The 115,343-nt window shown below is 44.0% G+C and carries 99 protein-coding genes, 1 tRNA gene and 1 riboswitch (2 of these 101 cut by a window edge); of the genes, 45 read left to right on the top strand and 55 right to left on the bottom strand.

The window, feature by feature from the left end:
* The 5 genes from pflB to QQ041_RS04790 all read left to right on the top strand — a co-directional run.
* On the top strand, positions 1-863 hold the end of the coding sequence (gene pflB, locus QQ041_RS04810; RefSeq protein ID WP_146492203.1) for a formate C-acetyltransferase. Its footprint begins 1,414 nt before the window's first position; the window shows 863 of its 2,277 coding nt (coding positions 1,415-2,277); its start codon lies off the left edge, out of view; its stop codon occupies positions 861-863.
* A 200-nt stretch (positions 864-1,063) separates the two neighbouring features.
* Positions 1,064-2,065 (top strand): lipid A deacylase LpxR family protein, encoded by a 1,002-nt coding sequence (locus QQ041_RS04805; RefSeq protein ID WP_285953225.1) that lies wholly within the window; start codon positions 1,064-1,066, stop codon positions 2,063-2,065.
* A gap of 164 nt (positions 2,066-2,229) precedes the next feature.
* Positions 2,230-2,970 carry a pyruvate formate lyase 1-activating protein gene (gene pflA / locus QQ041_RS04800; protein WP_060982328.1) on the top strand — a complete coding sequence of 247 codons (741 nt, stop codon included), beginning with the start codon at positions 2,230-2,232 and terminating at the stop codon, positions 2,968-2,970.
* A gap of 220 nt (positions 2,971-3,190) precedes the next feature.
* Positions 3,191-3,691, top strand: coding sequence for a YfbU family protein (locus QQ041_RS04795; protein ID WP_146492206.1), 501 nt, complete (start codon positions 3,191-3,193; stop codon positions 3,689-3,691).
* A 547-nt stretch (positions 3,692-4,238) separates the two neighbouring features.
* Positions 4,239-4,808, top strand: coding sequence for an outer membrane beta-barrel protein (locus QQ041_RS04790; protein WP_065676847.1), 570 nt, complete (start codon positions 4,239-4,241; stop codon positions 4,806-4,808).
* Between the two features lie 144 nt (positions 4,809-4,952).
* Here the strand turns inward: QQ041_RS04790 and QQ041_RS04785 are convergent, their stop codons facing one another.
* Positions 4,953-5,666, bottom strand: a complete 714-nt coding sequence (locus QQ041_RS04785; RefSeq protein ID WP_128162605.1) for a MipA/OmpV family protein — start codon at positions 5,664-5,666, stop codon at positions 4,953-4,955.
* Between the two features lie 396 nt (positions 5,667-6,062).
* Between QQ041_RS04785 and QQ041_RS04780 the strand changes: the two genes are divergently transcribed.
* The 3 genes from QQ041_RS04780 to QQ041_RS04770 all read left to right on the top strand — a co-directional run bounded on the left by QQ041_RS04780 (position 6,063) and on the right by QQ041_RS04770 (position 10,981).
* Positions 6,063-7,997: a PrkA family serine protein kinase gene (locus tag QQ041_RS04780; protein WP_065676845.1), complete on the top strand. Its 1,935-nt coding sequence runs from the start codon at positions 6,063-6,065 to the stop codon at positions 7,995-7,997.
* 120 nt (positions 7,998-8,117) lie between these two features.
* Positions 8,118-9,389: a YeaH/YhbH family protein gene (locus tag QQ041_RS04775; protein ID WP_065676844.1), complete on the top strand. Its 1,272-nt coding sequence runs from the start codon at positions 8,118-8,120 to the stop codon at positions 9,387-9,389.
* Positions 9,390-9,400: 11 nt separating this feature from the next.
* Entirely contained in the window at positions 9,401-10,981 is a 1,581-nt protein-coding gene (locus QQ041_RS04770; RefSeq protein ID WP_285953224.1) for a SpoVR family protein, read from the top strand.
* Between the two features lie 186 nt (positions 10,982-11,167).
* Here the strand turns inward: QQ041_RS04770 and sohB are convergent, their stop codons facing one another.
* Positions 11,168-12,235 (bottom strand): protease SohB, encoded by a 1,068-nt coding sequence (gene sohB, locus QQ041_RS04765; RefSeq protein ID WP_285953223.1) that lies wholly within the window; start codon positions 12,233-12,235, stop codon positions 11,168-11,170.
* Positions 12,236-12,372: 137 nt separating this feature from the next.
* On the opposite strand from sohB, the gene QQ041_RS04760 reads away from it, so the two are divergent.
* From QQ041_RS04760 to QQ041_RS04745, 4 genes are all read left to right on the top strand, one after another.
* Complete coding sequence (locus tag QQ041_RS04760) at positions 12,373-13,113, top strand: YciK family oxidoreductase (RefSeq protein ID WP_146492209.1); 741 nt, start codon at positions 12,373-12,375, stop codon at positions 13,111-13,113.
* A 154-nt stretch (positions 13,114-13,267) separates the two neighbouring features.
* Positions 13,268-13,975: a translesion DNA synthesis-associated protein ImuA gene (gene imuA, locus QQ041_RS04755; protein ID WP_285953222.1), complete on the top strand. Its 708-nt coding sequence runs from the start codon at positions 13,268-13,270 to the stop codon at positions 13,973-13,975.
* 3 nt (positions 13,976-13,978) lie between these two features.
* The gene (locus QQ041_RS04750; RefSeq protein ID WP_285953221.1) at positions 13,979-15,451 is read left to right on the top strand and encodes a DNA polymerase Y family protein; all 1,473 of its coding nucleotides are present in this window, start codon (positions 13,979-13,981) and stop codon (positions 15,449-15,451) included.
* Between the two features lie 98 nt (positions 15,452-15,549).
* Positions 15,550-18,642 (top strand): error-prone DNA polymerase, encoded by a 3,093-nt coding sequence (locus QQ041_RS04745; RefSeq protein WP_285953220.1) that lies wholly within the window; start codon positions 15,550-15,552, stop codon positions 18,640-18,642.
* A gap of 336 nt (positions 18,643-18,978) precedes the next feature.
* Here QQ041_RS04745 and QQ041_RS04740 read toward each other — a convergent pair whose 3' ends face one another.
* The gene (locus QQ041_RS04740; protein ID WP_017062139.1) at positions 18,979-19,920 is read right to left on the bottom strand and encodes a chemotaxis protein CheV; all 942 of its coding nucleotides are present in this window, start codon (positions 19,918-19,920) and stop codon (positions 18,979-18,981) included.
* Positions 19,921-20,087: 167 nt separating this feature from the next.
* Positions 20,088-21,305, bottom strand: coding sequence for an ROK family protein (locus QQ041_RS04735; protein WP_285953219.1), 1,218 nt, complete (start codon positions 21,303-21,305; stop codon positions 20,088-20,090).
* 319 nt (positions 21,306-21,624) lie between these two features.
* Between QQ041_RS04735 and pyk the strand changes: the two genes are divergently transcribed.
* On the top strand, positions 21,625-23,070 hold the full coding sequence (gene pyk / locus QQ041_RS04730; RefSeq protein WP_285953218.1) for a pyruvate kinase: 1,446 nt from the start codon (positions 21,625-21,627) through the stop codon (positions 23,068-23,070).
* A gap of 147 nt (positions 23,071-23,217) precedes the next feature.
* Here pyk and QQ041_RS04725 read toward each other — a convergent pair whose 3' ends face one another.
* Together QQ041_RS04725 and QQ041_RS04720 are read right to left on the bottom strand one after the other, a co-directional pair.
* Positions 23,218-24,432, bottom strand: a complete 1,215-nt coding sequence (locus tag QQ041_RS04725) for a patatin family protein (RefSeq protein ID WP_285953217.1) — start codon at positions 24,430-24,432, stop codon at positions 23,218-23,220.
* 41 nt (positions 24,433-24,473) lie between these two features.
* Positions 24,474-24,563 carry a YnhF family membrane protein gene (locus QQ041_RS04720; RefSeq protein ID WP_122053551.1) on the bottom strand — a complete coding sequence of 30 codons (90 nt, stop codon included), beginning with the start codon at positions 24,561-24,563 and terminating at the stop codon, positions 24,474-24,476.
* Positions 24,564-24,708: 145 nt separating this feature from the next.
* Here QQ041_RS04720 and QQ041_RS04715 point away from each other — a divergent pair, with 145 nt between their 5' ends.
* The gene (locus QQ041_RS04715; protein WP_146492215.1) at positions 24,709-25,302 is read left to right on the top strand and encodes a porin family protein; all 594 of its coding nucleotides are present in this window, start codon (positions 24,709-24,711) and stop codon (positions 25,300-25,302) included.
* Between the two features lie 113 nt (positions 25,303-25,415).
* Here the strand turns inward: QQ041_RS04715 and QQ041_RS04710 are convergent, their stop codons facing one another.
* The 15 genes from QQ041_RS04710 to yceD all read right to left on the bottom strand — a co-directional run bounded on the left by QQ041_RS04710 (position 25,416) and on the right by yceD (position 38,502).
* Complete coding sequence (locus QQ041_RS04710) at positions 25,416-25,820, bottom strand: hypothetical protein (protein WP_146492216.1); 405 nt, start codon at positions 25,818-25,820, stop codon at positions 25,416-25,418.
* Positions 25,821-26,050: 230 nt separating this feature from the next.
* The gene (gene ptsG / locus QQ041_RS04705; RefSeq protein ID WP_017062145.1) at positions 26,051-27,481 is read right to left on the bottom strand and encodes a PTS glucose transporter subunit IIBC; all 1,431 of its coding nucleotides are present in this window, start codon (positions 27,479-27,481) and stop codon (positions 26,051-26,053) included.
* A gap of 444 nt (positions 27,482-27,925) precedes the next feature.
* Positions 27,926-28,693 carry a TatD family hydrolase gene (locus QQ041_RS04700; protein WP_285953216.1) on the bottom strand — a complete coding sequence of 256 codons (768 nt, stop codon included), beginning with the start codon at positions 28,691-28,693 and terminating at the stop codon, positions 27,926-27,928.
* The gene (locus tag QQ041_RS04695; protein ID WP_285953215.1) at positions 28,684-29,649 is read right to left on the bottom strand and encodes a DNA polymerase III subunit delta'; all 966 of its coding nucleotides are present in this window, start codon (positions 29,647-29,649) and stop codon (positions 28,684-28,686) included. Before QQ041_RS04695 ends, QQ041_RS04700 begins: the two co-directional genes overlap by 10 nt.
* A gap of 6 nt (positions 29,650-29,655) precedes the next feature.
* Complete coding sequence (gene tmk / locus QQ041_RS04690) at positions 29,656-30,288, bottom strand: dTMP kinase (RefSeq protein WP_285953214.1); 633 nt, start codon at positions 30,286-30,288, stop codon at positions 29,656-29,658.
* Positions 30,289-30,298: 10 nt separating this feature from the next.
* Positions 30,299-31,315 (bottom strand): endolytic transglycosylase MltG, encoded by a 1,017-nt coding sequence (gene mltG, locus QQ041_RS04685; protein WP_285953213.1) that lies wholly within the window; start codon positions 31,313-31,315, stop codon positions 30,299-30,301.
* Positions 31,312-32,172 (bottom strand): aminodeoxychorismate lyase, encoded by an 861-nt coding sequence (gene pabC, locus QQ041_RS04680; RefSeq protein ID WP_285953212.1) that lies wholly within the window; start codon positions 32,170-32,172, stop codon positions 31,312-31,314. Before pabC ends, mltG begins: the two co-directional genes overlap by 4 nt.
* A gap of 104 nt (positions 32,173-32,276) precedes the next feature.
* Positions 32,277-33,521, bottom strand: a complete 1,245-nt coding sequence (gene fabF, locus QQ041_RS04675) for a beta-ketoacyl-ACP synthase II (RefSeq protein WP_019821243.1) — start codon at positions 33,519-33,521, stop codon at positions 32,277-32,279.
* Positions 33,522-33,614: 93 nt separating this feature from the next.
* The gene (acpP, locus tag QQ041_RS04670; protein ID WP_004737381.1) at positions 33,615-33,848 is read right to left on the bottom strand and encodes an acyl carrier protein; all 234 of its coding nucleotides are present in this window, start codon (positions 33,846-33,848) and stop codon (positions 33,615-33,617) included.
* A gap of 166 nt (positions 33,849-34,014) precedes the next feature.
* A complete protein-coding gene (gene fabG, locus QQ041_RS04665) occupies positions 34,015-34,749 on the bottom strand; it encodes a 3-oxoacyl-ACP reductase FabG (protein WP_029235138.1) in 735 nt (244 codons plus the stop codon).
* A 24-nt stretch (positions 34,750-34,773) separates the two neighbouring features.
* The gene (fabD, locus tag QQ041_RS04660) at positions 34,774-35,697 is read right to left on the bottom strand and encodes an ACP S-malonyltransferase (RefSeq protein ID WP_285953211.1); all 924 of its coding nucleotides are present in this window, start codon (positions 35,695-35,697) and stop codon (positions 34,774-34,776) included.
* Between the two features lie 80 nt (positions 35,698-35,777).
* Positions 35,778-36,728, bottom strand: a complete 951-nt coding sequence (locus QQ041_RS04655; protein WP_010437276.1) for a beta-ketoacyl-ACP synthase III — start codon at positions 36,726-36,728, stop codon at positions 35,778-35,780.
* A gap of 5 nt (positions 36,729-36,733) precedes the next feature.
* Positions 36,734-37,759, bottom strand: coding sequence for a phosphate acyltransferase PlsX (plsX, locus tag QQ041_RS04650; RefSeq protein ID WP_017062152.1), 1,026 nt, complete (start codon positions 37,757-37,759; stop codon positions 36,734-36,736).
* 9 nt (positions 37,760-37,768) lie between these two features.
* On the bottom strand, positions 37,769-37,939 hold the full coding sequence (gene rpmF / locus QQ041_RS04645; protein WP_004737376.1) for a 50S ribosomal protein L32: 171 nt from the start codon (positions 37,937-37,939) through the stop codon (positions 37,769-37,771).
* A 35-nt stretch (positions 37,940-37,974) separates the two neighbouring features.
* The gene (gene yceD / locus QQ041_RS04640) at positions 37,975-38,502 is read right to left on the bottom strand and encodes a 23S rRNA accumulation protein YceD (RefSeq protein WP_046222705.1); all 528 of its coding nucleotides are present in this window, start codon (positions 38,500-38,502) and stop codon (positions 37,975-37,977) included.
* 149 nt (positions 38,503-38,651) lie between these two features.
* On the opposite strand from yceD, the gene QQ041_RS04635 reads away from it, so the two are divergent.
* On the top strand, positions 38,652-39,233 hold the full coding sequence (locus QQ041_RS04635; RefSeq protein ID WP_285953210.1) for a nucleoside triphosphate pyrophosphatase: 582 nt from the start codon (positions 38,652-38,654) through the stop codon (positions 39,231-39,233).
* Between the two features lie 296 nt (positions 39,234-39,529).
* Here the strand turns inward: QQ041_RS04635 and rluC are convergent, their stop codons facing one another.
* Positions 39,530-40,474, bottom strand: a complete 945-nt coding sequence (rluC, locus tag QQ041_RS04630; RefSeq protein ID WP_105057404.1) for a 23S rRNA pseudouridine(955/2504/2580) synthase RluC — start codon at positions 40,472-40,474, stop codon at positions 39,530-39,532.
* Positions 40,475-41,092: 618 nt separating this feature from the next.
* On the opposite strand from rluC, the gene rne reads away from it, so the two are divergent.
* Together rne and QQ041_RS04620 are read left to right on the top strand one after the other, a co-directional pair.
* Complete coding sequence (rne, locus tag QQ041_RS04625) at positions 41,093-44,191, top strand: ribonuclease E (RefSeq protein ID WP_285953209.1); 3,099 nt, start codon at positions 41,093-41,095, stop codon at positions 44,189-44,191.
* Between the two features lie 258 nt (positions 44,192-44,449).
* A complete protein-coding gene (locus tag QQ041_RS04620; protein WP_060982310.1) occupies positions 44,450-45,997 on the top strand; it encodes a SulP family inorganic anion transporter in 1,548 nt (515 codons plus the stop codon).
* 158 nt (positions 45,998-46,155) lie between these two features.
* On the opposite strand, the gene QQ041_RS04615 is transcribed toward QQ041_RS04620, so the two are convergent.
* Positions 46,156-46,605, bottom strand: a complete 450-nt coding sequence (locus tag QQ041_RS04615) for a low molecular weight protein-tyrosine-phosphatase (protein WP_146492225.1) — start codon at positions 46,603-46,605, stop codon at positions 46,156-46,158.
* Between the two features lie 84 nt (positions 46,606-46,689).
* Here QQ041_RS04615 and cobO point away from each other — a divergent pair, with 84 nt between their 5' ends.
* The gene (gene cobO / locus QQ041_RS04610; protein WP_048610567.1) at positions 46,690-47,295 is read left to right on the top strand and encodes a cob(I)yrinic acid a,c-diamide adenosyltransferase; all 606 of its coding nucleotides are present in this window, start codon (positions 46,690-46,692) and stop codon (positions 47,293-47,295) included.
* Positions 47,296-47,505: 210 nt separating this feature from the next.
* Here the strand turns inward: cobO and QQ041_RS04605 are convergent, their stop codons facing one another.
* The 3 genes from QQ041_RS04605 to apbC all read right to left on the bottom strand — a co-directional run bounded on the left by QQ041_RS04605 (position 47,506) and on the right by apbC (position 51,714).
* Positions 47,506-49,632 (bottom strand): AsmA family protein, encoded by a 2,127-nt coding sequence (locus QQ041_RS04605; RefSeq protein WP_285953208.1) that lies wholly within the window; start codon positions 49,630-49,632, stop codon positions 47,506-47,508.
* A 106-nt stretch (positions 49,633-49,738) separates the two neighbouring features.
* Complete coding sequence (udk, locus tag QQ041_RS04600; protein ID WP_086712923.1) at positions 49,739-50,380, bottom strand: uridine kinase; 642 nt, start codon at positions 50,378-50,380, stop codon at positions 49,739-49,741.
* A 257-nt stretch (positions 50,381-50,637) separates the two neighbouring features.
* Positions 50,638-51,714 carry an iron-sulfur cluster carrier protein ApbC gene (gene apbC / locus QQ041_RS04595; RefSeq protein WP_009848619.1) on the bottom strand — a complete coding sequence of 359 codons (1,077 nt, stop codon included), beginning with the start codon at positions 51,712-51,714 and terminating at the stop codon, positions 50,638-50,640.
* A gap of 157 nt (positions 51,715-51,871) precedes the next feature.
* Between apbC and metG the strand changes: the two genes are divergently transcribed.
* Positions 51,872-53,932 carry a methionine--tRNA ligase gene (metG, locus tag QQ041_RS04590; protein WP_146492228.1) on the top strand — a complete coding sequence of 687 codons (2,061 nt, stop codon included), beginning with the start codon at positions 51,872-51,874 and terminating at the stop codon, positions 53,930-53,932.
* 220 nt (positions 53,933-54,152) lie between these two features.
* Positions 54,153-54,632 (top strand): DUF1456 family protein, encoded by a 480-nt coding sequence (locus QQ041_RS04585; RefSeq protein ID WP_285953207.1) that lies wholly within the window; start codon positions 54,153-54,155, stop codon positions 54,630-54,632.
* A 168-nt stretch (positions 54,633-54,800) separates the two neighbouring features.
* Here the strand turns inward: QQ041_RS04585 and fadR are convergent, their stop codons facing one another.
* A complete protein-coding gene (fadR, locus tag QQ041_RS04580; protein WP_060982306.1) occupies positions 54,801-55,640 on the bottom strand; it encodes a fatty acid metabolism transcriptional regulator FadR in 840 nt (279 codons plus the stop codon).
* A 640-nt stretch (positions 55,641-56,280) separates the two neighbouring features.
* On the opposite strand from fadR, the gene nhaB reads away from it, so the two are divergent.
* Positions 56,281-57,873 carry a Na(+)/H(+) antiporter NhaB gene (nhaB, locus tag QQ041_RS04575; RefSeq protein WP_285953206.1) on the top strand — a complete coding sequence of 531 codons (1,593 nt, stop codon included), beginning with the start codon at positions 56,281-56,283 and terminating at the stop codon, positions 57,871-57,873.
* A gap of 147 nt (positions 57,874-58,020) precedes the next feature.
* Positions 58,021-58,530 carry a disulfide bond formation protein DsbB gene (gene dsbB, locus QQ041_RS04570; protein WP_285953276.1) on the top strand — a complete coding sequence of 170 codons (510 nt, stop codon included), beginning with the start codon at positions 58,021-58,023 and terminating at the stop codon, positions 58,528-58,530.
* Positions 58,531-58,655: 125 nt separating this feature from the next.
* Here dsbB and QQ041_RS04565 read toward each other — a convergent pair whose 3' ends face one another.
* Positions 58,656-59,276, bottom strand: coding sequence for an SEC-C metal-binding domain-containing protein (locus QQ041_RS04565; RefSeq protein ID WP_061018518.1), 621 nt, complete (start codon positions 59,274-59,276; stop codon positions 58,656-58,658).
* 210 nt (positions 59,277-59,486) lie between these two features.
* Between QQ041_RS04565 and QQ041_RS04560 the strand changes: the two genes are divergently transcribed.
* Together QQ041_RS04560 and dusC are read left to right on the top strand one after the other, a co-directional pair.
* Complete coding sequence (locus QQ041_RS04560) at positions 59,487-60,041, top strand: prepilin-type N-terminal cleavage/methylation domain-containing protein (RefSeq protein ID WP_285953205.1); 555 nt, start codon at positions 59,487-59,489, stop codon at positions 60,039-60,041.
* An 86-nt stretch (positions 60,042-60,127) separates the two neighbouring features.
* Positions 60,128-61,084, top strand: a complete 957-nt coding sequence (gene dusC / locus QQ041_RS04555; protein ID WP_048659728.1) for a tRNA dihydrouridine(16) synthase DusC — start codon at positions 60,128-60,130, stop codon at positions 61,082-61,084.
* A 30-nt stretch (positions 61,085-61,114) separates the two neighbouring features.
* Here dusC and QQ041_RS04550 read toward each other — a convergent pair whose 3' ends face one another.
* The 4 genes from QQ041_RS04550 to yfbV form a co-directional block, all read right to left on the bottom strand.
* Positions 61,115-62,581 (bottom strand): GGDEF domain-containing protein, encoded by a 1,467-nt coding sequence (locus QQ041_RS04550; RefSeq protein WP_285953204.1) that lies wholly within the window; start codon positions 62,579-62,581, stop codon positions 61,115-61,117.
* Positions 62,582-62,750: 169 nt separating this feature from the next.
* Entirely contained in the window at positions 62,751-64,604 is a 1,854-nt protein-coding gene (gene malZ, locus QQ041_RS04545; RefSeq protein ID WP_285953203.1) for a maltodextrin glucosidase, read from the bottom strand.
* Positions 64,605-64,794: 190 nt separating this feature from the next.
* Positions 64,795-65,760: an ABC transporter substrate-binding protein gene (locus tag QQ041_RS04540; protein WP_146492234.1), complete on the bottom strand. Its 966-nt coding sequence runs from the start codon at positions 65,758-65,760 to the stop codon at positions 64,795-64,797.
* A 316-nt stretch (positions 65,761-66,076) separates the two neighbouring features.
* On the bottom strand, positions 66,077-66,529 hold the full coding sequence (gene yfbV / locus QQ041_RS04535) for a terminus macrodomain insulation protein YfbV (protein WP_017099049.1): 453 nt from the start codon (positions 66,527-66,529) through the stop codon (positions 66,077-66,079).
* A 341-nt stretch (positions 66,530-66,870) separates the two neighbouring features.
* On the opposite strand from yfbV, the gene QQ041_RS04530 reads away from it, so the two are divergent.
* The 3 genes from QQ041_RS04530 (at position 66,871) to QQ041_RS04520 (ending at position 71,544) form a co-directional block, all read left to right on the top strand.
* A complete protein-coding gene (locus tag QQ041_RS04530) occupies positions 66,871-68,067 on the top strand; it encodes an acetate kinase (RefSeq protein WP_017107306.1) in 1,197 nt (398 codons plus the stop codon).
* A gap of 147 nt (positions 68,068-68,214) precedes the next feature.
* Positions 68,215-70,380, top strand: a complete 2,166-nt coding sequence (gene pta, locus QQ041_RS04525; RefSeq protein WP_285953202.1) for a phosphate acetyltransferase — start codon at positions 68,215-68,217, stop codon at positions 70,378-70,380.
* Between the two features lie 180 nt (positions 70,381-70,560).
* Entirely contained in the window at positions 70,561-71,544 is a 984-nt protein-coding gene (locus QQ041_RS04520) for a sensor domain-containing diguanylate cyclase (protein ID WP_146492236.1), read from the top strand.
* Here the strand turns inward: QQ041_RS04520 and QQ041_RS04515 are convergent.
* The 11 genes from QQ041_RS04515 to moaA all read right to left on the bottom strand — a co-directional run bounded on the left by QQ041_RS04515 (position 71,536) and on the right by moaA (position 81,675).
* Positions 71,536-72,483, bottom strand: coding sequence for a glutathione S-transferase family protein (locus tag QQ041_RS04515; protein WP_285953201.1), 948 nt, complete (start codon positions 72,481-72,483; stop codon positions 71,536-71,538). The genes QQ041_RS04520 and QQ041_RS04515 overlap by 9 nt on opposite strands.
* A gap of 198 nt (positions 72,484-72,681) precedes the next feature.
* Entirely contained in the window at positions 72,682-73,674 is a 993-nt protein-coding gene (oppF, locus tag QQ041_RS04510; RefSeq protein ID WP_017632507.1) for a murein tripeptide/oligopeptide ABC transporter ATP binding protein OppF, read from the bottom strand.
* Positions 73,671-74,642, bottom strand: a complete 972-nt coding sequence (locus tag QQ041_RS04505) for an ABC transporter ATP-binding protein (RefSeq protein WP_017632506.1) — start codon at positions 74,640-74,642, stop codon at positions 73,671-73,673. Before QQ041_RS04505 ends, oppF begins: the two co-directional genes overlap by 4 nt.
* Positions 74,643-74,684: 42 nt before the next feature.
* Complete coding sequence (oppC, locus tag QQ041_RS04500; protein WP_019823598.1) at positions 74,685-75,587, bottom strand: oligopeptide ABC transporter permease OppC; 903 nt, start codon at positions 75,585-75,587, stop codon at positions 74,685-74,687.
* 15 nt (positions 75,588-75,602) lie between these two features.
* A complete protein-coding gene (gene oppB, locus QQ041_RS04495) occupies positions 75,603-76,523 on the bottom strand; it encodes an oligopeptide ABC transporter permease OppB (protein WP_019823600.1) in 921 nt (306 codons plus the stop codon).
* A 103-nt stretch (positions 76,524-76,626) separates the two neighbouring features.
* Entirely contained in the window at positions 76,627-78,258 is a 1,632-nt protein-coding gene (locus QQ041_RS04490; RefSeq protein WP_017632503.1) for an ABC transporter substrate-binding protein, read from the bottom strand.
* A 632-nt stretch (positions 78,259-78,890) separates the two neighbouring features.
* Positions 78,891-79,346: a molybdopterin synthase catalytic subunit MoaE gene (gene moaE / locus QQ041_RS04485; protein ID WP_285953200.1), complete on the bottom strand. Its 456-nt coding sequence runs from the start codon at positions 79,344-79,346 to the stop codon at positions 78,891-78,893.
* 2 nt (positions 79,347-79,348) lie between these two features.
* The gene (gene moaD, locus QQ041_RS04480; protein ID WP_017632501.1) at positions 79,349-79,594 is read right to left on the bottom strand and encodes a molybdopterin synthase sulfur carrier subunit; all 246 of its coding nucleotides are present in this window, start codon (positions 79,592-79,594) and stop codon (positions 79,349-79,351) included.
* On the bottom strand, positions 79,591-80,070 hold the full coding sequence (gene moaC, locus QQ041_RS04475; protein WP_017093480.1) for a cyclic pyranopterin monophosphate synthase MoaC: 480 nt from the start codon (positions 80,068-80,070) through the stop codon (positions 79,591-79,593). The genes moaD and moaC overlap by 4 nt, the downstream gene beginning before the upstream one ends.
* A gap of 12 nt (positions 80,071-80,082) precedes the next feature.
* A complete protein-coding gene (gene moaB, locus QQ041_RS04470; RefSeq protein ID WP_004734027.1) occupies positions 80,083-80,595 on the bottom strand; it encodes a molybdenum cofactor biosynthesis protein B in 513 nt (170 codons plus the stop codon).
* A 90-nt stretch (positions 80,596-80,685) separates the two neighbouring features.
* Positions 80,686-81,675, bottom strand: a complete 990-nt coding sequence (gene moaA / locus QQ041_RS04465) for a GTP 3',8-cyclase MoaA (protein WP_102339796.1) — start codon at positions 81,673-81,675, stop codon at positions 80,686-80,688.
* Positions 81,664-81,816: riboswitch (molybdenum cofactor riboswitch) on the bottom strand. It overlaps the preceding gene by 12 nt.
* Positions 81,817-82,010: 194 nt before the next feature.
* Between moaA and QQ041_RS04460 the strand changes: the two genes are divergently transcribed.
* Positions 82,011-82,898: a YvcK family protein gene (locus tag QQ041_RS04460; protein WP_146492241.1), complete on the top strand. Its 888-nt coding sequence runs from the start codon at positions 82,011-82,013 to the stop codon at positions 82,896-82,898.
* 89 nt (positions 82,899-82,987) lie between these two features.
* On the opposite strand, the gene luxU is transcribed toward QQ041_RS04460, so the two are convergent.
* The 3 genes from luxU to uvrB all read right to left on the bottom strand — a co-directional run bounded on the left by luxU (position 82,988) and on the right by uvrB (position 87,078).
* Positions 82,988-83,332, bottom strand: coding sequence for a quorum-sensing phosphorelay protein LuxU (luxU, locus tag QQ041_RS04455; RefSeq protein WP_146492242.1), 345 nt, complete (start codon positions 83,330-83,332; stop codon positions 82,988-82,990).
* Between the two features lie 24 nt (positions 83,333-83,356).
* Positions 83,357-84,745, bottom strand: a complete 1,389-nt coding sequence (luxO, locus tag QQ041_RS04450) for a quorum-sensing sigma-54 dependent transcriptional regulator LuxO (protein ID WP_146492243.1) — start codon at positions 84,743-84,745, stop codon at positions 83,357-83,359.
* Between the two features lie 302 nt (positions 84,746-85,047).
* Positions 85,048-87,078, bottom strand: a complete 2,031-nt coding sequence (gene uvrB, locus QQ041_RS04445; protein WP_285953199.1) for an excinuclease ABC subunit UvrB — start codon at positions 87,076-87,078, stop codon at positions 85,048-85,050.
* Positions 87,079-87,587: 509 nt separating this feature from the next.
* Between uvrB and QQ041_RS04440 the strand changes: the two genes are divergently transcribed.
* Positions 87,588-87,663, top strand: a tRNA-Asn gene (locus QQ041_RS04440).
* A gap of 351 nt (positions 87,664-88,014) precedes the next feature.
* Here the strand turns inward: QQ041_RS04440 and QQ041_RS04435 are convergent.
* The 5 genes from QQ041_RS04435 to QQ041_RS04415 all read right to left on the bottom strand — a co-directional run bounded on the left by QQ041_RS04435 (position 88,015) and on the right by QQ041_RS04415 (position 93,420).
* Entirely contained in the window at positions 88,015-88,455 is a 441-nt protein-coding gene (locus QQ041_RS04435) for a hypothetical protein (protein ID WP_146492245.1), read from the bottom strand.
* 19 nt (positions 88,456-88,474) lie between these two features.
* Complete coding sequence (locus tag QQ041_RS04430; RefSeq protein WP_146492246.1) at positions 88,475-89,806, bottom strand: excinuclease ABC subunit B; 1,332 nt, start codon at positions 89,804-89,806, stop codon at positions 88,475-88,477.
* A 700-nt stretch (positions 89,807-90,506) separates the two neighbouring features.
* Positions 90,507-91,910 carry a sphingomyelin phosphodiesterase gene (gene sph, locus QQ041_RS04425; protein ID WP_285953275.1) on the bottom strand — a complete coding sequence of 468 codons (1,404 nt, stop codon included), beginning with the start codon at positions 91,908-91,910 and terminating at the stop codon, positions 90,507-90,509.
* A gap of 186 nt (positions 91,911-92,096) precedes the next feature.
* Entirely contained in the window at positions 92,097-92,462 is a 366-nt protein-coding gene (locus QQ041_RS04420; protein WP_285953198.1) for a hypothetical protein, read from the bottom strand.
* Between the two features lie 145 nt (positions 92,463-92,607).
* Positions 92,608-93,420: a winged helix-turn-helix domain-containing protein gene (locus tag QQ041_RS04415; RefSeq protein WP_146492248.1), complete on the bottom strand. Its 813-nt coding sequence runs from the start codon at positions 93,418-93,420 to the stop codon at positions 92,608-92,610.
* 830 nt (positions 93,421-94,250) lie between these two features.
* On the opposite strand from QQ041_RS04415, the gene rsxA reads away from it, so the two are divergent.
* The 9 genes from rsxA (at position 94,251) to QQ041_RS04370 (ending at position 102,129) form a co-directional block, all read left to right on the top strand.
* The gene (gene rsxA, locus QQ041_RS04410) at positions 94,251-94,829 is read left to right on the top strand and encodes an electron transport complex subunit RsxA (RefSeq protein ID WP_004734039.1); all 579 of its coding nucleotides are present in this window, start codon (positions 94,251-94,253) and stop codon (positions 94,827-94,829) included.
* Between the two features lie 2 nt (positions 94,830-94,831).
* The gene (gene rsxB / locus QQ041_RS04405) at positions 94,832-95,425 is read left to right on the top strand and encodes an electron transport complex subunit RsxB (RefSeq protein ID WP_004734040.1); all 594 of its coding nucleotides are present in this window, start codon (positions 94,832-94,834) and stop codon (positions 95,423-95,425) included.
* A 7-nt stretch (positions 95,426-95,432) separates the two neighbouring features.
* The gene (rsxC, locus tag QQ041_RS04400; protein ID WP_285953197.1) at positions 95,433-97,751 is read left to right on the top strand and encodes an electron transport complex subunit RsxC; all 2,319 of its coding nucleotides are present in this window, start codon (positions 95,433-95,435) and stop codon (positions 97,749-97,751) included.
* Entirely contained in the window at positions 97,751-98,797 is a 1,047-nt protein-coding gene (rsxD, locus tag QQ041_RS04395; protein WP_285953196.1) for an electron transport complex subunit RsxD, read from the top strand. Before rsxC ends, rsxD begins: the two co-directional genes overlap by 1 nt.
* 13 nt (positions 98,798-98,810) lie before the next feature.
* Positions 98,811-99,440, top strand: coding sequence for an electron transport complex subunit RsxG (gene rsxG, locus QQ041_RS04390; RefSeq protein WP_063524257.1), 630 nt, complete (start codon positions 98,811-98,813; stop codon positions 99,438-99,440).
* Complete coding sequence (locus QQ041_RS04385; RefSeq protein ID WP_285953195.1) at positions 99,440-100,132, top strand: electron transport complex subunit E; 693 nt, start codon at positions 99,440-99,442, stop codon at positions 100,130-100,132. The genes rsxG and QQ041_RS04385 overlap by 1 nt, the downstream gene beginning before the upstream one ends.
* Positions 100,133-100,315: 183 nt before the next feature.
* Complete coding sequence (gene nth / locus QQ041_RS04380; protein ID WP_010437137.1) at positions 100,316-100,951, top strand: endonuclease III; 636 nt, start codon at positions 100,316-100,318, stop codon at positions 100,949-100,951.
* A gap of 126 nt (positions 100,952-101,077) precedes the next feature.
* Positions 101,078-101,494 (top strand): lactoylglutathione lyase, encoded by a 417-nt coding sequence (gene gloA, locus QQ041_RS04375; protein ID WP_004734046.1) that lies wholly within the window; start codon positions 101,078-101,080, stop codon positions 101,492-101,494.
* Positions 101,495-101,694: 200 nt separating this feature from the next.
* A complete protein-coding gene (locus QQ041_RS04370; RefSeq protein WP_004734047.1) occupies positions 101,695-102,129 on the top strand; it encodes a DUF2753 domain-containing protein in 435 nt (144 codons plus the stop codon).
* A gap of 101 nt (positions 102,130-102,230) precedes the next feature.
* On the opposite strand, the gene QQ041_RS04365 is transcribed toward QQ041_RS04370, so the two are convergent.
* The gene (locus QQ041_RS04365) at positions 102,231-103,112 is read right to left on the bottom strand and encodes an OmpA family protein (RefSeq protein ID WP_017632535.1); all 882 of its coding nucleotides are present in this window, start codon (positions 103,110-103,112) and stop codon (positions 102,231-102,233) included.
* Positions 103,113-103,300: 188 nt separating this feature from the next.
* Between QQ041_RS04365 and rnt the strand changes: the two genes are divergently transcribed.
* From rnt to QQ041_RS04345, 4 genes are all read left to right on the top strand, one after another.
* Entirely contained in the window at positions 103,301-103,945 is a 645-nt protein-coding gene (gene rnt, locus QQ041_RS04360; protein ID WP_017632534.1) for a ribonuclease T, read from the top strand.
* 65 nt (positions 103,946-104,010) lie between these two features.
* The gene (locus QQ041_RS04355; protein ID WP_048659751.1) at positions 104,011-105,336 is read left to right on the top strand and encodes a Na+/H+ antiporter family protein; all 1,326 of its coding nucleotides are present in this window, start codon (positions 104,011-104,013) and stop codon (positions 105,334-105,336) included.
* A gap of 275 nt (positions 105,337-105,611) precedes the next feature.
* On the top strand, positions 105,612-106,955 hold the full coding sequence (locus tag QQ041_RS04350; protein WP_261383491.1) for a response regulator: 1,344 nt from the start codon (positions 105,612-105,614) through the stop codon (positions 106,953-106,955).
* Positions 106,956-107,001: 46 nt separating this feature from the next.
* Entirely contained in the window at positions 107,002-111,360 is a 4,359-nt protein-coding gene (locus tag QQ041_RS04345) for a transporter substrate-binding domain-containing protein (protein ID WP_285953194.1), read from the top strand.
* 42 nt (positions 111,361-111,402) lie between these two features.
* Here QQ041_RS04345 and QQ041_RS04340 read toward each other — a convergent pair whose 3' ends face one another.
* A complete protein-coding gene (locus tag QQ041_RS04340; protein WP_285953193.1) occupies positions 111,403-112,032 on the bottom strand; it encodes a DsbA family protein in 630 nt (209 codons plus the stop codon).
* Positions 112,033-112,130: 98 nt separating this feature from the next.
* A complete protein-coding gene (locus QQ041_RS04335; protein ID WP_004741702.1) occupies positions 112,131-112,469 on the bottom strand; it encodes a Grx4 family monothiol glutaredoxin in 339 nt (112 codons plus the stop codon).
* 269 nt (positions 112,470-112,738) lie between these two features.
* Here QQ041_RS04335 and sodB point away from each other — a divergent pair, with 269 nt between their 5' ends.
* From sodB to QQ041_RS04320, 3 genes are all read left to right on the top strand, one after another.
* Positions 112,739-113,323: a superoxide dismutase [Fe] gene (gene sodB, locus QQ041_RS04330; RefSeq protein WP_146492256.1), complete on the top strand. Its 585-nt coding sequence runs from the start codon at positions 112,739-112,741 to the stop codon at positions 113,321-113,323.
* 248 nt (positions 113,324-113,571) lie between these two features.
* Complete coding sequence (locus QQ041_RS04325; protein ID WP_261383492.1) at positions 113,572-114,075, top strand: VC2046/SO_2500 family protein; 504 nt, start codon at positions 113,572-113,574, stop codon at positions 114,073-114,075.
* Between the two features lie 277 nt (positions 114,076-114,352).
* Entirely contained in the window at positions 114,353-115,036 is a 684-nt protein-coding gene (locus QQ041_RS04320; RefSeq protein ID WP_146492258.1) for an SDR family oxidoreductase, read from the top strand.
* Positions 115,037-115,226: 190 nt separating this feature from the next.
* Here QQ041_RS04320 and adhE read toward each other — a convergent pair whose 3' ends face one another.
* On the bottom strand, positions 115,227-115,343 hold the end of the coding sequence (gene adhE, locus QQ041_RS04315) for a bifunctional acetaldehyde-CoA/alcohol dehydrogenase (protein WP_123304746.1). The gene runs 2,589 nt beyond the window's last position; 117 of the gene's 2,706 nt are visible here — the last part of the coding sequence; its start codon lies beyond the right edge, outside the window; its stop codon occupies positions 115,227-115,229.

Genomic DNA, 115,343 nt, shown 5'->3' with positions numbered 1-115,343 from the left:
ACAAAGTAATGGATCGTCTAGATCACTTCATGGATTGGCTAGCTAAGCAATACGTGACTGCACTAAACAGCATTCACTACATGCACGACAAATACAGCTACGAAGCGTCTCTAATGGCTCTTCATGACCGTGACGTTCGTCGTACTATGGCTTGTGGTATTGCTGGTCTATCTGTTGCTGCTGACTCACTGTCTGCAATCAAATTCGCGACTGTTAAACCAATCCGCGACGAAGATGGCATCGCAACTGACTTCGAAATCGAAGGCGATTACCCTAAATACGGTAACAACGACTCTCGTGTAGATGATATTGCTTGTGAACTAGTTTCTACGTTCATGAACAAAATCCGTAAGCTTAAGACTTACCGTGATTCAATCCCTACACAGTCAGTTCTTACTATCACGTCTAACGTGGTTTACGGTAAGAAAACAGGTAACACTCCAGACGGTCGTCGTGCTGGCGCTCCTTTCGCTCCTGGTGCTAACCCAATGCACGGTCGTGATGAGAAAGGTGCTGTAGCTTCACTAACGTCTGTAGGTAAACTACCGTTTGCTGACGCACAAGATGGTATCTCTTACACGTTCTCTATCGTGCCAAACGCACTAGGTAAAGAACAAGACAGCCAACGTGCTAACCTTGCAGGCCTAATGGATGGTTACTTCCACCACGAAGCTGGCATTGAAGGTGGTCAACACCTTAACGTTAACGTTCTTAACCGCGAAACTCTTGAAGACGCAGTTAAGCACCCTGAGAAATACCCTCAGCTAACAATCCGTGTATCTGGTTACGCTGTTCGCTTTAACTCTCTAACTGCAGAGCAACAAGCTGACGTAATCGCACGTACATTTACTGAGTCTCTATAAGCTCACGCTCAATAGACAGTAAATAATATTAGCCTCGCCAATGTGCGGGGCTTTTTTATATCTGCGGTAAATCGCACTGAACTCACCCATCCCGCGAAATGTTAGGTTGAGCAAAAAAGCACCCTATCATTCACTTTTTTTCCACAAAATCACTCAAATTACGGTAATATCGCGGTTCATAATTTAAGAGTAACTGCTCCATGAAATACCTGCGTTGTTTACCCCTGATTCTCCTCTCCTTTTCATCTTTGGCATCTGATCGTTCTACAGTCACTTTTGCTTTAGATAACGATGGTATTTTTGGTGTCGACCAAGACTATACCAACGGCTTATTTCTGGGTTACACATCATCAAGTATTACGCCATATAATTGGGTAAAACCATTGAGTCTTTCCTACTGGGGCGCAAGCTCTCTAGACAAATGGGAAATCACCATTGGCCACAAAATGTATACCCCTTCTGACATAGAGTTAGAAACGCCATCAGCCAATGACCGCCCATATGCCGGTTACCTTCACACTGAATTCAACTACATCAGCTTGAATCCACAACAAGCCCAGCGCTTTAACATAACGTTTGGTACGACTGGTGAGCGTGCACTTTCAGAAGACGCTCAGAAGCTAGTTCACTCAATCACTAAATCGGATGAGCCTATGGGTTGGGAATACCAAGTTGATGATGAGTGGGCGGGGAGCGTTGGTTATTTAAGCCATTTCAACCTAATGCGTAATCAAGCTTTAGCGAATACTGACTACGAAATCTCTAACGTTTCTGAAATCAACGTCGGTAACTTTAGAAGTGATATCTCGACTGGTTTTATGTTCCGCTGGGGTACGGACTTGGGTGGTAACTTTGGTGCAGCTAACATCACCACAGAAAACCCATTCAAACCTGGCATGATCGGCGCATCAAACACAGGTTGGTTTACCTATGCAGGCCTTGAAGGTCGCTACCGATTCAACGACCTGACTATCGAAGGCGATCGCTCAGGTGTTGATGAGTACGCTAATAAAAACAACGAAGACCCAGCTATCTACGATGTGACTTTAGAGAACATTCAAGCGACTGCTGTGCTTGGTGTCGCTTGGTATAACCAATACATTGGTGCCTCTTTCGCATTAACAGCAAAAACACCGGATTACAAAGAAGCAAAAGAGTCAGTGTACACCACTGGCGGTATCACAATGTTTGCTTTCTTCTAGCCACCAGTAAGGGCTGTCGTCCTTTACTTTTCAAGTTTAATAAAGGCAATCATCTTCACAGGTGATTGCCTTTATTTTTAAAGGTCTCGTTACCATTTGACCCTATTTTATGTACCGTTTTTGTAATAAAATAAACGGTATAAATTCCTCTACGAGAATAGCTCATGTCTACAACTGGTCGCATTCACTCATTCGAATCTTGTGGTACTGTCGATGGCCCTGGTATCCGCTTTATTGTGTTTCTTCAAGGCTGCTTAATGCGTTGTATGTACTGTCATAACCGTGATACATGGGATCTTCATGACGGAAAGGAAGTAACGGTCGAAGAGATCATCAACGAAGCAAAATCATACCGTCATTTCATGAAAGCATCAGGCGGTGGTATCACCTGTTCTGGTGGTGAAGCGATGCTACAACCTGAGTTTGTTCGTGATTTTTTCCGCGCAGCTCAAGCCGAAGGCATTCACACTTGTCTTGATACTAATGGCTACATTCGTAAGCACACTGAAGTGGTTGATGAAGTACTAGAAGCCTCTGATCTAGTGATGCTTGATCTTAAGCACATGCGAGATGAGATTCACCACGATTTCATTGGTGTATCAAACAGACGTACTCTGGATTTTGCACGCTACCTACACAAAATCGGTAAGAAGACGTGGATTCGTTATGTAATTGTCCCTGGTTACACGGATACGGCTGAAGATGCTCATCTGCTAGGTGAATTCATCAAAGACATGGATAACATCGAGAAAGTAGAACTGCTTCCATACCATAAGCTTGGTGCACATAAGTGGGAAGCGCTTGGTTTTGACTACCCTCTTGAAGGTACAAACCCACCGAGCAAAGAGAAAATGGACGAGATTGTTGCTGTTCTAAGCCAGTACCATTCAAACGTAAAATACTAATCTAGACTTACGTTCATAGTGATTTCAAACGCCTCAATTTCGATTGGGGCGTTTTCTTTTATGGCCCAAACAATCCTTTCACTTTTCTTTACAACTTTTGTTTATCAATTCAAAAAATCATATTAAATCCGTGTTGAGATCATGTTTCCACTCGTAGAAATGCTGTTACTCTTACTGCAACAAAGAATACAACATTTAGTTTTTTAGTGAGGCTCCTCCCATGGAAATGACCAATGCTCAGCGTCTAATTCTATCAAATCAATACTACCTAATGTCTCAAATGGATCCTGAGAACTCAGCTAAATACCAACGTCTACAAACGATTGTAGAACGAGGTTACGAACTCCAAATGCGTGAGCTTAACAAAGAGTTTGGTTGTTTGACTGAAGCAGAGTGTCGCGAAATTATCGACATCATGGAGATGTACCATGCTATGCAAGAGTCGAACAAAATGCTTGCAGAGCAAGAGCGTGCTGAAGTAGACCAACGTCGTCTGCAGTTCTTAGGTTTTGATATCGCTTCTGAAGCACAGGTCGTACACTACGTGCGTTTCCTTGTTGATTCTGAAGGCCTTTACCCTCAATTCGACAAAGCCGATCACCACTTCAATAGCCAAATGCCAATGCTAGAGAAGTACCGTCGCATGTTAACAACATGGCGCAACTGCCCTCGCCAGTACCACCTATGTGCGACAGAGCTATCTCAAATCTTTAGTGCTTAATGCATGAAAAGATAAGCCTTAGCTTGGCTTAAAAAATTTCAAAAAGGGTTACTCATCACGAGTAACCCTTTTTAATGTCTGCATATAAAGAAAGAAAACAAGCAACTAGAAACACAAATGATTCCATCAGTTAATCGAGTATTTGACGCCGCATGTAGAGAGTCCACTTTGAGAAGTGGGCTTGTTTGTACCTAAGGGCTCGTCATTATGTTATCTACGCCTAGAGCTAGTGAGTGATCACCAACAAAAAACGGGAATAATGAAACGATATGGATATGAAGTGGGCTTTACGTACAGAAAATTGGAATAAAACATGACGATAAGATATTAAACATTGAACCGTTTCCCATTAATTTCTCTGATACCGTCCATTGACCAACAAACGTAAATCAAGGATCTATAACCCATTAGATCATTCATCTTTATTAATTTTACTTTGGAGCTTTTAATACAAATTAAAAATCGCCACACCCATTTTGAACGGTGTTTTTTATTTGAAAGAAATCGCTAGAATGCTCACCGAAATTTATTAACCAGAGCGATAAAAATGAGAAAATTCATCCTTGCATCACTAGCTATTCTGTCGACTTCATCTTTCGCAGCTAACGACATGTACGTACTTGGGGGCGTTGGCATTAACCGAGATGACGGAGGTCTACAATTCACTGCTGGCTCACAAATTCTTGATACCCATTTTCATATTGAATCAACAATGAATTACATAGATTCCGACAGCAAAATGGTTACATCGGATGTACACGGTGACCTAACTAAGTACAAAGACAATTTCAAACACTTCAAAATGTCTTTAGCTCCAATGTATAAATATAGCTTCGATGAGTCTTTTGCTATCTACGGAAAAGTTGGTCTTGCTTACTCAAACGTAAATGTTAAATCAACAATTACTAACAAAGATTGGTCAGTGAATAATAAACATTCAAATAGCGAATGGGGCGCAACTTACGGCATCGGTGCTGAGTTTAAGTCTATACAACCAATGTTTGGTAACTCGAAGTTTATGGCTCGTGTTGGTTTCGATTTCTACGACTTCAACTCCGGTAGCATAAGCCTAATCAATGAGGAGACTTTTGGCCTACAAGCCGGTTTCACTTTCTAAGGCATTAAGTAGAAAAGTTTTACAGTCGTTGAACAGATCATCGTAATTACGATTTTTGGTGTCTTGACGTTAACCGCTCTGTACTTCGCATAAATAAAAGGGCTACTCATCACGAGTAACCCTTTTATGTTTTCTTCTTTTTAACTAGAAAACGTAAGCAACACCGACGTTTGCCGCCATATTAATGCCGCTTTCTAAGATTGGACTGTTCTCGATATCGCCCTCTAGGTTGGTGTAACGAACGCCACCAGTTACTCGAACATTCGGCGTTACATGTAAGTAACCACCTAAACCAATAAAGTATTGGCCATCCCAGTCAGCATCGAATTCGTTTAGATTCGTTCTTGCAGCTTCCGCTGAGCTCACACCGTACAAGTGGTTATTCAAGCGTTCACTGTTGTAAGCGTAACCAATCGAAGGCGTAATCGCCCAGCCATTGCGGCGAATAGGTAGGCGCCAAGCCGCTTCAGCGTAAATACCGTTATGTCTAAAACCTAAGTCGGAGCCCGCTGTTGCTTCAAACATACCCACCAGCGTAATCACTTGATAGCTAACACCACCTAATACCGAAGCTTTACGTTCATCTAGTTTTTGAATGTCCACATTGTCTGAGTCACCTGGCTTTAATGTTCTTGGATCATAAACCGCTCGAAACACAATATTCTGAGGTGAGCCGGCTGGTAACAAACGATAGCCTGCGCTAAATCCACGCATGAAAAAGTGTTCGCCTTCGTAACCAATCATAGGAATGACTGCGCGATTTGACGGCGTGTCTTTGTACACAGCAGGAGAATAAGAAGCAGCCACACCCAATGACCATTGTGATATTTTTGCGTGCGTAGCGGTCGCCATGAACATTGTTGTTCCAACAATGGCGATTTTTAACCAAAGACTCTTCACTGTTTCTACCTATTTTTTAAGCGATTTCTGATAACGCCGCGCATTATATGGCACTTCGTTCCAAATAATCAATAGGGCTCAGTTATACATCTAATACACATAAATCCAGTGTGAGAATTATTAAGCGACCTAAAATCACAAAACAAACGGCTAGATCTGCTCGAATGTAAAATAATTTGATTCTACACGCCTCAAGTTGCCTATTGCGCTCGCTACGTTTTTCACACGCAAAATTGTAAATAAATACATAATTGTTAAGCAAAATTGTGGAAGCGGGTCTAACCTTAAAATGTAGGGAGAGCCTATTTTTCAATCGCTCGTCAGTTTTAACTGGTTAACAAGGGGAATGTGACTATGAGTATTTTTGACCACTATCAATCACGTTATGAAGCAGCCAAGGAAGAAGAGCTGACATTGCAAGAGTTCTTAGCGCTGTGTAAAGACGATAAAAGTGCTTACGCGAATGCTGCCGAGCGCTTACTACTAGCCATTGGCGAACCGGAGGTCATTGACACAGCTCAAGACCCTCAACTAAGTCGTATTTTCTCTAACCGTGTCATCTCACGCTACAGCGAATTTAAAGATTTCTACGGTATGGAAGATGCGATTGAACAGATTGTTTCTTACTTAAAACATGCTGCGCAAGGTTTAGAAGAACGTAAACAAATCCTTTACTTACTTGGCCCTGTGGGCGGTGGTAAATCATCTCTTGCTGAAAAACTCAAAGCCCTGATGCAGAAATTACCAATCTATGTATTGTCTGCTGACGGCGAACGAAGCCCAGTAAACGATCACCCATTTTGTCTATTCGATGTAAACGAAGACGGCGACTTATTGAAGAACGAATACGGTATTGAGAAACGCTATCTTCGCTCAATTATGTCTCCGTGGGCAGCGAAACGACTGCACGATTTTGGCGGTGATATTTCCAAATTCAAAGTCATCAAACTGCGCCCTTCTATCCTCGATCAAGTTGCGATCGCGAAAACAGAGCCTGGTGATGAAAACAACCAAGATATCTCATCTCTTGTTGGTAAAGTAGATATTCGTAAACTTGAGCACTTCTCTCAAGATGATCCTGATGCCTACAGCTACTCTGGTGCGCTATGTAAAGCTAACCAAGGTGTTATGGAATTCGTGGAGATGTTTAAAGCGCCAATCAAGGTATTACACCCACTACTAACGGCCACACAAGAAGGTAACTTCAACGGTACCGAAGGGCTTTCTGCACTGCCATTTGACGGCATGATTCTGGCTCACTCGAACGAATCCGAGTGGCAGACCTTCCGTAACAACAAAAACAACGAAGCCTTCCTCGACCGTGTGTACATTGTAAAAGTCCCTTACTGTCTACGCGTCTCTGAAGAAGTTAAGATCTACCAAAAACTGCTTGAGCACAGTGAGCTATCCAAAGCCCCTTGTTCGCCAAGCACACTCGATCTGCTATCGCAATTCAGTATCTTATCTAGACTGAAAGAGCCTGAGAACTCGTCTCTGTTCTCAAAAATGCGAGTTTACGATGGTGAGACTCTAAAAGACACCGATCCAAAAGCGAAGAGCTACCAAGAGTACCGAGATTATGCTGGTGTTGACGAAGGAATGTCTGGGCTATCAACGCGTTTCGCCTTTAAGATTCTGTCTCGAGTATTCAACTTCGACCAAGCCGAAGTGGCCGCAAACCCAGTGCATCTTTTCTACGTGATTGAGCAGCAAATCGAACGAGAGCAATTCCCTCAAGAGACCGCTGAGAAGTACCTAGAATTCTTGAAAGGATACCTAGTGCCACGCTACGTAGAGTTCATTGGTAAAGAAATTCAGACCGCTTACCTAGAGTCTTACTCTGAGTACGGACAGAATATCTTCGACCGTTACGTAACCTATGCTGATTTCTGGATTCAAGACCAAGAGTACCGCGATCCAGAAACAGGCCAGCTATTTGACCGTGCTTCTCTAAATGGTGAACTCGAGAAAATCGAGAAAACAGCAGGTATCAGTAACCCTAAAGACTTCCGAAATGAGATTGTGAACTTTGTGCTTCGTGCCAAAGCAAACAATAACGGTCAAAACCCAGTTTGGACAAGCTACGAGAAACTGCGCACTGTGATTGAGAAGAAAATGTTCTCTAACACAGAAGAGCTGCTTCCTGTTATTTCGTTCAATGCTAAGACCTCAACGGATGATCAGAAAAAACACGACGACTTCGTTGCTCGTATGATGGAAAAAGGCTACACCGAGAAACAAGTTAGACTGCTATCTGAGTGGTATCTAAGAGTTCGTAAATCCTCATAAACCAAACTGTATTGAGCTGCTCACGTGAGCAGCTCGTACAAACCAATAACTCTTATATCCTAATAACTCTTATACACTAATAAAAAGTAGGATCGTGACATCAGCTGAGAGGGAGTTCTTATGGCACAATTTATCGATCGGAGGCTCAATGGCAAGAATAAGAGTGCTGTAAATAGACAGCGATTCTTACGACGCCATAAAGAGCAAATCAAAGAATCTGTGGCCGATGCAGTCAACCGACGTTCAATCACCAATACTGAAACTGGTGAAGACGTTACTATTCCTCATAAAGACATCAAAGAGCCAAGCTTTCACCAAGGTCAAGGCGGCGTAAGAGAACGTGTTCACCCTGGTAATGATCAGTTCATCACTGGCGACAAAATTGAGCGCCCTAAAGGTGGCGGTCAAGGTGGTGGTTCTGGCCAAGGCGATGCAAGCCCTGATGGCGAAGGCCAAGATGAATTTACCTTCCAAATTTCAAAAGATGAGTATCTTGATATTCTCTTTGAAGATTTAGCTCTGCCTAATCTAGAGAAAAATCAGGTCAACAAAATCACCGAATGGAAAACCCACCGCTCTGGTTACCAAAGTGCGGGGATTCCATCCAACATCGCTATTGTTCGTTCACTGCAGCAATCTCTAGCTCGTAGAACCGCGATGACAGCAGGTAAAAAGCGCGAGCTTAACCTACTGATGGAGCAACTTGACCAAGTTAAAATGACGGAACCGGCACAACCCTTCGAAGAAAGTCGCTTAAAAGAAGAGATTGCCGAGCTACGCAAAAAAATTGAAAACGTGCCATTCATTGATACCTTCGACTTACGTTTTAAAAACTATGAGAAGCGCCCTATTCCATCTAGCCAAGCGGTAATGTTCTGCTTGATGGATGTGTCCGGCTCAATGGACCAAGCTACCAAAGACATCGCAAAACGCTTCTACGTGCTGCTTTACCTGTTCCTAAACCGCACCTACGAAAACGTCGATGTTGTGTTTATTCGTCACCATACTCAGGCTAAAGAAGTCGACGAGCATGAGTTTTTCTACTCCCAAGAAACCGGTGGCACCATCGTTTCTAGTGCACTGAAACTAATGAAAGAAATAGTTGCAGATCGCTACCCAGCTAATGAGTGGAACATCTATGCAGCACAAGCCTCTGATGGCGATAACTGGGCTGATGACTCTCCTCGTTGTAAAGAGCTGCTGGTGAATACGCTTCTGCCAACTTGCCAATATTACTCTTACATCGAAATAACACGCCGCTCTCATCAAACGCTTTGGCACGAATACGAAAAACTCGAGAGTAGCTTCGACAACTTCGCAATGAAAAACATTAAGACGGTGGATGATATTTTTCCTGTGTTTAGAGAACTGTTCCAGAAAGAGACAGCGTAAGGGGGCTTACCATGACAGCGAAATCAAACGTTGCAGAGAAATCAAACATTGCCGATAGAGACAAGGCTACACAGAAGAAAAACGACAAAATGCTGCCTGATGGTCCAGATTGGACGTTCAACCTATTGGAGAAATATCACGTCGAAATTAAGCGTGTGGCGCAGCATTACCGTTTAGATACTTATCCGAACCAAATTGAAGTGATTACTTCAGAGCAGATGATGGATGCATACTCAAGCATTGGTATGCCTATCAATTACAACCACTGGTCTTTTGGTAAAAAATTCATTCAAACCGAGCAAAACTACAAGCATGGCCAAATGGGCTTAGCCTACGAAATTGTGATCAATTCAGATCCTTGTATCGCTTATCTGATGGAAGAGAACACGGTAACGATGCAGGCTCTGGTAATGGCTCACGCTTGCTACGGCCACAACTCTTTCTTTAAAGGCAACTACCTGTTTCAAACCTGGACAGACGCCGGTTCCATCATCGATTACTTGCTGTTCGCTAAGAAGTATATCAGTGGTTGTGAAGAGAAATATGGCGTCGCTGAGGTTGAGCAGCTCCTTGATTCTTGCCATGCATTAATGAATTACGGCGTAGACCGATACAAACGTCCTGAGAAGATTTCCATTGCTGAAGAAACCGCAAGGCAGGAAGAGCGAGAGGCTTACCTACAATCTCAAGTCAATGAGCTGTGGAGAACTGTGCCTAAAAATCAAGACAAGGAAAAAGAAACCAAAATCCGCTTTCCTAGCGAGCCTCAAGAGAACATTCTTTACTTTATCGAGAAGAACGCACCACTGCTTGAACCTTGGCAGCGTGAGTGTGTTCGTATCGTTCGCAAGGTAAGCCAGTACTTCTACCCTCAGAAACAAACTCAAGTCATGAACGAAGGCTGGGCAACCTTCTGGCATTACACCATTCTTAACCATCTTTATGATGAAGGCTTGGTGAGTGATAAGTTCATCTTAGAGTTCCTGCACAGCCATACCAGTGTAGTCGCGCAACCTGCTTACAACAGCCCTTACTTTAGCGGAATAAACCCTTACGCACTTGGCTTCGCGATGTTTAGAGACATTCGACGCATTTGTGAAGAGCCAACCGATGAAGACAAAGAGTGGTTCCCAGAACTCGCCGGAAGTGATTGGTTAGAGGCAGTGCACTTTGCAATGCACAACTTCAAAGATGAAAGCTTTATTAGCCAATATCTTTCTCCAAAGATCATTCGTGACTTTAAGCTGTTTTCAGTGCTTGATGATGACCGAAAAAACACCATTGAAGTAAGTGCTATACATGATGACCCGGGCTATCGCCTGATTCGTGAGAAGCTTGCGGCGCAATACAACCTAAGTAACCTTGAACCAAACATTCAGGTGTTTAACGTCGATGTTCGTGGTGACCGATCAATGACGCTGCAGTATGTGCCTCATGACCGTATCCCGCTTGATAAAGGCTACGACGAAGTGATGAAGCATCTCTATCGCTTGTGGGGCTTTGATGTGATTTTGGAAGAGCTCAAAGATACGGGTCATAGAGAGATTCTGACGACTTGCCCAAAACGTAATGACTATGGAGCCAAGATTTAATACCCATCGCAGTTCATCGGTGATGACAATAAAACTCCGCTCCCCCTACACCATAGTGGTCAACCCGCTCGGAAGTGGAGCAATAAAAAAGCGCATAAGTCTGATGACTTATGCGCTTTCTTTTTAAGGCTCAAACGTCTTTAAATAGACGTGAGCCACTAAAGCTAGAGCTAAAACTGAATAAACTTAAACAATTGGCTTTTGGCCGCGTTCAATCAGTTTCATCAGCACGCTGTCTGCAGATTTGCCTGCCACGCCCGCTAGTTTGTCTGAAAGCTTTTTCTTCTGTACGTAGTGAATCGCTAGAACCGTTTTGTTCTTACATGCCGCTACGACTAAATCATCAGAAGTGCAGATCTCATCCACCAGCCCAAGTTCATGTGCTTGCGTGCCAAACCAGTGTTCGCCAGTTGCTACTTTTTCAAGATCTAACGCAGGACGATGGTCACGAATGAAATCTTTGAATAGACCATGTGTCTCTTCTAACTCTTCTTTGAATTTCTCACGTGCTTTATCGCTGTTCTCACCAAACATGGTTAATGTACGTTTGTACTCACCTGCCGTTAGCTGTTCGAACTCGATATCGTGTTTCTTCAGCAGTTTATTGAAGTTTGGCAATTGAGCGATAACGCCAATAGAGCCAACAATAGCAAAAGGTGCAGATACGATTTTGTCTGCGATACATGCCATCATATAACCGCCACTTGCTGCTACTTTGTCTACCGAGATAGTCAGAGGCAAACCTGCTGCTTTGATACGATCAAGTTGAGAGGACGCCAAGCCATAGCCGTGAACCATGCCACCGCCAGACTCAAGCTTCAGCAAGACTTCATCGCCTTCACGAGCCACAGCCAGAACCGCCGTTACCTCTTCACGTAATGAAGCCACTTCTTTAGCATCAATGCTGCCGTTAAAATCAAGAACGAATAGATGTGGTTCACGCTTGCTATCAAGCTCCCCCTCTTTCGCTGCTTTCTTTACTTCTTTACCGCGTGATTTTACTTTCTCTTTTTCTGCTTTCTTTTCTGCTTTATCACGGGCTTTGATGAAAGCATCGTCGTGTAGATGGTGCTCTAATTGTTCAATCGTCTGTTTATGGTGTTCAGATAGGTTCGTGATTTCCAGCTCACCTTTAATCGCGCTTGATTTCCCACCCACAGATTTAGCAATCACTAAAATTGCGATGATGGCGATTACAACGGTCGCAATCTTGGCTAAAAACAGGCCGTAGTCCAACAAAAATTCCAATGTCATATCCCCTATTGTATGAATTAGTGTATTGTAACCATCTTGTCACGATTACCAAGAATTTCTCATCATTCCTGCGGTTATCTGTGTGATTAAACATCAATGGAATGACGAACATAATAAAAGAAAGAAGGATAAGCACAGTGGATTACCCAATCTCTACAGATGCCCTCAAAGATAAAGTAATTTTGGTTACAGGTGCCGGTGCTGGCATTGGTCGCCAAGCTGCACTAAGCTTCGCTCAACATGGCGCAACTGTCATTCTGTTAGGCCGCAATGTAAAAAACCTAGAATTCATTTACGATGAAATCGAAAGCGCTGGTTACCCGCAGCCTGCAATTATCCCATTGGATTTAAAAGGCGCGACAAAACAGAACTACGTTGATATGGCTGAAACCATTGAATCGCAGTTCGGTCGTTTAGACGGTCTACTTCATAACGCTGGCGTTTTAGGTACTCTGAGCCCGTTTGAGCAGATTGATGAAGAAACCTTTGATGATGTTATGCAGATCAATCTGAAGTCTGAGTTCTTGATGACTCAAGCACTTTTACCTGCACTAAAGAAAGCTGAAGCGGGTCGTATCGTATTTACGTCTTCTACCGTTGGCCACTCTGGCCGTGCATTCTGGGGCACTTACGCAATTTCTAAGTTTGCTACCGAAGGTATGATGCAGATCTTAGCGGATGAGCTTGAAGACACAAACATCCGTGTTAACGCGATCAATCCAGGCGGCACGCAAACACGCATGCGTGCAAAAGCGTACCCAGGTGAAGATGCTAACAAGCTGAAAACGCCACTGGACATTATCCCACTGTACCTACACTTAATGAACCCAAGTGTGACAGACATTAATGGCCAATGTATCGACGCTCAACCTAAGTAGTTGATATTATAACCAATAACAAGAAGCCGCTTTAATCGCGGCTTTTTTTGTATCTAAATCAATCAACTAGCACTTACTTCCGCTAATTATCATCATTTTGCTTTGCATCTTTTTCATTGTTAAATATACTGTATAAATACACAGGTATTTGATTATGCATGAACTAATAAAAAACTTACAAGACCGCCAGCTAATCTGGAAAGGGCTACAATCAACAACGCAAGGAACTACCACTTCGACAGGCTATCCGCAATTGGATAAACAGCTTGATGGCGGCTTCCTGACGCACGGCGTTATTGAAGTTGAATCACAACAAGGGATTGGCGAACTGCGCCTGCTTACCCCCTATTTAGCTCAGCAAAACTCACAGAAGCTGGCCATATTCATTAACCCGCCAGGGAAGATCTGTGCCGAGTTTTTTAGCAGCCAAGGGATTGAGCTCGATAACATCTTGGTGATCGAGCCTCAACGCGACCTCGATGCATTATGGGCAGCCGAGCAATGCCTCAAGAGTGGTGCTTGTCATTCTGTATTGTTATGGGGAGCCGATCTCGAAATCCACCAAACCAAACGCCTACAAGCCGCAAGTGAAATAGGTAAATGTCTGCAATTTCACTTTAAAGCCACCAGCCATAATCAATTATCCCTGCCCGTTTCTTTAAGCATGAAACTCTCTTCTCATGCGCAGGGATTAAAGGTTAAGGTAACTAAAAGAAAAGGCAGTTGGTCGTATGGTAGCTTTATTCTCGACATGACCCACAATTGGCCGTTACTGACAGAAAAAGTCATCAGCATCGACAGTTCACATCACAATCTGTCAGATAATACTGTGTTGGCCTTCCCTATTGCGAAGCAAGGTTAGCGCATGCTGTGGCTTTATCTGCACTTTCCATCTCTGCAGTTGGATACCTTATTTAACTCTAATGAATTGGGTTCGAACGAAGAAGCACACGAGCAACCTATTATCATCGTGGATGAAAAAGATCACCGTGTGCTGCAAGCTAACCAAGCTGCTCTGCAATCGGGAATTTCACTTGGTATGGGGCTAGGGTCTGCGGCGGCGCTTTGCCATAACTTACACGTCCACCCTTACAGTATTGAGCTAGAAAAAAGCAAGCTCAAAGAGATCGCTCAATGGGCGTATTTGGTCACTTCTGACATGGCGTTATTGCCACCCAATGGTTTGTTGATTAAAGCTTCTAATATGCTGTCACTTTACGATGGGCTAGATAACTACTGGCATGAGCTCAAAAGTCATTTAGAAACGCTCAATATCCAGTTCAGCTTCGCGACGGGTTACTCGCCACTTTCTGCGATCCTTTTGGGCAAGCAATCCATCAACCAAGTCACTAATAATGTTGAGCAAATGAAAGCATGGGTTAATCAACAAGCATTAAGTTCCAGCGAGCTGCCAACTAAGCAAGTGGAGCGTCTGAACCGCGTCGGCATTAACTTAGTGGATGACCTATTGAAACTGCCTTTGCAAGATGTCGCACGTCGCTTTGATATCGACTTGGTCAATTATGTTGGTCGCCTTAATGGGCAGTTCAAGCACCCGATTGATTTCTATCATCCACCGGAAAGCTTCCAACAATATCTCGAGCTATTGTTTGATATTGAAAATATTCTATTTATCGAAAAGCCGCTGCTGAAATTGTTGAATCAACTGGAATGCTTTTTGAAGCTACGTGACAGAGTCGCGTTTGAGCTAACACTGACTCTGCATCTTAGGGATAAAGACGATCATCATGTCTCTTTCTATTCAGCGCAGGGCGATTATCTTGCCAGCAAATGGGCGAACCTAACGCATCTCACTTTAGAGTCACTGAAGATCACTGCCCCCGTTCAAGGGCTCACTCTCTCGTTAACTCGTCATGGTGAGCCTCAAATGGCCTACCACGATCTTTTTGATGGCAATACCGGAACGCTTGCTGCGCTAGACCTACTTTCACTGTTACAGGCGAAACTTGGACAGCCCTGTATTCAAACGCCGAAAATACAACAAGATCCTAGGCCAGAGAAAGCCAATCAATATTCGCTACCAACACTAAGTCATACGGCGAAAAAGGGGCGAGATCCACAAGAACTAAATCAACAAGCCACAACAACGAACAACATTAACCAACAAAGGCTCAGACCCAGTATTTTACTGCCAGAACCTGAAGCATTAACCGAAAGCGTCACCTTATCCCAAGGCCCTGAGCGTATTGTTTCTGGGTGGTGGGATGGCGAAAAAATCATTCGTGACTACTTTATTGCTCACAGTGAAAACGGTCGATGGCTATGGGTCTTTAGAACACCAGATAAACAGTGGTTTTTGCACGGCTTATTTAGCTAGTCAGCAAGACAATTTAGTTAAGTCGCCCGTTCCACGTACTCTATTTCAACATCCCTTTTCAATCATGTTTACTCGCAATGATTAAGTGAAATTACGTTATGTCTCAGCAATACTCAGAGCTTTTCTGCCAAAGTAATTACTCCTTTCTTGAGGGAGCTTCACACGCGGAAGAGCTGGTTTTACAGGCCGACTTCTTACGTTACAAAGCACTCGCTGTTACTGATGAGTGCTCGGTCGCGGGCATCGTGAAAGTCCACTCTGCAATCAAGCAACATAAACTGTCGCTCAAGCAAATTGTCGGGAGCATGTTTTGGTTAAATGAAGAATGCCAAGTGGTTTTACTATGCCCAAATAGACAAGCCTATGCCGAGCTGTGCCGCATTATTACCAATGCGAGACGTCGTAGCAGCAAAGGGCATTATCAGCTCTCTGAGTGGGATATTATGTCGGCTAAGCACTGCTTCATCCTGTGGCTACCTCAGCAAAAAAATGAAGACGCGCATTGGGGACAATGGCTTTCTCAACATCATTCCGGTCGGTTGTGGATTGGCTTACAACGACACCTCAAACAGACCGACCAACAATACACGGATTACTGCGTTGAGCTGTCACAGCATCACCACCTGCCGATTACAGCTTGTGGTGGCGTGTTAATGCACAATGCTAATCGCTTGCCCTTACAGCACTCACTCACCGCGATTAAATATCAAAAACCAGTGACCGAAGTTGGCAGTCACTTACTGGCGAATGCCGAGCGCTGTTTGCGAAGCATCAATAAGCTCTCTCATATCTTCAAAGCGGAGTGGCTAGAAGAGAGCAACCGAATTTCTGAACTGTGCGAATTTGACTTAGGTAGTCTACGTTACGAATACCCAAGTGAGTTGATTCCTAAGGGTGAGACGCCCATGAGCTATCTACGTATGTTGGTTGAAAAAGGAAAACAGGCTCGCTTTCCACAAGGTGTCCCTGACGACATCCAACAGATCATAGATAAAGAATTGGGGTTAATTGGCGAGCTTGACTACCCTTTCTTTTTTCTCACCATCCACGACATCGTGATGTTTGCCAAAAGCCAAGGTATTCTTTACCAAGGTCGAGGTTCAGCGGCCAATTCCGTGGTCTGTTATTGCTTAGAAATCACCTCTGTCGACCCAAGACAAATCTCGGTACTGTTTGAGCGTTTCATCAGTAAAGAGCGCGATGAGCCGCCTGATATTGATGTCGATTTTGAGCATGAACGCCGAGAAGAGGTTATTCAATATATCTACCAAAAATACGGTAGAGAACGTGCTGCACTGGCTGCAACGGTCATTTCTTATCGCTTTAAAAGTGCAGTAAGAGATGTCGGTAAAGCATTAGGGCTACAAGAAACTCAGCTCGATTACTTCATCAAAAACACCAATCGCAGAGACAAAAGCTTAGGTTGGCAGGCTCAGTTAACTCAATTAGGACTACAACCTGATTCTTTGAAGGGGCAACAATTTATCCATTTGGTCAATGAGATCATCGGCTTTCCACGCCACCTATCTCAACACGTCGGTGGCTTTGTCATATCCTCAGGACCTCTGTATGAACTGGTTCCCGTCGAGAATGCCGCGATGCACGACCGAACCATTATTCAATGGGATAAGGATGATCTAGAAACCTTAGGCTTGCTGAAAGTTGATGTGCTCGCGCTTGGTATGCTCTCTGCAATTCGTAAATGTTTCGACCTGATCAAACGTATTCATGGGCGATCACTGACAATTGCGGAGATCACTCGCCTTAAGGACGATCCTCAGGTTTATGGCATGATTCAGCGAGCAGACACGGTCGGGATATTCCAAATTGAGTCACGTGCACAAATGAGCATGCTACCAAGGCTTAGGCCAAAGGCTTATTACGACTTGGTGATTCAAATCGCTATCGTACGCCCTGGTCCTATTCAGGGCGATATGGTTCATCCGTTTCTCAAGCGTCGAGATGGCATTGAGCCAATCAGTTATCCATCTAAAGATGTGGAGTCGGTACTGTCGCGCACCTTAGGTGTTCCTATCTTCCAAGAGCAAGTGATCAAACTCGCGATGGTAGCTGCAGGATTTACTGGTGGTGAAGCAGATCAACTCAGACGAGCGATGGCCGCTTGGAAGAAAAATGGCAACGTATTTAAGTTCAAAACCAAACTCATCGAAGGCATGCAAAAGCGAGGCTACGAAACCGAGTTTGCCGAACAAATATTTAAACAGATATGTGGCTTTGGTGAATACGGTTTCCCTGAAAGCCACTCGGCTTCCTTTGCGGTATTAGCCTATTGTTCAGCTTGGTTGAAATGCTACTACCCAGAGTGCTTCTATGCTTCTTTGTTGAATAGCCAACCCATGGGCTTTTATAGTCCATCGCAGTTGGTTCAAGATGCACAGCGACACAATGTGACGATACTTCCGGTATGTGTGAACGCTTCTCAAAACGACCACACGGTTGTCTCTCAACAGAATAGTTTAGCGATTCGATTAGGGCTGCGACAAATCAAAGGTTTGAGTGAACACGGTATCCAGAGCGTACTTGCCAATCGTCCGCATTCTGGTTATCACCATCCTAGCCAAGTAAAACAGCTATCGATGAATAAGAAGGACATAGAGCTACTCGCATCAGCCAACGCGCTACACAACGTTTCAGGAGACCGTTTCCAGACTCGCTGGGCGATAATGGATTCCGCTTCTGACCTACCTCTGTTTAGCCAAGTCTATGACGAGACTAAGGATGGTCATGGCGAACACACACTGCACAAACCCAATGAGATGCAGGATTTACTTGAGGACTTTACCAGTGTCGGTATCTCATTAAATAAGCACCCTATAACCTTACTAGAAGAAGCGAATCGATTAGGTCGATTCACTCATATGAAAGACTTGATGCAACAAAGACACAAATCCATGGTCACCGTTGTCGGGTTAGTCACAGGTAAGCAATCACCGGGAACTGCGGCAGGTGTCACCTTTGTCACACTAGAGGACAGCACTGGCAATATCAACGTGGTGGTATGGGGCGCCACAGCACGTGCTCAACAACAAGCTTATCTGACAGCTAAGGCGTTAAAGGTACAAGGGATATTAGAAAAAGAAGGAGAAGTCGTGCATGTTATTGCGGGGAAACTTATCGATATTACCTATGAAATTGTTGGCTTGAAAACCAAATCTCGGGATTTTCATTAGCGAAGTACCAACTGTTCTCAATAGGTCACTGGCTAAAGGAGGAACGAGAGAAAGAGCAACGAAAAAGGGAAGCATCCGCTTCCCTTCAATTCCAATTGTTGAGTTATGACTCAACTTCAGCTTCCGTACGTCTTTTCTTAAATTCCCTATACAGTAATAAGCTCAAAGTCATGACGACTTTAGACGTTAACCATATCATTAAGAGGAACTACCTTAGATTGTGTGTGAAAAGTTACGCTAGTAGTTGAGCATATTTCGTTAAGAAAAATATGCTACGTGAATATTAGCAAACGTTTTCTATAAGGTCACTCAAAACAAACCGTACAGCAGCATTAATTATAAAATCTGACGCATTCGCTCTTGAGTCACTTCAACCAAGAGGTCCGGCTGGAACTTGGAAATAAAGCGGTTACACCCTACTTTCTCAACCATAGCTTCATTAAAACTTCCACTTAATGAAGTATTTAGCGTAATAAACAGGTCATGCATTCTAGGGTCAGTACGTACTTCGTGTGTCAGCTTATAGCCGTCCATTTCAGGCATTTCAGCATCGGTGATCATCAACAATATTTCTTGATTGATGTCTTTGCCTTCATCACACCAGCCCTTAAGTAAGGTCAGTGCTTCTAAGCCATCACAACACTCAATAATGTTCAAACCCAACTGCGACAAGGTACCTTTGATTTGGTTACGCGCTGTTGAAGAGTCATCAACGATAAGCACATTACGTCCTATCATCTCCTGAGCTAATTGTTCGTCTAAAACGCCTTCAGAGATCGAGACATCGTAATCAATGATCTCAGCTAACACTTTCTCAACATCGATGATCTCAACAATCTTGTGCTGCTCTTCTTCTTGAATATGCGTGATAGCGGTTAGGTAGTTTGCACGGCCTGTTGTCTTTGGCGGCGGTTGAATTTCTGTCCATGTCGTGTTCACGATATTACGAACTTGTCCAACCAAGAAACCTTGTACGGTTCGGTTGTATTCCGTAATAATTAGGTTGCTCTCTTGAGATTCCGCACGAGATGGCGGAAAGCCAATCGCGCTGCGCAAATCAATAACAGGCACCGATTCACCACGTAAAGAAGCCACACCCGTAATATGATGGTGAGAGCCAGGTAAGCGAGTGAGCACTGGCACTTTTAGGACTTCTTTCACTTTAAATACGTTAATCGCAAATAGTTGACGACTGTTTAAGCTGAATAATAAGAGCTCCAGACGATTTTCACCGACCAGTTTGGTTCTCTGATCAACCGAATTTAAAACGCCAGACATACAACACCTTAGTGACAAATAATAACTGTGGCTACAATAGCCTACTTCAATAGGTTAAAGCAAAGCGCCAATGCACAGAATGCTTAAACTAAGTACAACAAATGATGTTATACAAAGCTTAAGTACATGGAAAGGTTCAGGGTAAGGCTACAAGACGAGAAAAGAGGTTAACCTTCAATAACTTTCATTAACAGTTGGCCATCGTATAAGGCCTGCTTGATGAGCGCAGCACCTGGCATGGTTGCCTGCTTATAAAAACGAGATTCCACCAGTTCTAAGTCTTTATAGTAAACCGATAGACTCTGCTCTTCGATGCACTTTTGAATCGCCGGGTATAACACGCTCTTCGCCTGATTGATAACACCACCCACCAAGATTTTCTCTGGGTTGAATAGGTTAATCACAATCGCAATCGCAGAGCCTAGATAACGACCTAACTGTTCAATCACTTCGACAGCTAGCGGATCCCCATCAGCAGCGGCAGCGCAGATCTGTTCAATAGTGACGTCTTCAAACACCGTTAGCGTTGATTCTTCACCATTGGCTAATCGCTCTTTGACTTGCTCTCGGATTGCCTGAGAACTCGCCACCGTTTCTAAACAGCCTCGATTACCACAGTGACAAAGCTTGCCTTCCTTATCGATCTGGATATGCCCCAACTCACCGATGTTACCGTGACGCCCTTGCAGAACGCGACCATCAAGAATGATCCCGGCACCTAAACCGTGGTGAATCGAGATAAGAACAGAGTTATCGTTATCTTGTGAGTTACCAAACAACTTCTCTGCTAATGCCCAGGCTCGGGTATCATTGGCAATAAAAACTGGTAGGCCGGTTTCTTTGTAGATCTCCGGCCCCAACGCCAAGTTTTCAACGTTGTAGTGCGGCATCTGCAGCACAATACCTTGCTCTGAATTCACCAGACCTGGCAGTGTGATAGCGATACTCGTCACCCTGTCGAGTTGCTCAGCATAGGTTTGGAAGAACTCATCGATTTCATGGAGAAGACGCGCAAGCACATCATCTTGATCGCGTTCATGGATATCAATTTTGGTATCGATAAGCACGTCACCGCCCAATTCATGGAGCGCGATCGTCAAGTATCCGCGACCAAGACGCATCGACAGAAACTGCCAACCTTCGTTATTGGTTTGCAGACCGACAGCAGGACGCCCACGAGTCGTGGCTTCTTGAACCGTCGTTTCGTGAATCAGGTGAGCTTCAATGAGTTCACGGGTAATTTTAGTAATACTCGCCGGAGCCAACTCACTTTGCTTGGACAAATCGATACGAGAAATAGGACCTTTAAGGTCAATTAGTTTATATACACGACCAGCATTGACCTGTTTGATATGATCAATATGGCCCGGTTGAGCCATGTACATTTTACGCTCCAGAAATCATCAACGAGGTAATTTTTTTACTTTGCGAAGTAATTGTGAAGTCACTTGGTATATCGCCGTGACCAGTATCACGTATATACATGAATCTTTGTGTATCGAGTCAAATAGTTCGAGGAAAATTAACACCCACATCGATAATTTACGACTTAATTTTCGGAATAAAACATCGCGTTTGAGCCCTGAATTCAATAATTAGAGGCAAATCAAGAAATATCCCCCTAGCTCCCAATAAATTATCAATTAATGCATATACTTAATTCAGTCTTTTAAAAGATTACTTGGCCTCACTCTAGGAGTATTCATGACAGCCGAATTAAGAAAAACGAAAATCGTCACAACGCTAGGCCCTTCTACTGATAAAGGTAACGTGCTTGAAGAGATCATCAAAGCCGGTGCCAATATCGTCCGTATGAACTTCTCTCATGGCACCAGCGAAGACCATATCCAACGTGCAGAAAATGTCCGAGCGATAGCCAAAAGACTCGGCACTCAAATCGCCATTCTCGGGGACTTACAGGGTCCCAAGATTCGAGTATCGACATTCAAAGAAGGTAAGATCCAACTTGCTGTCGGTGATCTATTTACTCTCGACAGTAGCTTAGGTTTAGGTGAAGGCAACCAACAAGCGGTTGGCCTTGATTATAAAGAGCTGCCTAACGACGTATCCTCCGGCGATATCCTGTTGCTTGACGATGGTCGTGTTCAACTGAAAGTAACCAAAGTGGAAGGCTGCCGTGTTCACACCGAAGTTATCATTGGTGGCCCACTCTCAAATAACAAAGGCATCAATAAAAAAGGCGGTGGCCTTTCAGCAGAAGCGCTAACAGAAAAAGACAAGCGCGACATCGTCACCGCAGCACAAATCAAAGTGGATTACCTCGCCGTATCTTTCCCTCGCAATGGCGAAGACATGCACTACGCTCGTCAGCTTGCACGAGAAGCTGGCTTAGAAGCTCACCTCGTCGCAAAAGTGGAACGAGCAGAGACAGTCGCCACTGTTGAGAATATGGATGACATCATAATGGCCTCAGATGTGGTCATGGTGGCTCGTGGTGACCTCGGAGTAGAAATTGGAGACCCAGAGTTGGTCGGTGTACAAAAACAGCTTATACGCCGTGCTAGAGCGCTTAACCGAACGGTGATCACCGCGACTCAAATGATGGAATCAATGATTTCTGCGCCAATGCCAACCCGTGCCGAAGTCATGGACGTTGCCAATGCGGTACTCGATGGCACCGACGCGGTGATGCTTTCAGGTGAAACCGCTGCGGGTGATTACCCAGTCGAAACCGTAAAATCAATGGCAGAAGTCTGTATTGGTGCTGAAAAGATGGCGGGGGTTAACCAATCTAATTACCGTATTGACCGCACCTTCGTTACCGCAGAAGAAACTGTTTCTATGGCGACCATCTACTCAGCAAACCATATGGAAGGTATTAAAGGAGTAGTCACTCTCACCGAGTCTGGCCGTACTGCATTGATGATGTCTCGCTTAAGTGCTGACATGCCTATCTATGCGCTGTCTCGTAACGAAGGAACACTTAATCGCTGCACCTTGTACCGAGGTGTGACACCTATCTACTTTGAGACAGAAGCCGAAGACAGCTTTGATATTGCGCTATCAACCCTCACTTGCCTAAAAGAGAAAGGATACCTGAAGTTTGGTGACCTGGTGATCATCACTCAAGGCGACATTATGGATGTGGCGGGATCAACCAACTGTATGAGAATCTTGCCTGTCACTTAATGTTTGACCGTAAGACGAAGCGATTAGCATAATTTCAAAGGCAAAAAAGGGTTATTGAACCAAGTTCAATAACCCTTTTTCATTTCAGAACACTGAATCACTAACGATATGAGAGCTAACAGCATGCTAACTCATCAACTTCAAGAATTACTTGCCAGCAGTAATGGTTGCTAACTGTGGAATGTGTGAATTGCGAGCGTTTTCCGTTGATGTGTAGGTTTCTACAAATCGGTAACCGGCTTCTAAGCCCAATTCGTAATCGTGTAACAGATCCTCTTTATCACTCATTAGTGAACTCGATTTCAGCGGCTGACTTGGTGCTATCTGCACTACAAACGCATCATCCGGTGGAGAATTCAAAAAGTCTTGTGTCAGTGAGTAGGTTTGGTAATGCACCATCAGCATGTCAGCCAAGCCTGAATCAAACTTATCACCGATTAAATGACTTAAGCGATAGATATCATCCGCACCAAATAACCATCGGCCACCATTAAGCAGATCCAAATGCCCGCGGTCACGCTTTTGCTCTTTTGAGCGCATAATTTGTTGTTGGAAGAAAGAGGTCCAGTCGGTTTTCCACTGCTCCACTTTCTGTTGCCAGTGGCCTTGAACACTGTCGAAAGATTCACGAAACCATTCCAGCTCTTCGGCGGATATCGGTTTAGGTGCTTTTATTGAAGGTTTATTCACCTGAGAGCCCGCTAAATGTCCATCCCCTTCCTCTACCACGGGCTCAGTACGAATCACGACAATAGAACGAGCTTGTCTGCGCCATGCTTCTTGAACCGGTATACATGCTGATACACCACCGTCCACATAAGCACTGTCACCAATGAAAATTTCGTCATTGTACAAACGAGGAATGGCGCAGGTCGCAATCATCACTTTGTACCAGTCGTCGCCCAATAATGGGAAGTAGTGATCTCGTAAACCTTTAGAGTCCGTCACTGCCGCATAAAAATGGCGATCGCCTAACGTTTGTCGTCCCAAATCCAGATCGAGCTTATAGGGATAAGCCATAATTTGCTCTAAAGCCCATTCGAGGCCTAGATTCTTTCGGTGTCGTATATAAGAAAAAAGGTTGAAGAATTCTGGTGAGGTAGTGAGGTCGAGAACAAAAGAACGCCCAAGGCCTTTGTCACGGCACAGATAAGCGCATAAATTGAGGGCACCTGCTGAAGTACCGAAAAATTCGTCGAAGGGGTCAAAATTAGAAAGAAGAAAGGCATCCAGCACTCCCGAAGTAAAAATACTTCTCTGTCCGCCACCTTGAGCGACCAGTGCTGTTTTTCCAGCAATAAACTTAGCGTAATAGTCCAAGTCTATTGCTGTATCAATATTGGTTATAATCCCACTATTCATTATTCCCTGAGCACAAAAACTCAGCCTCGCAATAAATGGTATTAGCTACCAATCGCAATAAAGCCAAATGAAAGAATGATTGTGTAGATAAACGCTGTTATTTGTAGAGCATTTTTCAGATTATGGTCCATAGACACCTCTGGCTTATTATTAATTTGTCGAGTCTCTATTTAAGTACTATCAGGTGTGTGAAGTATCTTCAAGAATCGTTGAAATTAGTCGCACAATATTGATGTAACCATCACAATTAGTAAGTGTATGGACAAGGATATACTCATGAATAACAAAGCAAATATAATGGCACTGGTTACGCTTCTTTCCATTTCAAGCGCGAATGCTTCGCCGGAGATCATCATTACTCCGATGGTGGGTTATACCGGCGGTGGTAGTGTCGAAGACCAGGATGGAAAAACTTATGACATGAAAGGCTCTGAAAACTACACTTTTGCAATTGAAACGCCACTTGAAAAAGGACGCATCGGCTTTTTCTATTCCAATCAGAGCTCTGAGTTAGAAACACTCAACTTAAGTTCCTCCATCCAATACCTGCACTTTCAAAGCAGTATCTACTACCCTGCTTCTCCTGTATTGTCCGGCTATCTAGGGCTAGGTCTTGGGGCGTCTTACGTTGATGTTGACTGGGCGAAAGACAAGTATGGATTCTCCACCTCTATCTTTGGTGGTTTAGAATACAAATTTAGTGACCGCTTAGCTTTAAATACTCAAATACGCTGGCTAGGTACGGTTGTCGATAACGACACATCCGGTGTTTGTAGCGTACCGAGCACTGGGCAAGACTGCATTATCCGCTTTGATACCGATTGGATGAACCAATTCCAGGCCAATATCGGACTCAGTTTTACTTTCTAAGTCAACACCTGTTCTCAAGCGAAATGAGTTAGAAGAAAATCTGGATGTCTGATTTAACGACAAAGCCAGCTAAATGCTGGCTTTGTCATTATAAAAACGTTTTTTGGTTCGAGTTAGAACTTGTATGTAATACCCAGAGCACCGCCTACTTGCAACTCAACCCCTTTGTACATGTCGAGCTCAGGGTGAACTTGCGCGTAAGCATTCCAACCTTCATAGAAGTTCACCTTCACACCTAACGGCAAGCGTAAACCAAAGTCATCATTCCATTCAGCCCAAGCACCAGCGCCGACGTACCAGCTCAACGGAGCTTCAGTCTCGAACTGACCGCGCTTCCAGATGTAGTCAAATGCAGCACCATCATTGCCAATCGTAGCACGGTATTTCTGATCAAATTCCACAACGACACTCAGGTCTTGGTCAATGGCGAGTCCAACTTCCAAAGCTGGAGCTTCAGAAGCGTGGGCAAAAGAGGCTCCACTGCAGCACATAAGGCCGATCAAGTAACGATGTTTCATAATATTCTCAGACTGTGTTTAAAAAACGGTAGTTTACTGGAATAACAGCTAAAGGTGTCATCGCTAGGTAAAAGATAAAAGATATGAAAAATTTGAGAACGAACATCAGCGCATCGAGCCGAACGGTAACTCTCTGAGTTAAAAAAGATTAAAGACAGGAAAGTCTTTCATAAAGCAGAAAACAAAAAAGGAGGCCTTTCGGCCTCCTTTCAATTTATTGAATCAGAGAATTAACCGTTGTTACGGATCCACTCATCCATATCTGTCTTAAGGTTGTCAGACTTAGTACCGAAGATAGCTTGTACGCCACCAGCAACAACAACAACACCTGCAGCGCCTAGTTTCTTCAGTTTGTCTTGGTCAACAAGAGCTGTATCAGCTACAGCAACACGTAGACGAGTAATACAAGCGTCAAGACCAGTGATGTTCGCTTTGCCGCCGAATGCAGCAACTAGCTCACCAGCAAGTTCAGAACCAGTCGCAACTGACTCTTCTTCAGTCTCGTCTTCACGGCCTGGAGTTTTAAGGTCTAGAGCTTTAATCACAGTGCGGAATACGATGTAGTAAATTGCAGCGTAAGCAATACCACATACAACCATTAGGCCCATCTTAGACGCATTGCCAGATAGAACTAGGAAGTCGATTAGACCGTGTGAGAAAGATGTACCGTGTACAAAACCTAGAGTGTTCGCAAGAACGTATGCAGAACCAGCTAGTAGAGCGTGGATTGCGTACAGTACTGGAGCAACGAATAGGAAAGAGAATTCGATTGGTTCAGTGATACCCGTTAGGAATGAAGTCAACGCAGCAGAAGCCATGATGCCCATTACTTTAGCGCGGTTTTCAGGCTTAGCTGAGTGTGCAATCGCGATTGCAGCAGCAGGTAGGCCGAACATCTTGAACATGTAACCACCAGCTAGCTGACCGAAGCCATTGCCCGCTGCACGAGATGCGTCATCAGCAACTAGGTAACAAGTAAGAACACCATTTTGAGTTTCACCAGCAGCGTTTACACAAGTACCAGCTTCAAAGAAGAAAGGTACGTTCCAAACGTGGTGAAGACCAAATGGAATTAGAGAACGCTCAACGATACCGTAGATACCAAACGCCACTTGTGGGTTTTGGTGAGCAGCCCAATCAGAGAACGCAGAGATAGCGCCGCCAACTGGTGGCCATACTACAGATAGTAGGATTGCTAGACCAATCGCAGAGAAACCTGTGATAATTGGCACTGCACGCTTACCAGCGAAGAAGCCAAGGTACTCTGGTAGTTGAATACGGAAGAAACGGTTGAATGCCCAAGCAGCAACACCACCGACTAGGATACCACCTAGTACACCAGTATCGATTTTATCAACGCCCATTACACCAGCCATTACGCCAAGTGTAGCAGTCATGATGCCGTAACCAACGATAGCAGCTAGACCAGCCACACCATCGTTGTTAGTAAAGCCAAGTGCAACACCTACTGCGAACAGTAGTGCCATTTGACCGAATACTGAACCACCAGCTTGTTCCATTAGGTTTGAAACGATTTCTGGAATGAAAGGAAGATCTGCTGCACCGACACCTAGCAAAATACCCGCAACTGGTAAAACTGATACTGGAAGCATCAGAGACTTACCAACTTTCTGCAGGCTAGCAAAAAGGTTCTTAAACATGTTTATGCTCCTGATAAAGATAAAATAATTATATGGGTTCTAACGGCACACCCCCGTAGCCTATATGTTAGCACCCAGTGAAAATGTAACCATGTATTGCATTATATTTTCTGCCGCTAAATATATATTGATGGGGAACTAACTTTCTAGTCACTTACGAAATTTAGTTTCAAAACACGTCTTGGATCACATGTCAAATCTAGAAATGCAATGCTTTACAATTATTTAATTCATTGAAAATAAAGGGCATTTTCAATGAGACCTATTATTTTACTGGGTAAATAAAATAGGAGCTAATGTTATTTTTAGTAACAAAATTACAAATGTTATAAATAGCCATCTCAAGTTCAACATAATTAGTAAACATTAAAAAAAAAAGCATTTTTGGTGATCAAAAACACAAAAAGGGAGCTTTCGCTCCCTTTTATTTGTTTACTTCGTTTTTTATCGCAAAAAAAGTTTTTGATAATTTTTGGTTGTTTGTTCAGCAACCTCTTTCATTGACAAGCCTTTCAATTGTGCAATATAGGCTGCAACTTCTACAACATATGCAGGCTGATTCTGCTTACCACGATATGGAATTGGCGCCAAATATGGAGAATCCGTCTCGATCAATAGCCTATCGAGAGGAAGCTTCCTAACAACTTCTTTGAGTTCTGTTGCTTGTTTGAAGGTCACGATACCTGAAATTGAGATATAAAAACCTAGCTCCATTGCCGCTTCAGCGAACGCTTGATCTTCAGTAAAGCAGTGAATCACGCCACCACACTTCTCAGCTCCGCCATCACGTAAAATAGCCAATGTGTCTTCACGTGCGTTACGAGTATGGATGATCAAAGGTTTATTAAGATCAACGGCCAATTCAACATGCTGCTTAAATCGTAGCTGTTGTAGCTCTGCAGTCTCTGGTTGGTAGTGATAATCTAAACCTGTCTCACCAATCGCTACAACCTTGGGATTGCTCGCGTACTCACGCATTGTCTCTAGGCAGAAATCACTTTCAACATCGAGAGGATGAACGCCACAGGAGGCTTTGACGTTATCAAACGGCGAGATCATCTCGAGCATGTTTTCAAACGAATCTAGTGTCACACCGACAGAAAGCAATTGGTCTACATTGGCAGCCTTCGCCTTGTTAACCACATCTTCTACGCTGGTGTGTAAATCTTGGTAATCCAGTTTGTCTAAGTGACAGTGGGAATCTACGAACATGTTTCCTCGCAAGTGGCTATTAGCCAATTCATTATGAGTAGCTCCGTATTGAGCCCAGGGTGTTGCTTTAACTGCTCAATCAATATCAGCAGTTTATTCGATGCTGCATAAGCACTTTGGTAAGACATCACCTCACACAGTGCTTTTGCACTCGGAGTGATAGCCTGATTCGCCAAACCAAAATGCAGCTTCTGTACATCCGACAATAAATGCCAAAGCCAGCCAAGTTGAATTAATGGGTCTTTGCTAAGCTCTGTAGAGAACTTTAGCATGTCAGGTTGAGTGCCTTTTATCACATTCACAAAGCCATCGAGCGCTTTTGTTGATGCTTCAACGCCACCTTGCTCAAACATCGCTTTTGCTTTTAAAGGCGCGTTGTCATTGAGTGCTAAAATATACTGCGGTACCGCTTTGCCCACTTCCCCATCTAACCACGCCGAACCTGCCTCTAACTGCGGGCTAACCACGTTGAATTGCTGACAACGGCTGATAATAGTCGGCATTAAGCGATTACTGTTGCGAGTAGACAGAATGAAAATACACTTGCTTGATGGCTCTTCCAGAGTTTTCAGTAGTGCATTGGAAGCCGATTCGTTCATTGCTTCAGCAGGGTTAAGCAAGATAACGCGCAAACCACCTAACTGAGAAGACTCTTGAGCCCAGCGGTTGCTGGCACGCACTTGATCAACTGTGATCGACTTACCTTCTTTCTCTGGTGAGATCACATGAAAATCAGGATGACTGCCCGACTTCATTAATTCACAGCTGTGGCAAAACCCGCACGACTCGGTTTCATAATTCGTACACATCAATGCGTCGGTAAGTTGGTTAATCAACGCATCAACGCCGAGCCCTTGCGGCGCATTAACAATCACAGAGTTAGGAAAACGCTCCGCATCGAGACTTTTTTTCCACTCACTCCATACCGGTGTGAGCCAAGAATACACTTCAGCCATGACTACCTACTGTTTGTCGAGCCAAGCAGTTAGCGCAACTTTAATATCAGTGGCTACTTGCTCAATTTCTTGCTGCGCATTAATCACAAGTACAGAATCATCTTGTTCTGCAATTTCTAAATAGCGCTCACGCGTGCGGTCGAAAAATGAGATGTCCATTTTTTCAATTCTATCAAGCTCACCACGGCCTCTAGCACGCTCTAGCCCTACTCTAGGGTCTAGGTCCAAATATAGCGTTAGATCGGGCTTAAAGTCGCCTAGCGTGGTTGCTTTCAGTGATTCCATTGTCGTGCGTGCAATCTGACGACCACCACCTTGGTAAGCCTGTGAAGACATATCATGACGATCACCCAAGACCCATTTACCACTGTCGAGTGCGGGCTTGATGACGTTCTCTACTAATTGAACACGTGCTGCGTACATCAGCAGCAATTCAGTCATGTCTTGAAGCTTCTCGCCTTCGTGCTCTTCTTTAACCAATGAGCGCATCTTTTCAGCTAAGACTGTACCACCCGGCTCGCGAGTATTAACAATATCCTCGACACCCGACGCTTTTAATGTCTCAACGATGGCATTGATTGCTGTGCTTTTGCCAGCGCCTTCAAGGCCTTCAACCACGATAAATTTCGACTGATTCATAATTATTTCTTTATCTGTTTTTTCTTAATTGCTTTAAGTAAGCTCGCACTGCACGGTTATGCTCAGTCAAACTCTTTGAAAATACGTGACCACCTGTTCCACTCGCAACGAAATACAAGTAGTTGCTCTTCTCTGGATTCAACGCCGCGTTGATAGAAGCTTTGCCTGCCATAGCGATAGGTGTCGGTGGCAAGCCACTCATTGTATAGGTGTTGTATGGCGTTGGCGTACGTAAGTCTTTCTTACGGATATTGCCATCGTAGCTCTCACCCATTCCATAGATAACCGTAGGATCAGTTTGCAAACGCATACGCTTGTTCAGACGGTTAACGAACACAGAAGAGACACGCTCACGTTCTGACGCAACAGCGGTCTCTTTCTCAATGATAGATGCAAGAATTAACGCTTCGTATGGCGATTTAAGAGGCAGTTTATCCGCTCGATTTTCCCACTCTTCATTCACCACGTTCATTAGGTCTCGATGCGCCCGCTTCAACAAATCTAAATCAGTGGTGCCGTAGGTATAGTGATACGTTTCTGCTAAGAAAAGGCCTTCTAACTTTTCGTTTTCAATACCCAACTTTTCAGCAATCTCTTTTTCAGAGACGCCATCCAACGTTTGTTGAATGAATTCGTTGTCTTTTAGCTGAACAAGCCATTCGTCAAAACGACTGCCTTCAACAAAGGTAATGGTAAACTGGTGCTCTTTCCCTTCTACAAGCACCTGTAGCGCTTGCTCTAAGGTTAAACCCGGTTCAAGCAGGAAAGTTCCCGCTTTTACGTCTACAAGCTCAGGATGTAACTTACGGATTAATTTCTCGTAAGGAGAAGCCTCAAAAAGCCCCTCGTTAATCAACTGGGCTAGAACGCGGTTAAAGCTGCTACCTGAAGCAACAGTCACGACTTGTGGTTTTTCTAATTGAATAACTTGTTTCAAGTTATCTTGTGCTTGGTTGTAAACATAAAAACCAGCAGCACCGGCTGCGATTAAGCACAAGATAATAAAAATAAATAACTTTTTGATCACGAGTTTAGTTGTCCTTGAAGGCTACGAGTAACGGTTCCAATGTTAAATTGGGTATCACTAATACGGGTAACTGGGGCAACCCCTAAAATGGAGTTGGTCATGAAAACCTCATCAGCTTGCATGAGTTGAGATAAGCAGTAATCACTAATTGTAACGGAAAGTTCAGCTTGATTCAGCGCGGTTAACACTTGCTTACGCATAACCCCTGCTACACCACTTTGAGTGAGTTGAGGTGTGTATATCGCCTGACCTTTGCGCCAAAACAGATTGGCCATGGTGGTTTCAATCACATTACCCGAAATATCAAGAACCACACCATCCACTTCATTAGCTTGATCCATTTCATCTTTCATCAAAATCTGCTCAAGACGATTATTGTGCTTATGGCCAGCAAGTAGTGGGCTCAAACCTAACGCTTGATGGCAGATACCGAGTTCAACACCGGAGCCTTGCCACGCTGAATAATGACTTGGGTAATCAAAGGTACTGATGGTGATTGTCGGCTTAGCGATATTCTTGGTACTGTAGCCACGCCCACCCGCTCCACGGCTAACGTGCAGCTTGATCCCTGCTTTTTCATTATGAGGCTTGTTTGTCTTGTGGAGGTTCTTTGTTTCATGAAGACCGTTGTGTTGGATATGTTGAAGTGCAGTATCGAGCCAAAGACCAACTACATCCCAATCAAGAGCGGAAATACGTAGCGCTTTAAGGCATTCGTCGACACGGTGCTGATGATCATGAAAATGTTGTATCTCACCATCACTCACAAGCATTGTCGTAAAGCAGCCGTCTCCGTACTGAAACGAGCGGTCCAAGATATCGATAGTTTGCTGGCTTTCTCCATCAACCCAAAACATGTTTTTCCCCATAAAAAGAAACGGCTCAATGCTAAAGCATCAAGCCGTTTAAAAACAAGTCTAATTGTGACTATCTACGAGTGTTTACGTCTTTAATAAGATGATTAAATCTTTTTGAAGATCAAACAGCCGTTTGTACCACCGAAACCGAATGAGTTACATGCAGCATATTCCATGTTGCTAACTTCACGCGCAGTGTGAGGTACTAAGTCAATATCTAAGCCTTCTTCAGGATCATCTAGGTTGATTGTTGGTGGAACAATTTGGTCAACCAGAGACATTGCCGTGATGATAGCTTCAGCAGAACCAGCAGCACCTAGAAGGTGACCTGTCATTGATTTCGTAGAAGAAACCAATACTTGCTTGCTGCCTGCTTCGCCAAGAGCACGCTTGATGCCCTTAACTTCCGCTACGTCACCAGCAGGAGTCGAAGTACCGTGTGCGTTTACATAACCGATTTGTTCACCAGTAATGCCAGCATCACGCATAGCCGCTTCCATTGCTAGTGCACCACCTGAGCCATCTTCACTTGGAGATGTCATGTGGTAAGCGTCACCCGACATACCGAAGCCAACTAGCTCACAGTAAATCTTAGCGCCACGAGCTTTCGCATGTTCGTACTCTTCAAGAACCATCATGCCAGCACCGTCACCAAGAACGAAGCCGTCACGGCCTTTGTCCCATGGACGAGAAGCTTTTTGAGGCTCATCGTTACGAGTAGACAGTGCTTTAGCCGCACCAAAACCGCCCATACCTAGTGGCGTTGATGCTTTTTCAGCACCACCCGCTAGCATTGCGTCAGCATCGCCGTATGCAATCATACGAGCAGCGTGACCAATGTTATGTAGGCCAGTCGTACATGCAGTAGAAATCGCGATGTTTGGACCGCGTAGACCACGCATGATAGACATGTGACCAGCAATCATATTCACGATCGTCGACGGTACGAAGAACGGGCTGATCTTACGAGGACCTTTTTCAGTTAGAGCTTGGTGACCGGCTTCGATCAAACCAAGACCACCAATACCAGAACCGATAGCAACACCCACACGTGGAGCGTTTTCTTCAGTAATAGTTAGGGCTGAATCATCTAAAGCTTGAATACCTGCTGCGACGCCGTACTGGATGAACAAGTCCATCTTACGAGCATCTTTTTTAGTCATATACTCTTCGCAGTTAAAGTCTTTAACTAGACCTGCAAAACGAGTTGAGAAATTGGTTGCATCAAAGTGCTCGATATTAACGATACCACTTTGACCAGCTAGCAGGGCTTTCCAAGAAGATTCTACAGTGTTGCCTACCGGTGACAACATACCCATGCCAGTGACAACTACACGACGCTTGGACACGATTTTACACTCCGGGGATTGAGGTGATTTAAGATGAGGATAGATGAGTTAGATAAAACACAGGCGGTCGAGGTGACCGCCTGGGAGAGATTATTACTGAGCGCTAGTTACGTAATCGATAGCTGCTTGAACAGTAGTAATTTTCTCAGCTTCTTCATCTGGGATTTCAGTGTCGAATTCTTCTTCTAGAGCCATTACTAGCTCAACTGTGTCTAGAGAATCTGCACCTAGGTCATCAACGAAAGAAGCTTCGTTTTTAACTTCAGCTTCGTCTACACCTAGCTGTTCAACAATGATTTTCTTTACGCGTTCTTCGAGGTTGCTCATTTTTTCTTTTCCTTTACAGAGTTCGCTTTATGCGATGTTTTCCGTAGTTTATTCAATCTATTGAAAGTTGCAAGGTCAACTTTTCTGGTCAAACCACAATTTTCACGATTTTAACCGAAATTACGTATGATCTTGACTTAAATCATGCACAAATGTTGCACATAATTTACACCATGTACATACCGCCATTGACGTGAAGTGTTTCACCTGTGATATAAGCTGCCGCAGGTGACGCCAAAAATACCACAGCTTCAGCGATTTCGCGAGGGTCACCTAGTCGACCTGCTGGTACATTCGCCAAAGTTGCAGCACGTTGGTCATCATTTAGCGCTTTAGTCATGTCAGTTTCGATGAAACCAGGAGCTACAGTGTTCACTGTAACGCCACGAGACGCAACTTCACGAGCCATTGATTTAGTAAAACCAATTACGCCTGCTTTTGCAGCTGCGTAGTTAGCTTGACCAGCGTTACCCATAGTACCTACTACAGAACCAACGTTTACGATACGACCTTGACGCTTCTTCATCATGCCACGCAATACAGCTTTAGACATGCGGAAGATAGGCGTTAGGTTAGTATCGATGATGTCATTCCACTCGTCGTCTTTCATACGCATAAGTAGGTTATCACGAGTGATACCTGCGTTGTTAACTAGAATGTCAATCGCACCGAATTCATCGTTGATGGTTTTCAGTGTAGCAGCAATTGAGTCAGTATCAGTTACATTAAGAGCAAGACCTTTACCGTTCTCACCAAGGTACTCGCTAATTGCAGCTGCGCCGCCTTCAGATGTAGCAGTACCGATAACTTTAGCACCACGCTCAACTAAAAGTTCAGCGATTGCACGACCGATGCCACGGCTTGCGCCTGTAACTAGTGCAACTTTGCCTTCTAAATTCATCATAACTTCTCTATTAAGTGGTTATTACTTAGCAGCTTCTAGTGATGCAGTGTCATTAACTGCAGCAGCTGTCATAGTTTTTACGATTCGTTTTGTTAGACCAGTAAGAACTTTACCAGGGCCTAATTCAAGTAGCTTCTCAACACCTTGCTCGTTCATCGCTTGTACACCTTCAGTCCAACGAACTGGGCTGTATAGCTGACGAACAAGTGCATCTTTAATTTTTGCAGGGTCTGTTTCAGCAATAACATCAACGTTATTGATAACAGGCAGTGCTGGCGTGTTGAACTCTAGAGCTTCTAGAGCCACTGCTAGCTTGTCTGCTGCTGGCTTCATCAGTGCACAGTGAGACGGCACAGAAACAGGTAACGGAAGTGCACGCTTAGCGCCCACTTCTTTACAAAGTGCACCAGCACGCTCTACTGCCGCTTTGTTACCCGCGATAACAACTTGGCCAGGAGAGTTAAAGTTAACTGGAGACACAACTTCGTCTTGCGCAGCTTCTTCACACGCCTTAGCAATCGCTTCATCGTCTAGACCGATGATTGCGTACATTGCACCAACACCTGCAGGAACCGCTTCTTGCATCAGTTGACCACGTAGTTCAACCAACTTGATCGCTTCTTTAAAGTCGATAACGCCTGCACATACTAGTGCAGAGTATTCGCCTAGGCTGTGACCTGCTAGATTTACAGGTTGCTCTAGGCCAAGTTCTTGCCATACACGCCAAATAGCAACAGACGCTGTTAATAGAGCCGGTTGAGTGCGGAAAGTTTCATTTAGATTTTCTACTGGACCATCTTGAACCAATGCCCATAGATCGTAACCAAGTGCTTCTGAAGCTTCAGTAAATGTCTGTTTAACAACATCATACTGTTCGCCTAGGTCAGCAAGCATACCGATAGCTTGAGAGCCTTGGCCTGGGAATACGATAGCAAACTTGCTCATTGTAATTATCCTTTAAGCAAAGCAAAAAATTGAATAAGGCACATAAGTTATGTGCCTTGTTTGTTGATTATCGCTTGAGGTTAGAATTTAACTAACGCAGAACCCCAAGTGAAGCCGCCACCAAAGGCTTCAAGAAGAAGCGTTTGACCACGTTTAATTCGCCCGTCGCGAACAGCCTCATCGAGTGCTGTTGGCACGGTAGCTGCTGACGTATTACCGTGCTTATCAAGAGTAATAACTACTTGATCAAGCGACATTGTCAGCTTTTTAGCCGTTGCCGAGATAATACGGTAGTTCGCTTGGTGTGGAACTAACCAATCAAGCTCTGACTTATCCATATTATTCGCAGCTAATGTGTCTTTAACTAGCTTAGAAAGCTGAGTTACCGCCACTTTGAATACTTCGTTGCCTGCCATGTGCAGCCATTTGTCAGCATCACCGCCGCGCTCTGGTACTTCTAGGCTTAGAAGCTCACCGTATTTACCATCAGAGTAAATGTGAGTAGACAAAATACCTGGCTCTTCGCTTGCGCCTACAACCACCGCGCCTGCTGCATCACCAAATAAGATGATAGTAGAGCGGTCAGTCGGATCACAGGTTTTTGACAGTGCATCAGCACCAATTACCAAAACGTTCTTACACATGCCAGTCTTGATGTGTTGATCAGCAACAGACAGTGCGTAAACAAAACCAGAACACGCTGCAGCCAAATCAAACGCAGGGCAGCCTTTAATTCCAAGCTTACCTTGTACCTGACATGCCGAAGACGGGAATGTGTGGCTACTGCTGGTTGTCGCAACGATGATTAAATCAATATCTTCTTTGTCGATACCTGCCATTTCAATGGCATTCTCAGCAGCGTAAAACGCCATATCAGCAACGGTTTCGTTTTCCGCTGAAATACGACGCTCTTTAATACCTGTTCTAGCAACAATCCACTCATCGCTAGTCTCTACCATTTTCTCTAAGTCTGCGTTTGTACGCACCTGAGATGGCAAGTAGCTGCCAGTACCTAAAATTTTGCTATACATGAAGACTAATAATGCCTCTCGAGTAAAACCGCTTCCAAACGATCGCTAATGCGGCTGGGGACTTGTCGTTTGACCTCGTGTACTGCTTCACCAATTGCGTTGACGACTGCAGACACATCAGCACTTCCATGACTTTTAATGACAATGCCGCGCAATCCTAACAAACTTGCGCCGTTATACTGGTCGGGGTTCAAGGTTTTTAATTCAGTAAATAGCTCAGAAAACAGCATTCTGGCTATCCAACCCTTTATTGTTGAAGCCATCATGCGCGTTTTTAGCTTATCAATAAAGAGCTGAGCCGTACCTTCGCACGTTTTTAAGCAGACATTGCCCACAAAACCATCACATACGACGACATCAGCAGCATCTTGAAGTAATTGATTACCTTCAATATAGCCTATGAAGTTCACAGACTGAGTATTAGACAACATTTCAGCGCATCGTTTTACAAGGTCATTGCCTTTGATTTCTTCCGCACCGATATTCAAGATAGCGACACGTGGCGCGCGACCTAAATGTTGTTCCGCTAATGCACTGCCCATTACGGCAAACTGAAACAGTGAATCTGCGTCACTAGAAACGTTCGCCCCTAAATCAAGCATCCATGTACGGTTGCCAGAAGCAGTAGGCAAAGCTGAAACCAATGCAGGCCTATCAATGCCGGGAAGAAGTTTGAGTCTGAAACGAGATAGCGCCATCAGTGCGCCGGTGTTGCCACCACTCACACAAGCATCAGCCTGTGATTCAGCAACCAAATCAATAGCAGCACGCATAGAGCTACCCTGACTGTTACGTAAGGCTAGTGACGGTTTTTCAGAATTGGATATAACTCGATCACAATGCTGGATACTCAAACGAGAATCAGGCATTCGACCTAATGAAGATAATTGAGATGTGATCGCGTTTCGATCACCTATGAGAATGACTTTTAGCTCTGGGAAATACGACAGTGCCTGCACGGCGGCAGGCACTGTTACACGAGGACCGAAGTCCCCGCCCATTGCATCAAGCGCAACGGTTAGATTTTGCAAAGGTCAACCTTACTTGTTGATAACCTTTTTGCCGCGGTAGAAACCTTCGGCAGTCACGTTGTGACGTAGGTGAGTTTCACCTGAAGTTGCGTCTACAGAAAGTGCAGCTGTAGTTAGTGCATCGTGTGAACGACGCATGCCACGCATTGAACGTGATTTCTTGCTCTTTTGTACGGCCATTGACCCTACTCCTATGTAAATTCTTAAAGAAGCAGTTACTTCTTTAAGCTTTTTAAAACATCAAATGGATTCGGCTTTTTATCTTCCTCAATTTCTTCAGGAAGTTCACCAAATACCAAATTATTTGAGTTAACGCTACAGTCCGCATCGTCGTGCATTGCTATTTGTGGCAATCCAAGGATGAACTCGTCTTCAACTAATTGAATCAGGTCTAACTCACCGTACTCGTTCAGATCTACCAAATCGTACTCTTCCGGTGCTTCCTCTTCACTTTTCTCACTGTAAACAGGAGTATAAGTAAATTGGACATCGCACTCATGTGCGAAAACCTCATTACAACGTTGACACTCTAAATCGACTTCGACGTTAGCTTTACCAGAGATAACGACTAATCGTTGTTCATCAAGCCCAAATGACATTGAGACTTGCGCGTCACGTTTTACGCCTTCAGTTGCTTCGGTTAAACGCTTTAAAAGACTGACCTGAATGATACCATTCACATCAAGTCGTTTTTGAGCCGTTCTTGCCGGATCAACTGTACGCGGTATTTTTTCCTTTTGCATAGGGCGCGAATCTTATCTTCCAAATCATGTTTAGTCAAAGGAAATGGCAAAAAAAATGTACTTTCCTACCTTTCCTGTTCAGAGCATTATGAATAGCAGGATAAGTTACGTTATCCTGAACTAAATGCTTACTCGAATTGTAAATTAAAATGAGAAATTACCAACTAGTTTTAGCTTCTACGTCTCCATTTAGGCAAGAGATCCTCAAAAAACTACAGTTAAACTTTGTCACAGCTAAGCCTGACTGCGATGAAACGCCGCTTCCCGAAGAGACACCTCAACAGTTGGTGATGCGCCTTGCTGAGATCAAAGCTAAGTCTTGTGCTGTTGATCTGCCTAGCTTAGTCATTGGCTCTGATCAGGTTTGTGTCATTGACGGAGAGATCATAGGTAAGCCTCATACTCGAGAAAAAGCGATCGAGCAGTTATCTCGCCAAAGCGGCAAGAGTATTACTTTTTATACCGGGCTTTCGGTTTGGAACAGTGAGGCTAACAAAGCTGACACGCGTCTCGACACCTTTGTAGTGCATTTCCGCGATTTAACAGAGCAACAGATCATTAGTTATGTTGAGAAAGAACAGCCTTATTACTGCGCCGGTAGTTTTATGTGTGAAGGGTTAGGCATCGCGTTGTTTAAACAGATGGAAGGCAAAGACCCAAATACTTTGATCGGTTTACCGCTGATCGATCTAGTCGATATGTTAGAAGCGCAAGGAATGAATGTGCTATAACGGATACTCTCTCTTTTGTTAGAGATTCCCTACTCTCTCCTTCGTCAGTCTAGGGAATCACTAAAATCGCTACATTATCCAATCAGCTAATTGATTAACTCGATAGCAACACGGACTGACTTTACTCAGGAAAAATCGTCATCCTCAAGAGCGAGGAGCGAGCGAGTTGGAGGAACTTCTCCAACAGAAAACAAAAAAGGTTGACGATATTCGCCAACCTTTATGATTCTATGTACACACTCGATTTAAAAAGAATATCTTCTTTTCGTATCTCGTATCTCGTATCTCGTATCTTTTTAAAGCTTACGTAATCCAGTGAGGGCTTTCTCTAACCTTCTTTCCATTGGCGCCGAGATATCCATCTTCTCTTCACTACCTGGGTGCGTAAACTTGATGTTCGCGGCATGTAAGAACAGACGATCAAGACCAACCTTGCCCGTGTAAGCGTCAAAACGACGATCACCGTAGCGATCATCCCAAGCAATTGGATGACCAGTATACTGAGCGTGCACACGGATTTGGTGTGTACGACCTGTAATTGGACTAGCTTGAATCAACGTCGCCTCTTGGAATTTCTCTAAAACCTTAAAGCGGGTTTCAGAAGCTTTGCCGTTTGGGTTCACGCGAACAATGCTGTTTACTTCATTCTTCAACAAAGGCGCGTTTACGACTTTACAGCTATTCTTCCATTCGCCCATCACTAAAGCAAAGTAGTATTTTTGAACCGTTTTTTCACGGAACTGTGCTTGAAGGTGTCTTAGCGCCGAGCGCTTCTTAGCAACAAGCAAAATGCCAGACGTATCTCTATCGATACGGTGCACTAATTCAAGAAAGCGAGCATCGGGACGAAGTGCTCTTAACGCTTCAATTGCGCCGAACTTAAGTCCACTACCACCATGAACCGCAGTACCTGATGGTTTATTCAAAATCAGCATGTGATCATCTTCATAAATGATGCACTGTTCCAATTCTGAAACCTTGTTGAGTTTCGTGCTTGGCACGTTCTCTTCAACTTTCTCTTCAATGGTAACTGGCGGAATACGAACTAAATCACCAGCTTTTAGTTTGTACTCAGCCTTGATGCGTTTTTTGTTTACGCGGACTTCGCCTTTACGCACGATTCGGTAAATCATGCTTTTCGGGATGTTTTTTAATTGGTTGCGTAAGAAGTTATCAATACGCTGACCAGCCATATCTTCGTCAATGTCGACGAATTGGACTTGGGTTCTAATTTCGCTCATTGGGCTATTGTATCACTGTCACTTTTGATAATTGAGATTTTCTTAGCTCTATTCCGAACTTATTTATCCTTAATCCCTGCCGATCTATCCTCAAATGCTCGTTGAAGTTCTATATTTCTTTGATTCTTCGAACAAAAAAGCACCAAGATTCCTGCAAATTAAAATATCAATTGATAAATTATTTATAGACAGTGAGTTAGAGCTATCAAAACCCAAACAAAAACTGTTTTTTTTACAGCATTCCGACAAAGCAGATTGCTGTGTTTACCGACCGCTGCTATAGTTCACAGCTGCTATCAGTGGTTTGACTATTATTTAAACAGCTAACCATTCATAAGCAAGTAAATGAGTAGATAACTCAGATTAGACAGTGCTGCAATCGGCGTAAGACACGGTCAACTGGGTTCCTTATCGCTCTACTCACGTACGCTCATGTTGAGTATTCACCGCCACATCGCGGATCATAGGCTAACTCCCTATGATGACTGACGTGCCCCAGAGCATCCCTCTCCAGCCGGGAGGCTGCACCGATAAAGCCATGGGATCTGGCACCATGAGAAACGAAATAAAGCGATAAGAACAATGATGAAAATAAGAAAAGACAATGAGAATTTCTAAATGAAAAGAATGTTAATTAACGCAACTCAAAAAGAAGAGTTGCGTGTCGCTTTGGTTGATGGCCAGCGACTGTTCGATCTAGATATCGAAAGTCCAGGTCACGAGTCAAAGAAAGCGAATATCTACAAAGGACGTATTACCCGTATTGAACCAAGCCTAGAAGCGGCATTCGTTGATTACGGCGCAGAACGTCACGGTTTCCTCCCTCTTAAAGAAATTGCCCGCGAATACTTCCCTGAAGGTTATACATACCAAGGCCGTCCTAGCATTAAAGAAGTGCTAAAAGAAGGCCAAGAAGTAATCGTACAAGTAGAGAAAGAAGAACGTGGTAGCAAAGGTGCTGCACTGACAACTTTCATCTCTTTGGCTGGTAGTTACTTAGTTCTTATGCCTAATAACCCTCGTGCAGGCGGTATTTCTCGTCGTATCGAAGGTGATGAACGCACTCAACTGAAAGCAGCATTAAGCACTCTTGAGCTTCCTCAAGGTATGGGCCTAATCGTGCGTACAGCGGGTGTTGGTAAAAGTGCAGAAGAGCTAGAGTGGGACCTAAACGTACTACTGAATCACTGGGGCGCTATCAAGCAAGCTTCTGATTCAAATGCAGCTCCTTTCTTAATTCACCAAGAGAGTAACGTTATCGTTCGTGCGATTCGTGACTACCTACGTCGTGATATTGGCGAGATTCTAATCGACAGCAATACTATTTTTGAACGTGCACAAGCGCACATTCAATTAATACGCCCAGATTTCATGAATCGCGTTAAGAAATACGATGGTGAAGTGCCACTATTCAGCCATTACCAGATTGAAAGCCAGATTGAATCTGCTTTCCAACGTGAAGTTCGTCTTCCATCTGGTGGTTCTATCGTAATCGACCCAACAGAAGCACTGACTTCTATCGATATCAACTCTGCTCGTGCAACAAAGGGCGGCGATATTGAAGAAACAGCACTTAACACTAACCTAGAAGCAGCTGATGAAATTGCCCGTCAATTACGTCTGCGTGACCTAGGTGGCCTTGTTGTAATCGACTTTATCGATATGACTCCGGTTCGTCACCAACGCGAAGTAGAAAGCCGTCTACGTGATGCCGTTCGTTTAGATCGCGCACGTGTTCAGATTGGTCGTATTTCTCGCTTTGGTCTTCTAGAGATGTCTCGTCAACGTTTGAGCCCATCACTAGCAGAAGCAAGCCACCACATTTGTCCTCGTTGTACAGGTACTGGTGTTGTTCGTGATAACGAATCTCTAGCACTTTCTGTTCTACGTTTGATTGAAGAAGAAGCTCTAAAAGACAACACAGCACAAGTACTTGCTGTTGTACCTGTTCCAATCGCTTCTTACCTTCTGAACGAAAAACGTCGCTCAGTAAACCACATCGAGAAGAACCAAGAAGTTAAGATCACTGTTGTTCCTAACTCAGACATGGAAACGCCGCACTTTGAGGTTATCCGTGTTCGTGAAGGTGAAGAGTTCGATCTACTCTCTTACTTGCTGCCTAACAAGCTAGAAGCTCTAAAAGAAGCGGAAAGCAAAGAGCCAGCTGAACAGACTATTCGTCCTAAGAAGATCGAAGAACCTGCTCTGAAAGGCTTTGCAGCTCCGGCTCAATCGGCACCAACTCCCGCTCCAGCACCTAAAGCTGTAGAAGAGAAAAAAGCTGAGCCATCAGCAACTCAAGAATCAGGTCTAATTGGTCGTTTCTTCAAAGCTATCGGTAGCTTCTTATTTGGCTCTTCAACTCAAGAAGAGAAGAAAGAAGAAGAGAAGCAAGAAGAAAAACCTAAAAACAATCGCAACAACGGCAACCGTCAACGCCGTGATCGTAACGATAACCGTCGTCGTAACCAACGTGGTGAGCGTGGTGACAATCGTAACGAAAACCGTGACAACAAACGTCGTCGTAAGCCTGCACGTGATGAGAAACCTGAAGAGCAGAAAGAGGCAGCTCCACAGCAAAATCGTCAGCCTCGTAAGCCTAAGCAAGACCGTCGCAATAAGCCACGTGATGAGCAGAAGCAACGCGAAGAGCAAGCACCATCTAAATTAGCAGAAGAAGGTCTACAGCTAGCGGCAGAAGCACAAGCTGGAAAACCGGAAGCGCCTAAGGCTAAGCCTGAAGCGAAAGCAGCTAAGATTAAAGAGCGTCGTCAGCGTCGTAAACTGAACAAGCAAGTTCGTGTTAAAGACCAGCAAGCTCAAGCTGAAGATAATGCTTCAAAAGAGCAAGTTGCTGCTAAAGAACTATCTGTTTCAAAAGAACAATCAGTAGCTCAAGAGCAAAAAGTTGCGGAACAAGTAGAAGCAACTCAAGCGAATGCAGAGCAAACTGAACAGGAAGAGCCGAAACAACGTCGTAACCGTCGTTCTCCACGTCACCTACGTGCAAGTGGTCAACGTCGTCGTCGCGGTCGTGATCGTCGCCCTAACCCATTCCGCCTACGTAAAGGTGGTGTAGCTTCTCCAGAGATGGCTATGGGTAAAGTGATGCCTCGCTTCATTCCAAAACCTCACCACAAGCAGACAAAACCTGAAGTGGCTGAAGTTCAAGTAGTAGCTGAAGCTCAAACATCTGTTCAAGAGCAGAGTGTTGCTCTAGAGACGGCACCACAAAGCAACGTAGCAATGGCTGGCGGCTTCGCATGTCCTGAACTAGCTATGGGCAAAGTGATTATCCGTCGCGAAGAAGCTGCTGTTGAAGCTCAAGTAGCTGAGACTCCTGCTGTAGTTGAAGCTCCTGCAGTCGTTGAAACTGCGAAAGTTGAAGCTCCAGTGATTGCAGAAGCGACGAAAGTTGAAGCGCCTGTTGTAGCAGAAGCAGCACCAGTTGTTGAAGCTGAAGCGCCTAAAGCTGAAAGTGCAAAAGTTGAAGAAGCACCTGTTGTAAAAACAGAAGCTCCTAAAGCGGCACCAAAGGCAGCAGTTGCTAAGAAACAAGCCGGTTCACCAATGACTAAAGCTCCTGGTCCTCAAGAGATCAAAGAGATTGAAGTGATTGCAGCTCCGTTCCGCACTGAACGTTTTGTATCGAAAGGTGCAGGCAGTCAGGCAGCGTCGAACAAAGCTGGCGCGGCGATGACAAAGCCAAACTACTAGTGATTACTGATAGATAATCGCAAGTAAATAGAATCAAAGGCTGCTTATTAAAGCAGCCTTTTTCATATCTACTAATCGAATAAAAATTAACAGATATATTACTCAAAGTTAGGTTCAACCTTGAACTTAATCACATTTTTGGGTAGCATTCGCGCACTTATCTTTTCGACACTTCGCTATTGCCGCTCTTTTCCATCACTGTTTGGCTACGCAATACACCCGTGTCGGTAAATCCATCTTAAGCATAGCTGAGCAAACATGTTCGAATTCCCACAATTTTCAAAGCACTCTGTAAAGAATGATGTGCTTTCAGGTCTTACAGTAGCCCTAGCTCTGGTACCTGAAGCCGTAGCATTCGCCTTTGTTGCAGGCGTTGACCCAATGGTTGGTCTATACGCAGCATTCATCGTAGGTTTAATTACTTCTGTCTTCGGCGGTCGTCCAGGTATGATTTCTGGTGCAACTGGCGCAATGGCTGTTGTAATGGTGAGCCTAGTGGCAACCCATGGCGTTCAATACCTATTTGCGGCAGTTATGCTAGCCGGCCTTCTGCAAATTGCAGCGGGTGTATTTAAGCTAGGTAAATTTATCCGTATCGTTCCACACCCAGTAATGATTGGTTTCGTGAACGGTTTGGCAATTGTTATCTTCCTAGCTCAGCTTGGTCAATTTAAAGCACCAGACGTAACAGGTGCACTAACTTGGTTACCAAGCGGTCAAATGACACTAATGCTGGGTCTAGTAGCCCTTACAATGGCTATCATCCACTTCCTACCTAAGCTAACAACAGCGGTACCATCTTCATTGGTTGCTATTGTTACAGTAACAGCTTTGGTTGTAGGTCTTGACCTTGAAACTCGAACTGTTGTCGACTTCCTACGTACGATGTCTGGTGACGAAGCTGCAACGCTAGCGGGTTCTCTACCAACGTTCTCTATTCCTGCTGTTCCGTTTTCTTTTGAGACACTACAGATCATCCTGCCTTACGCAATTATTCTTGCGGCTATCGGCCTGATCGAGTCTCTACTGACACTGACAGTACTAGATGAAATGACAAACACTCGTGGTCAATCTAACCGTGAATGTGTTGGTCAAGGTATGGCTAACGTAACGTGTTCAGTATTTGGCGCGATGGGTGGTTGTGCGATGATCGGTCAATCGATGATCAACGTAAACTCAGGCGGTCGTGGTCGCCTTTCAGGTATTGTAGCGGCAGTTGCACTACTCATGTTCATCCTGTTCGGTTCTGCACTGATTGAAATGATTCCTCTAGCAGCACTTGTGGGCGTAATGTTCATGGTTGTTATCGGTACATTTGAGTGGGCAACCTTCAAGCTTGCACGTCGCGTTCCTAAGCAAGACTTCTTCGTTATCGTTCTTGTTACCGTAGTAACAGTACTGACCGACCTTGCTGTCGCAGTAGGTGTGGGTGTTGTAGCTTCAGCGCTGATGTTTGCTTGGCAACATGCTAAACACATCTACGCAGACACGTCTGTAAACGCTGAAGGCTCTAAAGAGTACAAAGTTAACGGTCCAATCTTCTTTGGTTCAACGGCTAACTTCCTAGAGTTGTTTGACGCATATAACGATCCACAAGATGTAGTCGTTGATTTCGCAAACTCACGCGTTACTGACCACTCTGCAATTGAAGCGATCGATACGATTGCTGAACGTTACGCGGCATTAGGTAAAACACTTCACCTTCGCCACCTAAGCCAAGACTGTGTTGCTATGCTGCACAAAGCAGGTAGCTTAGTTGAAGCGAACGTTGCAGAAGACCCAATCTACAAAGTAATGTCTAAGTAATCTTAGCAGTAGCTTTAAGTTAGATTTAGAAAGGCCGGCATTCAATGTCGGCTTTTTTTTATATCTATGTCCCGTCCTAAAATGTGTTTACACATTGAGGACGAATTATGACTACTTCAAATACTACCTACGTTAAGCGTACTCAGCGTGATTACACACTACAATGAACGCAATATCGCTTCGCTAGACTCTTCGATTAAATCCAACACCAATTCAAAGCCATTTCCCTCACCATAATAGGGATCGGGGACCTCTTGATATTGTGACTCTCCAAAGCTTAAAAATAACGCAAGCTTGTATTGGAAGTGAGCTGGACACTGGCTCATTAAGTCGTCTAAATTGGCTCTATCTGCCGCGAGTATCAGGTCAAATTCTTCGAAGTCATTATCAACCACTTTACGGGAAATAATCCCCTTAAAGCTGTAGCCTCGCTTCTCTCCTGCAGATTTCGAACGCGAGTCTGGCGGGTTGCCTTGATGAAAACCAATCGTCCCTGCAGAGTCAACCACAACGTCAATATCCAGTTGTTGCGCTTTCTTCCTTAGTACCGCTTCACCTGTTGGCGAACGGCAAATATTCCCCATACAAACCACAAGTATCTTTTTCATCCCTAATCACCTGTTCTTCCGATGGTTTTTGCTATCGTTAAGTTAGGCTATGATAGGCGCAATCACAACTTAAAAGGATTTGTTATGTCGACTGAAGACAACAAAGAACAACGCCACAAAGCAAGACAACAGAAAGTAAAAGAACAAGTCGATGCTCGTGTCGCTGCAGCACAAGAAGTAAAAGGCCTATTGTTGGTTATTACTGGTAACGGTAAAGGTAAATCAACATCCGGTTTTGGTACGATTACACGTGCAGTCGGCCATGGTAAGAAGTGTGCCGTCGCTCAGTTTGTAAAAGGAACTTGGGATAACGGCGAAAAGAATGTCCTGCAAAAGCTCGATGTAGAGTTTCAAGTGATGGGTACTGGCTTTACTTGGGAAACTCAAAACAAGGCTCAAGATATCGAAGCCGCACAGCGCGTGTGGAAAGAGTGCCAACGCATGCTAGCCGATGAGTCGATTGATGTGATTCTGTTTGATGAACTGACTTACATGGTGAGTTACGGCTACATTGAACTGGATGAAGTGGTAGAAGCACTGAATAACCGTCCGAAAATGCAATCCGTGATCATTACTGGCCGTGGAGCACATCGTACTTTAACGGACATGGCCGATACCGTGTCTGAAGTTCGTAACGTAAAGCACGCTTTCGAGTCTGGAGTTAAAGCTCTGCAAGGCGTTGACTGGTAATCACATTAAACCAGAGATCCCCTTCTCGCTCATTCTTCCCTCTCGAGGATGACGCCCACTAGACTGTCACGCTCTTAACCACCTATCGTCATTCCCTAGAGCGAGTGACGCGTGTCATAGGGAATCTTTCGAAAGTATTATAAGCACCCAAACAAAAGCGCCATTCCTACCGTAGGAATGGCGCTTCTTTTATATACGAGTTAAAAACGTTTAGTTAAAGAAACCTTTCAATAAACCATCAACTGCTTCTTTAGTTTTCTCGTCTTTGATCTTGTCCGTTAGCTTGTTCACACCACGGTCAATTTCTTTCTGTGTTTTCTGCTTCAACACATCATCAAAAACAAGTGCGAATTTCGGGTCAGCCCACTGGCCAGTTACCTTAATTGGGATTGTCACATCTTTCAGATCGTCAATACTCTTACCGCCCTGACCTTCAAGTGAACCCACAATTGATGTACGCACCAGGAAATCGACCGTTTCATTGATGAAGTTTGCTTTACCTTGACCTGTCACGCGTAACAATGGCGACTGTGCTGATAAGTCGTTAGTTGAAACCCAACCTTTATCCACTTTCAGCGTCGCTTTCATTGCACTGAAGTCCGTTTTTTGAGCTTCATTTGTGCTTTCAACTTTCTCGCCCTTGATCTTAGCGTAGTTTTCTCGAATCAGTTGAGCTACGTTGATGCCGTTAACTGCACCATCTTCAAAGTTAATCGCGATAGTACCAACTAGGTTCTTCTTAATACCCGTCGGAGTCAGGCTCTTACCTTTCACATTAACATCGATATTGCCCGTACCTTCCAGCATATCGTTATCCGCAACATCAATCAGTAACGGTTGTACTTTCACGCCTTTGATTTTCTTCTTAGCCGTGTAAGTCGCCGGTGTTTTACGAGCGTCTAGCTTAGCCGTAGCTGAAATAGAACCTTGGTAAAGATTCGATGTGAATGAAGTCAATTCAGCCACACCGCGGTTAACTGAAAATGCCGTTTTAACATTCTGCATTTTCGCGTTGTTCGCCTTGAACTTATCAATCGTGATGTCACCTTTCACGTCTAACGTTTTCAGAGCCGACAGATCAGGTTCCACTTCTTTAGCTGGAGCTGAACTACCAGAGTTTGACGTTGAGCCACCAGCAGAACCAGAAGGAGCTGTGCTCGCTGTTTCTGTTGTATTGCCTAAGCCTAGGAACTCGTCCAAATCAATATTCGGGCTATGAAGAGAGAAACGAACCTTTGGTATTTCAGATAGGGTTACGTCTGCTTTACCGTCTAATGCAATAGCGTTAGCTTGTAGCTTCTCTAACACAAAGCTCAGGTGGCTCTTGTTAAGATCGAAGCTTAAGTCAGACAGCATGTCGACTTTCATTGGAGACTGAGGAAGCGTGTCGCCTTTGAATGTTGAGTCTAACGTTAATTTGTTCAGCGTTACTTTTGAAATCGCGCTATCAACAGTAAGTTCACCGCCACCTTTAAGATCAAGGTCAAGGCCAGCCGCGTTACCGATTACAGCGTAAGTCAGTTGGTTTACCTTATCGAACTCAAACGTATTCAAGCCAATTTTTGCTGACTCAATCGACGTCGATGGATCATTGAACTTAGCGTTTAAGTCAATATTACGAAGTGCGTAACTTGCGAAGCCTTCAGCTAACTTGAATTCTGCACTGCCTTGTGCAGAGAATTTCTGTTGATTGTTTTCACCAGAAGCGGCGAAGGTTGCCGTTGTCCATGTATCCACAGCGAACTCAGATAAGTTCAAAGACACATCGTATAACTTAGTGAATGAACCCGCTTGCTTGTCGTCCATTTCAAACAGTGCGTTTGATACAGTGACACCTGCTAGGTTAATCGTCCAACCAGATGCTTCCGTTGCGCTTTGTTCTTGAGGTGCTGGAGCTGATTCAGTATTGGTATCTGCAGCTGGTTCAGACTCTTGAGGCGCTGACGCTTGTGTTAACGCATCAATGTTCTTGCGACCATCTTTAAGCGTTTCTAAATAAAATTCTGCACCGTCTAGAGTGATGTTGCCGATCTCTAGTTGGTTGCTAAATAGCGGAGTAACCGAAACATCAACGCCAACGGTATCAACCTTGAATAGATTTGGTTGAGTGAACCCTTCTGGGTTACGTAATTCAGTTTGACCAAGTTCAAAGCCAATAGATGGGAAGAATTGCCAGCTGATATCGCCCTCGATCACGAGCTCTAGGCCAGTGTGTTTTTGGGCTTGTTCGACAATTAATGGCTTAAATTGGTTGGGATTCACTAACAGCACTAGTGCCAGAATTGCTGCAATGACAACAGACACTGGTACAGCTATGAAAATGAGTAGTTTCTTCATCCGCATATTCCTTGCTTAGATTCCAAAAGAAAGTGGCACTATAAAAGTGCCACTGATTCGGTAAAAAATAAAGCTAAGTGAGTCACTTAGGCAAAATTTTATTCGATTAAGACTTCAACAACTTCGCAATGTGCGCTTTTAGCACATCAATCGCAATACGGTTTTTACCACCACGAGGAACGATGATGTCTGCATGTTGTTTTGAAGGCTCGATAAACTGCATGAACATTGGACGTACTGTTTGTTGGTATTGCTTAAGTACAGTGTCCATTGTACGACCACGCTCTTCTACATCACGCTTAACACGGCGTAGTAGACAGATGTCTAATGGTGTATCCATAAACACACTTGCGTGCATTAGTTTACGAAGACGCGGGTCTGTTAGAAGCAGAATACCCTCTAAAATGATCACTTTCTTAGGAGTAAGTGTAGTCGTTTCAGAAGTACGTGTGTGCTCTGTGTAGCTGTATTCAGGAACTTCTACGGAGTTGCCACTCATTAGCTGCTGTAGATGTTCACATAAAAGATCATGATCTAGTGCATTTGGGTGATCGTAGTTAGTTTTAACACGCTCTTCCATACTCAAGTGGCTTTGGTCGCTGTAATAGCAATCTTCCGTGATAACACCAATTTGATGGTCGCCTACTTTTTCGCGCAATTCATTATAAATTGTACTAGCAATCAGACTTTTTCCTGAAGCTGAAGCGCCAGCGATACCTACGATGACACATTGATTATTATCAGACATTAATTTTGCACCCGATATGGTTTGGTGGTGGGAAGAGATAAACCGCCTGATTATAGGGGCTAAAGCACATAGATTCTAGTCGCGATTTTAGCTAATTGCAGTCAAATTGATGATCTTAATACATTTACTTAAGACAATCGTTTGCTTTCAAATAACTTGCCTACAACTATTTGCACAACCCCAATGGCTATCAGCCTAAATCCAACCGCTGTTTATCTAATCCAACACGATTTACACGACATTAAGAGTGGCCAACTTTATTCAACCATCGAGAAGTTAATCGCTTCTGGTCTCGCCTTGCCGGTCCAGAACATCTTCGCAGCCACATTCTCAGCAAGCTCTAAGTAATGACGTGTATGTTCACTATCTGGACGACGAATCACCGTCGGGCAACCTGCATCGATGTCTTCTCGCACATCAATATGAAGAGGGATCTGTGCCAAAATATCGAGGTAAAACTCTTCTGACATGGCTTCAGCACCACCAGCACCAAAGATATGCTCTTTCTCACCACAGTGACTACAAATATGATAGCTCATGTTTTCAACTAAGCCTGCGACTGGCACACTCACCTTATCAAACATCGCTACGCCTTTACGCGCATCCGCTAATGCCAAATCTTGAGGTGTAGTCACCACTACCGCGCCTGTCACCGGGATCTGTTGTGACAATGTCAGTTGAATATCACCCGTACCAGGTGGCATGTCGATAACAAGGTAATCCAACTCTGGCCATACGGTTTCATTAACAAGCTGCCCCAAAGCCTTAGCTGCCATTGGGCCTCGCCAGATTGCCGCATCGTCTTTCGACACAAGATAGCCAATAGAGTGAGTGAAAATGCCATGTGCTTCGATTGGCATCATCCATTTGTTGTTCTGTACTTCTGGTTTTGCGTCTAGCTGGCCGAGCATCATAGGCACTGATGGGCCGTAGATATCCGCATCCAACAAACCCACTTTTGAACCAGACTTAGATAACGCAAGCGCAAGGTTAACTGACGTCGTCGATTTACCCACCCCACCCTTTGCCGACGTCACGGCGATTATATTCTTAACCCCCTTCAATGGCGTCGCGACAGTGGTTTCCAGAGCAGACGGCTTCACTTTTACTTCAAACTGAAAAGCGCTAACAAGTTGTTGTTCAATCTGAGAGTGGATCCACTGTTCCAATTCAACCGCGAGCTGATTAGCAGCAAAAGGTAAGGTGATAACAAATGATCCACGCGGATCAACCGAGACAATATTTTGGTGTAGCGCCCACTCTGGGATGAGGATTGGTGACTCGAACTCATTCAACCATGAACAGAAATCTTGCTTAGAAGTAAAGTTACGCATTGGGGCTCCTTTTTTTATTTATGCTATCACCCACGAGATGAAGACTGAACCCCTAAAAAACTAAGGGAATCCTTTGTCTGATACCTTGGCGTATCACACGTTATAAAGTAGTATTACCTCTCAAATTTATACCTATCAAAAAAGCGAATTATTAAGTATGGCAACTGATCCAAGACAACTTTTGGTAACTTGTGCGCTTCCGTACGCTAACGGCTCTATTCACCTTGGCCATATGCTTGAGCATATCCAAGCTGATATCTGGGTTCGATACCAGCGTCTGCGTGGCAACACTGTAAACTTCATCTGTGCTGACGATGCTCACGGCACGCCAATTATGCTTAAAGCTCAACAGATGGGTATCACGCCAGAAGAGATGATCGCTGCTGTTAGTGAAGAGCACCAAAAAGACTTCGCTGGCTTTGATATCAGCTTTGATAACTACCACAGCACACACAGCGAAGAGAACCGTGAACTGGCTTCACACATCTACCTAGAACTTAAAAAGAACGGCTTCATTTCTAGCCGTACTATTTCTCAGCTTTTCGATCCTGAGAAAGAGATGTTCCTACCAGATCGCTTCGTAAAAGGTACTTGCCCTAAGTGTAAGTCAGAAGACCAGTATGGTGATAACTGTGATAACTGTGGTGAGACATACAGCCCAACTGAACTGATTAACCCTAAATCAGCGGTTTCTGGCGCAACTCCAGTAATGAAAGACTCTGAGCACTTCTTCTTCGACCTACCTCAATTCGAAAGCATGCTTAAAGAGTGGACTCGTTCTGGCTCTCTACAGAATGAAACTGCAAACAAAATGCAGGAATGGTTTGAGTCTGGTCTGCAACAATGGGATATCTCACGTGATGCACCTTACTTTGGCTTTGAAATCCCAGGCGAAAAAGACAAGTTCTTCTACGTATGGCTAGACGCACCTGTTGGCTACATGGCTTCTTTCAAGAACCTATGTGACAAGCGTGACGATCTAAACTTCGATGAATACTGGAAGAAAGACAGCACAACTGAGCTTTACCACTTCATCGGTAAAGACATCGTTTACTTCCACAGCCTATTCTGGCCAGCAATGCTAGACGGCGCAGGTTTCCGTAAACCAAACAACGTATTCGTACACGGCTACGTAACAGTAAACGGCGCGAAGATGTCTAAGTCGAAAGGCACATTCATCAAAGCGAGCACGTACCTAAACCACCTAGACCCTGAGTGTCTGCGTTACTACTACGCGGCGAAACTAAACAGCCGTATCGATGATTTAGACCTTAACCTTGAAGACTTCACTCAACGTGTAAACGCTGACGTAGTAAACAAGATTGTTAACCTAGCTTCTCGTAACGCAGGTTTCATCACTAAGCGCTTCGAAGGCAAGCTAGCTGCTGAATTTGCAGAACCAGAGCTTTACAACGAATTCGTTGCTGCCGCTGAGCGTATCGGTGAGCTATACGAATCTCGTGAATTCAGCCGTGCTATTCGTGAAATCACCGCACTAGCGGATAAAGCTAACCAGTACATCGATGAAAAAGCACCTTGGGTTCTTGCAAAAGAAGAAGGCAAAGAAGCTGAGCTTCAACAAGTGTCTTCTGTAGGTATTAACCTATTCCGCGTACTGATGGCTTACCTGAAACCAGTGATGCCAGAGCTTGCAGCTCGCACTGAAGCTTTCCTAAACGAAGAGCTCACGTGGGAAGCGATTGCGACTCCACTAACTGATCACGAGATCACTAAGTTCAAAGCACTATTCAACCGTATTGATCCTAAGAAAGTGGAAGCAATGGTTGAGTCTTCTAAAGAAGATGCAGCCGCTGAAGCAGCAGCGAAAGAAAAAGCAGAAGCTGAAAAAGAACAAGCAAGTCAAACTGAGCTAGACAAAGAACCAATCGCAGACGAGATTGAGTTCGATGCCTTTGCAGCAGTAGACATGCGTATTGCTCGTATCATCTCTTGTGAAGAAGTACCAAAAGCGAACAAACTACTGAAGTTCCAGCTGGACATCGGTGGTGAGACTCGCCAAGTATTCTCTGGCATCAAGTCAGCATACAAACCTGAAGAGCTAGAAGGCAAGCTAACCGTAATGGTAGCAAACCTAAAACCTCGTAAGATGAAGTTTGGCATGTCGGAAGGCATGATCCTAGCAGCGGGCCCTGGCGGCAGCGACCTATGGATCCTTGAGCCACACGAAGGTGCTCAACCTGGTATGCGTGTAATGTAATTCTGATTTCAGTCAGATAACAAGCACTCATAACTAAATCCCTAATGCACTTTTAACTTGAAAGAGTTAATAAGCATTGGGGATTTTTTATATCTACCGAAAATAAGCGTTCTCTGTTAGAGTCGCCGTCAACTATGCTATGTAGAGTAGAAATTGGTTTGTCGACGATAATGGACTAACCAACACCTCTTTACTCTAAAACCCTTTTTAGGAATCCCCAGTGACTAACAACGAAATCTTGCGTCGTATTCAACACGCACTAAACCTTAAAAATGCACAAATCATCAAAGCAATTGAACAAGCTGATGTAACCGTTGCTCATGACCAAGTGATTAACTGGCTAAAAGACGACAACGACAAGTCATGCTCTAAGATGAAAGATAAAGAGTTAGCAGTATTCCTAAATGGTTTCATCAACCTTAAGCGTGGTAAAAAAGAAGGCGAACAACCTAAACCTGAAGTTGCACTGACTAACAACATGATTTTCATGAAGCTTCGAATTGCATTAAACATGAAAGCGGAAGATGTTTTGGACGTACTAGAAGTGGTTGGCATTAACTTGAGCAAGTACGAAATCGGTGCTTACTTCCGCAAACCAGAAAACAAAAACTACAAAGTGTGTGAAGACCAACTACTTTGCGATTTTCTAAACGGTGTGCAATTTACCAACCGCCCAGACTCAGAAGAGTTTGCGGGGTAAGTTGCTACTCATAGATAAGTTACTATTTATAGGTAAGTATCTGCCCCACTGGTAAGTTCTAGCAACTATCAATAAATAAAAAGCGGCGAGATAATTGAATTATCTCGCCGCTTTTTCGTTTTCTTTACGTCACCGACTAAACAGGGACGACAATAGTAAACCTATGGCTTAGCTGTCGTCTTCTGTAAAATTCGTTGGCAATGTCGTTTTCATTTCATTCCAAATTTGCGCACTTGCGATACCGTAGTTACGAATCACTAATGGCAAAGTTTCGCGCTCGCCACTTTCGCAGATAATGAACAACTCTTTATAAAAGTCCATCGCTAAACGTCGTGCTTCTGGGTTAGAGAAGTAGTAGCTACCGATACGGTCATACAGTTTACGCACACCGTTAAAGATCAGGCCGTAAATCTGGTTGCCTGAGTGAAATGCCAAACGCTGGAAAAGCATGTAGTCATAGAAGTTGAAAGTCTTCGCGATTAAAATCGTCTGACGTTTCGCTTCATCTTTTTCCGAATCTTCTTTTACCGCTTGTTTGATCTTGTCAGCGTATGGCGATGATTCTAAGAACTCATCCCAAGTCGGTGCCGCAAGTAGCGCTTCACAAGATTCAATCACGTTACTGATCGTACGTTCTGAAGCTTCTTTATTTGCTTTAAATGCATAACGCATAAAGATCGGGCTGATATTCGTGCGCGCAGCAAGCAAGTCTTCTACCATTTTGCTTGCGTTATCAACGTCTAACGTCATTAACGTATCTAGGATATGAAGACCTGAGGTTTCCATAAACTGATTAACTTTAGTTGGCTTGCCGTGTTGGATTGTCAACCAACCGTCGCGAGCAAGACGTTGTAGTACTTCACGAAGCGTAGTACGTGTAACACCAATCAGCTCAGAAAGCTCACGCTCTGCGGGCAAGATAGAACCTGGAGGGAAACGGCCATTCCAAATACTTTCAATGATATACTTTTCTGCAAATCCTGCCGGGCTCTTCGCCTTAATGACCATCTACACTTCAATCCAATTTAATTATTCTGTTCTAATTTACTCATCATACCACTAGTTCACACCTAGCGGAAACACCCGCAAAAATTTTACTCACTCAAAATAGCAGTAGAGTTAAAACTCTAAAGTTCAGCACGCCTTTGCACCCTAGATTTAGAAAGCAAGCGACTACAAACTACCATTTCAACAAATCATTAACACAACAAATTTTCTTTTAAATCAACGAGATTGGTCATATTTTCAAAGTTATTAATTTGCAATATTAAGTTGTAATAATCATATATAAACCGTCGTTATTCTGTAAATTTCAATCATTTCGCTGAAATATTGATTCTAGTCGGTTTTTATCACATTTTAAGTGGTATGCTTGCGCTACTTTGATCGCGTTTCTCAACAAAAAAGAGGTATTTTTAGGGCTACAGGGCTTTTCCTGTTGACTAAATGTTATCTAAGAGTAGAGTTGCGCTCAAAAATAAGCAGTGCTTGAGTTTCTAAGGGAGTGACTTGGCAAGACCACAGAACATTACATGGAATGTAGTTTTTCTAAGTCACTGTTAGTTATAGTTTTTAACAATTTCTATAGCTCGATTCTCAAAATGTTGTATTGCTTGTCTATTCATAATCAACATAAAAGAGTATTAACATGCCGATGTCTCTCGGAAACGCTTTTATCAAGAACTTCCTTGGTAAAGCTCCTGATTGGTATAAACTTGCCATCATTTCCTTTTTAATCATCAACCCGTTTGTTTTCTTCCTAGTTGACCCATTTGTTGCGGGCTGGCTGTTGGTGGTTGAGTTTATTTTCACTCTAGCTATGGCTCTAAAGTGCTACCCTCTTCAGCCGGGTGGCTTATTGGCAATTCAAGCCGTCGCCATTGGCATGACCAAACCAGAAATGGTTTATCACGAGCTACAAGCAAACCTTCCAGTATTACTCTTACTTGTATTCATGGTTGCTGGTATCTACTTCATGAAAGAACTACTTCTGTTCATTTTCACGAAGATCCTGCTCGGCATCCAATCAAAAATCTTACTCTCTGTCGCTTTCTGTGTCGCTGCAGCGTTTTTGTCTGCCTTCCTAGATGCGCTGACAGTAATCGCTGTAGTTATTAGCGTTGCGGTAGGCTTCTACTCTATCTACCACAAAGTTGCATCGGGCAAAGGCACAACATCTGCGCACGATCATACTCATGATGAAGAGATCTCTGAGCTAACTCGTGAAGACCTAGAAAACTACCGTGCTTTCCTACGCTCACTACTTATGCACGCCGGTGTTGGTACTGCACTGGGTGGCGTAATGACCATGGTAGGTGAACCACAAAACTTAGTAATTGCTAAGCAAGCGGGTTGGGAGTTCGGTGAATTTATCATCCGTATGCTGCCAGTAACACTGCCTGTTTTCTTCTGCGGTATTCTAACTTGTGCACTTGTCGAAAAATTCAAAGTGTTTGGTTACGGTGCAGAACTGCCAACGAATGTTCGCCAAATCTTAGTTGAGTTTGACAACAAAGAACGTGCAAACCGTACAAAGCAAGACGTAGCAAAACTATGGGTTCAGAGTGCAATCGCAGTTTGGCTGATTGTTGGCCTTGCGCTTCACGTCGCTGAAGTAGGTTTGATTGGCCTTTCAGTGATCATCTTGGCAACGGCATTTACTGGCGTTATCGAAGAGCACTCAATGGGTAAAGCCTTTGAAGAAGCACTGCCATTTACCGCACTTCTTGCCGTCTTTTTCGCGGTTGTTGCTGTAATCATCGACCAAGCTCTATTTAAGCCAGTAATCGATGCTGTACTTCACGTTGAAGATAAAGGCGCACAGCTCGCACTCTTCTATGTTGCCAACGGTATCTTGTCGATGGTTTCAGATAACGTATTCGTAGGTACGGTTTACATCAACGAAGTGAAAACTGCACTGGTTGAAGGCATTATCACTCGTGACCAGTTTGACCTACTTGCTGTTGCTATCAACACTGGTACTAACCTACCTTCTGTTGCTACACCAAATGGCCAAGCTGCATTCCTATTCCTATTAACATCAGCACTTGCTCCGTTAATTCGATTGTCTTACGGTCGCATGGTTATCATGGCGCTGCCATACACCATCGTATTGGCACTGGTTGGCCTAGCAGGCATTGTGTTCTTCGTAGAGCCAATGACAGCATGGTTCTACGATGCTGGTTGGATCATTCAACGCACTGGTGAAGTCGTCGCTCCAGTTATCTCTGGTGGTCACTAAGCTAAACACTGTGTCGCAAACCACAATAACTATAACTAACTAATCAAAAATATTAGTTGATTAGGAAACTTATCCAAGATAAAAAGCTCTGAGTAATCAGGGCTTTTTTATTTTATAGACGGGATTAAATTCGTGAACTTTTTTGCAATGCTTAAAGACTTCTCTAAGGGACGTTTATCTTGGCTTTTACTGCTGGCTTTTATTGTCTTTTTTGAGGCATGCGCTCTCTTCTTCCAACACGTGATGATGCTTGGCCCTTGCGTAATGTGCATCTATGAACGCGTTGCGATGCTTGCTATCGGTGTTGCTGCAATCATTGGTGCTATCTCCCCTCATAACCCAATATCACGTTGGTTAGGCCTTGCTGGTTGGGGATTTGGCGCCTACAAAGGTTTAACGCTGGCTTTAGAACATGTTGACTACCAGTTTAATCCGTCTCCTTTTGCGACTTGTGATCTGTTCGTGACTTTCCCAAGCTGGGCACCTTTAAACCAATGGGCTCCGTGGATGTTTGAGGCTTACGGCGACTGCAGCAAGGTTGTGTGGCAGTTCTTAGAACTTTCGATGCCACAATGGCTTGTGATTATCTTCGCGGGTAACTTAGTTGCTTTCGGTTTTGTAGTGATTTCTCAATTCGTTAAATCAAAGAATGACTAACAATTAGCTCATCATCTTCAAAAATAAAAAAGTCGACCCAAAGGTCGACTTTTTTATTACTTAAATTTTGGGCACTTAAAGAAAGTCTGTTATTCACTCAAGCTAAGTTACTCAACAATCCGAGGTTAGCTGTTTTTACCGCAGCATTGTTTAAACTTCTTACCACTCTCACAAGGGCACAGGTCGTTTCGACCAATATCTTTAAACGGGTTCACGCTCTGGGATTTATTGCCCAGCATCGCTTCATCCGCTGCCATAGCCACTTCTGAAATCATCAGATCGACTTGACCCACTAAATCGGCAAGCGATGGTGGGTTAGTAAGCCCTGCAGCGATCATTTGTTGTTGAGTTTGTTCTTCATCAATCGCCAACATCAACGTTGTTAGGAGCGCTTGCAACATTCGCAAAGTGCCATCCGCAACGGTCACGCTCTGCCACTGCTCTTCCACTGTTGGCCAAACCATCATGAAGCCTTCAGAAAAATCGGCGAACTGCTCGTTAAAGTCACCTTCAGCCAAGACGTCTGTCAGTAAATATTCATTACGCTGAATCAGGTTGTGCTGACGGTTAATCTGTTCTGTAACCGTTGTTACCAGCTCTTTACCCGCTTCGGGCGCTACGATGGCAATCCATTCTTCAGGATCGAGTGGCTTTGTCGCTAAGTTAGACGCAAGGATTGCACCTTCCATAAACTGCGGAGTAATATCTGTGATTGATTCTGGTAGGCTTAATAATTGATATGTCATGAAAGCTCTGGATATTGGGCATTTTCGATATTATAACGCCATACTCACCAAGATGTCGCCAACCACTTTCCTCTGTTTTCTCGCAAACAAACTTACGCAAACCATTGCTATTCAAATATCATCGACATTTTACTTATTTCGCTTTGATAATCAGAATATTGGGTGTAAAACGCCCACTGAAACATTCAGTTACATACAGGCGTATTCATCATGAAATCAAAGTCCCAAGGTTTTACATTACTCGAACTTATTGTGGTAGTCGTTATTTTGGGTGTATTAGCGGTAACCGCTGCGCCTCGTTTTCTTGGTGTTCAGCGGGATGCTCATGAAGCATTGGCGCAAGGTGCGTTTTCAGCATTTAGAAATAGTATCGATATGTATCACTCGCAATGGCTTGTCGATGGTGAGCCTACTTTTGATCAAGTGGTGAATTATGGTGAAGGTGATGTATATCCGTCAGAAACTGGGTTTCCAATCTCAGTTCTTGATACTCCGCCAGCTGAGACTCCACAAGTTAGCGGTGACCAATGTGTGGCACTTTGGAACTCTTTGATTGATTCTGATTTGGTCGCTCGTTCTCAATACGATACTGGCTTTATTTTGCCTTCTGATGAAGCCATTGTTAGTTGGTATACTGGAACACCCGAATGCTATTACTACTACACTCCAAGCTTTACAAGCTCTGAACGTTTACCCATTCTCTATTATTCACCAATTACCGGAGAAATAAGAGTAACTCGAGAAATGGCGAACACCGCTCCTTAGTGACAATCTAACTAACACGCCGTACAATCACGCCTCGAATTTTTCGGTTCACTCAGTTTCGGGCCACTCATTTTAGGTAAAGCAACATGCGCGTAATACTTGGCCCTATGGAGGGCGTTCTAGACCATCTAATGCGTGAAATTCTCACAGAGATTAATGATTACGATCTCTGTGTAACAGAATTTGTGCGCGTCGTTGATCAACTTCTTCCTCCACATGTGTTCCACCGTATTTGCCCTGAGCTGCATCAAGGCTCTCAGACCATGGCTGGTGTGCCCATCCATCTCCAGCTTTTAGGGCAACATCCAAATTGGATGGCCGAAAATGCCTTTCAAGCTGCTAGCTTAGGCGCTAAAGGCATTGATCTTAATTTTGGTTGCCCAGCAAAGGCGGTCAACAAAAGTAATGGTGGTGCGTCACTGCTTAAAGAGCCAGAACTCATCTATCAAGTGGTGAAGTCTTGTCGAGAAGCGGTACCTGCACATATTCCCGTGTCCGCAAAAATCCGATTAGGTTGGGAGCACCCGGAAGAGTGCTTTGAAATTGTCGACGCTATCGAGCAAGCAAAAGCTGACGAACTCACCGTGCATGCAAGAACCAAAGTTGGCGGCTATAAAGCCAGCGAAATCAAATGGGATTACATCAATCAAATAAGAGAAAAAACTTCTCTACCGTTGATTGCTAATGGGGAAATCTGGAACTATCAAGATGGTCAAGATTGCATTGAAGCAACAGGCGTCGATTCATTGATGGTCTGCCGCGGTGCTTTCAATATTCCAAACCTTGGTAACGTCGTTAAGCACAACCACCAGAAAATGCCGTGGGATAAAGTCATTGAACTTTTGCTGCGCTATTCAGAGTTTCAAATTAAAGGGGACAAAGGTATGTACTACCCCAATAGAGTGAAGCAGTGGTTTGTTTATTTAAGTAAAGGCTACCCTGAAGCGAACGAACTGTTTAAAGAAATTCGTACTTTCAAGAAAGCGCCACCGATTGTAGAGCGTCTTCAACGTTATCAAGAAGAACGCCGCCAACCTGTTTAAGATGAGGCGCTTAACGATTCAACAGTGTGGCTAAAATTCGAGACGGTCTTTACCCGCCGTCTTAGCCACGTACAGCTTTTCATCAGCGTACTTAAATATCTCATCGAAATTAAGTTTACTCTGCTTTGTCTCCACAATGCAGACGCCTCCAGAAATCGTAAAGCCATTTGGGACGATATCTGATGATTTATTGCAAACTGCAGCTTTCACGCGCTGTAACGTTCTAATCATCGTATCACGATCATCACCTTTCAGGTAAACAACGAACTCTTCTCCGCCAAACCGTGCTGCAACATCACTGCTTCGTACACTGTTACTTATCTGACGTGACATATAACGAATCACATCATCACCCTTGTCGTGGCCGTAGGTGTCGTTAATTAACTTAAAATCATCGATATCAAATACAGTTAAGGCAAACAGTTGATCGTGCTCTACATTACGCCAGAATGCTTCTAACCCGCGGCGATTCAATAAACCTGTCATAGGGTCTTTGGCTGCGAGATCTTTGAAGTAACCACGTTCTATATTGGAATTGACGTAAAAGAAAATAGTTACAGAGAATAGATACACGATGATGGCAACAATAAGGCTGTCTTTCTCGTAGAGAAAAAAGTGCTCCACTTCTTTGGCAAAATCCAATTCGTAATACATGGCATGATGGGATGCGACACCTTCTAGGTTAATCTCATGGTAGAAAGCCGCACTATCAATCGGCGCAGAGCGAGTAGTATCGATAATATCTATCCGACCAGCCAGATGCCCATTAGAATTCTCAAGCAACCTGCCAGCATTAATATCTACCGACAGCATCCCTTGGTGAACCCCTTTATGGAATACAGGGATGGTCATACTGATCATGCGGTCAAGGGAATCAAAGCGATAACCAGGGCCAGAGAGCGTGAGCTGGTCAGGGTTGTTGGCAGTTTTCTGCCAGTAAGGACGACTCTTTATAGTCGAGAGCAGCTCTTTACTGAGTCCTTTGGCAAAATCTTCCGGCGAAGAGATCACATAGCCACTCGTATCAATAAAGTGCACGCCGTCGTGGTATTCATCAAGCTGAGATAAAAATGAAAGAATAGGAGCTAGAGCTATCTTTTCTGAGGCGCTCTTGTAGCTATCACTGGTTTCGGAACAAAGGGATTCTTGGCCGACCAGCATATAGTCGATATCGACAGAAGGAATGTCTGAAGTTTTACCGTCCGCGAGGAGTAGCACATCAATAGGCCAGATTTGGCAAAGCCCATCCACAACTTGTTTGTTGTGATCGAGAAAGAGAGGGTTTCCGGATTTGTAGTAGTTGGAGAAGCTGTAATCTAGAGCAGTCACCACTTTTGTGGTTCTTTTGAACACCTCTTCGATACGATGGAACTCGCTGTCGATGTCTTTTTTAACCGAATCAAAATGGTTCTTTCCGATTAAGCCAAGCAGCATCGTCGCGATCACCGCGGGAAACCCGAAGATAAAGGTAAGGCTAAAGTGCCTATTTACTTTCATATAATTTGCTCTTAGCGCTCAGCTATTTTCATTTACCCCATTAATATTATTACATTAATTGTCATTTCCCACGAGGTAAAAGAGTGTAAATTGATATGAATCGATCTTTCCCATTCACTCAAAACTTTAAAAAACTAGCCCAGACTAAGCAGGACTAGTCTTGAGTGATTTAATCCAGTTTATTGACGACGTCAAAAATCATCGACTGCATCGCTGGAATAACAATATCTGCGGTACCGTTACAGATCAAAACACGTTCTATTCGACCAAGCAAAGCGACCAGCTCACCTTGCTCTTGTCCAAGCATCCACACAGGCAAAGACAACAGCTTTTCATCTTGGGATAAGTTCAGCACAACCAGTGTCTTTTCGCCCTTAAGACAGCGCGTAAACACTAAAGTCTCAGTATCACAATATAACTCTAAGTAGGAGCCACTTTGTAAGCTGTGACGTTCTGTTCTTAGTTTTATCAACGCTTGATGGAATGGAAACCAAGCCGAAGAGTGTTCCTTTCCCCAAGGGAAGCATCTTCGGTTATCCGGGTCTTGCCCGCCTTCCACTCCCACTTCTGTCCCGTAGTATAGACACGGGGTTCCGACATAGGTAAACAGTAAAGTCAGCGCCAACTTTTGTTTAGCCTGGTCGCCACCCAGTAGCGTCAGTAGTCGAGCCGTATCATGACTGTCCAGTTGATTTAACTGTGATAGCTGATTCAGCCATGGAACCTTCGCCCTCGCTTCAGCTAACCAATCAGAGAAATCTAACATATCAATTTCAATCGGCTCGTACGCGATGTCTTGCTTAGCCAATAGCGCACGTACTGGGTGAGCAAAACCATAATAGTTCATCGATCCGTCTTCTTGTGCCCCCTGTAACCACGATGTAGCCTCGAAGAAGTGCTCTCCTAATATGTAGGCTTCCGAATTCTCTGCTTTTGCTGAATTTCGAAATGCTTCCACATAATGCGCATTGTTATAAGCGCCCTCACCCTCGCCTAGCATGTGAATCACATCGAAGCGCCACCCATCGACATTATAAGGTGCTTTCAACCAGTGCTTTATCACAGAGTCTTGTGACTGGTATATGTAATCTCGCACGGAAGCGTTGGAAAAGTTTAAGACAGGAAGAGAACTAATCCCTTTCCAACCGACATATTGTTGAGGGTTGTCAGGGGCGAAAAAATAGTAGTCGTGAAATGCCGAGCCTGGGTGGTCATAGGCACCCGATCCTGTCACTTTCAGCTTATCGAACCAAGGGTGCTCGACAGAGGTGTGATTAAACACAGCATCCAGAACGATTCTCATATCACGTTTGTGGATGTCATTTGAAAGTGCAGCGAACTCGTCATTGGTTCCGAAATGCGAGTCGATGTTGTAGTAATCCGTCGTATCATATTTATGATTACTAGGGGACTGAAAAATTGGATTGAGATACAGAGCGGTGATACCTAGGTCTTGTAGATAATCTAACTTGCTATGAATGCCTGCGAGATCGCCACCGAAGAACTCCGCAGCACCCGTTCCATTATGTCCTTCAACAGAGTCACCCCACTCTTTCACCACGACATCTAAGGTGTTTTCTTTTAAGCGATATTCCCCAGCTTTAACACTGATACTCGGGTTACCGTTACAAAAACGTTCTGGGAAGATTTGGTAGAAGACCTGCTCCGACACCCATGATGGTGGTCGGTGATGGGCATTAAACTTGAAATGAAACTCACGGCTAGGAACGCGACTATGTATACCCCTAGCATCAAGCCAGTGCTGTCCGTTTGAGTCGACTAACTTGAATACATAATGAGTAATGTCTCTGTCTGAATTAACTGGAAAAGAGACTTGCCACACCGTCAAGCGACCTTCAGTACCGACTTTGATCATATCAAGCAGATACTCTTCGTTATCCGGCTCATGCCTCAAGAGAACTCTATTCCAGTCATCACGTTCAGACATTATTGTTACGGTTAATACGCCATCTTTTTCATGGAAGTAATCAGAAGTTTGGGCATGAAAGATAAATGGTTTCATAGCGTTTCTCGAGCAATGTTCAATTTGCTTAAGATATGAAAAATTTCATTGACCACAATGAGAAAAATAACATCCGTTAAAGTAGATCACGTTTTGTAGATCCACTTTGTTTTCAGTAAGTCGATATCTCTCAAAATGAACAAATGAATTGCTCGTTTTTTATAGGGAGATCTAATTTAGAATTGTTATATCAACGACTAACTATCGCACGATCGATCACAGACTGAGGTACAGTCACGCCAAGCTTACGAGCAGCATCTAGGTTCACCACCAGCTGAGAACTCTGCGCAGTTTTGACACTCAACTTCCCTGGCTTCTGTCCGTTAAGAATTGCAGCCACATAATCCGCAGTTTGAATCCCAACATCATAATAATCTAGGCCTAAACCAGCAATCGCCCCCTTGCCCACATAAGACGTCGCTCCTGCAACCACAGGTGTGCCAGCTTGGTTTGCAGCGTCTATCAGCCCCTCCATACCGCTAGCAACCGTATTGTCGGTCAACGCATAGATAACATCAGATTTCTTCGCGACGGATTCGGCTTTTGCTTCTACATCATCGATAGTCAGCACTTTTTCAGTATGAAGTGTATACCCGAAGTCTCGGGTCGCCTTTCTCAATAACCCAACTAACGCAACGGCATTCGCTTCGGCAGGGTTATAAACGACACCGATTGAACTAGCCTCAGGAAGAAGCTCTTTGATCAAAGATACATGTTGGACGATTGGCGAGAGATCAGAAAGACCCGTGACATTTCGGCCCGGCTTATCTAACTGTTTGACAAGCCTTGCACCGACGGGGTCAGTTACTGCGGTAAACACAATTGGTATCGAGCGAGTTGCTGAAACCAAAGCTTGAGAAGTCGGTGTTGCGATACCAACGAGTACATGTGGGTTTTCACTGACCAACTCTCTGGCAATCTTTGCTGCCTGAGCCGGGTTGCCATCAGCCATTTCATAGGAAAATTCTAAGTTCTTACCGGGTTCAAAGCCTTTAGCTCTTAATCCTTCAAGAAGCCCTAAGCGCGTTGCATTCAAATCTGGATGATCGACAACTTGTGAAACCGATACCTTGGCAATATTTGCTGCCACGCTACTAGCCCACATCAACAGACAACCACTCAACGCAGCCGTTAATACTCTTCTTACAGAACCCATAATACTCCCTTCATCAAGCGCTCGTTGTTATTGCTCGATCTAGAGAGAACACAACATTAAATTCACTATTGATATTATTACCAGTAAGTTTTGATGACTTGAAGTGATATTTAACAAAAACACAACAAAGCTCGAATTATGCGTCAAAAGGCTGGTTGGGTTGAATCCGTAGGTAAGAAATGAAGTGAATAACAAGAGGCAAATGAAACGAACAGCAAAGAGTAAGATAAACAAAAAGTGTGATGGGAACGAATCTGAGAACATGCCATCAACTAAATATAGCTGTTCTCAGACGATAGGGAGCCGTGAGGTTTTCTTAGAACCAACGTTCCATTGAAGATTTGTCTAACTGACGGAATGCGCGATTCAAGATAATCGCCAATTCCTTATAACGAGGGCGCGACTTCATCGGTTCTAACGCAAAACCCGTTTCAGTGATCTTTTCATGCAATTCACGGTACCAAGATACTAGCGCCGGCGGAAGTTGTGTATTTGAGCGATTGCCCAACCACCACATGCCTTGAAGCGGCAAGCTGATTGCAAACAAAGCCATAACCACAGCCTGTGGCATCGCTTGGTAATTATTAAAGACCATTTGTGTAAGAACACTAATAGCGGCAATCGCAGGCATCACTTTCACGCCAAAACGCGTCGCTTTAATAATGCGCTGTTCTGGGAAGATCGCGTTTAACTCTTTTCGGACGGGCCAGAGATCCATGTACTTTTGGCCATCTTTTAAACTACTAGCTAAACCAACTCTATTGCTCATATGAGTCTCCCATTAAAAAAAAGTTGAAACCATCAACTAAAAACACAAAAATTTGACGAAAAATAATATTCTTTCAAATTTTTTTGTTATATTTGCACAATATCGCTATTATTTGCAGACCTCAATCTCATTGTTGCCCTTATTTACAATTTAAGCAACTTTGGGAAGACTTCTGCAAGGAATGCACAAGCCTCTTTTTGATAAAGAGCGCTTTCACTTTATACGGAAATTAACGTTTTTTTGACCAAGGTTAGTACGCAAGCCTATGTGCTTCGACTATTCTTGAGATTAATTTTCATCCTTAACTGATTTCGATCAGAAAAATAAACAGGTAGTCATTAATGTCTAAGCTAGTTTTAGTTTTAAACTGTGGTAGTTCTTCTCTTAAATTCGCTGTTGTTGATGCAGAAACAGGTGCAGAGCACCTAACTGGTCTTGCTGAGTGTCTAGGTCTTCCAGAAGCTCGTATGAAGTGGAAACTTGATGGCAAGCATGAAGCACAACTAGGCGCGGGCGCAGCTCACGTAGAAGCACTATCTTTCATGGTAGAAACTATTCTTGCTTCTAAGCCTGAGCTTAAAGCTAACCTTGGCGCTATCGGTCACCGTATCGTACACGGTGGCGAGCAGTTCACTTCTTCTGCACTTATCACTGATGAAGTTCTTAAGGGTATTCAAGATGCTGCGACTTTCGCACCTCTTCACAACCCAGCTCACCTTATCGGTATCGAAGCAGCTCAACAGAACTTCCCTGGTCTACAAAACGTTGCTGTATTTGACACTGCGTTCCACCAAACTATGCCTTCTGAGTCTTACCTATACGCTCTACCGTACAACCTGTACAAAGAGCACGGCATCCGTCGTTACGGCATGCACGGTACTTCTCACCTATTCATCACTCGTGAAGTTGCAGGCCTACTAAACAAGCCAGTTGAAGAAGTTAACATCATCAACTGTCACCTAGGTAACGGCGCTTCTGTATGTGCTATCAAGAACGGTCAATCTGTAGATACTTCTATGGGTCTTACTCCTCTTGAAGGTCTAGTAATGGGTACTCGTTGTGGTGACCTAGATCCTGCGATCATCTTCCACCTACACGACGCTCTTGGTTACTCTGTTGAAGAAATCAACAACATGCTAACTAAAGAGTCTGGCCTAGCTGGTCTAACTGAAGTGACTTCTGACTGTCGTTTCGTTGAAGACAACTACGGTGAGAAAGAAGAAGCAACTCGTGCAATGGACGTGTTCTGTCACCGTCTAGCTAAGTACGTTGCTGGCTACACTGCAACTCTAGAAGGTCGTCTAGACGCAATCACTTTCACTGGCGGCATCGGCGAGAACTCTGGCCCAATCCGTGAAATGGTTCTTAACCGCCTAGGCATCTTCGGTATCGAAGTTGACGGTGAAGCTAACCTTAAAGCTCGTTTCGGCGGCGAAGGTACTATCACTACAGCTAACAGCCGTATCCCTGCAATGGTTATCTCTACTAACGAAGAGCTAGTAATTGCTGAAGACACTGCGAAACTAGCAGGTCTTTAATTGATTTTCCTGACTAGCTTCACTAGAAGCTAGTCAGTTTTTCATATTAAGAAAATGGGGCTCAACTTCTATTCCTACCCCAATTTAAATATCGGTGGGAATAGCAGTTGAGCTTTTTTTATTTCCAATAGTCAAAGGTGTTCGTCAATGTCACGTACTATTATGCTTATCCCTACAAGCGCTGGTGTTGGTCTTACTAGTGTTAGCATGGGTGTTCTTCGCGCTATGGAGCGTAAAGGCGTAAGTGTTTCTTTCTATAAGCCAATCGCTCAACCTCGTAGCGGTGGTAACCAACCAGATCTAACGTCTACTATCATCAGCGCAAACAGCGACATTAAGATTGGTGAGCCAATCGCAATGACTAAAGCTGAAGCTTTGATCGGTAGCGAGAAAATGGACGTACTTCTTGAGTCTGTTGTTGAGCAATACAACAAAATCAACAAAGACGCAGAAGTAACGCTAATCGAAGGCCTAGTACCTACTCGTAAGCACCCATTTGCAAACCAAGTAAATGCGGAAATCGCAAAAACACTTGGTGCGGAGATCGTATTCGTTGCGACTCCTGGTACTGACAACCCTACGCAACTTAAAGAGCGTATCGAAGTAGCATGTTCTAACTTCGGCGGTACTAAGAACAAGAATATCAAAGGTGTAATCATCAACAAGCTTAACGCTCCTGTTGATGAAGCTGGTCGTACTCGCCCTGACCTATCTGAAATCTTTGACGATGCAGACACAGCTCAGCAAGCGAACCTTGAAGTAATGCAAATCTTCAACTCAAGTCCTATCCGTGTTCTTGGTTGTGTGCCATGGAGCATCGACCTAATCGCAACTCGTGCGATTGATATGGCTAAGCACCTTAATGCTGAAATCGTTAACGAAGGTGAGATTGCTACTCGTCGTATAAAGAGCATCACTTTCTGTGCACGTTCCCTACCGCACATGATTGAGCACTTCAAACCAGGTTCACTGCTAGTAACTTCTGCAGACCGTCCTGACGTTATCGTTGCTGCGGCTCTTGCTGCGAAAAACGGTGTTGAGATTGGCGCAATCCTACTTACTGGCGGTTACGACATTCCAGAAAGCATTGCTAACCTTTGTGCACCAGCATTCGCTTCAGGTCTACCGATCTTCAAGGCTCAAGGTAACACTTGGCAGACGTCTCTTAACCTACAGAGCTTCAACCTAGAAGTTCCTGCAGACGATAAAGAGCGTATCGAGTTCGTTAACGATCACGTTGCAAGCCACATTGACGGCCCTTGGATTGATTCTCTATCTGAAGGTACTCAAGGTATCCGTCGTCTAAGCCCACCAGCATTCCGTTACCAGCTAACTGAATTTGCTCGTAAAGCAGCTAAGCGCATCGTACTTCCTGAAGGTGATGAGCCACGTACAGTTAAAGCTGCGGCTATCTGTGCTGAGCGCGGTATCGCAACGTGTGTACTTCTAGGTAACCCAGAAGAAATCCGTCGTGTTGCTGCACAGCAAGGTGTTGAGCTTGGCGCTGGCGTTGAGATCATCGATTCTGCATTAGTTCGCGAAAACTACGTAGCTCGTCTAGTAGAACTTCGTGGCGCTAAAGGTATGACTGAAGTTGTAGCTCGTGAGAAGCTAGAAGATTCTGTATTCCTCGGTACTATGATGCTTGAAGCTGGCGAAGTTGACGGCCTAGTTTCTGGTGCTGTTCACACTACGGCGAACACTATCGTTCCTCCGTTCCAGATCATCAAGACTGCTCCTGATGCTTCTATCGTATCTTCAATCTTCTTCATGCTTCTGCCTGATCAAGTTCTTGTATACGGTGACTGTGCGATCAACCCAGATCCAACAGCTGAACAGCTTGCTGAAATCGCTATCCAATCTGCAGATTCTGCTGCGGCATTCGGTATCGACCCACGCGTTGCTATGATCTCTTACTCTACAGGTGAATCTGGTAAGGGTGCAGACGTAGATAAAGTACGTGAAGCAACGAAGCTTGCTCAAGAGAAACGTCCTGATCTAGTGATCGACGGTCCTCTACAGTACGATGCTGCTATCATGGAAAACGTTGCTGCTTCTAAAGCACCAAACTCTCCAGTAGCTGGTAAAGCGACTGTATTCGTATTCCCAGACCTAAACACGGGTAACACGACTTACAAAGCTGTACAGCGTTCAGCAGATCTAGTATCTATCGGTCCAATGCTTCAAGGTATGCGCAAGCCAGTAAATGACTTGTCTCGTGGCGCTCTAGTAGACGACATCGTTTACACAGTAGCTCTAACGGCTATCCAAGCAGACCAAGCCGCTCAAGCTGAAGAAAAAGTAATTAACTAATTGCTGTTTCTACTATGCAAAACCCTCGCCACTCGCGAGGGTTTTTTATTTGTACTTATCTATTTTTTCAAATTAGACCTATACCACTTAACTAATATCATCTACTAAAAATACGTATATTAGAGATTTCTTTAAATTTAGTTGCTAGTATTTAGCGACTAATGACTCATCATGTAAATTATGCTGCCATCTATCAGTGCCCAAAAAAATCAAGTTCTTACCGTTGCGTGCGTGACACTCGGTGTTATCTCTCTTGGCTTAGCAGGCCTTAATTACCTTTATATAGGTGCGCATACTTTCGCAGCTATTGAATTGATTTTCTCACTGTTCTGCTTTTATGTACTTGTTGAAAGTAAGAAAAATATAATTAGAAGTTGGCACTACCCAAGCATCGCTGCATTTTTTACATTTATCATCATGTATGGATTGACCGTTACAAAGGTGTCCTCTGCTCTTATTTTGTGGACATTCTGTTTACCACTTTTGTATCACCTTTTTTTCAATCGCTATGTTGGCTCCCTTTTAACCTTGGCAGTTCTGGTTACATGCTTAACTGTCGTGAATCAAAACCACGTCCAAACAAATCCTTTTGCGTTTCTTAATTTTTCTCTGCCTTATATAACGGTATGGATCATTTCATTTGCTTATGAAGAAGTAAGAGAGCGGGTTCAACATAACCTCCAAACTCTAGCACTCACGGACTCCCTAACCGAGGCCAAAAATCGACTGTGCCTATTACACGACGCGAGCCATGAGTTAGCCCACCTACATAACCTCTATTTGTTCCATTTCGACTTAGATCACTTTAAAAAAATAAACGATAGTTACGGACATAGTTGTGGAGATACGGTTCTCAAGTCTACATGTGAGGTGATTCAAGAAACAGCAGGCTCGGATAAACTGTATCGTGTTGGTGGTGAGGAGTTTTGTATTGTATTTGAAGCATCAGATGCAGACAGTGCTTTTCACTTCAGTGAGATGATTCGTAAATCTATTGAAAAGAACATAATTTACGACAACGAACACTCACTAAACGTGACGATTAGTGGAGGGTTAGTTCCTTTATCTCTTTCTGAACATAGCGTTGATACAGCGCTTCAACAAACTGATAAAGCACTATATCAAGCGAAATCAAATGGAAGAAATCAAGTGATATTAGCTTAACTCATCACGTCTATGCGGGGAATCTAAATCCAAGTTAGGCCCAACAGGGACAACTTGAGTTGGATTAATACCTGCGTGGCTGTAATAGTAGTGGCGCTTGATATGGTAAAAATCGGTCGTCTCTTTGATGCCTTCGATCTGGTACAGCTCTTTTAAGTAGCTCTGAATATGGACGTAGTCTGAAATTCGCTGCTTGTTACACTTGAAGTGACCTACATACACAGCATCGAATCGAACCAAAGTCGTAAACAACCGCCAATCCGCTTCTGTAATCTCGTTACCCGCCAGATAACGGTGTTCGCTAAGATGGGCATCCACTTTGTCTAACGCTTCAAATAACGCGTCATACGCTTCTTCATAGGCCTCTTGTGTGGTCGCAAAGCCGGTGCGATAAACGCCGTTATTGATGTTCGGATAGATGTAGTCATTCCATTCATCAATCTTGCTCGCCAATTCCCATGGGTAGTAATCATCGGTGTTGCCTGTTAACTCATTAAATTCTGAATTGAACATGCGGATGATTTCAGACGACTCATTGCTCACGATGGTGTTGGTTTTCTTATCCCATAAAACAGGAACCGTGACTCGACCTGAATAGTCAGGTTTGGCTTGAGTGTAGATTTGGTGCATGCGAGTGTGACCGAACAGAGGCTCAGGCAAGCCCATTTGCCATCCTTCACTCATCATGTCAGGGCAAACCACCGTCACATCAATATGATCGGTCAGGTCTTTCAGTGCACGGAAGATCAGCGTGCGATGCGCCCACGGACAAGCTAACGATACGTATAGGTGGTAACGACCACTTTCTGGCTCAAATTGCGCTCCGGCTTTATTTTCAACCCAGTTGCGAAAGCCCGCATCTTCACGAACGAACTTACCACCGCTTTCTTTGGTGTCGTACCACACATCGTGCCAAACACCTTCAACTAACTTGCCCATATCCAAACCTCTGTGATGCTAACTTTTCTCTAGTATAAAAAAAGCCAACTTTTTCAAAACTAGAAGAAGTTGGCTTAGTTGTTCGAATATTTTGATGAAGCTTGTTGAGCGAACCAATAAGCCTAAGACAAAAAAAGCGCGACTCTAATAACTAGTCGCGCTTAAGCCTGTCACAGGCTGAACCGTTTTAAATAGGCTCTAGACTTGTACGTGCAAGCAAGATACTGCGTGAACGTCATCGCCTTGAATCGTTGGCTTAGTTTGCGCACACGCCTCTGTTGCTTGTGGGCAACGAGTACGGAACACACAACCAGATGGCGGATTGATTGGTGACGGTAGATCACCTTCCAACATCTGAATGGTTTTGCTGCGCTCTAAGCGTGGGTCTGGAATTGGAACTGCAGACATCAACGCTTTGGTGTACGGGTGCTTAGGATCAGAGAACAATGCATCTGATTCGCCAAGTTCCACCGCGTTGCCTAAGTACATCACCAACACGCGGTCAGAAATGTGTTTAACAACCGACAAGTCGTGCGCGATGAATACCAAAGACAAACCTAACTCTTTTTGTAACTCCTTCAGAAGGTTAACTACTTGAGCTTGGATAGATACGTCCAATGCTGAAACTGGCTCATCACAGATGATCATCTTAGGTTTTAAGATAAGAGCACGTGCGATACCGATACGCTGACACTGACCGCCTGAGAACTCATGCGGGTAACGGTTGATTACGTTTGGTAGTAGACCAACCTTTGCCATCATCTCTTTAACTCGGTCCTTCACTTCCTGTTTAGAAAGTTCTGGGTAAAAAGTTTCTAGAGGCTCAGCAATGATGTCGCCAACAGACATACGCGGGTTAAGCGATGCTAGTGGGTCTTGGAAGATCATCTGAATCTCTTTACGAGTTTCACGACGCTGCACTTCCTGCATTTTAGTCAGGTCTTGACCTAACCACATAACTTCGCCGTCTGTCGCTTCAACCAAACCAATGATTGCACGAGCAAATGTCGATTTACCACAACCAGACTCACCTACTACACCTAGCGTTTCTCCTTCGTAAAGGTGAATATCAACGCCATCAACAGCTTTCAGGTTTGACGGTTTTGCCCAAGGCCACGCTGATTTAGCTGCGATGCTAAAGTGAACTTTCAGGTCTTTAATATCTAATAATAACTGCTTATCTACACTCATTTTGTCCAAGTCTCCCAGTCAGAAAAACAAGCACGCTGACGGTCATTACCAAATGGCGTCAAAATAGGTGCTTCTTGCTTACAACGGTCCATTACACGGTGACAACGGTCTTGGTAAGGACAGCCTGTTGGCAGGCGAAGTAAGTTTGGTGGATTACCTGGAATAGTCGGTAGAATTTCACCTTCTGTATCCAAACGAGGGATCGCTTTCAGTAGGCCTTCTGCATATGGGTGGCTTGGCTCGTAGAAGATTTCATCAACCGTGCCGTACTCCATTGTACGACCAGCGTACATCACAAGTACCTTGTCACATGAACCTGCAACCACACCCAAATCGTGGGTTATCATGATGATTGCCGTGTTGAACTCATCTTTCAATTCGTTCAGCAATTCCATGATTTGCGCTTGAATAGTTACATCCAAAGCGGTTGTTGGTTCATCAGCGATAAGCAGTTTAGGACGACACAATAGTGCCATTGCGATCATCACACGCTGACGCATACCGCCAGAAAATTCGTGTGGGTACATAGTAATACGCTTGCGTGCTTCAGGGATTTTAACCGCTTCAAGCATGCGTACTGATTCTTCAAACGCCTCTGCTTTACCCATGCCTTTGTGCAACATAAGTACTTCCATCAGCTGATCACTTACTTTCATGTAAGGGTTCAGTGATGTCATCGGATCTTGGAAGATCATCGCGATCTGTTCAGCTCGAACTTTGTTCAGTTCTTTCTCTGGAAGGTTAAGAATCTCTTTACCTTCAAACTTTGCACTGCCTGAGATGATGCCGTTCTTAGCCAGCAGCCCCATCAGTGCAAATACCGTTTGTGATTTACCTGAACCTGACTCGCCCACGATACCTAGCGTTTCGCCTTGGTTAAGTGAGAAGTTCAAGTCGTTTACTGCGGTTACGATACCATCTTGCGTGGTAAATTCGACGCGCAGATCTTTGACATCTAATAAGCTCATTATTGCTTCCTTAATCTTTTATAGCTTTTAATTGCTATTTCTTTATCTGTCTTTTGGATCAAGCGCGTCGCGCAGACCATCACCTACGTAGTTAAAGCAGAACAGCGTAACTACCATGAATGCCGCAGGGAATGTCAGTTGCCAGATTGCAACTTCCATTGTTTGCGAACCTTCTTGAAGCAATGCGCCCCAACTTGTCATAGGCTCTTGAACACCAAGACCAAGGAAAGATAAGAATGATTCTGTAAGGATCATGCTTGGAATAAGCAGCGTAGAGTAAACCGCTACGATACCCAGTACGTTCGGTACGATGTGACGTGTAATGATCTTCCATTTGCTCACACCACATACGTGTGCTGCTTCAATGAACTCTTTACTACGTAAGCTCAGCGTTTGACCACGTACAATCCGCGCCATATCTAGCCAAGCAATCGCACCAATCGCAACGAAGATTAAGATGATGTTACGACCAAAGAATGTTACTAGAACGATAACTAGGAACATGAATGGTACTGCGTACAAGATCTCTAGGATACGCATCATCACTCGGTCAGTACGACCACCGATGAAGCCAGAAGCGGCACCGTAAAGCGTACCAATAAGTACCGCTACGAATGCACCCATCACACCAACCATCAGTGAGATACGGCCACCAATAAGAGTACGAACATACAAATCACGGCCTAAGCTATCAGTGCCAAACCAGTGGTCCGCGCTTGGCGCTGCATGCATTGCGTACCAGTCAGTATCATCATAAGTGTACTGAGCAAGCATCGGTAAAAAGATAACTGCCAGTACCATAAGCGTAAGAATAAACAGGCTTACCATTGCTGCTTTGTTTCGCATAAAACGAATGCGGGCATCCTGCCACAAACTGCGACCTTCAATTTCTAAGCTCTCAGAGAACTTTTCGATCGCTTCTAAATTTTCTTTTTTCTTCAACATAACCATGCGTCCCTGTTAGTAGCGAATTTTCGGGTCAATCAGCGCTAGCAAAATATCAACGATTGCGTTGAACAAGATGAATAGGAAACCAATCAAGATGGTTACACCCATTACTAACGAGTAGTCACGGTTAAACGCGGCGTTAACAAACAGCTTGCCGATACCAGGTAAGCCGAAGATAGTTTCAACAACAACAGAACCTGTAATGATACCTACAAACGCAGGTCCCATATAAGAAACGACAGGCAGCAGTGCTGGCTTCAGTGCATGTTTTAGAACGATGTAACGGTAACTTAGGCCTTTTGCACGTGCAGTTCGGATAAAGTTACTGTTTAACGTTTCAATCATGCTACCACGAGTAATACGAGCAAATGTGGCTACGTAAAGAAGAGACATCGCGATAACTGGCAGGACGATGTACATATAAGTACCGCCGTGCCAACCACCTGCTGGGAATATGTTCCAGTGCAGAGAGAATAGGTAAATAAGCGCAGGAGCCAACACGAAGGATGGCATTACTACCCCGAGCATGGCGGTCGACATTATGGTGTAGTCGATCCAGGTGTTGTGCTTCAAGGCGGCAATCGTCCCGACCGATACTCCCATTATCAGGGTAAAGATAAAGGCAATAAAACCTACCTTAGCAGATACTGGAAGTGCAACCGCGATCAGCTCATTTACTGTGTAATCTTGGTATTTAAACGAGGGACCGAAGTCACCTTGTAAGATATTTGTCAAATACGTGGTGTATTGTTCAAATACTGGTTTGTCTAAGCCGTATTTAGCTTCGATGTTAGCCATAACTTCTGGCGGTAATGGACGTTCGCTTGAAAACGGGTTACCCGGTGCGAAACGCATGAGAAAGAAAGATATAGTGATCAACACCAACATGGTTGGAATCGCTTCGAATATCCTTTTCATAATGAATTTAAGCATAAACTCACTCTTTTCAGTCTGTGACAATTAAAAGTTAAATAGACACTGTGTGCGATTTCTCGCACACAGGTCTAAGTTAGTTATGTTTTATTGTTATAGGAGGTTATTTTGCTTTGATATAAAGATCTTTCGAATAAATCTTATCTTCGGCGTTACCTTCTGGGTAACCACCTAGCTGAGGTGATACAAGACGTGTTGTAACGTACTGGTAGACTGGAGCAATTGGCATGTCTTTAGCTAGCAATTTTTCTGCATCGATGTATAGCTTCGTGCGCTCTTCTTCTGAAGTAGAGCTTAGTGCTTTTTCGATAACCTTGTCATAGTCAGCACTCTTGTAGTGCTGACCAGCAGTTGTATTCTGACTAACCATCAATGTTAGGAATGAAGATGCTTCATTGTAGTCACCACACCAGCCTGCACGAGCAACGTCAAAGTTACCAGTATCTTTACTGTCTAGGTATGATTTCCACTCTTGGTTTTCGAGTTTCGCGTTAATACCAAGCTCTTTCTTCCACATTGATGCAATTGCTACAGCAAGCTTCTTGTGGTTCTCAGATGTGTTGTAAAGCAGATTGAATTCAAGCGGGTTGCTCTTCGTGTAGCCAGCTTCTTCAAGAAGACGCTTCGCTTCAGCAATACGCTCTTTTTGAGAAAGTTGACCATACTCTGGAGTTACCGGGTCAAAACCAGCCGTAATTTCAGGAGTCAAAAAGTAAGCTGGTTTTTGGCCTTGACCAAGAATCGCTTTCGTAACGATGTCACGGTCCATCGCGTAAGACATTGCTTTACGAACGCGGACGTCGTCGAAAGGTGCTTTCTGTGCATTAAATTGGTAGTAATAAGTACACAGGTTACCCTTAATGTTAACATCTTCTGGGTATTCTTTCTGTAAGCGACGGAAGTGCTCGTTAGGAACTTCGTATGTGAAATCTAGTTCGCCAGAGAGGAAGCGGTTCATTTCCGCAACTTGGTTCTCAATTGGTAGGAATGTAACTTTGTTAAGAACTGTATGTTCGTTATCCCAGTAATTTTCGTTGCGTACTAGTTCAAGACGCTCGTTAACTACCCATTGATTTGGAACAAATGCACCATTACCAACAAAGTTTTCAGGTTTAGTCCACTGGTCACCGAATTTTTCAACAGTTGCTTTATGTACTGGCTTCACTGTTGTGTGACCCATCATCATTACGAAATATGGGACAGCTGTATCTAAAGTCACTTCTAACGTGTAGTCATCTAAAGCTTTAACGCCTAGTTCACTCTTGTCTTTCTTACCCGCGACGATGTCTTTCGCATTCGCCATCTTGGTATATTCCATGTACCAAGCGTATGGAGACGCAGTTAAAGGATCAACCGCACGTTGGAAGCTGTAAACGAAGTCATTTGCCGTTACTGGATCGCCGTTAGACCATTTAGCGTCTTTACGTAGGTGGAAAGTGAATGTTTTGTTGTCTGTCGTTTCCCAGCTTTCAGCTACTCCTGGGATAGTATTGCCGTCGCCATCTTGGTTCACTAAACCTTCTAGAAGGTCACGGATTACGTGAGATTCTGGTACACCTTGAGATTTGTGAGGGTCGAGCGTTGCTACTTCAGTACCGTTGCCGCGAACCAGTTCCTGAACTTTTGCTAGTTCAGTGCCTGCTGGAACTTCAGCAGCGATAGAAAGAGTAGAAGAGGCAGCCACTGCCAAACCAGCACCTAGAAGAAGGGCCTGAGTGATTTTATTCTTGTACATTTAATAAACTCCAAGTTTTATGTATTGCATCCATGACTTCTTTGCTTGGTTCACTGAACGGCAGTGATTTAGATTTATTTAGCTCAAAATTTAAGCATAAAAACCTAAAACCTTACAAAGATTGAGGCACACACTATCAACCATTGAAGTAATTTGCCATAAACAAGTCGCAAAAAATCGGATAATTCTCCGAATTACTCAAGGTAACAGTGTAAATCTCTAATAAAAACCTAATGAATAGTGAGTTACACATAGGGATTAATTAAAAAACAGCCTTTAGTGTTGATGTATCTGTATTGATACTTTTTTTTAGCATCTTATGCTAGAATAGGGTCAGCAAATTAACATTAATGCCACATGAAATCTAATTGCACATCACATATCCCCTAAATAGACTCCACTATTTGTGAGGATTATCACTTTATACAAAACAGCATAATGCACTGCACCAAAACAGATTTAGAAATGCACCAAGACAGACAAAATCACGCACCGAATTTATATGCAACTTGAATGATTAACCATTTATTAATACACCACTTATTTATAAATAGCTTTGTAGCACGCACAAAAAAACCGACTTTAATAGTCGGCTTTTAATATTCGTCTTGAAGCTGAGTAACCTTGGGTGGTTATTTTCCCCAACGCTCTGCAGCTTTCGCATCTGAATCTCGAGAGTCAACCCAACGAGTTGCTTCGGTGGTACGTTCCTTCTTCCAAAACGGCGCTTTGGTTTTCAGGAAGTCCATCACAAACTCACAGGCTTCAAAGGCCGCACCGCGGTGTGCACTGGATACACCAACGTAAACAATCTGGTCACCGATATCTAGGTCACCAACACGATGGATAACTCGCATCTTTTGAATTGGCCAGCGCGCCTCAGCTTGATCACAGATCTCGCTCAACGACTTTTCTGTCATACCCGGGTAGTGCTCAAGAGACAAACCAATCACGTTATCGCCGAGGTTCATGTCGCGAACTTTACCTACGAACGTCACAATCGCTCCGGCAGCTGTACCTTGAGCCAAGTAGCCGTATTCGTCGCCTACAGAGAAATCCTCTGCTGTCACTAATACTCTTGTATCCATGCTTAGCCTCCAGTGACAGGTGGGAAGAAAGCCACTTCGTCGCCGTCTTTCACTTCAGTCGTCAAAGGTACGATTGATTGGTTAAGCGCAGCTAGAAGCTTGCCCTCTTCCAAAGCGATATCCCATTTGCCTTCTTGTGCTACAAGGTGGCTGCGAATCGCTTCAATCGTCTTGAACTGTGCATCAACTTCAACGCTGTCCACACCAACAAGTTCACGAGTTTGAGCAAAGAAAAGAACTGTAATCATGATTCCACCTTAAAGTGACCAGATTTACCACCCGTCTTCTCTAACAGGCGTACATTCTCGATAACAATGTCTTTCTGAACAGCTTTACACATATCGTAAATCGTTAACGCAGCAACAGAAGCAGCCGTTAGCGCTTCCATTTCTACGCCAGTCTTACCAGCAAGCTTACAAACAGATTCGATGCGAACCTTGTTTTCAGACTCGATAGCTTCAAGCTGCACTTCTACTTTGGTTAATAGTAGAGGGTGACACAGTGGAATCAGATCCCACGTCTTTTTAGCCGCTTGAATACCAGCAATACGTGCCGTTGCGAAAACATCACCTTTATGGTGGCTACCAGAAACAATCAGCTCTAGTGTTTCAGCAGACATTTTTACGAAAGCTTCCGCTCTCGCTTCACGTACTGTCTCAGCTTTAGCCGATACATCGACCATGTTTGCTTCACCAGACGCGTTAATGTGTGTAAATTGGCTCATGCTCAAACCGCCTTATACAGAAAGATGTGGCATGAAGTTGCAAGGACGGTGGCTAGCATCCATCTGTTGCTTGATGATCTTAGTCCAACCCGTGCGGCAAGCACCTGTAGAGCCTGGCATCGCAAAGATTACTGTGTGGTTAGCAAAGCCCGCAATCGCACGAGATTGAATGGTCGATGTACCGATCTCTTCGTAAGATACTTGACGGAATAGCTCACCAAAGCCTTCTACTTCTTTGTCGAATAGTGGCTTAAGCGCTTCAGGCGTGCTGTCACGAGAAGTGAAGCCCGTACCGCCAGTGATCATGATCGCTTGTACACTTTCATCAGCGATCCACTTAGATACGATCGCACGGATCTTGTACATGTCGTCGATAACGATTTGCTTATCAACAACGTTGTGACCCGCTTCTTTAGCATGTTCAGCTAGGTAACCACCTGACGTGTCATTTTCTTCTGTACGCGTATCTGAAACCGTTAGTACTGCGATGTTTGCTGCTTGGAATTTGCTTTCTGCGTGACCCATTTGTTCACCTATATAAATTTTTCAATTATTAGACTGATTCGCCCAGCCTAATGAAGCTGAGCGATAAAATGCTTTAGAGTGTATAGCGGGTTAACCGCCGATTGACGCCAAGTTTGGAGTCATGCCGCTGTTGCCATCATGTAAGAAGTGGCTAACGGACTTGGTTTGAAGCTGAGCCTGAATTCGATCAATGAGCTCTTGCTCTTGTTGATCTTCTTGAATCAGATCTCTCAGTTCAACACCGTGGTCGCCAAACAGACATAGGTGAAGTTTACCTGTCGCAGACACGCGCAGGCGGTTACAACTCTCACAAAAGTCTTTCTCGTAAGGCATGATCAAACCAATTTCACCCTTGTAGTCTGGGTGGACAAACACTTGTGCAGGGCCATCATTAGCGGCTTTGACTTTTAGTAGCCAACCGTTAGCAATAAGCTGATTGCGAATCGCAACGCCCGATACATGGTGTTTATCAAACAACTCGTCCATCTCGCCGGTTTTCATCAGCTCGATAAAACGTAATTGAATAGGTTTGTCTTTGATCCAATTAAGGAAGGCTGGTAATTCCTGACTGTTGAGGTCTTTCATCAATACAACGTTGACTTTGACTTGTTCATAGCCAACCTCAAACGCTTTATCAATACCTCGCATAACCTCGGTAAACTTATTCTCACCAGTGATCTGATGGAACATACGTGAATCTAAGCTATCCACGCTGACGTTTATATGGGTTAAACCAGCATCACGCCACTGCCCTACTTGTTTCTCCATGCGATAGCCGTTCGTTGTCGTGGCTACTTTTTCGATGCCTGGAGTAGAAGCAACGGTATGTATGATTTCAGGAAAGTCTTTACGCAGACTCGGCTCTCCGCCTGTAATGCGGATCTTTGAGGTACCACAATCTGCAAACGCTTTTACAACGCGTTTGATCTCTGGAACACTTAAAAAAGACGAGTTTTTTTGCCCTGACGGTTTATAACCATCCGGCAAGCAGTAAGTACATTTAAAGTTACAGACGTCTGTAACCGACAAGCGCAAGTAATAAAACTTGCGATGGAATCTATCTTCGAATTGTTGCGCCACGGAACACCTTTCCAAACACGGGAGGCATAATCATTTCCAATTAAGCCCTTGTGACAACATGTCACTGGCTCTTGATGCGTATCGGTACAGCAAATACCACTGTGCGACTTAGCATGCGAGAGCTCGGAGTTATGGCAACCGCACGTTATATTCACACGTGCAGTAGCTGAGTAATAAAATACTTAATATTTGTACGTGAATCTAGCTCTGATGGTAAAAAACGGGTCACATCGGCAAAAAAAACGTATCAAACGCTCAAAATAACTCTTGTTGAGTATATAGCGAGAAGCATTTAACCTAAATTATAGTTGGTAATAATCTAACAAGAACAAAAAATGAATATTTACTCTTCAAAGAAAGTCGTAGCAATCGGTGGAGGCCATGGCTTAGGTCGTATGCTTGCTGCATTAAAAGACTTTGGTAACAACGCAACCGGCATTGTTGCAACAACGGATAATGGCGGTTCAACCGGACGAATTCGAGACTGCCAAGGTGGTATCGCTTGGGGAGATACACGCAACTGTATCAACCAATTGATCACTGAACCTTCAATCAGTTCGATGATGTTTGAATACCGCTTTCGCGGCCAAGGCGAACTCGATGGTCATAACCTAGGTAACCTGATGCTCACTGCGTTAGACAACCTCTCGGTTCGTCCATTGGAAGCAATTAACCTAATTCGAAATATGCTTAAGGTCGACGTTAATATCGTGCCGATGACCGAGCACCCTTCAGACCTGACCGCTCTTTCAATGGACGGCCGTTGGGTCACTGGAGAGACCAACGTTGATGACATGACAGAAAAGCTGCGCATGATGGACTTATCGCCGGAGGTGCCCGCAACTAGAGAAGCAGTAACAGCCGTTGAACAAGCAGACTGTATCGTTCTTGGGCCTGGAAGCTTTCTAACCAGTGTTATGCCTCCGCTCTTATTACCAGAGATCGGCAAAGCAATTGCTGAAAACAGGAACGCCAAGGTTATTTTCGTGGAAAACCTTTCGCCAGAACATGGTCCAGCAGGCAAGATGACACTTCAGGAACAATTGGAATGGTGCGAACGGACCTGTAAGGCAAGAAAGATAGACATTGTGTTAGGCAATGTGCCACACCCTGAACTTGAAGGGTTATGGAATTGCGTGACCACTGATCTTGCCTCACCAAATCGAGATTGGCGACACGACCGCGTAAAACTCCAACAAGCGATTAGGGAGCAGTTGGTTTAACTTGATTAGCTGAATCTGATTGCCACCCCCCAACAAACACAAAAAGGAGCCTCATGCTCCTTTTTTAATATATGTAATACCCTACCGCTTTAGATATCTGCCATCAACTGCTGGTATTCTTGGTAGGTGGATAACAGCAGTTTCTGCATATCTTGAAAGTCAACCTCAGTGACAGGCAGCGCTTGCTTCACTTTCGTATCCAAGCAAATCGCAAAACTACACAAAGAGTCCGCGCCAAAACTCGCGGCGCTGCTCTTAAGTGCATGACTGATATCAGCCAAGTACTTAGAAGTATCCGACTCCTTATTTATCTCTAGGTGTTCGTAGTAGCCTTTCAACTCACCTAAAAAGATCTCCAGTAAAACAGGAACATTCTCTTGCCCTATTTCGCCGGCAAGCTCATCAACTTTTTGCTGATTTAATACTTTCGTCATTATGATTTTCTTATTGTTTGGTGATTACTGCTTCGCATTCCACGTTTGTAACTTGCGGTATATGGTCGAAGGACTCACATCTAAGAAACCTGCTGCTCGTGGAATGTTACCGTCACACGCTTTAATGGCCTGTTCGATAGCCGTCTTCTCAGTGATCCACAATGGGAAAATATCTTTTACCGTGATGTCTTCGTTCTGCTTCTCTTTCAAGCGCAGACTGTTCTCAATCGGCTGGTTCAATGGTGGCGGAAGCATGCTAAGAGTAATCTCTTTGCCATTATTCAATACCACCACGTTCCGTAATACGTTTTGTAGTTGACGCACATTCCCAGGCCACTCATATTGATTAAAGCGATCAAGAACTTCCTGAGCAAAACGAACAAACGCCTTCCCCTCCTCAACCGACATATAGCCTAGTAACGAGTAAGCAATCTCGATAACATCTTCACCACGCTCGCGCAATGGCGGCAAGTGCAGTGGAATCACGTATAAACGATAGTATAAATCTTCTCTAAAGCGACCTTCTTGTACTTCTTTCCAAGGGTCACGGTTGGTCGCACAAACAAAACGAACGTCCACACTCTTCATCTTCGAAGAGCCTACTTTTTGGAAAGTACCAGTTTGGATAAAACGCAGCAGCTTAGTTTGCAGTTCAAGGTCCATTTCACACAGTTCATCGAGAAACAGTGTTCCGCCATCAGCAAGCTCAGCAGCCCCTTGGCGATCAGTTGCCGCGCCCGTAAAGGCACCTTTCACATGGCCAAACAGCTCACTTTCAATCAGATCTTTAGGGATAGCGGCACAGTTAATCGCGATAAACGGCTTATCTCCACGCTTACTCGCAGCGTGAATAGCTTCTGCACATACCTCTTTACCCGTACCACTTTCACCCGTAATGAAAATACTCGCCTTACTTGATGCAGCAGAATCGATAGTTCGATAAACCTGCTGCATGGTCTGGCTGCTGCCGATGAAGCCTTGGTAATTTTGGTTTCCCGGGTGTTCCGAGCTGTTTTTAAGCTTGGTAGCTTTGCGGATCGCATTGTTCACCGTAATACGGAGTCGGTCTGCTTCACACGGTTTGATAAGGAAATCTTGAGAACCATGACGCATCGCTTCTACGGCAGTATCGATAGAGCCATGAGCCGTCATGAAGATAACCGGAACTTCAGGATACTTTTGTTTTACAGCAAATAGCACGTCCATACCCGTCATATCAGGCAGACGTAGATCTAATAAAATAAGGTCTGGGATTCGATGATTCAAACTCTCGATTGCATCGCGGCCAGTGCCGACAATGTTGATATCAATTTCGAGCGGTGTAAGATACGAGCGATATAAAGCTGCTACCGAAGCGGTATCCTCTACCATCAACAAATACTTCGATTTGTTATCTAGCGTTTTTGATTGCATATCCTAGCCATTTATAATTTGCATTTCTTATTATAGTCGCATTCCGCTTTGCATTATGCAAATTAGCCACAATATTTGTAGTGTGTTTTTTTACTTACTTCAAACAATCAATGTTTTATCTATATGGCACGAACGATGCAGTAGTGTAAATGACCTTCGGGTCACCTAGCCAACTGACGTTGTTAGTGAACCGAGTGTTCACAAACGTAAGCCAGTAGAACATTTACTACTGGCTGTTTTTTTGTCTGAAACACTCTCAGTTTTTGTCTTGAGGGGATCAACTTCTTGAGTAAAACACGAGATTAGCTATTAGTAATAAATTGCTTTCTTAGCTGCTCAATTTCATCACGTTTCTGTGCCGCTAATTCAAATTCCAGGTTCTGAGCATGCAGATACATCGCTGCTTCTAGCTTACTGATCTCTTTATCAAGCTGTTGCGGCGTAAGCACGGCATAACTTTCTGAAGACTCAGCCACTTTAGATAGTGGGACTTGCTTAGATTGACGCTGCTGTTTCGACTTGGTGATATCACCCAGCTCCATAATGTCTTTGATATTACGTTTCAGCGCTTGCGGCGTGATGCCTTGCTCTTGGTTGTAGGCCTGCTGTTTCTCACGACGACGATCTGTTTCATCAATCGCTTTTCTCATCGACTTAGTAATCGAGTCACCATATAAGATCGCCTTACCTTCAAGGTTACGCGCGGCACGACCAATGGTTTGGATCAGAGAGCGCTCAGAACGCAAGAAGCCCTCTTTGTCTGCATCAAGAATCGCCACCAGCGACACTTCCGGCATATCCAAGCCTTCGCGAAGTAAGTTAATGCCCACTAACACGTCGAACTCGCCCAAACGTAGGTCTCGAATGATCTCGACACGCTCAACGGTATCAATATCCGAGTGCAAGTAACGCACTTTAACGCCGTGCTCACTTAGATATTCGGTTAAGTCTTCCGCCATTCTCTTAGTCAATGTTGTGACCAACACGCGTTCTTCTTTCACCGAACGGATTCTGATCTCAGACAGCAAGTCATCAACCTGAGTCGCGACGGGTCTTACTTCAATGATCGGGTCTAACAGGCCAGTAGGACGAACGACTTGATCAGCAATCTCGCCATCTGATTTTTCAATCTCGTAATTACCCGGCGTTGCCGACACAAAAATCGTTTGTGGAGCTATAGACTCGAACTCTTCAAACTTCATTGGGCGGTTATCTAACGCTGAAGGCAGTCTAAAGCCAAATTCGACCAAGGTTTCTTTACGAGAGCGGTCACCTTTATACATAGCGCCTATTTGCGGCACAGTCACGTGTGACTCATCGATAATCAGCAGACCATCATCAGGTAAGTAATCAAATAATGTCGGAGGCGCTTCACCTTCCGCACGGCCACTCAAATATCGTGAATAGTTTTCGATACCAGAGCAGAAACCAAGCTCCGTCATCATCTCGATATCAAACTGAGTTCTCTGAGAAATACGTTGCTCTTCCAAAAGCTTGTTGTTGTCTTTTAAGTATTGAGCACGATCGCGCAGTTCATCCTTGATATTCTCAATCGCCTCAAGGATTTTCTCTCTTGGCGTTACATAGTGAGTTTTCGGATAAACGGTAAAGCGCGGCAAGTCTCTTTGCTTCACCGCACCAGTCAAGGGATCAAAAATACTGATGCAATCTACTTCGTCATCGAACATTTCAATTCGAACTGCATCTTGGTCAGATTCAGCAGGAAAAATATCAATCACTTCACCACGAACACGAAACTGACCACGTTCAAACGCGACGTCATTTCTCGAATATTGTAGCTCAGCCAAGCGGCGTAAGATGTCTCGCTGATCCATCACCTCGCCACGGCTTAAATGAAGCATCATCTTCAAATAAGATTTAGGATCACCAAGACCGTAGATAGCAGATACCGAAGCCACAATGATGGCATCTTTTCGTTCTAGTAAGGCCTTGGTTGCCGAAAGCCTCATCTGTTCAATATGAGCGTTCACAGACGCATCTTTCTCGATGAATGTGTCTGTGGTCGGAACGTAAGCTTCTGGTTGGTAGTAATCGTAGTAAGAAACGAAGTACTCGACGGCATTATTTGGAAAAAAAGATTTCATCTCGCCATAAAGCTGAGCAGCCAACGTCTTGTTCGGCGCTAACAGAATGGCAGGTCTTTGCGATTGGGAAATGACATTAGCGAGAGTAAAGGTTTTACCTGAGCCCGTTACCCCTAATAGAGTTTGATGTGCCAAACCAGAATCTAATCCATCTAGTAATCTGGTTATCGCTGTCGGCTGGTCACCGGACGGGCTGTAGTCCGATACCAAATCAAAGAGTTTGCTCATAGGTTGCCATTTCCATACTGTGTTTTTAATCAGGTCATTGTCACTCTATGAGCCATCTCGTTGCAACTATTATCTAGAGAAATGCGCCTTAAGATTGAATATCAGTGATAGCTTTTATTTTTAGAACTTGGTATTATCCGTGCCCCTGCAAAGTTTCCTCAGCTAAATTACTCGAATTTTAATCCACTACTTTTCCCCAAAAAATCTAAAAATACCTCTTGTTTTACTGTTCGCTTTATAATCTACAAAAGTTATACAACCGTGATATTTTGGTACTATTCTTTTAAATACATCACGTTAGCTATAATTTTTGCATTTTCAGATTTACCTCAATTATTGTTGTTAAAGTTTCGCACACACACTTATCCACAATTTTGGTGGATAACTAAAGCAAAGCTAAATCCGATAAGGCGTCCAAGAAAGTAAAGTTTTTTATCTTATTTTTTTCTGCTATTTTTTGTTGACAGAAAATAGGTCTCTTATTAGAATTCGCGTCGCTAACAAGCAATTCCCCTTTAGTTCAGTTGGTAGAACGGCGGACTGTTAATCCGTATGTCGCAAGTTCAAGTCTTGCAAGGGGAGCCAAATTCAGAAAAAAGCCCAATCGAAAGATTGGGCTTTTTTCGTATGTAACTGCGACTAACTTGTTCCAAGTTAATGTCACACCCGAATCGTCGGACCGTCCCACCCGCCCGGGTCAAGTCTCGACAAGGGGGCCAAATTTTAAGAAGCCGCATCACTTGATGCGGCTTTTTGCGTTTTGAAGCGACTGGTTTGTACCAAACCTATGTCTCAGCCGAAGCATTGGCCTGCACTAAGCTCTGTGTTCTAGGGCGATCAAAAAAGCCACGAACGAATCCGTGGCTCACTTAACTTTTGAGACTACAAACTACCCGAGAAGTAATGGGTTATCCCGTAAAATCCATTTATATTGCATTACAGGTGACGAGCGATAGTGTCCATCAGCACTGCAGCTACCTTATCATTGCCAGCTTTGTCGCCTTTGCTGTAGGTATTGATTTGACGCTTCGATGAGTCGTGGATATTGGTTATAGCCACTACTTCTCTCTCGATACCAAACCCAACTAACTCGATCATCAACTCTTTATTTTTAAATGAGTCGCCAACGATCACGATAGAGTTAAAATCTTTCAGTAGCTCTTTAGTCAGATCTTCAACTTGAACATCATTACTATTAATAAAAAAGATATCCGCAGACTTCCCAGAGCTTCGCTCTCCAGCAGACTTCAGTTGGATTTGCTGCATCTCATTGAACACACCATTATCTTGCGTTCCAATGGTAGATAGGCTCGCAGCATTAGAAGCCAAAGACAATAGCAGTGTACTAGCAAAAATAGTACTTTTAACAAAATTCATTCTCTTTACCCTCTAATAACTAAAGAATTGTTTCTTTCATGATGCGGAACGTTTGACCTTTATCGTCAATAGTGCAATCGGTATCGATCGTAATGCCGTAGTTAGAATCTCTTTGGTATAAAGTTGACTCATTCTCATTAATTGACCAACTACTGCCATACATATTGAGATAGGCGCGCGAAACCGTCACCGCATTACCGAATACCAGTTTTTGATCACGACAAGTATTCCAATCAGCAGTGTAGTTTTCTTGCCACGTCTCATAGCTCTTTAGATCGTAAACTCGGTACAGGTCTTCACCCCAAATTTCAGCAGCATTCTTTACATGCCAAAATTCTGCAGATGGAGCATCTCTGTAATACCCAGCTTCTCCCACAGCTTTTGTATTAATAGTCTGGACAACCGAGTGGCCGATATCATTGCCTTCATCAACCGAGGTGTAATTCAACATACTGTGTGTCTGACTCGATTCTTTGGTTTGGCTAAAACCAAAACCCACTCCGAGACCAGCAGACGGACCATCTGATTTGCTCGCTTCAAAAGAGCCAGTAATATCAAAGCTATAAGACGTACTTTCAGCTAACGAAATCTCTTTGTTCACATTACTCGAACTTGGAAAGCTTTGCTGGTTCACAAACAGATTTCCATATCGGCTTTGAGGGAGACAATAATCGTTGTTTTTATCGTTTTCACATTCTTCAGACAAGTATTTCCAAGTCAGCCTTGATTGCTCTTCCGCATTATTGGGCGCCTCATTAACGGCTTTCTTGTGAGCCCAATTGTAGACATTTTCACCTGACATGAAATTAAATTGAGAATTTCCATGGAAGATCTGACCTAAGTATCCTTCTTGGTAATAAAAGTGCGGAGCAACTTTCTCATCTTCCCACTCGAAAAAATAGCCTCCGTCGGCAAGGGTTTGACGCGTTACATTCATACTGCCGTCAACCGCCATAATATAGTTAGTCTTATTTGACTGAGAAAACATCAACAAATCGATGGTACGTGCGACATCAACCTGTTCATGAATTTTGTACTTCTCCTTACCATAGCTATAAGCACCATTCTGAGAAGTGATAATAAATTGCTCTTCAATTTGGCCATCTTCTATTCTTGCATGCTGACAGAGGTTCGCAATTTTTCCAGGTAAACCCTGCTGATCTAGATGATTATTAATGTATTCTACTTTGGCATTAAAGATATCACAGGCTGTTGCCGGATCATCGTACGCAACATACTCATCAGCCCCTGTGAAGTAGGCATCATCAATCCCAGGGATAGGAGATGCATTAGCATAGCCAGATAACATAGAGACTGTTATCAAGCTTAAACTGAAGCGTTTTAATTTCATCACTCGTTCCTTTTAACTACATTTGCACCAATATCGATGCCTTTTAAAATTAGCGAGTCAAAAGAATATATTCACAATTAAATTGTGATAAAAAAATCTATTTTATTGTTGAATATTCCTGAGTAATAATTAATTTTTTATTGAATACTTTATATCTCACAGGAAGAGTTAAAATCAGTAATTCCATATTCTTTGTCCTTAAACCTTCGATAGCAATGGGAAATAAGCCGACCTTGTTCTGTCCGAAATGAAAGACCGGAGTGTCCTATGTTAATTCTCTTTCGCCATACTAGTAGGTCTTCTAGCGAATCGATCTTCTCTATTTGAATTTGTATTTTTTCAAAGTATCCATCAAAGTTCATAATTAAATATCTTACTAAAGCCAAAACCTTTCCAACTAGTTTCTATAATTCAAGTCTTTATGAAAACCAATTTTCAACACACTATGATTCTCGAAAATTCAATCAATCATTAACTGACCAATCGATAATTAAGTACATTGTTTTTATATTGTAAAAAGCCACATTAATGTGGCTTTTATTTTAACGATAGTGGCAGCAGAAGAGCAGAGCCGACTAACCGCACTACCCTCCACCATCGCTGAACACACTCTAATGTTTGACTATTTACAATAAACCAAACAAGTCAAATAGTACTGAAAATCAAGTAATTTCAAGAAAAATCAATATTTAGAATATGTTCATTTATGAGTTATATTCGATTCCCAGTCAGAGAATTCAAAGTTATCCATCTCAATAATGAACAGCCCATTTTCGCTAACTGGCAGCTCCTTAGTCGCTTTGATGTACGTATTTATAGGCTCAAGATATTTGTCCGCTGATGTCCACAAATGATGCGCATGATCATAAATATATACGACATCACCATTCTGGATGCAGCTTTCGGATTCTGTTAGGCGGCTTATCTTCATGAAGTCAGAAGAGTCGTGATCTTCGGTGTAATACGTATTACTACTATAGGTCCAGTAGTAATCTTTATAATCATCTTTTCTTGAGATCTGTACATAGTCATGGTCGTGAATACAAGTACCATTATATGGATGCCAGTTGTCTAACTTAAACTTAGCGTTGGATTGCTCTCCATCGCGACCGTAGGTAAGCCAGCCATTAGGCACATTTGGATCCGCGTAAACATATTCACCAGTCGATCGATGCTTTAGCCTGATTGAGTTATATGGCTTATTGATTGGACGCACGCTATGAATTGGCGTGCTTTCATCTGCATACTCAAACGCAGCGACAGGGAAATGGTCTGAATACTCATAAAAGTAATACGGCTCCTGTGTGCCAGGTAGAACAACTCTATCCGATACTATATCTAACACTTGGTTGTGCCAGTTCTTGGGTTGCTTGTGACTACGCTCGACCAGAACATAGTCAAGTAATTGCCCTTTTAGATCAGAATAGTTTGCGTGTGCTAAACCATTTACTGCAGGGTCCCATGAGTATGGCGCACCAGCGTAATTGGTTGGCTCTGATACATTTAAGGTCTCGAGCATTGAAGAAAACTCTTGTGAGTCTTTTGCTACATTTAAATCACCAGCAATAAAAAACATTTCGTCAGCTGAGCGGTTTGACCCGAAAATATAGTTCTCTATTTGTGCAAACTGGTCTTGTCTAACCACAGAAGGAGGAGTGTTGCAGGTGTCATCATCAGCTTGAACGTGGGTGCCGATAATATTGTACCTCTCTCCACCTTTATTAATGACAGTGTGTATAAAACCTTTTTGAGATGCCCAGTCTGCACCGCACCCATCTCTGAAGATCACTTGTGACTTGTACTCAATTGGATATTTACTAAATACAATCACGCCGCCATCATCAAGAGATGTCGATCGCCAACCTTCAGTGTGATCCCAGCCATTTTTTGTACGGCCCAAAACAGGAGTTAGATATCCAAACTTCTGAGCTAGTGTATCGATAAGTATTTGGCTTGCTTGGTTGTCGAACACTTCGTTAAATATAACCACGTCGGTATCATCAAAAACCGAAGAGTTCGCCAACAACTGTGCTCGTTTATTTGGATTAGTCCCACCAACGAAAATTCCGAGACGATGATCCAGCATATAAACGTTATAATTCATTATCTTGGGGGGTGAGCTGATCTCCTCAGCTCGCAAAGTAAGAGTGATCAGTATGAGCAAGACTGATATTAGATATTTAGTCATGGTTAGTGCATCTCCTATTAAACTGAGGTGCATCCTCCCATAATGATACAATTGATAATAATGAAATAGACCTAAAAAAAATATCAAACCATAGTTAAAATATTAATAGTCATCATAAAAGTCTTCAATTGGTAAAGGCTCAATCTTTACAGCAACCATTTTCTTTACCGGACTATTTGAAATGATAAGCATATATTGGTTCGGCAACTCTTCAACAACTTGAACCGATTTAAAAAACGATAGCTTTTTTCGCGCTTCAATATATTTATCATAAACGAGCATGTCGTCATCATGTTCAAAATCAATGTCTCCATGCTCAACGCGTTCTTCACGCAAGCTTACATTAAATAGCCCATTACTCTTGCGAATGAATTTTCCTTTTGTGTAAATATCTAAGGTGTTATTGAGTCCTGCTTCTTTTATAACCGTAACCGCCTCAAAATTTTCATCACTGATCACGACGTCCATGTGCTCCGTGGCCATATAGTCACCATCTATTGTCATATATAGGGTCGTAGAGTTGACCAAAACATTATTTTTCGAACGTAGACTATATGCAATGGAAACCAGCATTAGACAAAGACAAAACAGAAGAAAATAAACGCTTTTATTTTTAGTGAACATAGCGACTAAGCTCCGCTTTAACCATACCAACCAGATCATCCGTTGATTGAGGAGATTCAAACAAAACCACTAAATTGACAGGCGGTGCCAATGGCTTGAGTATTACAATAGATAAGCTTTCTTGAGAATGAGCAAGGATCAATCGGCTTAACCTACCTTGTTTAGCTTCTTGAGAAACCAAAAGCTTAACGCCTTTTGCAACCAAGTTGGCCTCTTCTTCATTATCACAATAGACAGTTAAAGCTTCGCTAGAAAACATTTTAGTCAGTGGAAGCCAGCTCGTTAACTTAGGGGCTTTTGCAGTGAACACTAATGGAAACAGTGCCGCAATCGCTATGAATACGCAGCCTAGAACAATATAGATTTGATTACGTCCGAATGTGAATCGTGTTTTTTTTTCGGAACTCTCTTCAAAGCTCTCAGTCTTACCGCTTGGTTCCCCAGCGAATAAGTTCTCTTGGTTATCTGATTTATCATCATCGTCTTCTAGCCACGATACTGCCTCACTTTCTAGTTTATAACCAACCTTGGCGACCGTTTTTAGATACTTTTGTTGCTTACCATTATCCTCAAGCAAAGTGCGTATCGCGCTGATCGATTGTGTCAGTGAGCCTTCAGAGACATGTTTTCCTGGCCAAGCTCTTTTCAACAAATCTTCTTTAGTATTAATTTTTCCAGCGTTTTCACACAACATTAGAATCACAAGATGATCGTGATAGCCGATGCGCTTTTCTTCATTTTTGAGTAAATCAGTCACTAACGGGTGGTCTAAGTGAATTAACCAATTATTTACTTTGTACATAAATTAGCCTTAAAAAATGAATAACCATAATATTTATACAAATATAATTTTCATGGATAAATATTGGGTTTATTTAAAATAATTTTTATCTGTCACTTGATTCATTCAACCATTTACCACTAACCGAACGTTAACGGGATTAATTAAATGGTTATTTAAAAAGGCAAAATAAGTAACTTTTTTGTAAACGCAACTATATATAAAAAAAGCGTCGCCATGAAACAAAAAAAACTAAAATACATATATTTCAAACTTGATAACTATTTCATAAAAAAAAGAGAGTGGATTTCACTCAATTATTAAAGAATATTACAATTTAACTCAAAAATTGACTTACAATTACAGGAAATGTAAGTCTTTTTTTGTTCTTACAAAAAAAACCTCTAGCTACACGTTCGCTCAAAACTTCATTTACAACAAACTAATCTCCGCGGATTAAGTTTTTGCTTATGTCAGACTCATTTTGGGTAAATGATTTTGCTCTTTCCCCCCTCAATCCTCAATGATGAAACGGTTTTCTAAAACTGATACGTACAATTGCTCAACAAGAGGACGCCTCCTAGGCCTGTTACAAGAAAAGTTTGACAGTACCCTCGTTAAAATCGTCAATTCTATGCTTAAGAAAACCACGTATAAGAGCCCAAACACGTCCATAATATGTGTATCATTCTTACGCTTTAGAACAACTGATTTGTTGCAATGAGATCTGCTATCCTCTTATTAAGCGTATAAATTTCCATCAGACATACAAAACCACACCGTTCACTGGTTGTTATTAGGTGAGCAAAGCAGGATAATATCGGGATCGGAATCTCAAGAATTAATCCATTATGACCGAATACCTTTTGTTGTTGGTTGGCACAGTGCTGGTCAATAACTTTGTGCTAGTGAAGTTTTTAGGGCTATGTCCTTTCATGGGAGTCTCCAAGAAACTGGAGACTGCGATTGGCATGGGCCTCGCGACGACTTTCGTTTTGACGTTAGCGTCAGTATCTGCATACCTAGTAGAAACCTACATCCTTACCCCTCTGGGTATTGAATATCTGCGTACCATGAGCTTTATCTTGGTTATCGCGGTGGTTGTTCAATTTACGGAAATGGTCGTCCACAAAACCAGCCCAACGCTATATCGCCTATTGGGTATCTTTCTCCCTCTTATCACCACTAACTGTGCGGTATTAGGAGTGGCACTTCTGAACATTAATGAAAACCACAACTTCATTCAGTCGATCATCTATGGTTTCGGCGCAGCGGTTGGTTTCTCTCTTGTATTGATCCTATTTGCTGCGATGCGTGAGCGTATTGCGGTTGCTGATGTTCCAATGCCCTTCAAAGGCGCATCGATTGCGATGATCACAGCAGGCCTAATGTCTCTGGCATTTATGGGCTTTACTGGGTTGGTGAAATAAGCATGAGTACCATTTTAATTGCGATCATTGCGCTAGCCGTTTTAGCCGCTGTTTTTGGCGCTATTTTGGGCTTTGCTTCTATCCGCTTTAAAGTAGAAGCCGATCCTATCGTTGATCAAATCGACACCATTTTACCGCAAACTCAATGTGGCCAGTGTGGCTACCCTGGTTGTCGCCCATACGCAGAGGCGATCGCTAACGGAGACAAGATCAACAAATGTCCTCCGGGCGGCCAAGCAACCATTGAGAAGTTAGCAGATTTAATGGGCGTAGAAGTTGAAGACTCCGCTCATGACTTAGATAACAAAGTAAAAACCGTTGCCTTCATTCACGAAGATATGTGTATCGGCTGTACCAAGTGTATTCAAGCCTGCCCTGTTGACGCCATTGTTGGTGGCACCAAGGCGCTGCACACCGTCATCAAAGATGAATGTACAGGCTGTGACCTATGTGTTGCACCATGCCCTACTGACTGTATCGAAATGATTCCAGTGGCAACAACGACTGAAAATTGGAAATGGCAGATGAACATCATTCCTGTTACTGATATCACTAACCAAGCGACTGATGCGACCGCGTCAGAGCCTAAGGCGTAGGGTTAGTATGATCTCTTTAATTGAACAAATTCGCGCGGGCTCTATTTGGAACTTCCCGGGCGGTGTGCACCCTGCTGAAAACAAGAAACAGTCGAATACTACTGATATCGTGCATGCAAGGCTTCCTGAAGAAATCGTTCTTCCGGTAAAACAGCACATCGGTAAGCCTGGTAACTTGTTGGTTGCTGTTGGTGACACTGTACTAAAAGGCCAACAACTGACGGCCTTAAAGACTGGTTTTACTTTGCCGGTACATGCACCAACATCGGGTGTGATTACCGCTATCGAACCACGAACTACCGCTCACCCTTCAGGCTTGAGCGATATGTGCGTGGTTATTAAACCTGATGGCCTAGACGCTTGGGTTGCAAAACACCCAGTTGAAGATTTTTCTACAAAGACATCCGATGAACTGCTTGATGTAATTCGCCAAGCTGGTATCTCAGGCATGGGTGGTGCAGGCTTCCCTACCGCCAAAAAGCTTCAATCAGGCTTAGGCCGCACTGATATTTTGATCGTCAACGCTGCGGAGTGTGAGCCTTACATCACCTCCGATGACAAGTTGCTTCAAGAGCATGCCGAAGAAGTACTAAAAGGCATCGAAGTGGTTGAACACATCCTTCAACCAAAGCTGACTGTTATCGGCATTGAAGACAACAAGCCAGCTGCAATAAAAGCACTTGAGATTGCGGCGAAAGACAAAGATATCGTCATTCGTGTTATCCCAACTAAATACCCTTCTGGTGGTGAGAAACAGCTGATCAAGATCCTTACTAATAAAGAGGTTCCGGCTGGCGGCATCCCTGCAGACATTGGTGTTTTAGTTCAGAACGTCGGCTCTCTTTACTCGATTAAGCGAGCGGTAATTGACGGCGAACCTGTGGTTAACCGCGTTGTGACATTAACCGGTAAAACCTTTAAGCAACCTCGTAACGTTTGGGCACTATTAGGTACACCTGTACTCGAGTTACTTGAAGAGTTTGGCTACAAAGCCGATAAAAAACTGCCGCGTTTGATTTTGGGCGGCCCTATGATGGGCTTTACCTTGCCACACGCCAATGTGCCAATCACTAAAACGTCGAACTGTATTTTAGCGCCAACGCGTCGTGAGATCTCACCAAGCACTTACGAGATGGAATGTATTCGTTGCAGCGCGTGTGCTGAAGCTTGCCCTGCCTCTCTGCTGCCTCAACAGCTGCAATGGCACGCGAAAGCCAATGAGCTGGACAAGTGCGAAGAGCTAAATATTAAAGACTGTATTGAATGTGGTGCTTGTGCGTTTGTTTGCCCAAGTGAAATTCCTCTTGTTCAGTACTATCGCCAAGCGAAAGCCGAAATCAAAACAAGAAAAGACGAAGCAACGGCCGCAGAGCGTGCCAAGGTTCGTTTCGAAGAGAAAAACGCTCGTATGGAGCGTGACAAAGCAGAACGTGAAAACCGCTTCAAGAAAGCCGCGGATAACCGTCGCAAAGACATGAAAGCGGCAGACGGTGACGATGCAATTGCTGCTGCGATTGCACGTGTTAAAGCACAAAAAGCCGCAGCTGAGCAGGCTCCAAGTGAAGAGCCAACAGTCAAACCTGCGGTAGCCGCTGCAATTGCTAAGGCAAAAGCGAAACAAGCTGCGGCTCAGAAAGCAGACAGTGCTGAACCAGACAACTCTGAAATGTCGAAGCTACGTGAAGAGCGTAAGCGTCAAGCTCGAGAACGCAAGGCGCAACAAGCAGCTGCTGACACTCCAGCTGAAAGCTCTGGCGATGCTAAGAAAGATGCCGTTGCTGCCGCTATTGCCCGTGCTAAAGCCAAGAAGGCTCAGCAAGTAGAATCAGCTTCTGACGCTCCAACTGAAAGTACTGGTGATGCCAAGAAAGATGCCGTTGCTACCGCAATAGCTCGCGCTAAAGCGAAAAAAGCACAGCAAGCGGGAGCAGCTTCTGAAGCTCCAGTTGCAAGTACTGGCGATGCTAAGAAAGACGCCGTTGCTGCCGCTATTGCGCGTGCTAAAGCGAAGAAAGCACAACAAGCAGAATCAGCTTCTGGTGCTCCAGCTGAAAGTACTGGTGATGCCAAGAAAGACGCCGTTGCTGCCGCTATCGCACGCGCTAAAGCGAAGAAAGCACAGCAAGCTAAGCCGGTCGAAGCTGAAGAAATCGCTCTCGAACCTGTAGCTGAACCTTTAGTTGAAAAAGAGACTGTGGTTGAATCTGAGGCTCAATCAGAACCCGTCGATCCTAAGAAAGCAGCCGTTGCTGCCGCAATTGCTCGTGCTAAAGCAAGAAAAGCGCAGCAAGAGCAAGATAAAAAGAACAATGAGGAGAAAGAGTAGTGGCCTTCTTTATCGCCAGCTCACCGCACGCACACAATCGTAGAAGCACCCCAGATCTCATGAAATGGGTGGCTATTTGTGCATTGCCAGGTCTACTAGCTCAAACCTACTTCTTTGGATGGGGTACGCTCATCCAGTTAGTATTTGCTATCGCACTTGCTGTTACCTTTGAAGCAGCCGTAATGCTGTTGAGAAAACGTCCGCCAGTGATGGCGCTGCGTGATTACAGTGCGGTTGTGACCGCTTGGCTACTCAGTGTCGCTATTCCTCCGCACTCACCGTGGTGGATTCTAGTGATAGGTATGTTCTTCGCGATTATTATCGCGAAACACTTATACGGCGGACTAGGACAGAACCCATTTAACCCTGCGATGGTGGCTTACGTTGTTTTGCTGATTTCATTCCCAGTTCAGATGACGAGTTGGAATGCACCCACGAGCTTAACAGCAGAAGCGACAAGTTTTATTGACTCATTCTTGATGATATTCACAGGCTTCAATAACGAAGGTTTATCTCTGCAACAAGCACGCCTTGGTATTGATGGCACCACAATGGCGACGCCACTTGATGCATTCAAAACGGCATTAACGGCAGGCAACACTGCTTCGGAAGCACTATCTCAACCGCAATTCAGTTGGTTAGCTGGCGTAGGCTGGGAATGGGTGAACCTTGCTTACTTAATCGGCGGCTTGGTGCTGATTAAGCAGCGTGTTATTCAGTGGTATATCCCAGTGGCTTTCATCGGCAGTCTGACTCTGTTTAGCTTAGTGTTCTTAGTGCTCACTCCTGGTGAAACCGCTTCTCCAACCATTCACCTTCTGTCTGGTGCGACTATGCTTGGTGCATTCTTTATTGCAACCGACCCAGTTTCGGCTTCAACGACAGTTAAAGGTCGCTTGGTGTTTGGTGCGTTAATTGGCGCGTTAGTGTTTATTATCCGCAGTTGGGGTGGCTTCCCTGATGGCGTTGCGTTTGCTGTATTGTTAGCCAATATGTGTGTACCACTGATTGACTACTACACCAAGCCTCGTACATACGGCCACTAAAGGAGCGGACATCATGCTAAATGCAATTAAGAAAAACGGCCTTGTGCTCGCGATTTTTGCCTGTGCATCGACAGGTTTAGTAGCGGTAACCCACTACCTAACAAAAGATCAGATCAAACAGCAAGAACAAGCTCAACTGCTCTCTGTACTTAACCAAGTGATCCCACACGATCTTCACGACAATGAACTGTTTTCGTCTTGTACATTGGTTCAAGCAGAAGAGCTTGGTACAGAGAAAGCGATGCCAGCTTACATCGCCAAAATCAATGGTGAGCCAAGCGCGATTGCTATCGAGGCAATTGCACCAGACGGTTATAACGGTGCGATTAAGGTGATCGTCGGTATGAAAATCGACGGTACCATTTTGGGCACTCGTGTACTTTCTCACCAAGAAACTCCAGGCTTGGGTGATAAGATTGATCTACGTGTGAGTGATTGGATTCTTTCGTTTGCTGGTAAACAAGTGACGGATTCTAATCTTGACCGTTGGAAGGTTCGTAAAGACGGTGGTGACTTCGACCAATTTACTGGCGCTACCATTACCCCTAGAGCGGTAGTGAAATCTGTCAAACAAGCGGTCCAATACGTCAACCAAAACAACCAAGCATTGCTTGCTCAACCTCTAAATTGTGGTGGTGAATAATGAGTGATCATAAAACATTAATCAAAAATGGCATGTGGGCCAACAACCCTGCCCTAGTACAACTGCTTGGGTTATGTCCTCTATTGGCTGTCTCTTCAACGGTAACCAACGCACTTGGGCTCGGTATTGCGACTCTACTTGTATTAGTCGGTTCCAACGTCGCGGTTTCTCTAGTTCGTAACCACGTACCAAAAGAGGTACGTATTCCGGTGTTCGTGATGATCATTGCATCACTGGTTACGTGTGTTCAACTGCTGATGAATGCTTACGCGTATGGTCTGTACCTATCTCTCGGTATATTCATCCCGCTGATCGTAACCAACTGTATCATCATTGGTCGAGCAGAAGCCTTCGCTTCTAAAAATGAAGTATTACCAGCGGCTCAAGATGGCTTCTGGATGGGCCTTGGTATGACATCGGTACTGGTGGTACTGGGCGCAATGCGTGAAATCATTGGTAATGGCACCCTATTTGATGGCGCAGATCTGCTACTCGGTGATTGGGCGTCAGCCTTAAGAATCGAAATTTTCCAATTTGATAACAGCTTCTTGCTGGCTCTACTTCCACCGGGTGCCTTTATTGGTGTTGGTTTCTTGATTGCGTTGAAAAACATCATCGACAACCAAGCAAAATCTAGACAGCCTAAACAAGAAAAACCAGTCATTGAACGCGCTCGCGTTACCAATGCTTAATAAGTTACAGTAGCTTAAACCCTGCTGAGTAGCTCAACCGCTCAGCAGGTAATTAGATTGACCAAGTACACATAATAATGACGCTCATAAGAGCGCGTAACCGATGATAAAGCCTGAGCATTGAGAGTTTATTGAATACCAACTCCGGAACTCAAGCCCTAACTATTTGAAAGTAATGTCGCTATGAACAATGTAAAACGAGTAGAAATACTTGAGCGTTTAAGAGAAAACAATCCAAAGCCAGAGACTGAGCTTAACTGGAACAGCCCTTTCGAGTTGCTGATCGCGGTACTTTTATCAGCGCAGGCAACCGATGTCAGCGTCAACAAAGCAACGGATAAGCTTTACCCAGTGGCTAATACTCCCCAAGCCATTTTCGACCTAGGTGTTGATGGCTTAAAAGAGTACATCAAGACAATCGGCCTGTTTAATTCAAAAGCAGAAAACACCATTAAAACGTGTCGAATGCTGCTTGACCTACACAACGGTGAAGTTCCGGAAGATCGTGCGGCATTAGAAGCCCTTCCTGGCGTTGGTCGTAAGACAGCTAACGTAGTATTGAATACCGCTTTCGGTTGGCCAACCATTGCCGTTGATACTCACATCTACCGTGTATCAAACCGCACTAAATTAGCAATGGGTAAAACGGTCGACGATGTTGAGGCTAAGCTTCTCAAAGTCATTCCAAAAGAATTCAAACTGGATGTCCACCACTGGCTCATTCTTCATGGACGTTACACCTGTGTCGCGCGTAAACCACGCTGTGGCAGTTGTATCATTGAAGACCTATGTGAGTTCAAAGAAAAGACGGACGTCTAGGCTCATAAGCTGTTAGCCCTAAGCGAAAGAAGCTAACAGGCCCAATGGCTAAAAAGCACCGCGTTTTTCTCGCGGTAGAAAACAGAATTACAAAAACGTAAACATAGTTAAAGCTAGGAGCAAATCATGTCAAACGGTCGTATTTTACACACCATGCTACGCGTGGGTGATCTAGACAAGTCTATCGAGTTCTACACCAATGTAATGGGCATGCAGCTATTACGTAAAAACGAAAACAAAGAGTACGAATACACATTGGCTTTCGTTGGCTTTGGCGACGAATCTCAAGGCGCTGTGATTGAACTAACGTACAACTGGGGCACCACGGAATACGATCTTGGCTCTGCTTTTGGTCACGTTGCTATCGGTGTTGATGACATCTACACAACGTGTGACGCGATTAAAGCAGCAGGCGGTAACGTGACTCGTGAAGCCGGCCCAGTAAAAGGCGGCTCTACGCACATCGCATTCGTTAAAGATCCTGACGGCTACATGATTGAGCTGATTCAGAACAAACAAGCAAGCGCTGGTCTAGAAGGTTAATCTCTAAATACCTTTGCGAGATTAGGCTAGAACGCCTGATGAAATGAACAGAGAAGCGAGCACTATGCTCGCTTCTTTTCTATCACTCTCCCCATAATCGATATTCTTTACCAATTATTATTAACAATCTCACTGATGAAACTTTACATGATAATGATTATCATTTAAATTAACCACCTATTGATTAGTGAGGTAATACAATGATTAGCGAATGGGAAAAACACACGTTACTCGCCGATACGGCATTGCAGCTCGATGATCCTGTACGAAGTATTCTTCACTATCAGCAAGCATTGAACTTAAGCGAAGAAATTACAGAACGTACCGATATTCAGGCCGATGAACGCCTACTGATTTCAGTGATTTCTTGTCACAATCTTGCGCAATTCTGGCGCTGGGCCGGTGATACTGAGTACGAACTTAAGTATCTTCAACTGGCTTCAGAAAAAGTGCTGACTCTTATCCCTCAATGTCCTAACACGCAATGTTCTAGCTTTATTGATTCAATTGGTTGCTGTAAGAAAGCGCTGATCGATTTCATGAAACGCCATCCCAACCCTAAAATTGCTTCTATGGTCGAAAAGATCGATACCGCGACCAACTGTGAAATGATTGCTCGTTTCCGTCTTAACTAGGAAAGCTCCTTTCGCAGACGCAACGTTTAGTTCATTGATTCAAATTAAAAAGCCCGTCATGACGACGGGCTTTTTAATTTGAGCTTTAGATTTTATTGGCGCTAAACCTGCGTTCTACCCAATGAGATAACAACGCGTCGGTTCTTGTCTTTACCAATTGGCGAGTTGTTGTCGGCAATTGGACGACGCTTACCATAGCCTTGTACTTGAATACGGTCTTCTGGCAAACCGAGAGACTTAAAGTACTCTCTTAACGACTCAGCTCTGCGCTCTGAAAGGTTTTGGCTAATGCCTTTGCTGTCGACAGAATCGGTGTACGTTGCCACCAGCACAAGATCAATATCTTGGTTGTAGCGAACATAATCAGCAATCTGGCTCAACCTTTTACGTGACGACTTATTCAGCTGATCGCTATTACGGTCGTAATGCAAAATAGTAAAAGAGATATCTTCAAAGCTGTAAGGCAATAGGTTGGCAACACAGTCGCTGAACACATTGTATTTTTCTTGGAACAACACCGATGATAACGACACTTCGATACGTTGATCTCGACTTTGCCACTCTTGGTAACTGAATGTCGGGTAACGCCCTTTCTCCAGCTCACTCAAAATACCCCAAGCCGTTTGTCCGCCTACGTAGCCATCAAATTGTTGGAAGAACTTAATGGTTGTCATGCGATCAGCACTTTCGCCCGGACGCCAAGGTGGTGGCATTGAAATCAAGCTAACATTGCGAGTCGCACCCATTGGGCGGCGCATTTTAAGCTCAAAGTCCAAAATGATTTTTTTACTCGCACGAGATGAAAACTCAGCGTCACCAAAATTTGGGATTGGATGAACTAAGCGACATTCTAGTGGCGTGTTAGCCACCATCTCCCACGTTGACTGTTGAGGAGATGCTCCATAACGCTTTTCTTGTGCCATTACCGATGACGACATAAGAAGCGAAAATAGCATTGAACCTGTTATGAGTTGTTTCTTCATAAAGTGGAGTATCTCTTAAGCAATTCGTTTAACAATGCAGCCAATTGCCGCATTTTTCTCTCGCGTTTAAATATGCAATTATCAAGCCGCAATGGGTCGGCTAATTTACGATTTATTGCCCTTCCCTAGTTTTTATCACTGCTATTATCTGCAATAATGCAGCCTTAATCACACTTATTTGGGCTAACATGACTGTAGAAAACGAAGCTCTGACCCTAAAAAAACGCTTTCGCGGCTATTTTCCAGTGGTCATCGACGTGGAAACCGCAGGGTTTAACGCGGAAACCGATGCATTATTAGAAATCTGTGCCATCACATTAAAAATGGATGAGAACGGAGATCTGCAACCTGCATCAACGCTTCATTTTCACATTGAGCCTTTTGAAGGCGCAAATATAGAGCAGGCAGCATTAGACTTTAACGGAATTAAAGACCCATTTAGCCCATTACGTGGTGCTGTGTCGGAACAAGAAGCCCTTAAAGAAATCTACAAGCTAGTGAGAAAAGAACAAAAAGCTTCAGATTGCAGTCGTGCAATCATGGTCGCTCACAATGCTACATTCGATTTGAACTTCGTTAATGCGGCAAGTGAGCGTTGTAAGCTTAAACGCGTCCCGTTCCATCCATTTGCAACTTTTGACACTGCAGCTCTTAGTGGTCTTGCCTACGGTCAAACCGTTTTGGCTAAAGCTTGCCGCACTGCAGGGATGGAATTTGACAACAAAGAAGCACACTCTGCTTTGTATGATACGCAAAAAACCACAGAGTTATTTTGCGGCATTGTAAACAAATGGAAAGCCCTTGGTGGTTGGCCTCTTGTTGACGAAGAATAAAAAATAGAGTCGGTAAACGTTCACTCGTATTGCCTTCATAAAAAACACAACATCCCGAGAATAATATGAATCCTGTTGTAATTTCAGTTTGCATCATGCTTGTTTTAGCTTTGATGCGCGTAAACGTAGTCGTTGCTCTCACGTTCAGCGCAATTATCGGTGGCGTAGCCTCTGGTATGGGCTTGAACGATGCAGTCGCGGCTTTCGAAAGTGGATTAGGTGGCGGTGCAACTATCGCACTTAGCTACGCTATGCTTGGTACATTCGCTGTTGCTATCTCACGTTCTGGTATCACAGATCTCCTTGCTCAAAGTGTTATCAAACGCATTCACGGCAAAGAGAACAGTGCAGCATCGACTGGTCTTAAATACGGCATCCTTGCGTCGTTGATCTTAGTAACCATGTCTTCGCAAAACGTGATTCCTGTACATATCGCCTTCATCCCAATCTTAATCCCACCTCTACTAGGCGTATTCGCAAAAATGAACCTAGACCGTCGTCTAGTTGCGTGTGTGCTTACTTTTGGTCTGATTACGCCTTACATGGTGTTACCGATTGGTTTTGGCGGCATCTTCCTAAACAACATCCTGCTTAAAAACCTTCACGACAATGGTCTTGAAAACGTTGTAGCAAGCCAAGTACCTATGGCAATGTTGTTACCAGCAGCAGGCATGATCTTCGGCCTTCTTACCGCAGTATTCTTTACTTACCGTAAGCCTCGCCAATACAAAGAAACTTCTCACACTGTTGTTTCAACAGAAGTGAAAGAGATCAATAAGAAGCACATCCTAGTTGCAGCGGCGGGTATCGTAGCTGCGCTAACAGTTCAACTGTCGACGGGTTCTATGATCATCGGTGCTCTAGCGGGCTTCATGGTATTTACCTTCGGTGGCGTCATTGCTTGGAAAGAGACACAAGATGTTTTCACCAAGGGCGTTCATATGATGGCAATGATCGGTTTCATCATGATTGCAGCGGCAGGTTTCGCGGCAGTTATGAAGCAAACGGGTGGCGTTGAATCTCTGGTTGAAGCGCTTTCAACCAGCATCGGTGACAATAAACCTCTAGCTGCGCTACTTATGCTAGTGGTTGGTCTACTCGTAACGATGGGCATTGGTTCTTCGTTCTCTACGATTCCAATCCTTGCGACTATCTACGTTCCACTAGCGGCAGCATTTGGTTTCTCACCAATGGCAACGATCGCTCTAGTAGGTACAGCAGCAGCACTTGGTGATGCGGGCTCTCCGGCTTCTGACTCAACATTAGGTCCAACGTCTGGTCTAAATGCTGATGGTCAACACGAGCACGTTTGGGAAACTGTAGTACCAACATTCTTGCACTACAACATCCCACTGATCGTATTCGGTTGGATTGCAGCCATGGTTCTGTAATTAGGTTCTGTAGTTAAACAGTCCTACCCTGACTTTTATAAAGACCGCCTCGTGCGGTCTTTTTTGTATTTAGCCTCTTTTCACTCTTTCTTTATAACTTTAGAAATAAGCTAACCTTCTGAACCAACGTCACTTTCTATACATTATTCCGTTCGCATTAATATGCAACTTATGGCTATTAATTAAATTCACTTCTACACTTAAGTGTTTAATAAATAAGCCGCTAATTCATAGAAGACAAAGTGGCAAGGCTCAATACGTCAGAAGGCTACTATATGGATATACTCGCCCGATCGCGCTACCTCATCATTGATGACAGCAGCGTCATTCAAAGTGCGACACGCGCACTGCTTATCAAACTCGGTGTTCCGAACAACAATGTAATCAGCGCCTCCAATGCCCAAAATGCAATTGAGGCTTGCCGCGCACATCGATTCGATATATTACTGATTGACCATGATTTAGGCTCAGGTAGTAATGGCTTACAACTGCTTGAGCTTTTGCAGCAGAAAGAGTTAATCAAACCACAAACCCTTGTGTTTATAGTGACGGGTAATGATAGCCAAGACATCTTCTTTGGCTATGCTCACTTCGAACCTGATGGCTACCTGATCAAGCCAATAAGAGCCGATGACATCATAAAACGAGTGACATCAGCCCTGTGTCGACAGCAATACTTTTCGACATTAGAGCAAGCCTATCTTAAGAACGGGCTCAACGCGGTAAAGCCACTCTTTGGTAAAGCCCCCGACCCATCGACATTGAAAGACGCCATAATCTACATGGCAAACATTCTGATTAAGAATCACCACCTCGATGAGGCACAAGCCATGTTAAATGGTTTGCTGCAGCTCCATGATTACTTGCCTGCCAAGGTTAAGCTGGTTGAAATCCATATCGCTAAACAGAATTATCACGACGCGCTCAGTCAGATAGATAGCTTGATAGAAAACAATCCACGCAACATCAAATTGCAGCAACTTAAGGTCAAGATCTGCCTCAATACCAGTGACTTCGAATCGGCTAACCAGCTAATCGACCAAGTGCTCACCGTAAACGGCAGTAATATTGAGCTGACCAACACCATGGTTTGGCTACAACTGTTAGATAAAAACGTTGAACAAGCGACCCTACACCTCAAGTCGCTTGCTCAACTCATTCCCCACTCGATTTGGGATTCTGCTGGTAAGCGAGCACTGATCTTATGGGCAGACAGTTTAACCCTCACTCAAAAAGAGCTAGCACTTTGGAAGCCTGAAGGGGCTTGGCAAAGGCTCTCTCATTCTGAAAAGTCGTACGCACTCAGTAAGCCGTTGTTGAAGCTTTGTCGAACCTTACAGCTCATTCAACTCGAACAGCATGAGGTGGCAAAAGAGCGTATTGAGAGTATTTCAATGAACGAGTTCTCAGACAATGATGTCGAAGCTTTCTTCTTATTAGCACTGTGTTATCAAGCCTTGGGTCTACAAGACAAAGTCGATCAAATAAAGCGCCAAATTGAGATCCACCTAAAAGCAGACCATACCAGCCTCGCCCTTTTGCAGCGTATGGCATTACAGCAAGCAGACAATTTTGCATTACCCACACTAACCAAAGCGCCTTTGGCCGCCGTTAGTTGAGCACACCGTCAAACCCAAATGAGTACGTAAACGACAGGATGTCTTTATGCAGAACAATGCTACAAAAACGAAAACGTGGTGTGTCGCCTTTCTATTGAGTTGCCTTACGGTATTCATGTGGCCACTGCACAGCCTTGCTGAAAGTACACCTCTAGCAAACTCGTCGAATAACCAAGTTGTATTACGTGTCGGCCTACCTTCTTACAACATGGTTCCTTATAGCTACCAACATCAAACGCCCTCTAGGAACATTGTTTCTGAAGGACTACTCATCAGCATGTTGGATGAGGTATCGGCAAACGCAGGCTTCAAATATAAAATCGAGCTATTCCCTACATTTAGCAGCGTACTCAGTGCATTTGAACAGGGTGAATTAGATTTGTTGGTAGGCGTCTCTTCGACCAAAGAGCGCCAAGAATATATGACGTTCAGTGAACCCATGTTCTCGATTCGACGAGCGGTCATTACTCAAAATCTGAAAATAAACGACTTGAGTGAACTGGCAACCGCAAACTTAGCGCTAGAGAAAGGGTTTGCGCTCAATGATCTCCTACCTAGTTTACTTCCAGAGAGTCGAATTACCACGCTAGACAGCACACAAGCGGCCTTCACCGCGATTGAAGAGAATCGTGTTGATGCTTACATTGGTGATGCACTTGCGCTTTCTGCGTTACTGCGAGAACAACCTAAAGACTCACTTACACTATCGGTTCTTCCTGACCTTCCAGCTGACCACTTGCACTTTGCAGTCAAAAAAGGAAAACACAAACTACTCAGCCGAATCAACTTTGCTTTAGAGGACATCAAGCAAGGTTCTCTGCAATCGATTTACAACCAATGGCTTGCTCCCTCTCAACACTCGATGTTGCTGGATTATGGAACATTGAACTTAACCCAAGACGAAAAGAACTGGCTTGATAACAACCCTTCCATCCCTGTAGGCACACACTCCAATTGGTATCCTTACGACTTTACCAATGAGCAACAACAACACTCAGGCTTATCTGCTGATGTGTTAAATCTGATAAGTAATGTGCTCGGCGTATCATTTGAAAGTACCACTTACCTAACACCAGAAGCGGCAGAGGTCGCGTTCAATAATGGCGAGACCATGGTGCTAACCAACATCACTCCAACCACAGATAAAGCGCGATACATAGACTTCACTCAAGCCTACAGTTTTGAACCTTGGGTGTTATTGAGTCGCTCTGATCGATTAGGTAACTTTGCGCCAAGTGGCACCGAAAATATTGGTGTGATTCAAGATTCCGGAGGCAAAACGGTTCTACCTTCTCTCTGCCTGACTTGCCAAGCCGTCCCTTACATCAATCACGTCAGCGCATTCCAAGCATTACAGAAAGACGAAATCAGTTTCGCGCTTGCTTCACTTCATCATGCTGCACCTTTATTGCATCAAGACTATGTAGGGCAATTCAAAATCACTGGCACCATTAATGAGCAAAACAGTGCTCCTTTAGCTCTAGCAGTCAACTTCCGCCATCCCATGCTGTTGAGCATTCTCAACAAAGCCATTGGCGCATTGCCTGCCAACGAACTAGAGCGTTTGGAAAACAAATGGTTAACCTACGAATACCAAGAAGGTTTGTCGCCACGCGAAGTAGCTAAATGGTCAGTGATCATCGGGCTTGGGATCTTTGTGGTCATTTTCGTGATCGTATTCTGGAACCGTAAAATGGCAGCAGAAATCGAGCAGCGAAAAGTCGCAGAACAGCGCGCCAAAGCGGCAGAAGCCCATTTACAAACACTGGCCGACAATATTGATGGAGTTGTACTTAAACATACTCAAACACACCCTCAGCAGCCTTTGAATATTCAGTTTAGCTTCGTCAGTGCAGGTGTAACCGATATGTTCGGCTTATCCGTGGATAGCGTAAAGGAGCACCCTCAACATCTTTTCGAGCTTATCTCGAAGGATGGCCTGCCACAGTTTGAAGCCAGTATGCTTGATGCTATTGAAACCGGGCATTGGGAAAGCGAACAGCAAGTCCAGTTAGAGTCTGGTGAACTGAAATGGGTGAAATTTAATAGCCAGATATCGAACAACAAGGCTATCGAATGGAACACGGTGATTACAGACATCACCCTACTGAAAAAACAGCAACAGGCTTTAGACAACGCCCGCCAGAAAGCTGAAAGTGCCACCGCCGCTAAGTCGCAGTTCCTGGCGACTATCAGCCATGAGGTTCGCACCCCAATTAGCGGAATCTTAGGGTTACTGGAATTAATGCAGGAGCATCAGTTGAGTGAAGAGTTGCTCAACCTACACGGAGGATTGAATCAGTCAGCTCGTAACTTACTGCACATCGTTAATGACGTGCTCGATTACTCTAAGATTGAAGCGGGAAAACTAGAGCTTAACCCGACCGAGATCGAGTTTGGTAAAGTACTAGCACGAATCGTGCAACCACAATCCATTCACGCGCAGCAAAAAGGCTTGGCCTTCCATTATTGGCAAGATCCAAATCTCGTTCAATGGCTGTTCGCAGATGACATACGACTCCACCAAATTCTGAACAACTTCCTTAACAATGCGATTAAGTTCACTGAACACGGGACAATTTCGTTACATGTTGATGTGATTGAACAGAACGAACATCAGCAGAAAGTTAGCCTCACGGTTTCCGACACGGGCATCGGCATCCCGAAAGACAGACAACAAAGCTTATTCCAACCTTTTGAACAAGTCGACAAAACCACTAGCCGCCGTTTTGGTGGAACAGGGCTTGGACTATCTATAGCTTTGAAATTGATAGAACAGATGGATGGCAACATAGAACTGTCAAGTGAAGAAGGAAAAGGCAGCCACTTTACGATTACCGTTACCCTCCCGACTTGTACTCCTCAAGATGCAGTAAGCAACGCTTTGGCTCTACCACAAACGCTGATTTGCCCTTCGGAGGTTGAGAATCCTATTGGACTAGATGTGGGTAATCACTCATACGAGGTATATATTGTCGGCTACGTTCTGCAACAAGAAGAGCTATGTCGATATCTGAAACACTTCGACCTTGAGCCAAAGGTTCTGCACATAAATCAAAAACACCTACTTAAAGAGATGGTCGTCAAACATCAGCCCAAACACATCTTTGTTGCGATGTCTGTGTGGCAACAACTGGCGATTACCGATGCTTGGATCCAGCAACACACGAGCTCAACACGCTTCACTGTGATCAACCAAAACCCAATGCTCTCACCAGAGCCTTTAGGCAACTCTTGGTGCTTGTCGGTGAATCCGCTGCTGCCCGATAACTTAGTTCACGTTCTAACGAAGCCCGTCAGTCACGACAGTCTAATCTCGCCATTAGACAGCGAAACTAAAGCGCCGCTCGCCACAGAGACTCGCGAACAAGCTGAACTCAACGGCAGGCTGATTCTGGTCGCGGAAGATCATCCCATCAACCAGCAAGTCATCGCCAAACAGCTTGAAAATATTGGTGTCCACGCCGACATCGTTGATAACGGAGTGTTGGCCCTGAGCGCCTTGAAAGATAAATGCTATGGCCTATTGCTAACCGATTGCCACATGCCCGAAATGGACGGATACACACTTGCATCAAGTATTCGTCAAATAGAACAACGTAAAGAGGAGCTTAACCAAGAAACTCAAAGACTGCCAATCGTCGCGCTGACTGCAAATGCAGTGCAAGGTGAAGATGCTAATTGCTACGCGCACGGCATGGATGACTTCTTGGTTAAACCCGTTTCGATTAAGCAGATGAGATTAACCATTGAGAAGTGGCTGCCCGCAATCGACGATTCCAACCCAGTACGTGAAACTGATGTTTACGATGCAAAGGAATCAAAGGCACAGAATCAGGAAGTCAATGCTTCATCAAACTATTCACCTAAAGACGAGGAAACCAATAAAGACGAAGAAGCCAATGAATTTTCGATGCTGTTCCAAGATATTGAACAAAGCTTTGAGGATAATCAGAGCCTAGAGCCAAGCGAAGACCTCGTTCCTGCAAGCGCCCGAGACTCCTTCAGCGATACCAACAATCAAGTGATCGACTACGCCACCCTCTATGATCTCTTCGACGATCACGATGTCGTACTGACCTTACTTGCTGAGTTTGCCGTAAGCTTCATGGAAGATAATAAACGGATAAACGACCTGTGGGCTAACAAGGAATACCGAGAACTAAAAACCACGGCACACCGACTTAAAGGCGCAGCAAAAATGGTGGCATGTGACACGATTGCTTCTCCGCTCGCAATCATTGAGGCGCAAGCAAACGATCTAGTAACCGAAGCCACGGGCTTAGAGCAAGCCGAATCAACAATTGAAGCATCAATCGCGGAAGTCACTACCACATTCGAACGGTTTACAGAGGAGATAAACCAACTACGTCAGACAAAAAAAAAGGCTTACTCTTATGAGTAAACCTTAGAAGTCGTTGCGTTAATACAGACAGCTCTCGCTGGATTATGCAGCGGGAGCGTTATTCACTAGAACTCCGCGAATAGACTTAAGCGTCGCTTCAGTTGAATGGTAATCCAGTTCAACTTCACTAAAAATGCCATTTACTTCAAGCATTAACGTCGGGTAAGAAAACACACCCATCGCTTCTTTAAAGCCTAACTGGTCATCTAATTCACTTTCCAATAACTTGCTAGAAAGGTCATTTTCAAACTGTTGTACGTTCATGCCTAGCTCTTCAGCCAACTGCAGGTGTGTTTCTTTACTGTGTGGCAACATCGCACGAAGGTAGTACGCATGTTGAATCGCTTCTAGCATCGCTTCGTAGTGATCTTGAAAACCTGCGGCGATTACAGCACGGCACGCAGGGTAAGTGCTGCGAACAGGCTTACACTCAGTCCAAAACTCGTGGTTAAACTCAGTCCCTAGCTTAGCTTCAATCTGCTTCCAGATCGCTTGCAGCTTGCCTTTCATCTCTTCTGACATTGGCTCATCAGAATCCGGCGCCAAGCCACCCACTACGTAGTTAAACTCAATGCTCGCAGGCAATTGTTGTTTCAACAACTCAAGCGTTGGCTTGTATCCCCAACACCAGCTGCACATTGGATCATGCACATAATGAAGTTTTACGTTCATTGTTCGTTCCTTATCGAGTCGACTCTTCTATCAATTCCAACAAAAAAGGAGCCTGATTAAGGCCCCTCATTTTAACTATTCAGCGCAAAGGCTAGAGCTTATTCAGCGTCATCACCAGCAACTTTAGCTGCTGCTTCTTTGATGATTGGCTGAAGTTCGCCTTTTTGGAACATCTCAAGAATGATGTCACAACCACCGATTAGCTCACCTTCAACCCAAAGTTGTGGGAAAGTTGGCCATTGTGCGTAAGCTGGAAGCTCTGCACGGATATCAGGGTTTTGTAGAATATCTACGTAAGCAAATTTCTCGCCACATGCCATTAGAGCTTGAGACGCTTGAGAAGAGAAACCACAGCTAGGTAGCTTAGGAGAACCTTTCATGTACAGTAGAATAGTGTTTTCTTCAATTTGCTGTTTGATTTTATCGATAGTTTCCATTGCTTCCTCGTTAATGGATTACGGCTTTTATTGCCTTTATTCTACCCCAAACCAAAAGAATAAAAACCATATAAAAAAAGCGGTTAACAAGCTAAGCTAACAATTCACACAAAAGTGATGAAATAAGCTTTTAATAAAGTAAAAACTTGCTAAACTATATCGCAAGTCAGCAAATTGACCATGGTTGGCAGTATAGCGAGCCATGAATAATAATATCACTGGAAGCAATCGAAAGAGTTAACTCTTTCATATCAATGGAGAATTGAGCAATGGCATTTGAACTACCGGCTCTTCCTTACGCGAAAGACGCACTAGAACCACACATCTCAGCAGAAACGCTAGATTTCCACCACGGTAAGCACCACAACACTTACGTTGTTAAGCTAAACGGTCTTATCCCAGGTACTGAGTTTGAAGGCAAAACACTAGAAGAGATCGTTAAGACTTCTACTGGTGGTGTTTTCAATAACGCTGCTCAAATCTGGAACCACACGTTCTACTGGCACTGTCTTGCTCCTAAAGCAGGCGGCGAACCAACTGGCGCTGTTGCAGAAGCTATCAACGCTGCATTCGGTTCTTTCGAAGAATTCAAAGCAAAATTCACTGATTCAGCAATCAACAACTTCGGTTCTTCTTGGACTTGGTTAATTAAGAAAGCTGACGGTTCTCTAGACATCGTTAACACTTCTAACGCTGCTACTCCTCTAACAGAAGAAGGTGTTACTCCACTTCTAACTGTTGACCTATGGGAACACGCTTACTACATCGATTTCCGCAATGTTCGCCCTGACTACATGGCTGCATTCTGGAACCTAGTAAACTGGTCTTTCGTAGAAGAGAACCTAGCTAAGTAATCTATTACTTAAGCTGCGCTATTTATAGCGAGTTACCTATTGAAAGCTCATGCCTCGGCGTGAGCTTTTTTGTATCTGTCGTACTCCTATCAATACGAACATTACGAAACAAATCAGCCAATCAAGACTGCTTTTTAACCTATTGTTACCTTTCTTAATCGCCCTGCATAAATTCTCTATTCGCCTGTAATTAAACACTAAAGTTTGCCGACTCCATGCCGTTAAAGGTGTATCCAATGAGAGGCTACATGCAAATACATACTTTAGACAAAGCAGGAATCATCAACGAACTGAAGTTCGGCATCGGAATCAGCCAAGCGGTTGAGCAAGGTCGCCGTGCAGATTTCGCGTTGCTGCTATCTATGTTTTCTAATGATGTTCGCGATTGCACGCCCATCGATACCATTGAAGTTACAGAAACAAATGAAGATCGCCTACGCAAGCAATTTGGCGTAGCAGAACCACAACAACTGCGTTCAAACCAATCGTCGTATGAAATTTCAGCTCAGCAATCTAATCATTTTCATCAAGCAAGCCTTGCCAGTGCCAAGCTCAGCCACTATTTGAAACCTGAAGCGCTTGCCTTTATGCCTGAAGATACGGCTGACTTACCCGAAGAAGTTTACCAAAACCTTTCTGGTCATGATCGACGTAAACTTGCAAACAAGCATTTCCCTGATTTGCCACACGCCACGCTCTACAATGAGCTAACAACAGCGCAACGTCAGTATCAAATTCAAGCTCAAGTATAGCGGTCACCTACCTTTCCCTTTTTCGCTGTCTATCCACCGCTATTCTTCGATTAACTCACGTCCTTAAAGCATTCACATGAGTGATATGAACCACCAGCCTTAGGCAACCTACAAACACCAGATGTTGGTTACCGCTTGAAGTTACTGCAAAATGTGACTTGCCACTAAGTTCATAAAAACTTATTAATGGGTACAGCTTAGTTTGAACCAATTCACACCCATCGTATGAAATTTAACCCATCCTTATCCGACATGGACAACTTGTTTAGGTACTGGGATGGAAATAAAAAGCTCAATCATATTGGTGACATCTGCCGGCTCGCGACTGGGAGGAACGATTGCGAACCACTTTGTTAACCTTGGAGCCACAGTCATCCTTTGCGATAAAGACACGGAAGCACTTCAAGCAACTTATTCGCAATGTACTCGGTTCTCCGACTCTGTTTACCATTACACGCTCAAAGGAAATGACAGCCAAGCGATTCTCAGCGTGTTTGATTTTATTCAATCGACCTTCAATACCACACCGGATGTACTGGTCAATAACTGGATCAGCTCCCCTATGCCTAGCCTAATTGGTGATCAGCCTGTCAGTACCTTTATTAATGACCTCTCATCTAAGGCATCGACCCTTTTCGCATTTGGACAAATCAGTGCAGAGAGGCTACGAGAAGAAGATAAAGAAGGCGTGATTGTAAATGTGATATCTCACGATGACTTCCATGATGTGTCAGGCTTAGAGAGCGCAAACTCCATGATTACCGGCTTTACCCATAGCTGGGCGAAAGAACTGACTCCATTTGGTATTCGAGTCGGTGGTGTTGTGCCCGCGGTTCATAACTCTGACGGTAAACTCAACCGATGCCATTGGGCGCAACTGCAGGATGAACTAACCAGAACAACAGAATATATTGTCTCTAATGATTACTTTAGTGGGCGAGTTGTGGCTGCTGAGGTTTAGTCCCCCCCCCCTACTTCAAGTAAATGCGCGCAATTCATTTATCATTAAGTCGATCACTTTAGCCTTTCAAAGTCCTCAGACTAGCCAGCAAACATAAAAAAAGCCCCAGTCTCTCGACTGGGGCCTTCATCTTTTCCCGATAGATAAGTATCGTGCTAGCGAAAACTTATCTCAAACTAATGCTTACTTATTATGCGTTAGCTTTTTCTTTTTTAGCTTTTGGCGCTTTCGCTTCAGCTGGCTTTTGGTCTGCTTTCTTAAGGATAACTGTAGTACCTTCGAAAGTTTCGCCTTCAACGTATGGTTG

It is taken from the genome of Vibrio sp. TMPB1044, assembly GCF_030442075.1.
Lineage (GTDB): Bacteria > Pseudomonadota > Gammaproteobacteria > Enterobacterales > Vibrionaceae > Vibrio > Vibrio satsumensis.
This window is presented reverse-complemented; position numbering and strand designations above follow the sequence as displayed.

Coding starts and splice junctions, on each gene's coding strand:
- QQ041_RS04370 (WP_004734047.1), top strand. CDS start 101,695: ATGATTAGCGAATGGGAAAAACACACGTTACTCGCCGATACGGCATTG.
- pyk (WP_285953218.1), top strand. CDS start 21,625: ATGACAGCCGAATTAAGAAAAACGAAAATCGTCACAACGCTAGGCCCT.
- nhaB (WP_285953206.1), top strand. CDS start 56,281: ATGCCGATGTCTCTCGGAAACGCTTTTATCAAGAACTTCCTTGGTAAA.
- QQ041_RS04790 (WP_065676847.1), top strand. CDS start 4,239: ATGAGAAAATTCATCCTTGCATCACTAGCTATTCTGTCGACTTCATCT.
- QQ041_RS04720 (WP_122053551.1), bottom strand. CDS start 24,563: ATGGACCATAATCTGAAAAATGCTCTACAAATAACAGCGTTTATCTAC.
- rpmF (WP_004737376.1), bottom strand. CDS start 37,939: ATGGCCGTACAAAAGAGCAAGAAATCACGTTCAATGCGTGGCATGCGT.
- QQ041_RS04615 (WP_146492225.1), bottom strand. CDS start 46,605: ATGAAAAAGATACTTGTGGTTTGTATGGGGAATATTTGCCGTTCGCCA.
- ptsG (WP_017062145.1), bottom strand. CDS start 27,481: ATGTTTAAGAACCTTTTTGCTAGCCTGCAGAAAGTTGGTAAGTCTCTG.
- rsxG (WP_063524257.1), top strand. CDS start 98,811: ATGCTAAATGCAATTAAGAAAAACGGCCTTGTGCTCGCGATTTTTGCC.
- rluC (WP_105057404.1), bottom strand. CDS start 40,474: ATGAGCGAAATTAGAACCCAAGTCCAATTCGTCGACATTGACGAAGAT.
- sph (WP_285953275.1), bottom strand. CDS start 91,910: ATGAATTATAACGTTTATATGCTGGATCATCGTCTCGGAATTTTCGTT.
- QQ041_RS04420 (WP_285953198.1), bottom strand. CDS start 92,462: ATGGACGTCGTGATCAGTGATGAAAATTTTGAGGCGGTTACGGTTATA.
- oppB (WP_019823600.1), bottom strand. CDS start 76,523: ATGCTTAAATTCATTATGAAAAGGATATTCGAAGCGATTCCAACCATG.
- QQ041_RS04350 (WP_261383491.1), top strand. CDS start 105,612: ATGGATATACTCGCCCGATCGCGCTACCTCATCATTGATGACAGCAGC.
- imuA (WP_285953222.1), top strand. CDS start 13,268: ATGCATGAACTAATAAAAAACTTACAAGACCGCCAGCTAATCTGGAAA.
- QQ041_RS04530 (WP_017107306.1), top strand. CDS start 66,871: ATGTCTAAGCTAGTTTTAGTTTTAAACTGTGGTAGTTCTTCTCTTAAA.
- gloA (WP_004734046.1), top strand. CDS start 101,078: ATGTCAAACGGTCGTATTTTACACACCATGCTACGCGTGGGTGATCTA.
- pflA (WP_060982328.1), top strand. CDS start 2,230: ATGTCTACAACTGGTCGCATTCACTCATTCGAATCTTGTGGTACTGTC.
- nth (WP_010437137.1), top strand. CDS start 100,316: ATGAACAATGTAAAACGAGTAGAAATACTTGAGCGTTTAAGAGAAAAC.
- yceD (WP_046222705.1), bottom strand. CDS start 38,502: ATGCAAAAGGAAAAAATACCGCGTACAGTTGATCCGGCAAGAACGGCT.
- QQ041_RS04605 (WP_285953208.1), bottom strand. CDS start 49,632: ATGAAGAAACTACTCATTTTCATAGCTGTACCAGTGTCTGTTGTCATT.
- rsxB (WP_004734040.1), top strand. CDS start 94,832: ATGAGTACCATTTTAATTGCGATCATTGCGCTAGCCGTTTTAGCCGCT.
- oppC (WP_019823598.1), bottom strand. CDS start 75,587: ATGTTGAAGAAAAAAGAAAATTTAGAAGCGATCGAAAAGTTCTCTGAG.
- apbC (WP_009848619.1), bottom strand. CDS start 51,714: ATGCGTAACTTTACTTCTAAGCAAGATTTCTGTTCATGGTTGAATGAG.
- QQ041_RS04635 (WP_285953210.1), top strand. CDS start 38,652: ATGAGAAATTACCAACTAGTTTTAGCTTCTACGTCTCCATTTAGGCAA.
- QQ041_RS04750 (WP_285953221.1), top strand. CDS start 13,979: ATGCTGTGGCTTTATCTGCACTTTCCATCTCTGCAGTTGGATACCTTA.
- QQ041_RS04540 (WP_146492234.1), bottom strand. CDS start 65,760: ATGGGTTCTGTAAGAAGAGTATTAACGGCTGCGTTGAGTGGTTGTCTG.
- QQ041_RS04355 (WP_048659751.1), top strand. CDS start 104,011: ATGAATCCTGTTGTAATTTCAGTTTGCATCATGCTTGTTTTAGCTTTG.
- oppF (WP_017632507.1), bottom strand. CDS start 73,674: ATGAGTGTAGATAAGCAGTTATTATTAGATATTAAAGACCTGAAAGTT.
- moaE (WP_285953200.1), bottom strand. CDS start 79,346: ATGGATACAAGAGTATTAGTGACAGCAGAGGATTTCTCTGTAGGCGAC.
- QQ041_RS04655 (WP_010437276.1), bottom strand. CDS start 36,728: ATGTATAGCAAAATTTTAGGTACTGGCAGCTACTTGCCATCTCAGGTG.
- sodB (WP_146492256.1), top strand. CDS start 112,739: ATGGCATTTGAACTACCGGCTCTTCCTTACGCGAAAGACGCACTAGAA.
- QQ041_RS04770 (WP_285953224.1), top strand. CDS start 9,401: ATGACAGCGAAATCAAACGTTGCAGAGAAATCAAACATTGCCGATAGA.
- luxO (WP_146492243.1), bottom strand. CDS start 84,745: ATGCAATCAAAAACGCTAGATAACAAATCGAAGTATTTGTTGATGGTA.
- moaD (WP_017632501.1), bottom strand. CDS start 79,594: ATGATTACAGTTCTTTTCTTTGCTCAAACTCGTGAACTTGTTGGTGTG.
- QQ041_RS04795 (WP_146492206.1), top strand. CDS start 3,191: ATGGAAATGACCAATGCTCAGCGTCTAATTCTATCAAATCAATACTAC.
- QQ041_RS04320 (WP_146492258.1), top strand. CDS start 114,353: ATGGAAATAAAAAGCTCAATCATATTGGTGACATCTGCCGGCTCGCGA.
- QQ041_RS04620 (WP_060982310.1), top strand. CDS start 44,450: ATGTTCGAATTCCCACAATTTTCAAAGCACTCTGTAAAGAATGATGTG.
- dsbB (WP_285953276.1), top strand. CDS start 58,021: ATGCTTAAAGACTTCTCTAAGGGACGTTTATCTTGGCTTTTACTGCTG.
- QQ041_RS04460 (WP_146492241.1), top strand. CDS start 82,011: ATGAATATTTACTCTTCAAAGAAAGTCGTAGCAATCGGTGGAGGCCAT.
- sohB (WP_285953223.1), bottom strand. CDS start 12,235: ATGACATTGGAATTTTTGTTGGACTACGGCCTGTTTTTAGCCAAGATT.
- malZ (WP_285953203.1), bottom strand. CDS start 64,604: ATGAAACCATTTATCTTTCATGCCCAAACTTCTGATTACTTCCATGAA.
- QQ041_RS04745 (WP_285953220.1), top strand. CDS start 15,550: ATGTCTCAGCAATACTCAGAGCTTTTCTGCCAAAGTAATTACTCCTTT.
- QQ041_RS04735 (WP_285953219.1), bottom strand. CDS start 21,305: ATGTACATGGCTCAACCGGGCCATATTGATCATATCAAACAGGTCAAT.
- pta (WP_285953202.1), top strand. CDS start 68,215: ATGTCACGTACTATTATGCTTATCCCTACAAGCGCTGGTGTTGGTCTT.
- QQ041_RS04435 (WP_146492245.1), bottom strand. CDS start 88,455: ATGAATTTTGTTAAAAGTACTATTTTTGCTAGTACACTGCTATTGTCT.
- QQ041_RS04740 (WP_017062139.1), bottom strand. CDS start 19,920: ATGTCTGGCGTTTTAAATTCGGTTGATCAGAGAACCAAACTGGTCGGT.
- QQ041_RS04775 (WP_065676844.1), top strand. CDS start 8,118: ATGGCACAATTTATCGATCGGAGGCTCAATGGCAAGAATAAGAGTGCT.
- metG (WP_146492228.1), top strand. CDS start 51,872: ATGGCAACTGATCCAAGACAACTTTTGGTAACTTGTGCGCTTCCGTAC.
- tmk (WP_285953214.1), bottom strand. CDS start 30,288: ATGAATCAGTCGAAATTTATCGTGGTTGAAGGCCTTGAAGGCGCTGGC.
- QQ041_RS04565 (WP_061018518.1), bottom strand. CDS start 59,276: ATGACATATCAATTATTAAGCCTACCAGAATCAATCACAGATATTACT.
- QQ041_RS04505 (WP_017632506.1), bottom strand. CDS start 74,642: ATGAGCTTATTAGATGTCAAAGATCTGCGCGTCGAATTTACCACGCAA.
- QQ041_RS04345 (WP_285953194.1), top strand. CDS start 107,002: ATGCAGAACAATGCTACAAAAACGAAAACGTGGTGTGTCGCCTTTCTA.
- QQ041_RS04490 (WP_017632503.1), bottom strand. CDS start 78,258: ATGTACAAGAATAAAATCACTCAGGCCCTTCTTCTAGGTGCTGGTTTG.
- fabD (WP_285953211.1), bottom strand. CDS start 35,697: ATGAGCAAGTTTGCTATCGTATTCCCAGGCCAAGGCTCTCAAGCTATC.
- rsxC (WP_285953197.1), top strand. CDS start 95,433: ATGATCTCTTTAATTGAACAAATTCGCGCGGGCTCTATTTGGAACTTC.
- QQ041_RS04780 (WP_065676845.1), top strand. CDS start 6,063: ATGAGTATTTTTGACCACTATCAATCACGTTATGAAGCAGCCAAGGAA.
- moaB (WP_004734027.1), bottom strand. CDS start 80,595: ATGGGTCACGCAGAAAGCAAATTCCAAGCAGCAAACATCGCAGTACTA.
- moaC (WP_017093480.1), bottom strand. CDS start 80,070: ATGAGCCAATTTACACACATTAACGCGTCTGGTGAAGCAAACATGGTC.
- QQ041_RS04560 (WP_285953205.1), top strand. CDS start 59,487: ATGAAATCAAAGTCCCAAGGTTTTACATTACTCGAACTTATTGTGGTA.
- QQ041_RS04725 (WP_285953217.1), bottom strand. CDS start 24,432: ATGAATAGTGGGATTATAACCAATATTGATACAGCAATAGACTTGGAC.
- QQ041_RS04365 (WP_017632535.1), bottom strand. CDS start 103,112: ATGAAGAAACAACTCATAACAGGTTCAATGCTATTTTCGCTTCTTATG.
- QQ041_RS04695 (WP_285953215.1), bottom strand. CDS start 29,649: ATGGCTGAAGTGTATTCTTGGCTCACACCGGTATGGAGTGAGTGGAAA.
- udk (WP_086712923.1), bottom strand. CDS start 50,380: ATGTCTGATAATAATCAATGTGTCATCGTAGGTATCGCTGGCGCTTCA.
- QQ041_RS04700 (WP_285953216.1), bottom strand. CDS start 28,693: ATGTTCGTAGATTCCCACTGTCACTTAGACAAACTGGATTACCAAGAT.
- QQ041_RS04340 (WP_285953193.1), bottom strand. CDS start 112,032: ATGAACGTAAAACTTCATTATGTGCATGATCCAATGTGCAGCTGGTGT.
- QQ041_RS04520 (WP_146492236.1), top strand. CDS start 70,561: ATGCTGCCATCTATCAGTGCCCAAAAAAATCAAGTTCTTACCGTTGCG.
- rne (WP_285953209.1), top strand. CDS start 41,093: ATGAAAAGAATGTTAATTAACGCAACTCAAAAAGAAGAGTTGCGTGTC.
- fabG (WP_029235138.1), bottom strand. CDS start 34,749: ATGAATTTAGAAGGCAAAGTTGCACTAGTTACAGGCGCAAGCCGTGGC.
- QQ041_RS04715 (WP_146492215.1), top strand. CDS start 24,709: ATGAATAACAAAGCAAATATAATGGCACTGGTTACGCTTCTTTCCATT.
- QQ041_RS04385 (WP_285953195.1), top strand. CDS start 99,440: ATGAGTGATCATAAAACATTAATCAAAAATGGCATGTGGGCCAACAAC.
- rnt (WP_017632534.1), top strand. CDS start 103,301: ATGACTGTAGAAAACGAAGCTCTGACCCTAAAAAAACGCTTTCGCGGC.
- luxU (WP_146492242.1), bottom strand. CDS start 83,332: ATGACGAAAGTATTAAATCAGCAAAAAGTTGATGAGCTTGCCGGCGAA.
- dusC (WP_048659728.1), top strand. CDS start 60,128: ATGCGCGTAATACTTGGCCCTATGGAGGGCGTTCTAGACCATCTAATG.
- QQ041_RS04325 (WP_261383492.1), top strand. CDS start 113,572: ATGCAAATACATACTTTAGACAAAGCAGGAATCATCAACGAACTGAAG.
- rsxA (WP_004734039.1), top strand. CDS start 94,251: ATGACCGAATACCTTTTGTTGTTGGTTGGCACAGTGCTGGTCAATAAC.
- cobO (WP_048610567.1), top strand. CDS start 46,690: ATGTCGACTGAAGACAACAAAGAACAACGCCACAAAGCAAGACAACAG.
- QQ041_RS04710 (WP_146492216.1), bottom strand. CDS start 25,820: ATGAAACATCGTTACTTGATCGGCCTTATGTGCTGCAGTGGAGCCTCT.
- QQ041_RS04785 (WP_128162605.1), bottom strand. CDS start 5,666: ATGTTCATGGCGACCGCTACGCACGCAAAAATATCACAATGGTCATTG.
- QQ041_RS04550 (WP_285953204.1), bottom strand. CDS start 62,581: ATGAAAGTAAATAGGCACTTTAGCCTTACCTTTATCTTCGGGTTTCCC.
- pabC (WP_285953212.1), bottom strand. CDS start 32,172: ATGTTTTGGGTTGATGGAGAAAGCCAGCAAACTATCGATATCTTGGAC.
- acpP (WP_004737381.1), bottom strand. CDS start 33,848: ATGAGCAACCTCGAAGAACGCGTAAAGAAAATCATTGTTGAACAGCTA.
- QQ041_RS04515 (WP_285953201.1), bottom strand. CDS start 72,483: ATGGGCAAGTTAGTTGAAGGTGTTTGGCACGATGTGTGGTACGACACC.
- fadR (WP_060982306.1), bottom strand. CDS start 55,640: ATGGTCATTAAGGCGAAGAGCCCGGCAGGATTTGCAGAAAAGTATATC.
- QQ041_RS04805 (WP_285953225.1), top strand. CDS start 1,064: ATGAAATACCTGCGTTGTTTACCCCTGATTCTCCTCTCCTTTTCATCT.
- yfbV (WP_017099049.1), bottom strand. CDS start 66,529: ATGAGCAATAGAGTTGGTTTAGCTAGTAGTTTAAAAGATGGCCAAAAG.
- QQ041_RS04335 (WP_004741702.1), bottom strand. CDS start 112,469: ATGGAAACTATCGATAAAATCAAACAGCAAATTGAAGAAAACACTATT.
- QQ041_RS04415 (WP_146492248.1), bottom strand. CDS start 93,420: ATGTACAAAGTAAATAATTGGTTAATTCACTTAGACCACCCGTTAGTG.
- QQ041_RS04430 (WP_146492246.1), bottom strand. CDS start 89,806: ATGAAATTAAAACGCTTCAGTTTAAGCTTGATAACAGTCTCTATGTTA.
- uvrB (WP_285953199.1), bottom strand. CDS start 87,078: ATGAGCAAACTCTTTGATTTGGTATCGGACTACAGCCCGTCCGGTGAC.